This is a genomic window from Cribrihabitans neustonicus, assembly GCF_048820895.1.
In the GTDB taxonomy this organism is placed as follows: Bacteria; Pseudomonadota; Alphaproteobacteria; order Rhodobacterales; family Rhodobacteraceae; genus Cribrihabitans_A; species Cribrihabitans_A neustonicus.
This window is the reverse complement of the sequence record NZ_JBMERQ010000005.1, coordinates 111,113-221,057: the sequence shown is the minus strand read 5'-3', so window position 1 is coordinate 221,057 and position 109,945 is coordinate 111,113. Positions and strand designations below refer to the sequence as shown.

At 66.3% G+C, this 109,945-nt stretch carries 101 protein-coding genes (2 of these 101 cut by a window edge); 35 read left to right on the top strand and 66 right to left on the bottom strand.

Annotation, left to right across the window (positions count from 1 at the left end):
* Positions 1-180: the start of an Lrp/AsnC family transcriptional regulator gene (locus ACOHWE_RS13520; protein WP_420667096.1), read on the bottom strand. Its footprint begins 285 nt before the window's first position; the window shows 180 of its 465 coding nt (coding positions 1-180); it begins with the start codon at positions 178-180; its stop codon lies beyond the left edge, outside the window.
* Positions 181-346: 166 nt separating this feature from the next.
* On the opposite strand from ACOHWE_RS13520, the gene ACOHWE_RS13515 reads away from it, so the two are divergent.
* From ACOHWE_RS13515 to lpdA, 4 genes are read left to right on the top strand one after another with little or no spacing between them, the layout of a single operon-like run.
* Positions 347-1,582: a 3-methyl-2-oxobutanoate dehydrogenase (2-methylpropanoyl-transferring) subunit alpha gene (locus ACOHWE_RS13515; RefSeq protein WP_420667095.1), complete on the top strand. Its 1,236-nt coding sequence runs from the start codon at positions 347-349 to the stop codon at positions 1,580-1,582.
* Positions 1,583-1,584: 2 nt separating this feature from the next.
* Positions 1,585-2,598 carry an alpha-ketoacid dehydrogenase subunit beta gene (locus tag ACOHWE_RS13510; protein WP_420667093.1) on the top strand — a complete coding sequence of 338 codons (1,014 nt, stop codon included), beginning with the start codon at positions 1,585-1,587 and terminating at the stop codon, positions 2,596-2,598.
* A gap of 4 nt (positions 2,599-2,602) precedes the next feature.
* Positions 2,603-3,901, top strand: a complete 1,299-nt coding sequence (locus ACOHWE_RS13505; RefSeq protein WP_420667092.1) for a dihydrolipoamide acetyltransferase family protein — start codon at positions 2,603-2,605, stop codon at positions 3,899-3,901.
* Positions 3,902-5,260, top strand: coding sequence for a dihydrolipoyl dehydrogenase (lpdA, locus tag ACOHWE_RS13500; RefSeq protein WP_420667091.1), 1,359 nt, complete (start codon positions 3,902-3,904; stop codon positions 5,258-5,260).
* Between the two features lie 42 nt (positions 5,261-5,302).
* On the opposite strand, the gene ACOHWE_RS13495 is transcribed toward lpdA, so the two are convergent.
* Complete coding sequence (locus ACOHWE_RS13495; protein ID WP_420667090.1) at positions 5,303-6,754, bottom strand: sensor histidine kinase; 1,452 nt, start codon at positions 6,752-6,754, stop codon at positions 5,303-5,305.
* A complete protein-coding gene (locus tag ACOHWE_RS13490) occupies positions 6,751-7,488 on the bottom strand; it encodes a response regulator transcription factor (RefSeq protein ID WP_420667088.1) in 738 nt (245 codons plus the stop codon). Before ACOHWE_RS13490 ends, ACOHWE_RS13495 begins: the two co-directional genes overlap by 4 nt.
* 214 nt (positions 7,489-7,702) lie before the next feature.
* On the opposite strand from ACOHWE_RS13490, the gene ACOHWE_RS13485 reads away from it, so the two are divergent.
* The 5 genes from ACOHWE_RS13485 (at position 7,703) to ACOHWE_RS13465 (ending at position 12,827) form a co-directional block, all read left to right on the top strand.
* A complete protein-coding gene (locus ACOHWE_RS13485) occupies positions 7,703-8,947 on the top strand; it encodes an ABC transporter substrate-binding protein (protein ID WP_420667086.1) in 1,245 nt (414 codons plus the stop codon).
* A gap of 62 nt (positions 8,948-9,009) precedes the next feature.
* Complete coding sequence (locus ACOHWE_RS13480; RefSeq protein ID WP_420667085.1) at positions 9,010-9,882, top strand: carbohydrate ABC transporter permease; 873 nt, start codon at positions 9,010-9,012, stop codon at positions 9,880-9,882.
* Positions 9,875-10,771 (top strand): carbohydrate ABC transporter permease, encoded by an 897-nt coding sequence (locus tag ACOHWE_RS13475; protein WP_420667083.1) that lies wholly within the window; start codon positions 9,875-9,877, stop codon positions 10,769-10,771. Before ACOHWE_RS13480 ends, ACOHWE_RS13475 begins: the two co-directional genes overlap by 8 nt.
* Positions 10,772-10,776: 5 nt before the next feature.
* Positions 10,777-11,874, top strand: coding sequence for an ABC transporter ATP-binding protein (locus ACOHWE_RS13470; protein ID WP_420667082.1), 1,098 nt, complete (start codon positions 10,777-10,779; stop codon positions 11,872-11,874).
* Entirely contained in the window at positions 11,874-12,827 is a 954-nt protein-coding gene (locus tag ACOHWE_RS13465) for a glucokinase (RefSeq protein ID WP_420667081.1), read from the top strand. Before ACOHWE_RS13470 ends, ACOHWE_RS13465 begins: the two co-directional genes overlap by 1 nt.
* 88 nt (positions 12,828-12,915) lie before the next feature.
* Here ACOHWE_RS13465 and ACOHWE_RS13460 read toward each other — a convergent pair whose 3' ends face one another.
* The 14 genes from ACOHWE_RS13460 to qhpG all read right to left on the bottom strand — a co-directional run bounded on the left by ACOHWE_RS13460 (position 12,916) and on the right by qhpG (position 27,079).
* Entirely contained in the window at positions 12,916-13,497 is a 582-nt protein-coding gene (locus tag ACOHWE_RS13460; RefSeq protein WP_420667079.1) for an exopolysaccharide biosynthesis protein, read from the bottom strand.
* A gap of 3 nt (positions 13,498-13,500) precedes the next feature.
* On the bottom strand, positions 13,501-14,022 hold the full coding sequence (locus ACOHWE_RS13455) for an MgtC/SapB family protein (RefSeq protein ID WP_420667078.1): 522 nt from the start codon (positions 14,020-14,022) through the stop codon (positions 13,501-13,503).
* Between the two features lie 130 nt (positions 14,023-14,152).
* Positions 14,153-14,842: an ABC transporter ATP-binding protein gene (locus tag ACOHWE_RS13450; RefSeq protein WP_420667077.1), complete on the bottom strand. Its 690-nt coding sequence runs from the start codon at positions 14,840-14,842 to the stop codon at positions 14,153-14,155.
* Positions 14,839-15,594, bottom strand: coding sequence for an ABC transporter ATP-binding protein (locus ACOHWE_RS13445; RefSeq protein WP_420667076.1), 756 nt, complete (start codon positions 15,592-15,594; stop codon positions 14,839-14,841). The genes ACOHWE_RS13450 and ACOHWE_RS13445 overlap by 4 nt, the downstream gene beginning before the upstream one ends.
* On the bottom strand, positions 15,587-16,570 hold the full coding sequence (locus ACOHWE_RS13440; protein ID WP_420667074.1) for a branched-chain amino acid ABC transporter permease: 984 nt from the start codon (positions 16,568-16,570) through the stop codon (positions 15,587-15,589). The genes ACOHWE_RS13445 and ACOHWE_RS13440 overlap by 8 nt, the downstream gene beginning before the upstream one ends.
* Position 16,571: 1 nt before the next feature.
* Positions 16,572-17,492: a branched-chain amino acid ABC transporter permease gene (locus ACOHWE_RS13435; RefSeq protein WP_420667073.1), complete on the bottom strand. Its 921-nt coding sequence runs from the start codon at positions 17,490-17,492 to the stop codon at positions 16,572-16,574.
* 63 nt (positions 17,493-17,555) lie between these two features.
* Complete coding sequence (locus tag ACOHWE_RS13430; RefSeq protein WP_420667072.1) at positions 17,556-18,692, bottom strand: ABC transporter substrate-binding protein; 1,137 nt, start codon at positions 18,690-18,692, stop codon at positions 17,556-17,558.
* A gap of 359 nt (positions 18,693-19,051) precedes the next feature.
* A complete protein-coding gene (locus ACOHWE_RS13425) occupies positions 19,052-19,681 on the bottom strand; it encodes a S8/S53 family peptidase (RefSeq protein WP_420667070.1) in 630 nt (209 codons plus the stop codon).
* The gene (locus ACOHWE_RS13420) at positions 19,678-21,384 is read right to left on the bottom strand and encodes an ABC transporter transmembrane domain-containing protein (RefSeq protein ID WP_420667069.1); all 1,707 of its coding nucleotides are present in this window, start codon (positions 21,382-21,384) and stop codon (positions 19,678-19,680) included. The genes ACOHWE_RS13425 and ACOHWE_RS13420 overlap by 4 nt, the downstream gene beginning before the upstream one ends.
* Positions 21,381-22,460, bottom strand: coding sequence for a quinohemoprotein amine dehydrogenase subunit beta (gene peaD, locus ACOHWE_RS13415; protein ID WP_420667067.1), 1,080 nt, complete (start codon positions 22,458-22,460; stop codon positions 21,381-21,383). Before peaD ends, ACOHWE_RS13420 begins: the two co-directional genes overlap by 4 nt.
* 11 nt (positions 22,461-22,471) lie before the next feature.
* On the bottom strand, positions 22,472-22,795 hold the full coding sequence (gene qhpC / locus ACOHWE_RS13410) for a quinohemoprotein amine dehydrogenase subunit gamma (protein WP_420667065.1): 324 nt from the start codon (positions 22,793-22,795) through the stop codon (positions 22,472-22,474).
* Positions 22,792-24,225, bottom strand: coding sequence for a quinohemoprotein amine dehydrogenase maturation protein (gene peaB / locus ACOHWE_RS13405; RefSeq protein WP_420667064.1), 1,434 nt, complete (start codon positions 24,223-24,225; stop codon positions 22,792-22,794). The genes qhpC and peaB overlap by 4 nt, the downstream gene beginning before the upstream one ends.
* A gap of 14 nt (positions 24,226-24,239) precedes the next feature.
* On the bottom strand, positions 24,240-25,763 hold the full coding sequence (gene peaA, locus ACOHWE_RS13400; RefSeq protein WP_420667062.1) for a quinohemoprotein amine dehydrogenase subunit alpha: 1,524 nt from the start codon (positions 25,761-25,763) through the stop codon (positions 24,240-24,242).
* On the bottom strand, positions 25,760-27,079 hold the full coding sequence (gene qhpG, locus ACOHWE_RS13395) for a flavin-dependent monooxygenase QhpG (RefSeq protein WP_420667061.1): 1,320 nt from the start codon (positions 27,077-27,079) through the stop codon (positions 25,760-25,762). The genes peaA and qhpG overlap by 4 nt, the downstream gene beginning before the upstream one ends.
* 166 nt (positions 27,080-27,245) lie before the next feature.
* Here qhpG and qhpR point away from each other — a divergent pair, with 166 nt between their 5' ends.
* Complete coding sequence (qhpR, locus tag ACOHWE_RS13390) at positions 27,246-28,301, top strand: AraC-like transcriptional regulator QhpR (protein WP_420667060.1); 1,056 nt, start codon at positions 27,246-27,248, stop codon at positions 28,299-28,301.
* 25 nt (positions 28,302-28,326) lie between these two features.
* On the opposite strand, the gene ACOHWE_RS13385 is transcribed toward qhpR, so the two are convergent.
* Positions 28,327-29,748: an aldehyde dehydrogenase family protein gene (locus tag ACOHWE_RS13385; protein WP_420667059.1), complete on the bottom strand. Its 1,422-nt coding sequence runs from the start codon at positions 29,746-29,748 to the stop codon at positions 28,327-28,329.
* Positions 29,749-30,014: 266 nt separating this feature from the next.
* Between ACOHWE_RS13385 and ACOHWE_RS13380 the strand changes: the two genes are divergently transcribed.
* Entirely contained in the window at positions 30,015-31,448 is a 1,434-nt protein-coding gene (locus ACOHWE_RS13380) for an efflux transporter outer membrane subunit (RefSeq protein ID WP_420667058.1), read from the top strand.
* 65 nt (positions 31,449-31,513) lie between these two features.
* Here ACOHWE_RS13380 and ACOHWE_RS13375 read toward each other — a convergent pair whose 3' ends face one another.
* The 4 genes from ACOHWE_RS13375 to ACOHWE_RS13360 all read right to left on the bottom strand — a co-directional run bounded on the left by ACOHWE_RS13375 (position 31,514) and on the right by ACOHWE_RS13360 (position 34,573).
* Positions 31,514-32,530 (bottom strand): aldo/keto reductase, encoded by a 1,017-nt coding sequence (locus ACOHWE_RS13375; RefSeq protein WP_420667057.1) that lies wholly within the window; start codon positions 32,528-32,530, stop codon positions 31,514-31,516.
* 461 nt (positions 32,531-32,991) lie between these two features.
* The gene (nqrM, locus tag ACOHWE_RS13370) at positions 32,992-33,228 is read right to left on the bottom strand and encodes a (Na+)-NQR maturation NqrM (protein ID WP_420667056.1); all 237 of its coding nucleotides are present in this window, start codon (positions 33,226-33,228) and stop codon (positions 32,992-32,994) included.
* A 25-nt stretch (positions 33,229-33,253) separates the two neighbouring features.
* Complete coding sequence (locus ACOHWE_RS13365; protein ID WP_420667054.1) at positions 33,254-34,279, bottom strand: FAD:protein FMN transferase; 1,026 nt, start codon at positions 34,277-34,279, stop codon at positions 33,254-33,256.
* 93 nt (positions 34,280-34,372) lie between these two features.
* Positions 34,373-34,573 (bottom strand): hypothetical protein, encoded by a 201-nt coding sequence (locus ACOHWE_RS13360; RefSeq protein ID WP_420667053.1) that lies wholly within the window; start codon positions 34,571-34,573, stop codon positions 34,373-34,375.
* Between the two features lie 98 nt (positions 34,574-34,671).
* Between ACOHWE_RS13360 and ACOHWE_RS13355 the strand changes: the two genes are divergently transcribed.
* Positions 34,672-35,196 (top strand): CBS domain-containing protein, encoded by a 525-nt coding sequence (locus ACOHWE_RS13355; protein WP_420667051.1) that lies wholly within the window; start codon positions 34,672-34,674, stop codon positions 35,194-35,196.
* 177 nt (positions 35,197-35,373) lie between these two features.
* On the opposite strand, the gene nqrF is transcribed toward ACOHWE_RS13355, so the two are convergent.
* The 10 genes from nqrF to ACOHWE_RS13305 all read right to left on the bottom strand — a co-directional run bounded on the left by nqrF (position 35,374) and on the right by ACOHWE_RS13305 (position 45,409).
* Positions 35,374-36,594, bottom strand: a complete 1,221-nt coding sequence (gene nqrF, locus ACOHWE_RS13350; RefSeq protein WP_420667050.1) for an NADH:ubiquinone reductase (Na(+)-transporting) subunit F — start codon at positions 36,592-36,594, stop codon at positions 35,374-35,376.
* 15 nt (positions 36,595-36,609) lie between these two features.
* Positions 36,610-37,218, bottom strand: coding sequence for an NADH:ubiquinone reductase (Na(+)-transporting) subunit E (gene nqrE, locus ACOHWE_RS13345; protein ID WP_420667048.1), 609 nt, complete (start codon positions 37,216-37,218; stop codon positions 36,610-36,612).
* A complete protein-coding gene (locus ACOHWE_RS13340) occupies positions 37,218-37,871 on the bottom strand; it encodes an NADH:ubiquinone reductase (Na(+)-transporting) subunit D (protein WP_420667046.1) in 654 nt (217 codons plus the stop codon). Before ACOHWE_RS13340 ends, nqrE begins: the two co-directional genes overlap by 1 nt.
* Positions 37,871-38,683, bottom strand: coding sequence for a Na(+)-translocating NADH-quinone reductase subunit C (locus ACOHWE_RS13335; protein WP_420667045.1), 813 nt, complete (start codon positions 38,681-38,683; stop codon positions 37,871-37,873). The genes ACOHWE_RS13340 and ACOHWE_RS13335 overlap by 1 nt, the downstream gene beginning before the upstream one ends.
* Positions 38,676-39,884: an NADH:ubiquinone reductase (Na(+)-transporting) subunit B gene (locus ACOHWE_RS13330; RefSeq protein WP_420667044.1), complete on the bottom strand. Its 1,209-nt coding sequence runs from the start codon at positions 39,882-39,884 to the stop codon at positions 38,676-38,678. Before ACOHWE_RS13330 ends, ACOHWE_RS13335 begins: the two co-directional genes overlap by 8 nt.
* 5 nt (positions 39,885-39,889) lie before the next feature.
* Positions 39,890-41,233 carry a Na(+)-translocating NADH-quinone reductase subunit A gene (locus ACOHWE_RS13325; protein ID WP_420667042.1) on the bottom strand — a complete coding sequence of 448 codons (1,344 nt, stop codon included), beginning with the start codon at positions 41,231-41,233 and terminating at the stop codon, positions 39,890-39,892.
* 317 nt (positions 41,234-41,550) lie between these two features.
* On the bottom strand, positions 41,551-41,805 hold the full coding sequence (locus ACOHWE_RS13320; RefSeq protein ID WP_420667041.1) for a hypothetical protein: 255 nt from the start codon (positions 41,803-41,805) through the stop codon (positions 41,551-41,553).
* A 2-nt stretch (positions 41,806-41,807) separates the two neighbouring features.
* The gene (locus tag ACOHWE_RS13315; RefSeq protein ID WP_420667040.1) at positions 41,808-43,259 is read right to left on the bottom strand and encodes an aldehyde dehydrogenase family protein; all 1,452 of its coding nucleotides are present in this window, start codon (positions 43,257-43,259) and stop codon (positions 41,808-41,810) included.
* Complete coding sequence (locus tag ACOHWE_RS13310; RefSeq protein ID WP_420667039.1) at positions 43,256-44,410, bottom strand: aromatic ring-hydroxylating oxygenase subunit alpha; 1,155 nt, start codon at positions 44,408-44,410, stop codon at positions 43,256-43,258. Before ACOHWE_RS13310 ends, ACOHWE_RS13315 begins: the two co-directional genes overlap by 4 nt.
* A gap of 63 nt (positions 44,411-44,473) precedes the next feature.
* Positions 44,474-45,409, bottom strand: coding sequence for a LysR substrate-binding domain-containing protein (locus tag ACOHWE_RS13305; protein WP_420667037.1), 936 nt, complete (start codon positions 45,407-45,409; stop codon positions 44,474-44,476).
* Positions 45,410-45,816: 407 nt separating this feature from the next.
* On the opposite strand from ACOHWE_RS13305, the gene repA reads away from it, so the two are divergent.
* The 3 genes from repA to repC all read left to right on the top strand — a co-directional run bounded on the left by repA (position 45,817) and on the right by repC (position 49,407).
* Positions 45,817-47,025 carry a plasmid partitioning protein RepA gene (gene repA, locus ACOHWE_RS13300; RefSeq protein WP_420667036.1) on the top strand — a complete coding sequence of 403 codons (1,209 nt, stop codon included), beginning with the start codon at positions 45,817-45,819 and terminating at the stop codon, positions 47,023-47,025.
* On the top strand, positions 47,025-48,026 hold the full coding sequence (gene repB, locus ACOHWE_RS13295) for a plasmid partitioning protein RepB (protein WP_420667035.1): 1,002 nt from the start codon (positions 47,025-47,027) through the stop codon (positions 48,024-48,026). The genes repA and repB overlap by 1 nt, the downstream gene beginning before the upstream one ends.
* 250 nt (positions 48,027-48,276) lie before the next feature.
* Positions 48,277-49,407 carry a plasmid replication protein RepC gene (gene repC, locus ACOHWE_RS13290; protein WP_420667034.1) on the top strand — a complete coding sequence of 377 codons (1,131 nt, stop codon included), beginning with the start codon at positions 48,277-48,279 and terminating at the stop codon, positions 49,405-49,407.
* 396 nt (positions 49,408-49,803) lie between these two features.
* On the opposite strand, the gene ACOHWE_RS13285 is transcribed toward repC, so the two are convergent.
* Positions 49,804-50,718 carry a LysR family transcriptional regulator gene (locus ACOHWE_RS13285; protein WP_420667033.1) on the bottom strand — a complete coding sequence of 305 codons (915 nt, stop codon included), beginning with the start codon at positions 50,716-50,718 and terminating at the stop codon, positions 49,804-49,806.
* Positions 50,719-50,861: 143 nt separating this feature from the next.
* On the opposite strand from ACOHWE_RS13285, the gene ACOHWE_RS13280 reads away from it, so the two are divergent.
* Together ACOHWE_RS13280 and ACOHWE_RS13275 are read left to right on the top strand one after the other, a co-directional pair.
* Positions 50,862-51,482, top strand: coding sequence for a glutathione S-transferase family protein (locus ACOHWE_RS13280; protein ID WP_420667032.1), 621 nt, complete (start codon positions 50,862-50,864; stop codon positions 51,480-51,482).
* Between the two features lie 68 nt (positions 51,483-51,550).
* Positions 51,551-53,641, top strand: coding sequence for a pyridoxamine 5'-phosphate oxidase family protein (locus tag ACOHWE_RS13275; protein ID WP_420667031.1), 2,091 nt, complete (start codon positions 51,551-51,553; stop codon positions 53,639-53,641).
* A gap of 29 nt (positions 53,642-53,670) precedes the next feature.
* On the opposite strand, the gene ACOHWE_RS13270 is transcribed toward ACOHWE_RS13275, so the two are convergent.
* The 7 genes from ACOHWE_RS13270 to ACOHWE_RS13240 form a co-directional block, all read right to left on the bottom strand.
* On the bottom strand, positions 53,671-55,863 hold the full coding sequence (locus tag ACOHWE_RS13270; protein WP_420667030.1) for a xanthine dehydrogenase family protein molybdopterin-binding subunit: 2,193 nt from the start codon (positions 55,861-55,863) through the stop codon (positions 53,671-53,673).
* Complete coding sequence (locus ACOHWE_RS13265; protein ID WP_420667029.1) at positions 55,860-56,843, bottom strand: FAD binding domain-containing protein; 984 nt, start codon at positions 56,841-56,843, stop codon at positions 55,860-55,862. Before ACOHWE_RS13265 ends, ACOHWE_RS13270 begins: the two co-directional genes overlap by 4 nt.
* A complete protein-coding gene (locus ACOHWE_RS13260) occupies positions 56,840-57,367 on the bottom strand; it encodes a 2Fe-2S iron-sulfur cluster-binding protein (RefSeq protein ID WP_420667028.1) in 528 nt (175 codons plus the stop codon). The genes ACOHWE_RS13265 and ACOHWE_RS13260 overlap by 4 nt, the downstream gene beginning before the upstream one ends.
* Positions 57,368-57,440: 73 nt before the next feature.
* Complete coding sequence (locus tag ACOHWE_RS13255; protein ID WP_420667027.1) at positions 57,441-58,007, bottom strand: type 1 glutamine amidotransferase domain-containing protein; 567 nt, start codon at positions 58,005-58,007, stop codon at positions 57,441-57,443.
* A 126-nt stretch (positions 58,008-58,133) separates the two neighbouring features.
* Positions 58,134-60,191, bottom strand: coding sequence for a catalase (locus ACOHWE_RS13250; protein ID WP_420667025.1), 2,058 nt, complete (start codon positions 60,189-60,191; stop codon positions 58,134-58,136).
* Positions 60,192-60,564: 373 nt separating this feature from the next.
* The gene (locus ACOHWE_RS13245; protein ID WP_420667023.1) at positions 60,565-63,153 is read right to left on the bottom strand and encodes an HWE histidine kinase domain-containing protein; all 2,589 of its coding nucleotides are present in this window, start codon (positions 63,151-63,153) and stop codon (positions 60,565-60,567) included.
* Positions 63,150-63,704: a biliverdin-producing heme oxygenase gene (locus tag ACOHWE_RS13240; protein WP_420667022.1), complete on the bottom strand. Its 555-nt coding sequence runs from the start codon at positions 63,702-63,704 to the stop codon at positions 63,150-63,152. The genes ACOHWE_RS13245 and ACOHWE_RS13240 overlap by 4 nt, the downstream gene beginning before the upstream one ends.
* A 269-nt stretch (positions 63,705-63,973) precedes the next feature.
* Here ACOHWE_RS13240 and minC point away from each other — a divergent pair, with 269 nt between their 5' ends.
* From minC to ACOHWE_RS13220, 4 genes are all read left to right on the top strand, one after another.
* The gene (gene minC / locus ACOHWE_RS13235; protein ID WP_420667020.1) at positions 63,974-64,708 is read left to right on the top strand and encodes a septum site-determining protein MinC; all 735 of its coding nucleotides are present in this window, start codon (positions 63,974-63,976) and stop codon (positions 64,706-64,708) included.
* Positions 64,705-65,556 carry a septum site-determining protein MinD gene (gene minD / locus ACOHWE_RS13230; protein ID WP_475682157.1) on the top strand — a complete coding sequence of 284 codons (852 nt, stop codon included), beginning with the start codon at positions 64,705-64,707 and terminating at the stop codon, positions 65,554-65,556. Before minC ends, minD begins: the two co-directional genes overlap by 4 nt.
* A gap of 2 nt (positions 65,557-65,558) precedes the next feature.
* The gene (gene minE / locus ACOHWE_RS13225; protein ID WP_420667019.1) at positions 65,559-65,810 is read left to right on the top strand and encodes a cell division topological specificity factor MinE; all 252 of its coding nucleotides are present in this window, start codon (positions 65,559-65,561) and stop codon (positions 65,808-65,810) included.
* A 148-nt stretch (positions 65,811-65,958) separates the two neighbouring features.
* Positions 65,959-66,279, top strand: a complete 321-nt coding sequence (locus ACOHWE_RS13220; RefSeq protein WP_420667017.1) for a hypothetical protein — start codon at positions 65,959-65,961, stop codon at positions 66,277-66,279.
* A gap of 71 nt (positions 66,280-66,350) precedes the next feature.
* On the opposite strand, the gene ACOHWE_RS13215 is transcribed toward ACOHWE_RS13220, so the two are convergent.
* The 3 genes from ACOHWE_RS13215 to ACOHWE_RS13205 form a co-directional block, all read right to left on the bottom strand.
* Positions 66,351-67,523, bottom strand: a complete 1,173-nt coding sequence (locus ACOHWE_RS13215) for a M24 family metallopeptidase (protein WP_420667015.1) — start codon at positions 67,521-67,523, stop codon at positions 66,351-66,353.
* Positions 67,513-68,706 (bottom strand): diaminopropionate ammonia-lyase, encoded by a 1,194-nt coding sequence (locus tag ACOHWE_RS13210; RefSeq protein ID WP_420667013.1) that lies wholly within the window; start codon positions 68,704-68,706, stop codon positions 67,513-67,515. Before ACOHWE_RS13210 ends, ACOHWE_RS13215 begins: the two co-directional genes overlap by 11 nt.
* A gap of 164 nt (positions 68,707-68,870) precedes the next feature.
* Positions 68,871-70,223 carry an MmgE/PrpD family protein gene (locus tag ACOHWE_RS13205; protein WP_420667012.1) on the bottom strand — a complete coding sequence of 451 codons (1,353 nt, stop codon included), beginning with the start codon at positions 70,221-70,223 and terminating at the stop codon, positions 68,871-68,873.
* Between the two features lie 197 nt (positions 70,224-70,420).
* Here ACOHWE_RS13205 and ACOHWE_RS13200 point away from each other — a divergent pair, with 197 nt between their 5' ends.
* Positions 70,421-71,308 (top strand): LysR substrate-binding domain-containing protein, encoded by an 888-nt coding sequence (locus ACOHWE_RS13200; RefSeq protein WP_420667011.1) that lies wholly within the window; start codon positions 70,421-70,423, stop codon positions 71,306-71,308.
* A gap of 45 nt (positions 71,309-71,353) precedes the next feature.
* Here ACOHWE_RS13200 and ACOHWE_RS13195 read toward each other — a convergent pair whose 3' ends face one another.
* Together ACOHWE_RS13195 and ACOHWE_RS13190 are read right to left on the bottom strand one after the other, a co-directional pair.
* Complete coding sequence (locus ACOHWE_RS13195) at positions 71,354-73,771, bottom strand: GcvT family protein (protein WP_420667009.1); 2,418 nt, start codon at positions 73,769-73,771, stop codon at positions 71,354-71,356.
* Between the two features lie 139 nt (positions 73,772-73,910).
* On the bottom strand, positions 73,911-75,194 hold the full coding sequence (locus tag ACOHWE_RS13190; RefSeq protein ID WP_420667008.1) for an aminotransferase class V-fold PLP-dependent enzyme: 1,284 nt from the start codon (positions 75,192-75,194) through the stop codon (positions 73,911-73,913).
* Positions 75,195-75,409: 215 nt separating this feature from the next.
* Here ACOHWE_RS13190 and ACOHWE_RS13185 point away from each other — a divergent pair, with 215 nt between their 5' ends.
* Complete coding sequence (locus ACOHWE_RS13185; protein ID WP_420667006.1) at positions 75,410-76,525, top strand: cystathionine gamma-lyase; 1,116 nt, start codon at positions 75,410-75,412, stop codon at positions 76,523-76,525.
* Positions 76,526-76,617: 92 nt separating this feature from the next.
* On the opposite strand, the gene ACOHWE_RS13180 is transcribed toward ACOHWE_RS13185, so the two are convergent.
* The 3 genes from ACOHWE_RS13180 to ACOHWE_RS13170 are packed head-to-tail and all read right to left on the bottom strand — an operon-like array spanning position 76,618 to position 79,690.
* The gene (locus tag ACOHWE_RS13180; protein ID WP_420667005.1) at positions 76,618-77,307 is read right to left on the bottom strand and encodes a GntR family transcriptional regulator; all 690 of its coding nucleotides are present in this window, start codon (positions 77,305-77,307) and stop codon (positions 76,618-76,620) included.
* Between the two features lie 37 nt (positions 77,308-77,344).
* Positions 77,345-78,502 (bottom strand): acetylornithine deacetylase, encoded by a 1,158-nt coding sequence (argE, locus tag ACOHWE_RS13175; protein WP_420667003.1) that lies wholly within the window; start codon positions 78,500-78,502, stop codon positions 77,345-77,347.
* Between the two features lie 3 nt (positions 78,503-78,505).
* Positions 78,506-79,690 carry a M24 family metallopeptidase gene (locus tag ACOHWE_RS13170; RefSeq protein WP_420667001.1) on the bottom strand — a complete coding sequence of 395 codons (1,185 nt, stop codon included), beginning with the start codon at positions 79,688-79,690 and terminating at the stop codon, positions 78,506-78,508.
* A 231-nt stretch (positions 79,691-79,921) separates the two neighbouring features.
* Here ACOHWE_RS13170 and ACOHWE_RS13165 point away from each other — a divergent pair, with 231 nt between their 5' ends.
* The 5 genes from ACOHWE_RS13165 to ACOHWE_RS13145 all read left to right on the top strand — a co-directional run bounded on the left by ACOHWE_RS13165 (position 79,922) and on the right by ACOHWE_RS13145 (position 84,642).
* Complete coding sequence (locus ACOHWE_RS13165) at positions 79,922-80,398, top strand: Lrp/AsnC family transcriptional regulator (RefSeq protein ID WP_420666999.1); 477 nt, start codon at positions 79,922-79,924, stop codon at positions 80,396-80,398.
* Positions 80,399-80,519: 121 nt separating this feature from the next.
* Positions 80,520-81,995 carry an NAD-dependent succinate-semialdehyde dehydrogenase gene (locus ACOHWE_RS13160; RefSeq protein WP_420666998.1) on the top strand — a complete coding sequence of 492 codons (1,476 nt, stop codon included), beginning with the start codon at positions 80,520-80,522 and terminating at the stop codon, positions 81,993-81,995.
* Between the two features lie 152 nt (positions 81,996-82,147).
* Entirely contained in the window at positions 82,148-83,521 is a 1,374-nt protein-coding gene (locus ACOHWE_RS13155; protein WP_420667115.1) for an aspartate aminotransferase family protein, read from the top strand.
* Between the two features lie 201 nt (positions 83,522-83,722).
* On the top strand, positions 83,723-84,085 hold the full coding sequence (locus ACOHWE_RS13150; RefSeq protein WP_420666996.1) for a PRC-barrel domain-containing protein: 363 nt from the start codon (positions 83,723-83,725) through the stop codon (positions 84,083-84,085).
* 89 nt (positions 84,086-84,174) lie between these two features.
* A complete protein-coding gene (locus tag ACOHWE_RS13145) occupies positions 84,175-84,642 on the top strand; it encodes a YciE/YciF ferroxidase family protein (protein WP_420666995.1) in 468 nt (155 codons plus the stop codon).
* A gap of 67 nt (positions 84,643-84,709) precedes the next feature.
* Here ACOHWE_RS13145 and ACOHWE_RS13140 read toward each other — a convergent pair whose 3' ends face one another.
* Complete coding sequence (locus tag ACOHWE_RS13140) at positions 84,710-85,687, bottom strand: LysR family transcriptional regulator (protein WP_420666994.1); 978 nt, start codon at positions 85,685-85,687, stop codon at positions 84,710-84,712.
* 167 nt (positions 85,688-85,854) lie between these two features.
* On the opposite strand from ACOHWE_RS13140, the gene ACOHWE_RS13135 reads away from it, so the two are divergent.
* Positions 85,855-86,055, top strand: a complete 201-nt coding sequence (locus tag ACOHWE_RS13135; RefSeq protein ID WP_420666993.1) for a hypothetical protein — start codon at positions 85,855-85,857, stop codon at positions 86,053-86,055.
* A 94-nt stretch (positions 86,056-86,149) separates the two neighbouring features.
* Here the strand turns inward: ACOHWE_RS13135 and ACOHWE_RS13130 are convergent, their stop codons facing one another.
* From ACOHWE_RS13130 to ACOHWE_RS13095, 8 genes are all read right to left on the bottom strand, one after another.
* Positions 86,150-86,710, bottom strand: a complete 561-nt coding sequence (locus ACOHWE_RS13130) for a PqiC family protein (RefSeq protein ID WP_420666992.1) — start codon at positions 86,708-86,710, stop codon at positions 86,150-86,152.
* Positions 86,711-86,712: 2 nt separating this feature from the next.
* Positions 86,713-88,797 (bottom strand): MlaD family protein, encoded by a 2,085-nt coding sequence (locus ACOHWE_RS13125; protein WP_420666990.1) that lies wholly within the window; start codon positions 88,795-88,797, stop codon positions 86,713-86,715.
* The gene (locus ACOHWE_RS13120; RefSeq protein WP_420666988.1) at positions 88,794-89,429 is read right to left on the bottom strand and encodes a paraquat-inducible protein A; all 636 of its coding nucleotides are present in this window, start codon (positions 89,427-89,429) and stop codon (positions 88,794-88,796) included. The genes ACOHWE_RS13125 and ACOHWE_RS13120 overlap by 4 nt, the downstream gene beginning before the upstream one ends.
* Positions 89,396-90,031, bottom strand: coding sequence for a paraquat-inducible protein A (locus ACOHWE_RS13115; protein WP_420666986.1), 636 nt, complete (start codon positions 90,029-90,031; stop codon positions 89,396-89,398). The genes ACOHWE_RS13120 and ACOHWE_RS13115 overlap by 34 nt, the downstream gene beginning before the upstream one ends.
* Before the next feature lie 123 nt (positions 90,032-90,154).
* On the bottom strand, positions 90,155-91,174 hold the full coding sequence (locus tag ACOHWE_RS13110; RefSeq protein WP_420666984.1) for an AbrB family transcriptional regulator: 1,020 nt from the start codon (positions 91,172-91,174) through the stop codon (positions 90,155-90,157).
* A 56-nt stretch (positions 91,175-91,230) separates the two neighbouring features.
* Positions 91,231-92,748: a tripartite tricarboxylate transporter permease gene (locus tag ACOHWE_RS13105; protein WP_420666982.1), complete on the bottom strand. Its 1,518-nt coding sequence runs from the start codon at positions 92,746-92,748 to the stop codon at positions 91,231-91,233.
* A gap of 1 nt (position 92,749) precedes the next feature.
* A complete protein-coding gene (locus ACOHWE_RS13100) occupies positions 92,750-93,244 on the bottom strand; it encodes a tripartite tricarboxylate transporter TctB family protein (protein ID WP_420666980.1) in 495 nt (164 codons plus the stop codon).
* 185 nt (positions 93,245-93,429) lie between these two features.
* A complete protein-coding gene (locus ACOHWE_RS13095) occupies positions 93,430-94,413 on the bottom strand; it encodes a tripartite tricarboxylate transporter substrate binding protein (protein WP_420666978.1) in 984 nt (327 codons plus the stop codon).
* 107 nt (positions 94,414-94,520) lie between these two features.
* On the opposite strand from ACOHWE_RS13095, the gene ACOHWE_RS13090 reads away from it, so the two are divergent.
* From ACOHWE_RS13090 to ACOHWE_RS13080, 3 genes are read left to right on the top strand one after another with little or no spacing between them, the layout of a single operon-like run.
* Positions 94,521-95,186 carry a response regulator transcription factor gene (locus tag ACOHWE_RS13090; protein ID WP_420666976.1) on the top strand — a complete coding sequence of 222 codons (666 nt, stop codon included), beginning with the start codon at positions 94,521-94,523 and terminating at the stop codon, positions 95,184-95,186.
* Positions 95,183-96,568 carry a sensor histidine kinase gene (locus ACOHWE_RS13085; protein WP_420666974.1) on the top strand — a complete coding sequence of 462 codons (1,386 nt, stop codon included), beginning with the start codon at positions 95,183-95,185 and terminating at the stop codon, positions 96,566-96,568. Before ACOHWE_RS13090 ends, ACOHWE_RS13085 begins: the two co-directional genes overlap by 4 nt.
* Positions 96,538-97,572, top strand: coding sequence for an ABC transporter substrate-binding protein (locus ACOHWE_RS13080; protein ID WP_420666972.1), 1,035 nt, complete (start codon positions 96,538-96,540; stop codon positions 97,570-97,572). The genes ACOHWE_RS13085 and ACOHWE_RS13080 overlap by 31 nt, the downstream gene beginning before the upstream one ends.
* A 55-nt stretch (positions 97,573-97,627) precedes the next feature.
* On the opposite strand, the gene ACOHWE_RS13075 is transcribed toward ACOHWE_RS13080, so the two are convergent.
* From ACOHWE_RS13075 to ACOHWE_RS13045, 7 genes are all read right to left on the bottom strand, one after another.
* Complete coding sequence (locus tag ACOHWE_RS13075) at positions 97,628-98,401, bottom strand: LamB/YcsF family protein (RefSeq protein ID WP_420666970.1); 774 nt, start codon at positions 98,399-98,401, stop codon at positions 97,628-97,630.
* 15 nt (positions 98,402-98,416) lie between these two features.
* Positions 98,417-99,427 carry a 5-oxoprolinase subunit C family protein gene (locus tag ACOHWE_RS13070; protein WP_420666968.1) on the bottom strand — a complete coding sequence of 337 codons (1,011 nt, stop codon included), beginning with the start codon at positions 99,425-99,427 and terminating at the stop codon, positions 98,417-98,419.
* A complete protein-coding gene (locus ACOHWE_RS13065) occupies positions 99,424-100,167 on the bottom strand; it encodes a 5-oxoprolinase subunit B family protein (protein ID WP_420666966.1) in 744 nt (247 codons plus the stop codon). Before ACOHWE_RS13065 ends, ACOHWE_RS13070 begins: the two co-directional genes overlap by 4 nt.
* 9 nt (positions 100,168-100,176) lie before the next feature.
* Entirely contained in the window at positions 100,177-101,472 is a 1,296-nt protein-coding gene (locus ACOHWE_RS13060; RefSeq protein WP_420666964.1) for a TRAP transporter large permease, read from the bottom strand.
* Positions 101,473-101,481: 9 nt separating this feature from the next.
* Positions 101,482-102,030, bottom strand: coding sequence for a TRAP transporter small permease (locus tag ACOHWE_RS13055; protein ID WP_420666962.1), 549 nt, complete (start codon positions 102,028-102,030; stop codon positions 101,482-101,484).
* Between the two features lie 58 nt (positions 102,031-102,088).
* A complete protein-coding gene (locus ACOHWE_RS13050) occupies positions 102,089-103,060 on the bottom strand; it encodes a TRAP transporter substrate-binding protein (RefSeq protein ID WP_420666960.1) in 972 nt (323 codons plus the stop codon).
* A gap of 242 nt (positions 103,061-103,302) precedes the next feature.
* Positions 103,303-103,989, bottom strand: coding sequence for a GntR family transcriptional regulator (locus ACOHWE_RS13045; protein WP_420666958.1), 687 nt, complete (start codon positions 103,987-103,989; stop codon positions 103,303-103,305).
* A gap of 175 nt (positions 103,990-104,164) precedes the next feature.
* Here ACOHWE_RS13045 and ACOHWE_RS13040 point away from each other — a divergent pair, with 175 nt between their 5' ends.
* Positions 104,165-105,595: an NCS1 family nucleobase:cation symporter-1 gene (locus ACOHWE_RS13040; RefSeq protein WP_420666957.1), complete on the top strand. Its 1,431-nt coding sequence runs from the start codon at positions 104,165-104,167 to the stop codon at positions 105,593-105,595.
* 75 nt (positions 105,596-105,670) lie between these two features.
* Here the strand turns inward: ACOHWE_RS13040 and ACOHWE_RS13035 are convergent, their stop codons facing one another.
* Positions 105,671-106,675 carry an NAD-dependent epimerase/dehydratase family protein gene (locus ACOHWE_RS13035; RefSeq protein ID WP_420666955.1) on the bottom strand — a complete coding sequence of 335 codons (1,005 nt, stop codon included), beginning with the start codon at positions 106,673-106,675 and terminating at the stop codon, positions 105,671-105,673.
* Between the two features lie 218 nt (positions 106,676-106,893).
* Here ACOHWE_RS13035 and paaZ point away from each other — a divergent pair, with 218 nt between their 5' ends.
* Both paaZ and ACOHWE_RS13025 read left to right on the top strand, forming a co-directional pair.
* Positions 106,894-108,978 (top strand): phenylacetic acid degradation bifunctional protein PaaZ, encoded by a 2,085-nt coding sequence (paaZ, locus tag ACOHWE_RS13030; RefSeq protein ID WP_420666953.1) that lies wholly within the window; start codon positions 106,894-106,896, stop codon positions 108,976-108,978.
* Positions 108,975-109,550 carry a flavoprotein gene (locus ACOHWE_RS13025; RefSeq protein ID WP_420666952.1) on the top strand — a complete coding sequence of 192 codons (576 nt, stop codon included), beginning with the start codon at positions 108,975-108,977 and terminating at the stop codon, positions 109,548-109,550. The genes paaZ and ACOHWE_RS13025 overlap by 4 nt, the downstream gene beginning before the upstream one ends.
* A gap of 75 nt (positions 109,551-109,625) precedes the next feature.
* Here ACOHWE_RS13025 and ACOHWE_RS13020 read toward each other — a convergent pair whose 3' ends face one another.
* Positions 109,626-109,945: the 3' portion of a DUF2938 domain-containing protein gene (locus ACOHWE_RS13020; protein ID WP_420666950.1), read on the bottom strand. Its footprint extends 205 nt past the window's final position; only the last 320 of its 525 coding nucleotides appear in the window; its start codon lies off the right edge, out of view; its stop codon occupies positions 109,626-109,628.

The window sequence follows — 109,945 nt, the reverse complement described above, 5'->3', positions numbered from 1 at the left end:
GTCGATGCGCGCGATGTAGCCCGCGATCAGCCCGCTTTCCTCCAGCCGCTGCAGCCGCCGTTTGCAGGGCGTTTGCGACAGGCCGACGCGCGCCGCCAGCTGCACCAGCGGTATCCGCCCATCCTCGCGCAGCGCGCGAAGTATCTCACGGTCGATTGCATCCGTAGCGAAAACCACCACAAAATCCGCCTTATTGGGTCAATTCCATATGCCAGTCGCGCAGGTACCCGCATCTTCGTGATTTTTCAACCACGCGAGTTAGCTATGCTGGTAGCATCCGCACCACCCCGCGCAGGCGGTGATTTCCCGCGCGCGGGGCAGGCTGCCCCGGAACAAGAGGTTTTGCATGAGTGATGACTTCCCGCCGCTATCGCTGAACGTGCCGGAACCGGGCTGCCGCCCGGGCGACACGCCGGATTTCTCCGATTTCGAGATCCCGCGCGCCGGTGCCGTCAAACGCCCGCCCGTTGATGCCGACCCCGACACCATCCGCGATATGGCGTTTTCCATCGTGCGGGTGCTGAACAAGGACGGCGAAGCGGTGGGCGACTGGGCCGGTGCGCTGAGCGCGGACGAGCTGCGCGAAGGGCTGCGCCACATGATGACCCTGCGCACCTTCGATGCCCGGATGCTGAACGCGCAGCGCCAGGGCAAGACCAGCTTCTACATGCAGCACCTGGGCGAAGAAGCCGTCTCCTGCGCATTCTCCCGCGCGCTTAGGCCGGGCGACATGAACTTCCCGACCTACCGCCAAGCCGGGCTGCTGATCGCGGGCGGCTATCCGATGCTGACCATGATGAACCAGATTTATTCCAACGCCGAGGATCCGCTGCACGGGCGGCAAATGCCGATCATGTATTCCTCGAAGGAGCACGGATTCTTCTCGATATCCGGCAACCTCGGCACCCAGTTCGTGCAGTCGGTCGGCTGGTCCATGGCCTCGGCAATCTCAGGCGATACGAAGATCGCGGCGGGCTGGATCGGCGACGGCTCCACAGCGGAAAGCGACTTCCATGCCGCCATGGTCTTTGCCTCGACCTACAAGGCGCCGGTGGTTTTGAACATCGTCAACAACCAGTGGGCAATCTCCACTTTCCAGGGCATTGCCCGCGGCGGCGTCGGCACCTTCGCCGCGCGCGGCCACGGCTTCGGCATCGCTTCGATCCGGGTGGACGGCAATGACTACCTCGCGGTGCATGCGGTGGCGAAATGGGCGAGCGAGCGGGCCCGGCGCGGCTTTGGCCCGACCCTGATCGAGCATGTCACCTACCGCGCGGGCGGGCATTCCACCAGCGACGACCCCTCCGCCTACCGTTCCGCGCGCGAGGCCGCGGCCTGGCCGCTGGGCGATCCAATCGAACGGCTCAAGAAGCACCTCGTCGCCATCGGCGAGTGGAGCGAAGACCGCCACAAGCAGGCCGAGGCGGAGATCCTGGACGAAGTCATCGCCACCCAGAAGCAGGCTGAGGCCATCGGCACTCTGGGCGGCGGCAAGACCCCAAGCCCGCGCGACATGTTCGAAGGCGTCTATGAAACCATGCCGCCGCATCTGATCCGGCAGCGTCAGGAAGCAGGGTACTGAAGATGGCCAGAATGACCATGATCGAAGCCATTCGCGAGGCCCATGACGTGGCCATGGCGGCGGATGAGCGCGTCGTCGTTTTCGGCGAGGATGCGGGCTTTTTCGGCGGCGTGTTCCGCTGCACCGCCGGATTGCAGCGGAAATACGGCAAGTCGCGCTGCTTCGATACGCCGATCAACGAGTCCGGTATCGTCGGCACCGCCATCGGCATGGCCGCCTACGGGCTGAAGCCGGTGATCGAGATCCAGTTCGCCGATTACGTCTATCCTGCCTATGACCAGATCGTCTCGGAAGCGGCGCGGCTGCGGCACCGCTCCAACGCCGATTTCACCTGCCCGCTGGTGATCCGCATGCCCACCGGCGGCGGCATTTTTGGCGGCCAGACCCACAGCCAGAGCCCGGAAGCGCTGTTCACGCATGTTTCAGGGCTGAAGGTGGCGATGCCCTCGAACCCGCGCGACGCCAAGGGGCTGCTGCTGGCCGCCATCGAAGACCCGGATCCGGTGATCTTCCTGGAGCCGAAGCGGCTTTATAATGGCCCCTTCGACGGCTACCACGACCGCCCGGTCACCAGCTGGAAGTCGCACCCCAAGGGCGAGGTGCCGGAGGGCGCCGAGACCGTGCCGCTGGGCAAGGCCAGCATCACCCGCGAAGGCGCGGACGTCACGGTTCTGGCTTACGGCACGATGGTCTATGTGGCGGAGGCCGCGGCAGAGGCCACAGGCGTCGATGCCGAGGTCATCGACCTGCGCACTTTGCTGCCGCTCGATCTGGAAACGATCACCGCGTCGGTTGAAAAGACGGGCCGCTGCGTGATCGTGCATGAGGCAACGCGCACCTCCGGGTTCGGGGCCGAACTGATGAGCCTGGTCCAGGAGAACTGCTTCTACCACCTGGAGGCACCAATCATCCGCGTCACAGGCTGGGACACGCCCTATCCGCACGCGCAGGAGTGGGAATATTTCCCCGGCCCCGCCCGGGTCGGCGAAGCATTGAAGAAAGTGATGGAGGGCTAACCGGATGGGTGTGTTTGCCATGCGCCTTCCCGATGTGGGGGAAGGCATCGCCGAGGCTGAGCTGACCGAGTGGCACGTCAAGCCCGGCGACATTGTGCGCGAGGACGATGTCCTGGCGGCGGTGATGACCGACAAGGCCGCGGTCGAGGTGCCCTCTGCAGTCTCCGGCAAGGTTCTGGAACTGGGCGGCGAGATCGGCCAGATGATGGCGATCGGCTCGGTGCTGATCCGGATCGAGGTCGAGGGCGAGGGCAATGAGGCATCCGGACCGGCCGCTGACGCGGCCAAACCCAGTGCCCCGGCGCCGCAGCCCGCTCCGGAAATTGATACGGATGCAGACACGGGGGAGACGGAAACCCCGGAACCGGCGCCCGCTCCGGCACCCGCTCCGGCCGCAAAAAAGCCGGGGCACCGCCTGCCGCGGCCCGAAGGCAGCAAGCCTCTGGCGTCGCCGTCGGTGCGGGCCCGGGCGCGTTCCGAAGGGGTCGATCTGCGCCATGTGCCCGGCACCGGGCCGGGCGGGCGCATCAGCCACGAGGATCTCGACAACTGGATTGCCTCCGGCGGCATCAAGCAGGGCAGCGTGACCCGCGGCCGCAACACAGGCATCGAAGAAATCCGCGTTGTCGGCATGCGCCGCAAAATCGCCGAAAAGATGGCCCTGTCGAAACGGCAGATCCCGCATATCACCATCGTCGAGGAAGTGGAGATGGGCGCGCTCGAAGACCTGCGCGCCGCGCTCAACAAGAAGCACGAAGGCAGCCGCCCCAAACTGACCCTCCTGCCGTTCCTGATGCGCGCCATCGTCGAGGCAGTGCGCGAGCAGCCCGGCCTGAACGCGCGCTTCGATGACGAGGAAGGTGTAATTCACCGCCACGGCGGCGTTCATATCGGGGTCGCCACACAGACGCCGCAGGGGCTCAACGTGCCAGTGCTGCACCATGCGGAGGCCAATAGCCTTTGGGACAACGCAGGCGAGCTTGCGCGTCTGGCTGAGGCCGCCCGCGACGGCTCGATCAAGCGCGAGGAGCTGACCGGAGGCACCATCACCATCACCTCGCTTGGCCCGCTCGGCGCCATTGCCACCACGCCGATCATCAACCACCCCGAAGTGGCCATCGTCGGCGTCAACAAGATGCAGATCCGCCCGGTCTGGGACGGCCAGCAATTCCGGCCGCGCAAGATGATGAACATCTCCTGCTCCTTCGATCACCGGGTGATCGATGGCTGGGACGCGGCGGTCTTTGTGCAGAAACTGAAATCCCTGCTGGAAAGTCCGGCCATGCTGTTTGTCGAGGGCTGAATGACTGATCTGAAGTGCAAATTGCTGATCATCGGCGCGGGACCCGGCGGCTACGTCTGCGCCATCCGCGCCGGCCAGCTTGGCGTCGACACCATCGTGGTGGACGAGGCCAACCCCGGCGGCACCTGTTTGAACGTGGGCTGCATTCCGTCCAAGGCGCTGATCCATGCCGCGGATGAGTTCCACAAGATGACCCACGCGGCCGAAGGCCCGCTGGGGATCACCGCGGGCACGCCCGAGATTGACCTCAGCCGCACCATGGCCTGGAAGGACGGCATCGTGAAGCGTCTGACCGGCGGCGTGACCGGGCTGATGCGCAAGGCGGGCGTGCGCGTGGTCGAGGGCCGCGCGCGCTTCCTCGACGGCAAGACCGTAGCGGTGAAACGCGGCGAGGAAACCACCCAGATCCGGGCCGAGCGCATCGTGATCGCCTCCGGCTCCGCGCCGGTTGCACTGCCATCCCTGCCTTTCGGCGGCGATATCCTGTCCTCCACCGAGGCGCTGGCGCTGCAGGCGGTGCCCGAGAGCCTCGCCGTGGTAGGCGCGGGTTACATCGGGCTGGAGCTGGGCATCGCCTTCGCCAAATTGGGTTCAAAGGTCACAGTGGTAGAGCTCGAGGACCGCATCCTGCCGCTCTATGATGCGGCGCTGACCCGGCCGGTCGCCAAGCGGCTGGAGGCGCTCGGGATCACTGTGCTGACCGGCACCAAGGCCGAAGGCCATGCGGACGGCGAACTGACGACCAGCCAGGGCAGAGTCCCGGCTGCCAAGGTGCTGGTCACCGCCGGGCGCCGCCCGCGTACGGCAGGCATCGGCGTGGACGAACTGGCGCTGACCTTGAATGGCCCTTACATCCGCGTCGACAAGACCTGCCAGACCTCGATGCGCGGTATCTACGCGATCGGCGATGTCACCGGCGAGCCGATGCTGGCGCACCGGGCCATGGCCCAAGGGGAGATGGTGGCTGAACACGCCGCGGGTCATGCGGTGGAATGGGACAAGCGCGCAATCCCCGCGGTCTGCTTCACCGACCCCGAGATCGTCACCTGCGGCGCCCTGCCCGGCGAGATCGAGGGCACCCGCAGCACCGAGTTCCCGCTAGCAGCCAACGGCCGCGCCATGACAATGGAGCGCGAGGACGGATTCCTGCGCGTGGTCTGGCGCGAAAGCGATCACGCGGTGCTGGGCGTGCAGGCGGTGGGCTCCGGCGTCTCCGAGCTGTCGGCGGCGTTCTCGCTTGCCCTCGAGATGGGCGCCTGCCTCGAAGACCTCGGCGCGACGATCCACGCCCACCCGACCCAGTCGGAAGCGTTGCAGGAGGCCTGCCTGCGCGCGCTTGGCCACGCGCTGCACATCTGAGCCGTCGTGCGGGCGGCCGCCGCGCCGCCCGCGTCTCAGGCCTCAGCCGCGCTGGATCGTGAGCCTTGCGGACACGCCGGTTGCGGTATCCTCGAAACTCAGCGTGCCGCCGTGCAGGTTGGCGATGGTGGCCACGATGGTAAGCCCCAGCCCGTAGCCGTCCACCGTTGTCGTGTTGCGGCCGCGGCGGAAGGGGGCAAGCAGCGCCTCGATGTCCTTGGCCGAGCTGCCGGTGCCTTCGTCCTCGACAAGGATGGCGGCGGTGGTGGCATCGGCCTCCAGCGCCACGGTGGCGCGGCGGCCGTATTTCAGCGCATTGTCGATCAGGTTGGTGATCGCCCGCTGCAAGGCAACAGGGCGGCCCGTCACGGTGATTTGGCGCGCGCCCGTGATCACCCCCTGGCCCCGGCGCGACATGAAGACTGAACGCGCGCCGGGCACGACGACCGGCTTCTGCGGCCGGAAGGTCACATCGGCGCCGACGTCCTGGTAGTCCGCCACGATGGCGTCGACCAGCGCATCCAATGACAGCTTGCGCGGCTCCTCCGCCCCCATCTCGGCGCGGGTGTAGGTGAGCACGCTTTCGATGATGCCGGTCATGCTGTCGATGTCGGCCTCCAGCTTGCTGCGCAGCGCGTCGTCGGGGATCAGCGCCGCGCGCAGGCGCAGCCGGGTGGCGGGTGTGCCGAGATCGTGGCTCACCCCCGACAGCACCGCGGCGCGGCCCTCCAGCTGGGCGCGTTCGGTCTCAAGGTAGCTGTTCACCGCGGCGACGATCTCCTGCAGCTCGCGCGGGCCGGAGATGGCATAACTTTCCGGCCCGCCGACCCGGCGCCGGTCGCGCAGCTGCGCGGCAAAGCGGGAGAAATCCGCCGACAGGTCCAGAGCCGCACTCACCAGCGCCGCCAGCGCGATGACGGCCAGAAGCACCGCCAGCAGCCGCCGGTCCGGCGGTGCCGCTTCGCAGCCCCATATGCCCTGCGCCTCGATCCGCACCCAGGCGGCGGCGCCGGTTTGCGCCACCACGAAGGGAACGCTGCAATAGGAGGCCAGCAGGCGGCTCACCTGGCCAGTGATTTCCGCCGCACTCTGGCTGCCGCGGCCGGGCAGGCGGGAGAGCGGGTAGAGGAGGTCGGGCGACAATACCGCAAAGGTAAGCGGCGCGCTGCCGCGGCGGGTCAGCCCGTCTGCCGAGACCGGAATGATGGTGAGCCGCGCCCCCGGCGGCGCGCCGCTGATCTGCCGGAACGCCCCGGCGTCTGCCGCCGCCCGGTCCTTGGGTGAAAGCGGGTGCAGGGTGATGCCCGGGGGCGGCGGCGTGTTGTTTTGCAGCGCGTGGTGCAGCGACAGCCCGGCAGCATAGGCCGCGTCCTGATGCGCCCGCCAGCCATAGGCCGAGGCGGCCCAGAGCCAGGCCGCGCAGATGCCCGCCAGAAAGGCCGCACCGATGAACAGCAGGCCAGAGGCGCGCAGGCTGCGCAGGGGCCCGCTCACCCCTCCTCCGCCGTCACGTCGATGGCAAAGACATAACCAACGCCGCGGTCGGTTTTGAGGATCTGCGGATCCTTCGGGTTCGCCTCGATCTTGGAGCGCAGGCGGCCAACCAGCACGTCGATGGCGCGGCCGCTGGTTTCTGCCGCATGGCCGCCTTCGCCGGTCACATCCAGCGCCGCGGCGATTTCCTCGCGGGTGAGCGGGATAAGCGGGTTCGCGAGCAGCACCTGCAGCAGCGCGGTCTCCCGCCGCGACAACGCCACCTGAACGCCTGCGGGCGACAGCACCTCGCCGCGCTTGGCATCGTAACTCCAGCCGGCGAAACGGAAGGTGCGGGTGTCGCGCCGATGCGCCAGCGAGGACGACCGCCGCGCCCGCGACAGGACCGCCTTGATCCGCGCGAGCAAGAGCTGCGGGTTGAACGGCTTGGCGATGTAATCGTCGGCGCCGACCTCGTAGCCCTCCATCCGCTGATGATCCGCCGACAGCGCCGACACCATGATGATCGGCACATTCTGTTCGCCCCGGAGCCGCTTGCAGATCTCCAGCCCGTTCTCGTCGCCCAGCATCACGTCGAGCAGTATGAGGTCCACACGGCCGCCCTGGATGTGGCTGCGCACCTCGGCCTCGCTCGCCGCAGGCAACGCGGCAGCGCCGTTCTGGCGCAGGAACTGGGTCATCATCTGGCGCACATCCGGGTCATCATCGACCACCAGAATCCGGGGAATCGCCACGCGGGATCTCCTTGCACATATGGCCGCCTCCGGCGCCAGATTTGCAGCAGCGCGTGGCGGAATCGAGGGGTTTGTAACAAGCTGTAACAGGGAGCCCGGGAAATTGCATGAGCGCAGCGAAAACGCGGCATGACGGGATTGCATGGCTGCCGCGCGATCCGCAAGATCGCCCCACGACATCCGCAGAAGCGGTGATCAAGGGAGGAAATTAACCATGAAGACGATCGTATCGGGCGCCATTTCGAGCCTCGCCCTCATTGCGGCCACCGCCGCTTATGCCGGGCCGGAGGCCGAGGTGCTGCATTACTGGACCTCGGGCGGCGAGGCGAAATCGGTTGCGGTGCTGCAGAAGGAATTCGCCGACAAGGGCGGCACCTGGACCGACATGCCTGTGGCCGGCGGCGGCGGCGATGCGGCGATGACCGCGCTGCGCGCCAGGGTGCTGGCGGGCAACGCGCCGACCGCGGTGCAGCTCAAGGGTCCGGCCATCCAGGAATGGTACGAAGAGGGCGTTCTGGCCGACATCTCCGAAGTCGCCGAAGCCAACAACTGGGAGCAAGTTCTGCCGGATTCGATCGCCGCGCACATGAAATGCGACGGAACCTGGTGCGCCGCGCCGGTGAACGTTCACCGCGTGGACTGGATCTGGGCCAACGCCGACCTGCTCGAGGCCAACGGCATCGAAATGCCCGCCACCTGGGACGAGTTCAACGCCGCTGCCGACAAGCTGCAGGCCGCCGGGGTGATCCCGCTGGCGCATGGCGGCCAGGCCTGGCAGGACGCCACCGTCTTCGAGGCGGTTGCGCTTGGCATCCTGGGGCCGGAGGGCTTCCGCAAAGCGTTCGTCGAGCTGGACACCGAAACCCTGACCTCGCCCGAGATGGTCGCGGTCTTCGACCAGATGCGCAAGATGCGCGGCTATGTGGATGACAACTTCTCCGGCCGCGACTGGAACCTGGCAACCGCCATGGTGATGAACGGCGAAGCCGCCTTCCAGATCATGGGCGACTGGGCCAAGGGTGAATTCGCCGCTGCGGGCAAGGTCCCGGGCGAGGATTTCCTCTGTGCTTCCACCCCCGGCGAAGGCTTCCTCTACAACGTCGACAGCTTCGCGATGTTCGACGTCGAGGGCGAGGACAAGAAAGCAGGCCAGGCGCTCCTGGCCGAGCTGGTCGTGGGCGAAAACTTCCAGAAGACGTTCAACCTCAACAAGGGCTCGATCCCGGCCCGCACCGACACCCCGCTGGATGACTTCGACGACTGTGCCAAACTGTCGGCCTCCGACATGGCGGAAAGTTCTGAGAGCGGCAGCCTGCTGCCGAGCTACGCCCACGGCATGGCCTTGCGCGGCGCTCAGGCCGGCGCGATCACCGATGTGGTGACGGCACATTTCAACTCTGACATGTCCTCGCAAGAGGCCGTGCAGATGCTGGCCGACGCTATCGCCAACAGCATGTAAACCAAAAGACCCCTGCCCCGCCGGCACCCGGCGGGGCTCGGGCGTACCTGGGGAATAATCCAATGACCAAGTGGCTTGAAGAAAACATGCCAAAATTGGTTCTGGCGCCCTCGCTCATCGCAGTTCTGGTCTTCGTCTACGGCTTCATCGCCTGGACCGCCTGGGTCTCGCTGACCCGGTCGCGCCTGCTGCCGAAATACGAGCTTGAGGGCTTCATCCAATATGAACGCCTGTTTGCATCGCCGCGCTGGGACACTGCTTTTGGCAACCTGTTCATCTTCGGCGCGCTGTTCATCGTGATCGCGATGGTGCTGGGGCTGGTGCTGGCGGTGCTGCTGGACCAGAACATCCGCACCGAAGGCGCGATCCGCACCATCTACCTTTATCCCATGGCGCTGTCGCTGATTGTGACCGGCACCGCGTGGAAGTGGATCCTGAACCCCGGCCTGGGGCTGGAGGCGATGGTGCGGGGCTGGGGCTTTGAAAGCTTCACTTTCGACTGGCTGATCGATCCCGACATGGCGATCTACACTATCGTGATTGCCGCGGTCTGGCAGAGCTCGGGCTTTGTCATGGCGCTGTTCCTCGCAGGGCTTCGCTCGGTCGATCAGGAGATCATCAAGGCCGCGCAGGTCGACGGCATCCCCACCTGGCGGGTCTATACCGCGATCATCCTGCCCTCGATGGCACCGATCTTCCTCTCCGCCTTCATCGTGCTGTCGCACCTAGCGATCAAGAGCTTCGACCTGGTCATCGCGCTGACCGGCGGCGGCCCCGGCTATGCCACCGACCTGCCCGCGACCTACATGTATGCAATGGCGTTCTCGCGCGGGGACATCGGCCAGGCGGCCAGCTCGGCGATGGTCATGATGATGGTCGTCTTCGCCATCGTCATCCCCTACCTCTACTCGGAATTGAGGTCCAAAGATGGCTGATATCTCGCTGACCACCCCCGCCGCTGCGGAAAGCGGCAAAAGCCGGATCGCCCTGCGCTGGCTGCTCTACGTGATCCTCGGCCTGTTCGCGCTGTTCTACCTGATGCCGCTCTTCGTGATGCTCACCACTTCACTGAAGAGCCTTGAGGAGATCCGCACCAGCGACCTCATCTCGCTGCCGCGCGAGGTTACCTTCGACGCCTGGCGCACCGCCTGGTCCAGTGCCTGCACCGGCATCCAGTGCGAGGGCGTGCGGCCCTACTTCTGGAACTCGGTGATGATCGCGATACCGGCGGTGGCGATCTCCACCCTGGTGGGCGCGCTCAACGGCTACGTGATCGCGCAGTGGCGCTTCCCCGGCGCGGGCATCTTTTTTGCCATGCTGCTGTTCGGCTGCTTCATCCCGTTCCAGGTGGTGCTGCTGCCGATGGCGCGGGTGCTCGGGCTGATGGGCATCGCGGGCACCATCCCAGGGCTGATCTTCGTCCACGTGATCTACGGGCTGGGCTTCACGACGCTGTTCTTCCGCAACTACTACGTCTCGATCCCGGCCGATCTCACCAATGCGGCCAAGGTCGATGGCGCGGGCTTCTTCCGGATCTTCTGGTCGATCTTCCTGCCGCTGTCGATCCCGATCATCGTGGTCACCGTGATCTGGCAGTTCACCCAGATTTGGAACGACTTCCTGTTCGGGGTCTCCTTCAGCCAGTCGGGCACCCAGCCCGTCACCGTGGCGCTCAATAACATCGTGAACTCGACCACCGGCGTCAAGGAATACAACGTCGACATGGCCGCCGCGATCATCGCCGCCCTGCCGACCCTCCTTGTCTATGTGGTGGCGGGAAAATACTTCATCCGCGGTCTGACCGCCGGGTCTGTGAAAGGATAAGTCAAATGGCTCCGGTATTGGAAATCAGCAACCTTTACAAAAGCTACGGCAAGGCCGAGATCCTGAAGGACATCAACGTGGCGATCGAGCAGGGCGACTTCCTCGTCCTGGTCGGCCCCTCGGGCTGCGGCAAGTCAACCCTCCTGAACTGCATCGCTGGTCTGGAGGACATCAGCGGCGGCTCGATCCGCATCGGCGGCCGGGACATGACCAACGTCACCCCCAAGGACCGCGACATCGCGATGGTGTTCCAGTCCTACGCCCTCTACCCCACGATGAGCGTCGCCCGCAACATTACCTTCGGTATGCAGGTGCGGGGCGTCGCCAAGGCGGAGCAGGAAAATAAGCTGGCCTATGTCGCGCAGCAGCTGCAGATCGAGCAGCTTCTGAACCGCAAGCCTGGCCAGCTCTCGGGCGGGCAGCGGCAGCGGGTGGCGATGGGCCGGGCGCTGGTGCGCGATCCCAAGCTGTTCCTGTTCGACGAGCCGCTCTCCAACCTCGACGCGAAGCTCAGAGTGGAGATGCGCACCGAGATCAAGGCGCTGCACCAGCGGCTGGGCGCGTCGATGGTCTATGTCACCCATGACCAGATCGAGGCGATGACGCTGGCGACCAAGATCGTGGTGATGAAGGGCGGCGTGATCCAGCAGATCGGCACCCCGGCGGAGATCTACAACCGACCAGCGAACCTGTTTGTAGCCGACTTCATGGGCAGCCCGGCGATGAACCTGATCCCGGCCAAGACCCGCAATGTCGGCGGCGAGACCCAGATCGAGATCGCCCGCGAGGGCGGCGCGCCGATCCTCCTGACCGATGCCAACAACCGCAACCTGCCCGAGGACGTGATCTTCGGCGTGCGGCCCGAGGACATCGCCGATGCCGCCTTCCGCGGCAGCGCCACCACCCAGGAAGCCGAATGCGTGATCGACATCGTCGAGCCCGCGGGCGCTGACACCTACGCGGTGATGAACCTCGGCGGCAAGCATGTGACCGCGCGGCTTCATGCAGAGACCACCGCCGCGGCCGGCGCGCCGCAGCGGCTGAGCTTCGATCTCGGCAAGGTGTCCTACTTCGCGCCGGACACCGGGTTGCGGCTGAACTGATGGCCTCACCCGCATCTGAAAAGGCCCCGCTGCGCCTGGTCGCGGATGCGGGCGGCAGCAACACCCGCCTGGCGCTAGGCCGGGCGGGGCAGCTGCTCGACGGCAGCGCCCAGAGTTTTCCCAACGCCGACTGGCCTGCTCTTGAAGCACTGATGGAGCGCTACCTTGCGGACCAGGGCTCGCCCAACCTGGAGGAAATGGTGGTCGCGGTGGCAGGCCCGGTAGACGGCAACACGGCCCGGCTCACCAACCGCAACTGGCAGGTTGAAACCTCGGCTCTCGCTGCGCGCTTCGGCTGTGCGCGGGTGCATCTGCTCAACGACCTTTCCGCGCTCGGCTATGCGGTGCCGTCACTGGCGCCTTCTCAGCTCAGCGAAATCCGGCCCGGCAGCGGCGCAACCCAGCCGCAGCTCGCGCAATCGCTGGTGGCGGGTATCGGCACCGGATTCAATGTGAGCCCGGTGCTCGCCACCAACGGCCGCGTCACATGCCCGGCCGCAGAGGCGGGGCATGCGGGGCTGCCGCTCAGCATTGCCGAGGCACTGCGCGCCGACGGACTCGATCCTACGGAATTTCCGACGGTGGAAACGCTGTTCTCCGGCCGCGGCTTCACGGCCTACTGCCGGCAGCGCACGGGTGATGCAGCGCTTGAAGGCAGTGCGGCCATTGCCGCTTATGGCGCTGAGGGGCGCGAGGGCGTAAGTGCCGCGGTGGAGCGCTATTCGACGCTCATTGGCCTGCTGCTGCGCGACCTGTCGCTCTATTACATGTGCGGTGCGGGAATTTACATGGCGGGCAGCGTCGCGCGGGCCGTGCTCAGCACAGCGCCCGGCCCTTGCGTAACCGTGTTGGAGACCCCCGCCCGCATCGGAAAGACCGCCGAGACCCCGGTTTGGACCATCGAGGACGACCGTGCGGCGCTCCTCGGCTGCGCAGGCTTTGCCTTCGGCTGAGGCAGGCAGCGGCGCGCGCGGCTCCTCTGCAAGCGGGGCGCCCGCCGGCGCCGATTCCGCGCCCTTAGCAGCCGTGCAAGCGTCCCGGTCAGAGCGTGCGCAGCACCAGCGCGGCAATCCCGGTATAGGGCAGCAATGCCAGCAGGAAGAACAGCCCGTCGCGGGTGAACATCGCAAATGCCAGGAGCGCCACCCCGCTCGCCACGATGGAGGCGGAGAAGGGGATGAACTCCAGGAACGGCATCGTCAGCCCCGAGACAAGGCAAATCACCTGCGGGATATAGATCAGCGGACGGTGAAACAGACCCGTCATCCGGTGATGCGTGTGCCGGTCGAGCCAGCGAAGGAAGGGTTCCACTTTGGAGAGTGTCTTTTCTACCGAACGGCCCTTCACCTTCTGCCGCGACAGTTTCCGCGGCAGCCGCACTTCCCGATAACTCAGCAGCATCTCCAGCGAGATCAGCGCGATCACCAGCCCGCAGACCGCCGATAGGCCGGGAATGCCGGAGAGCGGGGTGGCCGCGGTCAGCGCCACGATCAGCAACAGGGTCTGGTGACTGCGCCGACCTAACGCCTGCACCAGATCGTCAATGGAAACCTCGCCGTTGCCGCTGACTGAGCGGATCTGGCCGGCGACGTCGCCAAGGGAGCGGATGGAAGGGTTCTGCATGGATCAGCCTTCGCTCTTGTCTTCGGCGTCGGCTTCGTGGCCCGGCGTATAGGTGCCCGCGGCTTTCTCGCCTAGCTTGATGACACGGATGATCACGAGGGCCAGCACGGTGGTCGTAGTGGCGAGGAACCAGAGACCCAGCCCGCAGGCCAGTCCGATCGCTGCGGCAAGCCACATGCTGGCGCCGGTCGTCAGGCCGCGCACCTGCCCCTTGGTGTAGATGATAAGCCCGGCCGCGAGAAAGGCGACGCCCTGGGTCACCGCCTCGACCACGCGGATCGGGTCGGCGCGGACCTGGTCGCTGCGCTCGGAAACGCCCTCCAGCAGATGCAGCATCACCAAGCAGTAGACGCACGACGCCATGCCGGTGAGCATATGGGTTCTAAGGCCTGCCGGACGGCGGTCCACCTCGCGCTCGAAGCCGATGAGGCCGGTAAACAGCAGTGCCCCGAGGAGGCGGAGCAACACCGCCTGCCAAGGCAGGCCGTAGGAAAAGGCGATTTCTTTGGCGAGGATATCAATCATACTGAAACGCCGCGCGGCCGGCTGGGGATTGTTGAACCGTTTATGAGTTCAAAACGCCTGCCAATGCGCGAAAGTTCCTCTCCCCGCCGCCCCCGCGGCAGGACCGCGGGGGAAGACTCAGGCACTCAGGTCATACGCCGAGGTAGTGGTCGGTGAGCTCCGGAGTCAGCGCATCAATGCCGCCAGTCCAGACACTCTGGCCCTTGTTGAGGATCACCGCGCGGTCGGCCACGGCGGCAAGTTCCTTGAGCGTCTTGTCGACCACCAGGATCGCGAGGCCGGTTTCCCGCTTCAGCCGGCCAATAGCGGCCCAGATCTCCTGCCGCACCACCGGGGCCAGCCCTTCGGTCGCCTCATCCAGGATCAGCAAGCGCGGATTGGTCATCAGGGCGCGGCCGATCGCCAGCATCTGCTGCTCCCCGCCCGAGAGCGACTGCGCCTGCTGGCTGCGGCGCTCGCCCAGCCGCGGGAAAAGCTGCGACACCTTGGCCAGATCCCACTCGCCGGGGCGGGCGGCAGCGATCAGGTTCTCCTCCACCGTCAGCGCCGGGAAGCAGCGGCGGCCTTCGGGCACCAGCCCCACCCCCAGCCGCGCGATCCGGTGCGAGGGCAGCGCGCGCAGGTTCTGCCCGTCGAACCGCAGCTCCCCGCCCGAGGCCGGCAGCATGCCGCAGATGGTCTTGATGGTGGTGGTCTTGCCCATGCCGTTGCGCCCCATCAGCGCGACGACCTCGCCTTCGCCGACGCTCAGATCGACACCGAACAGGGCCTGCGAGGCGCCGTAGGAGGCCTCGACCGATGTGAGGGACAACAGGCTCATGCGGCGTCCTCCTCTCCCAGATAGGCGCGGCGCACCTCGGCATGGCCGCGGATTTCATCGGCGGTGCCGGTGGCGATGATCTCGCCGTAGACCAGCACGCTGATGCGGTCGGCCAGCGCGAAGACCGCGTCCATGTCGTGTTCGACCAACAGGATCGGCGCCTCGTGGCGCAGCCCGTCAAGGAAGCCCGTGAGCGCCTTCGACCCGCTGGCGCCGAGGCCCGCCATCGGCTCGTCCATCAGGAACAGCTTGGGCTTGAGCGTCAGCGCCACCGCGACCTCAAGCTGGCGGCGCTGGCCGTGCGACAGGTCGGCGGTGCGGCAGCTGGCTTCATCGGCCAGCCCGACCCGCTCCAAAGCTTCGCGGGCCGGGGCCACCAGTGCCTCGTCTTTCATCACGTTCTTGAACAGGCGGAAGGCCCGGCCGCTGGCGCCAAGCGCCCCCAGCACCGCGTTCTGCAGCACCGTGAACTCCATCGCCAGCGCGGAGATCTGGAACGTCCGCCCCAGCCCCAGCCGCGCCCGCGCCACGGTGTCGAGCGGGGTGACGTCCCGGCCCAGCACTTCGATCCGGCCGCTGTCGGGGCTGAGGCCGCCGGCGATCTGCGCAATCAGCGTCGACTTGCCCGCGCCATTGGGCCCGATCAGCGCGTGGATCTCCCCGGGGCGCAGATCGAGCGATACGTCCTTGCTTGCAGTGAGCGCGCCGAAGCTCTTGTTCAGCTTCTCGACCTTCAGGACAGGATCAGTCATGCGCCACCTCCCGCCCGGCGAGGGCGCCGATCAGCCCGCCGCGGGCAAAGAGCACGATCAAAAGTAGCAGCAGGCCCAGGAAGATCTGCCAGTAGTCGCTGATGCCGCCCAGCATGTGCTCCAGCAGGATGTAGAGCGCCGCCCCCGCCACCGGACCATAAAGCCGGCCGACACCGCCGAGGATCACGAAGATCATGATCTCACCGCTGGTGTGCCAGCTGAGCATGGTGGGGCTGACAAAGCGGTTCAGATCGGCAAAAAGCGCGCCGGCCAGCCCGGTCATCGCGCCCGAGATCACGAAGGCGGTCAGCCGCAGGTGGAAGGGCGTGAGCCCCACGGTCATCACCCGCTGCTCGCTCTGCCGCGCGGCGGTGAGCGCCAGTCCGAAAGGTGAGCGGGCCAGCCGTGCGGCAAACCACAACGCAAGACACAGGATCACATAGGCGATGCCGAAAAACTGGATTGGGTCCAGCGTGTTCAGGCCGGGAAACTCATTCCGGACCCAAATCGACAACCCGTCCTCGCCGCCGTATTGCGACCAGCTGATCGCGAAATAGTAAAGCATCTGCCCGAAGGCGAGGGTGATCATGATGAAATAGACACCCGAGGTGCGCAGGGACAGCGCCCCGATCACCAGCGCCGCCAGCGCGCTCGCCACGGTGGCGACCAGCCAGATCACCGGCATCTGGTTGGTGCCCTCGAACAGGAACGGCCACTGCATCAATGGCTCGTAGTTCTGCGCATGGGCGGCCAGAATGCCCATTGCATAGCCGCCGATCCCGAAGAAGGCGGCATGGCCCAGGCTGATCAGCCCGCCAAGCCCCAGCGCGATGTTGAGCCCGACGCCCGCCAACGCCAGGATCGCCACCTTGGTGGCCAGAGTGATGATGAAGGGCTCCTCCGCCATCCAGGCCAAGAGCGGCACCGCCAGGAGGCCAAGCGCCAGCGCAGCATTGAAAATCCGTTCGCGGCCCATCTTATGCAGCCCCCCCGTAAAGCCCCGAGGGCCGCACCAGCAAAACCGCCGCCATCAGGATGTAGATCAGCATCGACGCCAGCGACGCGCCGACCGAGGTCGCGCTCGCAGGTTCCATGAACAGGCCGAAGAACTGCGGCAGGAACACCTTGCCCAGCGTGTCGGTGAGGCCGACCAGCAGCGCGCCCGCCAAGGCGCCCTTGATCGAGCCGATGCCGCCGATCACGATCACCACGAAGGCAAGGATCAGCACCGGCTCGCCCATGCCCACCTGCACCGACTGGATCGCGCCCACCAGCGCGCCCGCGAGTCCCGCAAGTGCTGCGCCAAGCGCAAAGACCAGAGTGTAAAGCTTGGAGATATCGACGCCGAGCGCGGCAATCATCTCACGGTCGGCTTCGCCCGCGCGGATCTGGATGCCGATGCGGGTGCGCGCGATCAGCCAGAACAGCCCCGCCGCCACCACCAGCCCGATGCCGATGATCGCCAGCCGGTAAAGCGGATAGGCGATGCCGCCCGGCAGGGTCACCGGTCCCGACAGGTAGTCCGGCACATCCAGGAACAGCGGGAAGGAGCCGAAGATCCAGCGGGTGCCCTCGGAGAAAATCAGGATCAGCGCAAAGGTCGCCAGAACCTGGTCAAGGTGGTCGCGGGCGTACAGCCTGCGGATCACCACAAGCTCCACCAGCGCGCCCGCCGCGGCCGCCGCGGCAAGGCTCGCCACAAGCGCCAGCAGGAACGAGCCGGTCAGCCCCGCCACCAGTGCCGCAGCGAAGGCGCCCACCATATACAGCGCGCCATGCGCCAGGTTGATCAGCCCCATCACCCCGAACACGAGGGTCAGACCCGCGGCCATGAGGAACAGCATGACCCCGAATTGCAGACCGTTCAGGATCTGCTCCAGTATGAGAATTATGGACATGGGAAGGTTCCGTGCAGGCAGGGCCGCGGCCGCAGGCGGGGCGGCCCTGCCGGTCAGGTCAGGTTACATCTTGCACTCGGCCGCGTAGGCGTCGGCGTGGTCTTCAAGCCCGGTGGCGATGATCTTGTTGGTATAGACGTCGCCCTCCTTGATCACCTCGCGGACATAAATGTCCTGGATCGGGTGGTGGTTGTTGCCGAACTTGAAATCGCCGCGGACCGAGTCGAACTCCGCAGCCTTCAGCGCCGCGCGGAATGCATCCGCATCGGACGGGTCCGCCTTGTCGAGCGCGCTGAGGATCAGGTTTGCGGTGTCAAAGCCCTGGCTCGCGTAGAGCGACGGCAGGCGGCCGTACTTCTCCTGGAAGGATTTGACAAAGGCGGCGTTGGCCTCATTGTCGATGTCCTTGCTCCACTGGGAGGTGTTTTTCACCCCCAGCGCGGCCTCACCCACCGCCTGCAGGATGCCCTGGTCAAAGCTGAAGGCCGGACCCACTACCGGCAGGCCGACGCCGCTGTCGGCATATTGCTTGAGGAAGGAAATCCCCATGCCGCCAGGCAGGAAGAAGTAGACCGAGTCGGCGCCCGACGCGCGGATCTGTGCGATTTCCGCGGCGTAGTCGGTTTGGCCCAGCTTGGTGTAGACCTCGCCCGCCAGCTCGCCCTCGTACATCCGCTTGTAGCCGGTGAGCGCGTCCTTCCCGGCCGGGTAGTTCGGCGCCAGGATGAAGCTGTTCTTCAGGCCCGCGTCATTGGCGTAGGCGCCCGCGGCCTCGTGCAGGTTGTCGTTCTGCCAGGCAACGTTGAAGTAGTTCGGGTGGCAGCGCGCACCGGCCAGCGCCGAGGGGCCTGCGTTGGGCGACAGGTAAAACACGCCCTGCGCGGTGGCGGCAGGCACCACGGCCATCGCCAGGTTCGACCAGATGATACCGGTCATGATGTCGACTTTTTCCGACTGAATCATCCGGTCTGCGAGCTGCACCGCGGTTTCCGGCTTGCGCTGGTCATCCTCGATCACCAGCTCGATGCCCTCGCGGCCGTCCTGTTCCATCGCCAGAAGGAACCCGTCCCGCACATCCACACCCAGCCCGGCGCCACCGCCGGACAGGGTGGTGATCATACCGATCTTGGTCTCCGCCGCGCCGGCGCCTGCCAGCGCCGCCATTCCGGCAGCAAGCGCCATTGTCCTGAAGTTCTTCATTTTTACCGTCTCCCTGAACTGTTCGTCTTCGGGTCCGCGTTGGCCGCGGATCCCATAGCGGTACTATTTCCGACAACCGGCGGCAGCGCCAGCCCCGGCGTGATGCCTTCGCGCGGGTGGTCCCGTCGGCCTGCGCAAACGGCCTCCCGCCCAGGCCCTCGCGTGGCGTGCGGCGCTGCCTTGGTTCGTCCCTCTTGCCGTTGTGTGACGGCCTCCCTCAGGGAAGTAGGCCGCAAAACGGATTTTATTTCAAGATTAAAATATTCAACCCTGAAACATCCGCTCCGGTTCCACTGGCGGCTCTGCCATTCCGGGCTGGTTTCGCAGCGCTCAGGCCGCGCGGCGATGCGGGCGCGTACTCACCTTCCGGCACCGCTGCGCCGCTCGCGCCCGCGAAAGGCAGCGCCTGCCATCTCCGGGCCGCGTCCGGCTGCCAGCTCGCGCATCAGAAGGCCTGTAAAATGCGCTGCCGCGACGCTCGCGCCGGCCAGCCCGGATGCGGCATCCCGCGGGCAGGCTCCATAGTGCGCGCCGGGGAGTTTCAGGAGCGACCATTCCTCCAGCCCGCACCGTGCATCCCCCTGCACTGAATAGACACCGGGGAAGGCCGCGGGATAAACCGGGCGGCCCTGCGCGGGGGCCGAGGCCACTATTCGCTTCCCTGCCGCCATCAGCTCCGCCACAGCGTCCGTCAGCGCCGGGTCCCTGCCAGTCAGTCCGAAGGAGCAATGAACGATAACCGCGCCGCCTTTTGCCGCCGCGCTCAGCGCCGCCGCGGCGCTGGCGGCGGTTGTGGAGAGGCGGCCGGGGAAGATCGCGTGGCTGATGAAACAGGCCTCCGGCGCTGCCGCACGGATGCAGGCGGCCATCACCGCGGCGTGGCGGGCGGCCGGGCTTCCGGCAGCCAGGGGGTGCAGTGCGCAATGCAGTTCCTGCTGCGCGCCCGCCAGCGGGCCGTCGATGAGGGCGACCAGCGGGCGGGCCTTCATGGCACCTGCTCTGAAAGATCGAGGGTCCTGTCGAATCGGCCGTAAGCCCCGGCTTGACCGTGCGCAGTGATAATCCGTGTTGCCTGCGGGAATTGAGCATCAATGTGGGAGATGATCCGCGCAGTAGTCTTTGTGTCCACTTCGGACAGCGCCTCATCCAGAATCAGTACATCGAACGGCCGCAGCAGAAGCCGGGCCAGGCACAGCCGCTGCCGCTCGCCGCCGGAGAGGCTGATGCCGCCTTCGCCAAGGACAGTGTCCAGCCCCTCCGCGGCGCGGAACCGCGCCGCCAGCCCCAGCACCTCCAGCAAGGCCCAAACCTTGGTTTCAGCTCCGGGGGCCGCCCAGAACGAAGCGTGCAGAAACAGGTTCTCGCGCAGGCTGGCCGCGACCGTGAAAGGGCGCTGGCCAGCGAAGGCGATGCGCAAAGCGCCGCCATGGCACACCCGGCCCGCGAGCGGCGGAGCCCGCCCCGAAATCACTGAAAGAAGGCGGGACTTGCCGATGCCGCTTGGACCTGTGAAAGCCAGCTTGCAGCCGGGCGGGACATCCAGGCTCAGAGGCTTCAGCGGCGGCTGCTTGCCGCGGCCTACGACCAGATCCTCCAGGACAATGCCAGTGCCTTGCAGCGCGCGCAGAGGCGTGGCGGCACGGGCCGGCCCGGGGTCCATCACCGCGTCAAGCCGCCCCAGCGCCACCCGCACCCGGGCCTGCGCATGCCACAGCCCCAAAAGCGACTGCATGGGCCCGATCATCAGCCCCATGTAGGCAAGGAAGGCGATCAGCGAGCCCAGGGGCCAGCTGCCCTGGACCACCAACAGCCCGCCTGCAAGGAAAATTCCCGCCCGCACCAGCGCGGCAATCACCATCGGCACCGAGCGGGTGAACTCGCCCCATTGGTACTGCGCCACGAGGCGGCGGTTGAGCTGGCCGTGCTCCGCCAGGTTGCGCGCTTCGGCCCAAGGGGTGCCGCCGGCGGTTTGCAGCGCCGCGGCGCCGCCGAGGCTCTCCGACAAACCCGCGGTATAGCGCCCCTGCGCCTCGCGCGCGGCACGGGCAAAACGCCCGGTACGGGGCCGGGCCCAGATCAGGAACAACAGTTCCGCCGGCGCGAGAAGCGCGGTCAGCAGCCCGAGTTTCCAGTTCAGCACCATCAGCATAATGCTGCCGCCCGCAAGCCGCACCAGAGCCGAAGTGCCCCCCAGAAGCGCGTTGAAGGCAAACTTCTGCACTTCGCCGCTGTCGCCATCGAGCCGGGTCAGCAATTCGCCGGCGCGGTGGCGGGCGAGCCAGGCAGGCGGTTTCTGCATCAGGCGTTCCAGCAAGCTTTGGCGAAGGCAGGCCAGCATCCGGACCGAGGCCCGCATGTGGAGAATGTTGCTCAGCGCCGACATTCCCGCAACCGCGAGCCCCAGTGCAAACAGCACCAAAGTCCAGCGGATCAGCGCGGCGGAATCGCGCCCCACCAGCCCTTCGTCGATCACCAGCTTGCTCACGTAGGGCGGCAGCAGCGCCAGGGCGGCGGCGGCGAAGCTGAGCGCAAACAGCAGCGCCAGTCTCTGGTGAAACGGTCTGAGCAACGGCAGCAGCCAGCCCGTCGCCCCCGGCCCGAACAGCAGCGCCGCCAGACCGGGAAACTTCGGACGGGCCCGCCGTGCCCCGCGCTCCCGAGCGGCACTGCTGTGGCTGGCGCCCACGCTCATCCGCCCGGGATCACTTGCAAGGTGGAAACCGACATGTCCCCGCCGGACGGAATGCGCATCTCGCCGATCCGCTCCAGACTTTCGCTGTCGTAAACGCCGATGTCGTCATTGGTCCCGCCGACGTAGATCTCTTTGCCGTCGGTGGAAACGTTGATCACGTAGTAGGTGTGCGGCAGGTCCACGCGCTTCACCAGCTCACCGGCCTCCAGATCGTGCTTGGAGAGCTGGGTGTAGACCCCATAGAGATACTTCGGCTCCGCCGCCGAGCGCACGCCCGAGAACATCAGGACCTCGAAGGAGGCGAAATCCTCGATCACGGTTTCCCCGGTGGTGAGGTCGACAGACTGGTAGCCCCAGACGAAATCCGCAAGCTCCTGCTGGCTCTCGTCGGTGAATTTGGCCGCGGTGTAGAGCAGCATGAACTCGTCGTTCTGGGAGCCGGTAGGCCAGAAGGCGAGCACATCGGGCGGACTGTATGCGGGCCGGTCCCATGTGGCATTGGCAATGGCAACGCCGGTCTCTCCGGTTTCGGGGTCCATCCGGTAGACATCGTGCCCGGCGATATAGACCTGCCCGGCCCGGTCCGTCGCCAGCAGAGTGGCGCGGCGCGGCGCGGGGTGCACCTCCAGCGGCTCGGCCTCCAGCCCGGCAGCAGTGTCAAAGACTGCGAATTCCGGCTCCATCACCTTGTACCGGTCCACCTGCTTTTCAACCGGGTTGCGCACGGTATAAAGCCGCGTACCGTCCTTGGAGACTGCAAGCGACGCGATCGAGCGGCGGCTGACGCTGCCTTCGGACTGGCGGGCGCGGAACACCGTATTGCAGGTGGCAAGCTCGACGCCCACCACGTCCTCCCAGTGGTTCAGCAGCACATAGGCGATGGAATTGTCGGGTGACATGGCGATGACGCCGGGGGTCGCGTTAGCCTCAAGGCTGCAATCGGTTTTCAGGCTGCGGCTTTCGGCATCGAAGACATAGAGGTTTGCGGGCCGCGCCACGGTGACAAGCTGGTCGCCTGCGGCGGCAGGCAGAGTGCCGCCCAGCAGCGCGGCAAGGGCAGTGAGATGTTTCAGCATTGCGGCGCTCCTCAGGTTTCGGCGTCTTTGGGATAGGTGCTGCCCAGGGCGCGCCAGTCGCGGGCGGCATTGGGGGCGTTTTCGTCCCAATCCTGGTGCCCGACCATGATGTCGGGCACCTGCGCGGGCCACCAGCAGGGGTCAGAGCAGCCGTAAAGGTCCGCCTCCATCGGCTGGCACAGCGCGGCAACCCCGCCGAAGGGGTCGACCTCCCAGCCCGGATCGAAGGTTGTGGAGCAGCCCGCGGTCACGGTCTGCATCGCACGCACCTCCTCCATCTGGCCGCTGGCGGCGGCCTCCTGAACACGTTCTGCTTTCTGGTTGAGCGGCTTCATTTTCCGAATGCCCTCCTTGGCGATACATGGCTGTGGAAGAACTGCGGCGCACCGGCGATCAGGCGGGCATAGGCGGCCACGCCGAAGTCAATCCAGTCGCGCATCAGGTCGCAGTAGTGATAGGTGGGCATCAGCGGATCACTGAAATGGGCGTAGCTTTCGTGGTAGCAGCCGCCCGCGCAGAGGTTGCGGATGCGGCAGGTGGCGCAGCCCTTTTCGGTCCGGTCCGAGCGGCTCTTGATGAACGCAGCCAGCTCGGTGCGCTTCAGCCCCTCGTCCACGGTGCCGAAGCTTTCCATGCCGGAGCCGGTGAACCGGTGGCACAGGTCGACGACGCCATCATGGTTCACCGCCAGCATGCCGACCCCCGCACCGCAGGGCAGTGCCTTGGAGCGGCCCTCGTAGAGGTCGTTCATCATCTGGTGCATGTTGGAAAAGCCGATGTTGCGGCCCTTCAGCGCCTCTTCGACGTAAAGTGTGCCCAGCGTCTTCATGCCCCCGAAAACGTCGAGCAGTTCCTGGCCGTTGAGATTGAAGGCGTCCATCTCCCCCGAGGTTACGGGCGAGAATCCCACCTCGGCAAAACCCAGATCGTTGATCAGGTGGTCCCATATCTCCACGATCCGGGTCACGCCCGCGGTCAGGGTGACACGCGCGCCGACCGGTTTCGACCTGTAGCGCGACAGCAGCAGCCGCGCCTTGGCGGCGACGGTGTCATAGGTGCCCTTGCCGCCTACGGTCTTGCGGTTGAGATCATGCAGCGCCTTCGGCCCGTCCATCGAAACCGTCAGTCCGAACCGGTGCGCATCCAGCCAATCGATGATCTCCTCATTCAGCAGCGTCGCATTGGTGGTCAGGCTGAAGTTCACCTTTGCGCCAAGGGCGGCAAAGCGGTCCTTGGCCCAGTCCACCACCTCCCGGATCAGCGGCAGGTTCGACAGGGGCTCACCGCCGAAAAAGACGATGTTGTAGCTGTCGCGGCCGGGATTTTCCGCAAGCAGCATCTCAACCGATTTCACTGCCGTCTCGAACCCCATCTTGCGGCCCTTCGATGGCACCGCGAGATCCTCCTTGTAGCAGTAGGAACAGGCCAGGTTGCAGCCGGTGTTGACGTTCAGCACCACCGTGGTGAGCGGGAAGGTCGCGAGCTCGATTGGCGGGCGTTCCGGGCGCAGCGGGCGGCCGTCGCTGATGATGTCGAGCCGCACCATGCCGTCGAGCCGCTCTGCCATGCCCGGCTGATCTCGGAAACGGGCGTCGAACTCCGCCGCCGAGAAGGCTCCTTCGCTGGCTGCAAAATCCAGGAGGGCGCGGTCGGCAGGATCCATCTCGAAGATCGAGGTGGTCGGCACATGGAACAGCACCTCGCGGCCGGTGTCCGGGGTGCTGACCCGGTGCGCATTGGCCGCCTGATAGTGAAAGTCTTTCATTGCTGGTTCCTCCCTCAGCGGATCGGCGGATCGATGAATCGCTGTACGGTGACGATCAGCATCGCCTCGGCAGTCTGGCCCATGGCCTCCGCCACGACCTTCAGCTCGCCCGCGTTGTTGGTGCTGAATTTGCGCTCCGGGTTGGGGCCGGCCGCAGCGGGGGTGAAGATACCGTCCGCGCCAATATCGCCCGCAAAATGCGCGTCCCGCATCTCTGCCGCGTGATCGTGAGCATTGGTTACCGACCATCGCGCCGGGATGGCACCAATGCGGATGTCGTCTTCGGTGCCCGCCTCGCCATCCGGGCCATTCCAGAATCCGATAGCCCTGAAATGCGCGGGCACCGCATCCGGACCTTCGCCGCCGCCTCCGCCGACCCGTGCGATGGTGAAGGCGGGCTCCACCATGATGGCGTCGATGCTGTCGTAATGGGCAACCTGCCCCCGGGCATCGCCGGCAGAGAACTCAACCACTCCGTCGCCGCGGGTCTCAACCGCCAGCCGGGCGCCGAAGCTGTTCCCTGTGGCCGCCGCCTCCCCGGCCTGAAGCGCATCGAGGCCAGTGCCGACCACCTGCACCTCGGCGGCACCCGCCGGAAGGGCGGACGGCACCGTGCCGAGGATCGCGGCACCCTGCCCCGCGCGCAGGCCCGTCAGCGGAGCGCCAAGCGCATCGTTGTCCCGCTCGAACTGCCGGCCCTGCAAGGCGTTGCCGTCCCCGGAGACCGCCAGAACCTGCCGGTAGGTCTTGCCCGCCATCTCCAGATTGGCGCGCCATTCATAGCCCGAGTAGAAGTTCATGCTGCCGCTCGCCGCATGGCTGGTGCCGTCCGCCGTGACCATCTCGCCGCTGACTTCGTAAGGTGAAGCGGTCCCGGAGACCGACAGGCGGCCATAGGCCTCGCCCAGCCCGGGCAGCTCGGTCATCACCACCCAGTCGCCCGCTACGGGCTGTTTCTCCTGCGCCTGCCACGCCTGCCAGGCCTCCATGTCGAGCCCGTTTGTCTCGGCCAGATAGGGCGCGATCTCCTCCTTCGCGATGCGGTACCATTCGCGGTCACGGCCATACGCCTGGTATTCGATGGTCGGGAAGTGGCCGACGTGGAAGTCCATGTGCAGCACCCATTCCTCCGGCGTGCGCCGTTGCAGCAGGGCGCGGGCGCCGGTGTGGCAGCGCGCGCACATCGCGCTGAATGGCTCGTCGAAGGCCTCCTGCGCGTTGGGGTCTTTCTCCAGCGCATAGCGAAGGCCCTCGGTCTCGGCGGGTGTCAGCCCTTGCGTATCCGACAGGTACTGCACGATGGATCGGCGTTCTTCGGGCGTCAGCTCGACACCGTGGGCGTCCTGCATCCGCCAGACCGTCATCATCCACCCCTCGGGCGTCTTGCGCTGGCCGCTGATCCGGCTGAGGCCGCCGTCTTCGCCCTCGGTGTGGCAAGCAGCGCAGACATCAGCGGCCAACGCCTCGCTGGCGGCGGCCGGTGCACTGGCAAGCGCTGTCAGTATCGCGGCCGCAAGGCCGCCGGTGGCTCGTCTCATGCTTCGTACTCCCTGTCGTGGCTGAGTTTCTTGAGGGCGCCCGGCTGCCCGAGGCCGCGTGACTGCAGCCATTGGTGCAAGGTGCGGGCCAGCGGTTCCGGCAGATCCGGTGCGCAGGCAGCGCGGAAGCGGTCTGCGCCCGGCAGCGGGCCGGGGCCAAGGCGGCGCAGGAGCGGCGCAATCTCCTGCCCAAAGACGAACCCCGCACCACCCGGCTCCTGCCTGGTGATAAGCACCTCGCGCCGTTCAAGGCGGCCATCAATGACGGTGACGCGGCGGGCCAGCCGCGGCGCGGTGCCGTTTTCATGCGCCGGGGTATCGTCGGGCCAGGCGCAGCGGCGCTGCCAGAAACCACCGCGCTCCCCTGCGGCCCGGTAGAAATCCCGCCCCACGCGGGACTGCCGCCAGAAGGTGCTCCGCACCCGGTCCAGATAGAAATCCCGGGCCAGATCCGCCCCCCCGGTCAAGAGCGCGCGGGCCACCGGCAGCGCCATCAGCGCCGAGGAGACCGCCCAGAACATGCCGTGTCCGGACAGCGGGTCCAGCGCCACGGCGGCATCGCCCAGCCTTGGGCAGCGCGGGTCGAACCGTGGCGCGGTGAGGCGCGGGGCAATGGCGCGGACCTGCGGCGCCTGCGGCAGCGGCAGGTCTTCCCCAGCCACCGTGTGCCAGAGCGCGGCCACCCGCGCCGCCGCATCCCGGGCGGCAGGCGGCCCGTCACATGCTGCCTGCACCCAGCGCGTGCCATCGCCCAGATCGGCGATCCACAGCCAGCCTTCCTTGCGTGCCTCCACACACGCAGCGAACGCAGTTCTCTGCGACGCAGGCACCATGCCGGTCACCGCCAGTGTCTGCGGCCCCTGCAGCGCCCCGGGCATGCGGGGCGCGCGGCGGCCGCGGGCTTCGAACAGGAGGGCCGCCCGCACCACGCCCCCGCCCGCCAGCAGAATGCGGCCGTGCTCCGGCTGCACCCGCGCAACGGCGCGCGTTAGCACGGTAACGCCTGCTTCCGCCGCGGCCCGCAGCAGGCCGGCGTCGAAGCGCGCGCGGTCGGTCACGTGCTCCAGATTGCGGCTGCCGGAAAGCGCGCCCCACCGCACCTCGCGGCGGCAGGCCGGAAAGATGCCTTCCACTGGCAAGCCTTTCCCCCGCAGAACTTCCAGAACGCGCGGCGCCATGCCTTCGATCCGCGTGTGGCCCGGCAGGAGCCCCGCCAGTGCGACCCGGAAGCCCGCATTGGCCAGTAGCACGGCCGCCACCGAGCCAGCCGGTCCCGCCCCTGCAATCGCAATGTCGAAAAATCTGCCGCCGAACATCATCCCGCAAGGATGACGCTGCCCGGCCTGTGTCAGCACGGACACTTCCGGACAATGTTCCGACATTTCCGGACAGATTCCGCCTTCCGCAGGCCCGCCAGTCACAAAAGATTAGGATTTGCGCCGCGGCGCGGGCTAGCCTGATGCAACCTTGGGAAACGCAGCCATGCAGCAGATTTACCAGCCCCGTATCCAGGCCTCGACCCTCAGTGATCCGATCCGCGTCGTGCAGATACTCGACGGCGACCTCGCCGCGATTCAGCGGCGCGCAGGCATTGCAGCGGGGCCGGTGGAGGGCGAAATCGGGCTCAGGGCCTTCGTGCAGTTCTGCGAGGCGGCGTCAGAGGCGCTGAACCTGCCGGACTTCGGCTGGCGTGCGGGCACGGTGTTCGATCTGCGCAACCTCGGCCAGCTTGGCCACGCGATCCAGGAGGCGCCGACGCTGGGCGCCGCGCTGACGCTGTTCCAGAACGCCTTTGCCATGGTGCAGAGCGATTCCGAACTGAAGATTCACCTCGAGGGCGGAAGCGTGACGGTGGCCTACCGCATCCTCGACCCGGACATCTGGCCGCGCCGCCAGGATGCCGAGCTGACCCTCGCCGTGCTGCACAAGCTGGTCGCTGCTGCGGCCGGCCCGGACTGGCGGCCCGAGAGAATAACATTGGAACACGGCCCCGGGCCGGTCACCGGAGCCTGCCGCACCGCACCGCGCTGCCCGGTCTGCCATGAGGCCCCCAGCAACAGTTTCACCTTTGCCGAAAGGCTGTTGTCACGCCCGCTTGCGCGCGCCGCGGGCAGCCGCTTCCGCGATGCTTCCCAGATGCTGGAGCGGCTGGCGCGCCAGTGCGAGCGCGCGGTGCCGGTGAGAGTCCAGGTGCGCCGCGCCTTGCTGAACCGGCTGGGCAGCGCCGCCCCGGGCCAGACCGAGGTCGCCGCCGCCTTGGGCATGTCGCGCCGCACCCTGCGGCGGCGGCTGGCGGAGGAAGACACGCGATTCTCTGCAGTGCTGGCGGAATGCCGCATGGAACTCGCCAAGCGCCTGCTGGCCATGCCCGGAAGCCGCCTGGAAAGCACCGCCGTCCGGCTGGGCTATTCCGAGCTTTCCGCCTTCGAGCGCGCCTTCAAGAAGCAGACCGGCGCCACCCCGGCGCAATACCGCATGCGGCTGGCGCGGGCGCCGGTCCCCGCCGCAGCCGGCGAAGGGGAGGCGTGTATCGAGTGACAATCCGGTCCGGAGCCCGCGGGCTTCAGCCGAAATGCAGCGTCTTCACCTCCTGGTAGTCCTCCAGCCCCAGCAGCCCGCCTTCGCGGCCATTGCCGGATTGCTTGTAGCCGCCGAAGGGGGATCCGTAGTTGAAACCGCCGCCATTGATGTGGACCGCGCCTGCCCGCAGCCGTGCGGCAACCCGCTCGGCCCGCTCCGGATCGCCGGTCTGGACGTAAGCGGCAAGTCCGTAGGGGGTGTCATTGGCAATGCGGATGGCGTCTTCCTCGTCCTCGAAGGGGATGATCACGAGTACCGGGCCGAAAATCTCCTGCTGGGCAACGGCCATGGCGTTGTCCACATCGGCAAAGACCGTGGGGCGCACGTACCAGCCCTGGTCCAAACCTTCGGGCCGTCCGGGACCGCCAGTCAGCAGGGTGGCGCCTTCGTCCATGCCGGTCTGGATCATGCTCTGCACCCGGTCGAACTGCAGCCGGTCGAACAGCGGGCCAATGTGATCGCCTTCCTCCGCGGGATCGCCGGCCGCCTGCCCATCGGCCGCCGTCCTGGCGATCTCCAGCACCTGCGGGTAGACGCTGCGCTCCACCAGCATCCGGGTCGGGGCGTCGCAGCTCTGGCCCGTATTGTACATGCATTCCCGGACCGAGGCGGTAACCTGCGCTTCCAGATCGCAGTCGGCAAACACCAGGTTGGGGGATTTGCCGCCCAGCTCCAGCGTCACGCGCTTGACGGTATCGGCGGCGTCGCGGGCCACGGCGGTACCCGCCCGGGTCGAGCCGGTGAAGGACATCATCGCCACATCCGGATGGCGCGACAGCCCGGCCCCGGCGGTGGGTCCGTCACCGTGGATAAGATTGAACACGCCGGGCGGGAAGCCCGCATCGTGAATCATCTGCGCGTAGACAGCGGCCGACAGCGGCGTGTGTTCAGAAGGTTTCAGAACGCACGTGGCCCCCGCCGCCAGCGCCGGCAGCACTTTCAGTGCGATCTGGTTGACCGGCCAATTCCAGGGCGTGATAAGCCCGCAGACGCCAATCGGCTCGCGCACGAGGATATCGCCATTAGGCAGGGTCTCACGCAGGGACTGGCTTTCCATCGCGGCGAGGATGCCCTCCAGGTGACCGATGGCAGCATCCGCCTGTGCGTCGCGCGCCATCGTGATCGGGGCGCCCATTTCCTTGCTGATCGCCTGCGCCAGTTCCTCGCGGCGGCTGCGGCTGATCTCCAGCAGGCGTTGCAAGAGGGCGCGGCGCTCCTCCGCCGTGGTGCGGGAATAGCTGACAAAGGCTGCCTTGGCGGCGGCGACCGCGGCGTTGACGTCAGCTTCATCCGCCAGAAAGATCGTTCCGATCTGCCCTTCGGTCGCCGGATTCAGCACCGGGAAAGCCCGGTCCGAGTGGGGGCGCACCCAAGCGCCGCCGATGTAATAGGATTGCAGGTCCATCCGATGTCTCTCCCCTTGCCGCGCAACCGGCGCGCTCCCGTCTTGCCGGGAGAGTGAACGCCGCCGCCGCACCGGTCAAGCGGCCGCGGACCGCCGGCCGGAACGGACACCGTGAAAGCCCGGCAACAGCCGCCCGGATGTGGGCACGCTGCATCAGTTGGCAGCAAATGCGGCCCGAAAGCGCAAAAAATTGGTCTGTGGACGGTGCCGGCGGCTAGGCTGGTCGAAACCGCGGCCCCGAGACCCGCAGCACCCAGAGGCAAGACATGAGCAGATCCAAGTGGACAGCCCGTTCCCTGCTGCTGGCCGGCACTTTCCTGGCCGGCTGCACCGTAGGTGTGGATTACAGTCGGCCCGAATTCGCCGTGCCGGCACATTACTACCAGTCACGCTCCTTTGCGACCGTCGAAGCGGCGTCGGAAGCCTGGTGGGAGGGGCTGAATGATCCGGTGCTGAACCGGCTGGTGCAAATGGGCCTGAGCCAGAACCTTGACCTCCTCGCCGCCCGCGAGCGGCTGAAGGCGGCAGAGGCGGTGCTGCGCGGCACCGGCAAGCCGCAGCAGGTGGACGGCGACCTGGAGGCCAGCTCCACCTTCCGGCGCCAGGAATCCCAGGACAATTCCACCCGCAGCGACACCGGATCGCTCGACGCTTCCTACGTCTTCGACCTGTTCGGCGAGTTCAAGCGCCGCTCCGAGCGGGCCGTTGCCGACCGCGACGCGCAGTTCTACTCGATGACGACCACCCGGCTTGCGATACTTGATGCCATCACCACCACCTATATCGAGGCCCGATTCTTCCAGCGCGGCGCCGCGGTGACGCGCAAGACGATCGCCCTGCGGGAGCAAATCCTGCAATTGGTGCAGGAGCTGCAGGAAGCCCAGGCGGCGCTGGCGCTGGACGTTGAGCGCACCAAACTTCAGGTCGTCAGCGCCAAGGCCGACCTGCCCTCGTTCATTGCGAATTACGAAGCCTCCGTCTTCGCCCTGGCCACGCTCCTGGACCGGGATGCAAGCGAGATCTTTGCCGCGATGCAATCCGGCTACGGTCAGCCCGCGCCTTCGACACAGCCCGAGCTGGGCGTGCCTGCGGCTTTGCTGCGCAACCGCCCCGACGTGCTCCTGGCCGAGGCGCAGCTGCGCAGCGCGACCGCGGGCATCGGCGTGGCGGAAGCCGAGCTCTACCCCTCGCTGCAGATTTCGGGCAGCGTGCAGGTCGGGCGCGATACCCCGAACCTCTATTCCATCGGCCCGGCGCTGAATGTGCCGGTGTTCAACCTGCCGGTGCTGCGGGCCTTTCGCGACCGAGCCATCGCGGATGCGAAGGCGGCGGAATACGATTACCGGGCCGCGGTCCGCAACGGGGTGGAACAGGTGCAGACCCGGCAAAGCAGCCTGCGGGCTGCGCGCGAGCGCGCCGCTGCCCAAGCACGGGCGGTTACGCTTGGCACCAATGTCGCAAATCTTGCACGGGAGACCTTCCGTGCCAGCGAGATCACCCTGTTCGACCTTCTGTCCACGGAAGAAGCGCTGCGTGATAATGAACTGAGCCTGATCTCCGCCCGGCGCGATCTGGCACTTTCCTGGTCCCGCCTGAATGTGGCCCTCGGCAAGGGCTGGGCGCGTTATCAGGCACCTGCCTCCGCCGTCCAGGTTGAAACCACGGCTGCTGCGGGTACAGCTGACGGCACCGAAGGCTAAGCCGCCGCTCCGCCGGAAGGAACAAAAACGAGGCTGCCGCGCGGGGGCCCGCTGCGGACACTCGGTCAGGCCGGGACCGGCGCGTCTTCGCGCAGGAGGCCTTTTGCTTTCAGATCGGCCCAGAACTGCACCGGGATTTCGTGGCTGAACCAATTCAGGTTCTGCTCCAGCTGCTCCACAGTGCGGGTGCCCGCCATGAAGGTCGGCACCGCCGGGTGCGCGACCACGAATTGCAGTGCTGCGGCCGCCAGCGGCACATCGTATTCCAAGCAAACGCCTTCGATCTTCGCCACCTTCTGCATGACTTCGGCGGGCGCAGGAGCGTAGTTGTACTTCGCGCCTTCCCGCGCGCCGGTGGCGAGGATGCCGGAGTTGAAGCCGCCGCCCACGACCACCGCCGTGCCGCGCGTTTCGCAAAGCGGCAGAAACGTGTCGAGCGCAGCCTGCTCCAGCAGCGTGTAACGGCCTGCCAGCAGGAAACAGTCAAAGTCGCGCTGCTCCAGCGCCGCCTGGCAGACTTCCCACTCGTTCACGCCCACGCCAATTGCCTTGACCAGGCCTTGATTGCGCAGGCTTTCCAGCGCCTTCCAGGCTCCGTCCATCGCTTTTTCGAAGACCTCAGGCTGTTCGCTGCCGCGGGTGAAGACGTCGATGTCATGGATGAAACAAATGTCGAGCCGCTCAAGCGCCATCCGCTGCAGGCTGTCCTCCACCGAGCGCATGGTGCCGTCGTAGCTGTAGTCGAACTCCATGGTGAAGGGCGCTGCGTTGGTCCAGGGCGCGAAGTCGATGTCCTGGCGGCGGGCAGACTTCAGCACACGCCCGACCTTGGACGACAGCACGAAATCGTCCCGGTTCTTCCAGCGCAGGCTTTGCCCCGTGCGCAGCTCCGCCAGCCCGTGGCCATACATTGGGGCGGTGTCGAAATAGCGTACTCCAGCGTCCCAGGCGTGCTGCACCATCGCCTCCGAGGTTGCCTCGTCAACCTGGCGGAAGATATTGCCGATCGGCGCGGTGCCAAATCCGAAGGCCGAAACCTCCAGATCAACGCGGCCAAGTTTGTTCATCGTATTTGGGGTCATGCACGTCCTCCCTCTGGCTGCGCCCCTGCCGGGCCGGCCACGGCGGCCATGCCGCAGCCTGTGCCTCTTCCCAAACAAGTGGCATCCCGGCCGCAAATCACTGAATGGGATCAGTCACCGATGGCTGCTCTCATCAAACCTCCTAATCCGCGCTTTGCCAAGGCCCGGCGCGTGTCCGTGCAGGTTCTGGTGACGTGATGCAGTAGGTCCGCTTCAGTGCCAACTGCGGGTTCGCCTATACAGGGGGTACAATTGTCCTCAGGCGGCCCCTCACCTGCTTTCAGGCGGCAAAGCTTCGCCAGCCCAGGACGCGCGCGCGGCTTTTCGCACTAGTCCGGATTTCCCCCACGCCCTTGGCGTCCGGCGCAAAGGGGCATTTGCACCGCGATTGAAAAAGGCCGCCAGCAGGGGCAGCCCTTCATTCTGATCGGAGTGTGACGCCGCCTGAGCGCGGCAGAGGCTCAGTCCTGGACCGCCATCCGCTCGGCCATCTGCTTGGCGCGGGGGCATTGCAGGCGCTCGCGCAGCGGGCTGTCCGGGTCAATGTCCTTGGCACAGACCACACATTTGTCGGCCCCGGAAATCGCATTCAGGCCGCCGCAGCTGCCTTTGATTGTCTTCCCCATCAGCATCACCCCCAGCGACATGCCCACCGTCACGATGAGCAGGATGCCAAAGGCCAGAATGAAAGTGGTCATGCCCGGTCCCTCACCTAGCGTGTGTTCAGTTTTGCGGCATCAGCGCGGTGAATCCGCTGCTTTGCGACGTCACATATGCATCGGCGCCCGCCTCCACATCCCTATCGATGAAGAAAGCGGCGATCCCGTGGGTTTCGGCCAGCCGCAGCCCGTCCTTGCTGCCGGCGGCGAGCAGCGCAGTCGCCCAGGCATCCGCCATCATCGCATCCTCCGCAACCACGGTGACGGAAGTGGTCGCATGGGTCACCGGCCGGCCGGATACCGGGTCCAGAATATGCGAATAGCGGGTGCCTTCATGTTCGAAGTAGTTGCGGTAGTCGCCCGAGGTGGCAAGCCCGCGGTTGCTGACCGGCACCACCAGCTGCACGGTCTTGGCGGCGGCCTCCGGCTTTTCGATACCGATCTGCCAGGGGTCGCCTTCGGGGTTCTCGCCCTTGGCATAAAGGTCGCCGCCGATTTCAACCATGTAATCGGTAACGCCCGCGTCTTCCAAAGTAGCCGCAACCGCGTCGATCCCGTAGCCCTTGGCGATGGCGGATAGGTTGATGCCGACCCCCGGCGCGGCCTTCGCAAGCGTGCCCGCTTCCTTGTCCAGTGTCAGCAGCCGCCCCTGGCCGACCTCAGCCAAGGCACTGGCAATGCTTTCGTCGGAGGGCAGCGGATCTTCCGGCTTGCGCGGCCCGAAGCCCCAGAGCTCGATCAGCGGGCCCAGCGTCACGTCGAACTTGCCGCCGCTCTTCTCGTGCACTTCGCCGGCCGCGGCAATGACGGTGGCGAACTCGGCGGAGACTGTCACCGGTTCGGTGAGTTCTGACGCAGAGAAGGTGGACACCTCCGACGCCGGATCCCAGTTCGACATCTTCGCGTTGACCGCGGCCAGAGCGGACTCGACCTTGGCCGACAGCGCCTCTTCCTCCAGCCCGGGGCCGGTCGCCGTGATGTTATAGGTGGTGCCCATCGTCTGGCCGGACAGGCGCAGGGTTTCGGTGTCGTCCCCGAACCAGCAGCCCGGCACGAGCAGGATCACGGCAAGCAGAAACCATTTGGGCATCGGGCGACCTCCGGAAGAAACATCCGCGCCCATATGCCCCTGCCCCGCGTCAGAGTCAAACCCATGTCAGACGCGGCCGGGACACGCCAGGGGCTAGTATTTCAAGGGCAGGAAAGCGAGCGCCAGCAGGCCAAGCGCAGCCGGCACACCAAACAGCCAGGCCCTCAGCCGCGCATTCGGCGGCTGGGTCTTCCAATTCTGCCGGTAGAGATGGCCGCAGACCACCACAACAAAGACCAGAACAACCCCGCTGAGCGGAGTAAGGTAGAGATCGCCCAACATGCTTCCCTTCACATAATTCTTTGCGCTGCCAAGGATTTTTCTTTGCGCATGGCACAGCCGGGGTAAGATACCCATATGGGCTGATGCAGGAGCAAGAGGAGCAAAGACCTATGGCACCATTCTCTTATCAACCTCCGACGCGGGGCGACAAGGAAGACCACCATACCTACAGCCAGTCGGCCGAGTCCAACCTGTCGCACTCCCAGTCGACTGTTGCCCAGCTTTTGAAAAAGAAGGGCAACGCGGTCTATGGCATCCGGCCCGCCGACACCATCGGCCATGTGGTCGAGATCTTGCGCGACAAGCGCATCGGCGCGCTGGTGGTGACCGATCAGAACGGCGATCTGAAGGGCATCCTGTCGGAGCGCGACATCGTGCGCCGCATGGCGGAGACGCCGGGCCACACGCTGCCGCAGAAGGTCGAGGAGCTGATGACCACCGAGGTGCGCACCTGCACGCCGGAAGACCGGTTGATCGACGTCGCCAAGGTGATGACCGAGGGCCGCTTCCGCCACATGCCGGTGATGAAGGACGGCGCCCTCTGCGGCATGATCACCATCGGCGATGTGGTGAACTACCGGCTTGAGGAGCTGGAGTACGAAGCGCTCCGGATGAAGCAGATGATCGTCGGCTAGGACGCATGGCGCTGGCCGCGGGCACCGGAAGAATCCGATTTTTTCGGCCCGGAATTCGGGTCGAATTCCGGCCACCGGTGCCCCAGCGGAACGGCTCGCTTCCACACTGCGGTACAAACAGAAAGCCCCGGATGCTGGCATCCGGGGCTTTTTTCGTCGACTCTGAATGCCTTCGGCTCAGCCGCCGAAATCGTCGAGCATGATGTCCTCGCGGTCCACGCCCAGTTCCAGCAGCATGTTGATCACCGACTGGTTCATGATCGGCGGGCCGCACATGTAGAACTCGCAATCTTCCGGCGCCGGGTGGTTCTTGAGGTATTCTTCGTAAAGGACATTGTGGATGAAACCGGTATAGCCCTTCCAGTCGTCCTCCGGCTGCGCGTCGGACAGGGCGACGTGCCATTCGAAGTTCGGGTTCTCCGCCGCAAGCTGGTCGAAGTCCTCGACGAAGAACATTTCCTTCTTCGACCGCGCACCGTACCAGAAGCTGATCTTGCGCTTGGTCTTCAGACGCTTCAGCTGATCGAAGATGTGGCTGCGCATCGGCGCCATGCCGGCGCCGCCGCCGATGAAGACCATCTCCTTGTCGGTATCGCGGGCGAAGAACTCGCCGAACGGGCCGGAGATAGTCACCTCATCGCCAGGCTTCAGGTTGAAGATGTAGGAGGACATCTTGCCAGCCGGGATATCGGTGGAACCCGGCGGCGGCGAGGCAACCCGGACGTTGAGCATGATGATGCCCTTCTCGTCGGGGTAGTTGGCCATCGAATAGGCGCGCTCGACCGGCACGTCCACCACGGATTCATACTGCCACAGATTGAAGCGGTCCCAATCCTCGCGGTACTCGTCCTCGATGTCGAAGTCGGTGTACTTCAGCCGGTGCGCGGGCGCTTCGATCTGGATGTAGCCGCCGGCGCGGAAGTTCACGTCCTCGCCTTCGGGCAGTTCCAGAACCAGCGCCTTGATGAAGGTCGCCACGTTCTCGTTCGAGCGCACCTTGCAGCGCCATTTCTTGACGCCGAAGACCTCTTCGGGGACCTCGATGTCCATGTCCTGCTTGACCGAGACCTGGCAGGACAGGCGGTCGCCGCAGGCGGCTTCCCGCTTGGTGATGTGGCTCTCCTCGGTCGGCAGGATCGAGCCTCCGCCGGAATGCACCCGCACCCGGCACTGCGCGCAGGTGCCGCCGCCCCCGCAGGCGGAGGGGACAAAGAGCTTCTCGGCCGCGAGCGTCTGCAGAAGCTTGCCGCCCGCGGGGACCGAGATGGTTTTTTCACCGTTGATGGTGATGTTGACGTTGCCGGAAGAGACCAGGCGGGAGCGGGCGACCAGGATGATGGTCACCAGCGCCAGCACGATCACGGTGAACAGGGCAACGCCGAGCGTGAAAGTTTCCATGTTTCCGCGCTCTCCTTACAGTTTGACGCCGCTGAAGGACATGAAGGCCATCGCCATCAGACCTGCGGTGATAAAGGTGATGCCCAGGCCCTGCAGGCCGTCCGGCACGTCGGAATATTTCAGCTTCTCGCGCACGCCCGCCATCGCGGTGATCGCCAGCGCCCAGCCGAAGCCGGAAGACAGACCATAGGTCGTTGCCTCGGCAAAGTTGTAGTCGCGTTCCACCATGAACAGCGAGCCGCCGAGGATCGCGCAGTTCACCGTGATCAGCGGCAGGAAGATCCCCAGCGCGTTGTAGAGCGGCGGAAAGTACTTATCGAGGATCATCTCCAGGATCTGCACCATCGCCGCGATCACGCCGATATAGGAGATCAGGCCGAGGAATGTGAGGTCCACGTCCGGGAACCCCGCCCAGGCCAGCGCGCCGGGCTTCAGCAGATAGGTCAGCAGCAGGTTGTTGGCCGGCACGGTGATGGCCTGCACCACCATGACCGAGATCCCCAGCCCCAGCGCGGTCGAGATCTTCTTCGACACCGCGATGAAGGTACACATGCCCAGGAAGAAGGACAGCGCCAGGTTTTCGACAAAGACGGCCTTTACGGCCAGCGAGATCAGCCCTTCCATCAGTGTGCCTCCACCGTCTGGATCTTGAATTCACGTTCTTCGACCTGGTTCGGCTTCCAGGTGCGGAAGGCCCAGATCAGCAGGCCGATCACGAAGAAGGCCGAGGGCGGCAGCAGCAGAAGGCCGTTCGGCATGTACCAGCCGCCGTTGTTCACGGTCTCCATGATGGTGACGCCGAACAGCGAGCCCGCGCCAAACAGCTCGCGGATGAAGCCGACCAGCATCAGGATCAGACCGTAGCCCAGACCGTTGCCGAGACCGTCGATGAAGGAGGCCACCGGCGGGTTCTTCATGGCGAAGGCTTCGGCGCGGCCCATCACGATGCAGTTGGTTATGATCAGGCCGACGAAGACCGACAGCGTCTTGGAGATATCGAAGGCGTAGGCCTTCAGCACCTGGTCCACCAGGATCACCAGCGAGGCGATGATCACCATCTGCACGATGATCCGGATCGAGCCCGGGATCTGGTTCCTGAGGATCGAGATGAACATTGAGGAGAATGCGGTCACGAAGGTCACCGCCAGCGTCATCACAAAGGCCACCTGCAGCGACGAGGTCACCGCCAGCGCCGAGCAGATGCCCAGCACCTGCAGGGTGATCGGGTTGTTGTCGACCAGCGGGTCGATCAGCATTTCCTTCTTGGACTGAGCCATCAGATGCCTCCCTCGCGCAGGGCCTTCAGGAAGGGTGCATAGCCCTCCTCGCCCATCCAGAACTTCAGCAGGTTGTCGACACCCACGGTGGTCAGGGTCGCGCCTGCCAGCGCGTCGACGTGGTATTCGGGGCCGGCCGCGGGCGCGGTCTTGGACACCGAGATCTGCAGCGTGTCCTCGCCGTCGCGCAGCTTCTTGTCACGCCACAGCACCTTCCAGCGCGGGTTGTCCACCTCGGCGCCGAGGCCCGGGGTTTCGCCGTGCTGGTAGAACTGCAGGCCAAAGATGTCGTTGCCGTTCTCCTCCAGCGCGATGTAGCCATAGAGCGTCGACCACAGGCCATAGCCGTGCACCGGCAGGATCACCTTGTCGAGCGCGCCGGACTCGTCGCGCAGCAGATAGACAGTTTTGTAGAGCGACTGGCGGCCAATGCCGGCCGGGTCGTCGTCAAGCGCACGGCTGGTCTCCGGGTCCTGCGCGGCGGCGAGATCGTCGAATTCGGCCGGGTCGAAGCGGTCGGTGAAGGTGCCGGTTTCCAGCTCCAGCACCTTCGGCTCGAAGGCCTGGAAGGCCTCGGCCACGTCCTGGCCCGGCTCGTAGAGGCCCGCGACCTGCAGGATGTTCAGCTGCTTGTCGCGCAGCTTGTTGGCTTCCTGCACGGGCCGCAGCGACACCGCGGCGGTCGACACGATCATCGAGGCGACAAGGCAGACGGCCACCGCGACAAAGACGGTCTTGCCCACCGAGTCCGGCGAAGCGGCCAGGAAGCGGCCGATCAGGCCCTTGGGTTCAGGAGTCTGCGTCTCAGACATGGCGGCGCGCCCTCCGTTTGATGTTCGCCTGCACGACGAAGTAGTCGATCAGCGGTGCAAAGACGTTGCCGAACAGGATCGCCAGCATCATGCCTTCCGGGAAGGCCGGGTTGATCACCCGGATCAGCACCACCATCACCCCGATCAGCGCGCCATAGATCAGGCGGCCGAGGTTAGTGTGGCTGGCCGAGACCGGTTCGGTCACCATGAAGACCAGGCCGAAGGCGTAGCCGCCGAGCACCAGATGCCAGTACCAGGGCATGGCGAACATCGGGTTGGCCTCGGATCCGATCAGGTTAAGCAGCAGCGAGAAGCCGATCATGCCGCCCAGACAGCCCGCAACCAGCCGCCAGTTGGCGATCTTCGTGGCCAGCAGGAACACGAGCCCGATGGCACATGCCAGCGTCGAAGTCTCACCGAAGCTGCCCTGGATGGTGCCGTAGAAGGCATCCCACCAGGTGATGCCCTGGGCCGCCAGCGCCTGATAGCCGTCAGACGCCGACACCGCCAGCGCGGTCGCGCCGGAAAAGCCGTCCACCGGGGTCCAGATCGAGTCGCCCGACATGTTTGCGGGATAGGCGAAATACAGGAACGCGCGGCCCGTCAGCGCCGGGTTCAGGAAGTTCTTGCCGGTGCCGCCAAAGACCTCCTTGCCGATCACCACCCCGAAGATGATGCCAAGCGCCACCTGCCACAGCGGCGTCGAGGCCGGCAGGATCAGTGCATAGAGCATCGAGGTGACCAGGAACCCCTCGTTCACCTCATGCCCGCGCACGGTGGCAAAAATCACCTCAAAGATGCCGCCCGCGACCAGCGTGACCACATAAATCGGCAGGAAGTACAGGAACCCATGCGCGATATTGGCGAGCGGGTTCGAGGCATCCAGCGAAATCCCCAGCGTCTGCAGGATCCAGATGCGCCAGCCGGTGGCGGATTCCGGACCCAGCAGAGCAATCGCGGAGTTGGTCTGGTAGCCGGTGTTCCACATGCCCCACAGGATGCAGGGGATGGTGGCGATCACCACATAGGTCATGATCCGCTTCATATCGATGTAGGAGCGGGCATGCGGCGCCACCGAGGTGACGGTTTTCGGGGTGTAGAGGAAGCTCTCCACCATCTCGTAGATGGGGAAGAGTTTCTCGTATTTGCCGCCCTTCTCGAAGTGCGGCTCGATCCGGTCAAAGAAGCTGCGCAATCCCATCCGGCTCAGCCCTCCTTTTCAATCTTGGTCAGGCAGTCGCGCAGCGCCAGCCCGTATTCATACTTGGCCGGACAGGCAAAGCCCACGAGGCCGAGATCCTCTTCGTCCAGCTCCAGCGCGCCAAGCGCCTGGGCGGTGTCGGTGTCCATCACCAGGAGCGCGCGCAGCAGCTGCGTCGGCAGGTAGTCCTGCGGCATCAGACGCTCGAAGGTGCCGGTGGGCACCATCGCCCGGCGGCCGCCGTTGAGATTGCTGGTCAGGTTGAACAGCTTCTTCGACAGCGCCGAGCCCAGCACCGGCTGCACCGAGAACTTGGACGGCATCGGCCGGATCCAGCCCATCGGGATCTGCTCGTGGTCTTCCTCGATGATCGCGACCTGGCGGGCAAAGCGGCCGAGGTAGGCCAGCGGCCCGGCGGCCTGGCGGCCCGAAAGGATCGAGCCGGAGATCACCCGCACCAGCCCGTCCACTGCGATCTCGCCGCGGGTCAGCTCCTCGGTGGAAGCGCCCATAACGGTGCGCAGCAGTCGCGGTTCGCGCGCGGCGGGGCCGGAGAGCGCGACAACCACGCGCGGGTCGATGTGGCCGGCCAGCAGCAGGCGGCCGATGGCGATCACGTCCTGGAAGGAGATCGTCCAGACCATGCTGTCGGAAGCCAGCGGATGCAGGAAGTGAATATGGGTGCCGGCCAGGCCTGCGGGGTGCGGACCGTCGAAAGCCGCAGCCTCTACTCCAGCGAGATCGGCGCCGGGGATGCTGTCGCCGGGCTTCTGGCACAGGAAGGTGGTGCCGTCGGTCAGCAGGGTGATGGCCTTGAGGCCCGCCTCGAAGGCGTCGCGCGCATCCTCAATGATCAGCGCGGCATCGGCAGCCAGCGGCTCGCTGTCCATCGCAGTGACGAAGATCGCGTCGGGCTTCGTGCCCGGTTTCGGCATCTTGGAATAGGGACGGGTCAGGAAGGAGGTCCAGAGACCAGCAGCGCACAGCTTTTCGGTCAGCCCTTCGGCAGTATCGGCATTGCCGGTGGCGGAGAAGTCCAGGCCCTTGTCTTCAGCGTCGCTCACCTCGATCGCGACACTTTGCAGGACCCGGCGGGCGCCGCGGTTGATCGCCGAGACCTTGCCGGTGACGGGCGCCACTATCATCGCCTCGGGCGCATCCTTGTGGCAAAACAGCGGGGTGCCGCGGCGGACCTCTTCGCCCTCCTGCACCAGCATGCGCGGTTTCAGCCCCAGGTAGTCGGGCCCCAGAACCGCCACCGAAGTGATAGCCGGGCCGGGATGAATTTTCTGCTCGGGCGCGCCCGCGACAGGCAGATCCAGCCCCCTTTTCAAGTTAAATGTCTTCATATGTGCGCTACGTCCTTCCGAGGCCGATTCCCGTGGCGGTTCTTATCTGCTTCCGGCGGCGGAAACAAAACGAACGCCTGCATTGGATCCTGGCGATCCAATGCAGCGCAGCCCGGCCTGATTTCCGCGCGCACTGGAACCAAATTTGGCGCCAAATGGCAAGAGCACGCCGCTTCTGGCGGGGCAATTTGTTGCACCGGGCGGTTCGGGGTTTGAGGATTTGGCGGTGGTGCAGCGGCGCGGCGCCGGAAAGGCCCGCGACAAGCCGCCTGGACATGCCGCGCCGCGGTTACAGCGCGGCTTCGATTCGAGCGCGGCTAGAGCGCCAGCCGATGCGCCCGGCCGTGTTCGGCCAGGCGGGCGTTGAGCGCCCCGGCTTCCGGCGCGCCCGCTTCCAACGCAAAAACAAAGGCGTGGGTCAGGTAGAAACAGGCGGCATTGATGTCGCCCGCGGCCTCCGCCCGGTCGCCTGCCACCGTGTAGAGCCGCACCAGTGCGGCAAGGTCGTGGTCCGCATGGGCACTCAGCAGAGCGCGGTCCAAGTCCAGCCTGTCCAGCTCGGCGCGGTTCATGGTCAGCCCTTCAGTGAAATTGCGATATTCTTGGTGCGCACGTAGTTATAGAGCGCCTCCAAACCTTTCTCGCGTCCAAAGCCGGACTTCCCGATGCCGCCGAAGGGGGTGGCAATACCGCCGGCAAACCACTCGTTGACAAAGACCTGCCCGGCCCTGAGGCGCTGCGCCACCCGGTGCGCGCGCGCGAGATCGCGGGTGAAAACGCCCGCCACCAGCCCGAACGGGGTGCCGTTGGCGATGGCAATGGCCTCCGCTTCGGAGTCAAACGGCGTGAAGCAGGCGACCGGGCCAAAGATCTCCTCCTGCGCCACCCTGCTTTGCGGATCCACATCGGCCAATATCGTTGCCGCCATGAAGTGCCCTTCGCGCTCCAGCCGCCCGCCTCCGGCCGCAACCCGCGCGCCGCCATTCCGGGCGCTGGCGGTGAGGGTTTCGATCCGGTCCAGCTGCGCGGCGGAAATCACCGGCGTAAGGCCCGGATTGTCCAGCCCGTGCCCGGCGCTGAGCCCTTCGGCCAGCGCCGTGGCACGCTCCACCGCTTCGGCGTAGAGCGAGCGATGCACCAGGACCCGCGACATGGCGGAGCAGACCTGTCCGGCATTGTAGAATATGCCGCTTTCAAGACTCGCCATCAGCGTATCCAGGCTTGCGTCCTCGAACACCACGGCGGCGGATTTTCCGCCCAGCTCCATAAGCGCCGGCGTGACCGTCTCCGCCGCCGCATGCAGCACCGCCTGGCCAGTCGCAACCGAGCCGGTAAAGACAATCTGATCCACCTCCGGGCTTGCCACCAAGCGTGTGCCAAGCTCCGCGCCGATACCGTTCAGGATCGAGACCGCGCCCTCCGGCACCTCCGCCCGCTGCAGCGCCAGCCCCAGCATCGACAGCGCCAGCGGGTCCAGCTCCGGCGATTTCACGATCACTGAATTGCCCGCCGCCAGCGCCGGCGCCAGCGAACGCGCTGCTATCGAGACCGGGAAGTTCCAGGGCACGACCTGCGCCGAGACGCCATGCGGCTCGTAAAGGGTATAGTCAGCGTAATCCGGACCCAGGGGTATCGACTTGCCCTCGATCTTGTCGGCAACGCCACCGTAGTACTCGAAGTATTGCGCCGCCTCCTCGAACTCATCCTGCGCGGCGCTGAGCGACTTGCCGCTTTCCCGGCAAAGGAGCACCGCGCCCTCAGCCGCAATCCCCCGGATTTCGGCCGCGACCCGCTGCATCATCCGCCCCCGGGCCGCGGGGCGCATCGCGGACAGATCCCCCCGCTCAAAACTGGCGCGCGCGGCCTCCAGCGCGCGGGCGAGGCTCTCCTCCCCTGCCAGCGCGCAGTCGGCCACATGGGTTTCGGTCCCAGGGTCCGCCACCGCGATACGGCGGCCCGCGTCGCCTTCGGCCCATTGGCCGGCGAGAAAATTGCGCGCCAGCCCGTCAGAAAGAAAACCGCTCATGCCTGCCGCGCCTTTGTCACCTGATCGGCCACCCAGGCGTGAAAGTTGTGGGTCGGCCCGTCCATCACCGGAGAGAACCGGCCACCGTCGAACAGCGCGCCGTGGCGGCCCTTTTGCATGCCCTCGACGACAAAGACGTCCTCCTCGAACACCGTCTTCCAAAGCCGCGCATTCTCGGCCCTGAGCCCCGCGAGCTCCGGCGTCTCCTCCGCGGGCTGGGCATAGTAGAGCTCAATGTGCTCGACGGTATTTTCGCAGTCGACCGGCTCCAGCACGATGGCAAAGGCATGATCGCGCTGCACGCCGAGGAGCACGTTGGGGTAGACCGCAACATATTCTGCGCCTTCGTCCCATTGCGGCCCGAGGTTCGCGAAATCCGCAAACACCTTGCCGTCCTCGCCCTTCAGCTGCCGGTAGACCAGCGTGCCCTGGCCGGAATAGGCCCCCGGCATCTCGATATTGTAGTGGTCTTCCAGCCGGGAATAACTGTTCAGGCCCGGGTGCACCCAGGGCAGGTGATAGCTTTCGCAGTAGTTCTCGACGGCAAGCTTCCAATTGGTCCGCACCTCCAGCTTGAAGCCCGAGGCTTCGCCGCTACTGTAGACGGGCTGGTCGAACTCCTGCCAGCGCTTGAGCAAATCGGCATGCGCATCCTCGAACGCCGGGGCGGTGCCGCTCACGTTGACAAAAATCACGTCGCGCCAAACGTGCGAGCGGATGCGGTGCAGGCCCAGCTCCCCCAGGCGGATGTCCTCGTGCTTGTTCTGGCCCGGCCCCCCCACATGCGGAGTGGAGATCAGGCGGCCGTCCAGCCCGTAGCACCAGCTGTGGTAGGGGCACCGGATGGCGCCGCGCAGCTTACCGGGCTTGTCGACCAGAATCATTCCTCGGTGGCGGCAGGTGTTCTGGAAGACGCCGATCTCGCCGTCGCGGTCCCGCACGGCCAGGAGCGGCATGCCAAGGAATTCGATCGGCTTCGCATATCCGGGCTCCGGAAGATCCTTGCCAAAACCGATGCCGGACCAATTGGCATAGAGCACCGCCTGGCGTTCCTCGGCAAAGACCGCCGGGTCGGTGTAGTGCTCGTTCGGCAGCCCGTTGGCGATGTTCACCGGCGCCATCACCGGGGCAAGCTTGGAAAACGTGTTCATCTGGCGATCCTCCCCATTCAACGCATTTGCGCCATTGAACGGGGCGGAGGGGTTCGCTCAATATCAGAAAACCTCATTCCAGGGTGAGATGGATTCATCCGACTCTTCCCTGACCCCGGCGATGACCCAATCCCGCAGCAGCCGCGCCCCGGGCGGCAAGTCTTCCTCCGGGCGGCCTGCAAGGTGAAAGCCGTGCGGTGCGGGCAGCAGATGCGGGCCGATCGGAGCAAGCTGGCCGCTTTGGAGCAGGGGGCGCAGCAGGCGCTGCCAGCCTAGAGCGAGCCCAACGCCCTCCTGAGCGGCCTGCAGCGCCACCGAATAGTTGTTGACCCGCACCCCCGGCGCCAGCGGGCCGGTGTAGCCCAGCTGGCGGAACCAGTCGGCCCAGGTGGTCCAGCTCTTGTCCTCTGATTCCAGGTGCAACAGCCGCTCGTTTGCCAGGTCGTCCAGCGCGCATCCCGCCAGCCGTGCCGCGGCGGCGGCATTGCCGACCGGCACCAGGTGGTCACGGTAGAGCTCAACCTGCTCCAGCCGCGGGTCGGGATCGCGGCCATAGCGGATGTAGAAATCGACCTCGGGCACCGCGCGGAAGGGACGATCTTGCACGATCTGGTTCACGTTCACATCCGGGTGCTTGCGCCAAAACCGTACCACAGCGGGCGACAGCCAAAGCGACGCCACCGCCGAGGTCGAGCCGATGGTCACCGTATCGCCCACGCCGCGGCTGCGGATGGTCCTGAGGCTGCGCGAGATCCGTAAGAACGCCGATGCAAGGGTTTCAAACAGCGCCTCCCCTTCCTCGGTCAGCTCGACACCGCGATGCCTGCGCCTGAACAGCGGCGCCTGCAGCTCCGCCTCCAGCGCCTTGATCTGATGGCTGACCGCGCCGGGCGTGACGCCAAGCTCCTCAGCGGCGTTCTTGAAGCTGAGGTGGCGGGCCGCGGCCTCGAACGCGGCAAGCGCCGTCAGCGGCGGCAGATCGTAGTGCCTTCGGGACATGCGGCGGCTCCTGGCGGCGGCTGGATTGAACTGGCTTCACTTCATTACGGGCGCCGGTGCAATGCAAGGCCCGCGGGGGAATCGCGCGCTCCCTGCCCTGCCCCAGCGCCGCCCTGCTGTACATCAGCCCAACCCGGCGCGCTGTGCAGCGCAGCCCGGCCGTGGCTGCAACGGAAGGCTTGCGTTGAGAGAATTTCAGTTTTTAAACAGATGTTTATACAGGATTTCAGCTCCCCGCCGGCAATCTTCTGCTGCCACGCCGCAGCGCGATCTGCGCGGAAAGATTGAAAACTCTTGCCAGACAATGGCTTTGGTGGCATCACGGGCTTGTAACGCCTAACGCTGCTTAGCGGCCAAACAGCGTTACAGAAGAGCCGCAGCAAGACGGCCGAGGCAAGGAGCAGTGTATGACGGCACGGATCGAACCCGCAATCGGAATGCCGCCGGGCGCCGATGTTTTCGACGACCTCTTGAAAGACGAGGCACGTCTGCGGAAATCCCTCGACAAGCACATGCGCAATGTCTTCTCGCCCGATGCGGCGAAGGAGCTTCGCCCTTTTACCTCGGGCGAAGTTGCGGCCCTCCTGGGCCTCAGCACGTCGCATCTGCGCAAGCTGCACTTCGACGGCAAGATTCCGGAGGTGGAGACCGACACCCGCGGCCACCGGCTCTATAGCGGCAAGAACATCCAGGACATCCGCCTGTCGCTGGCGCGCACGGCGAAGAACCCGCTGCAATTCCTGCCCGGCCGCGTCGGCAATGACCATTTGCAGGTGATTGCGGTTTCGACCTTCAAGGGCGGCTCGGCCAAGACCACCAGTGCCGTGCATCTGGCGCAGCGCTTTGCGCTCAAGGGCTACCGGGTGCTGGCCATCGACATGGACCCGCAGGCTTCGCTGACGACGATGCTTGGCCTGCACCCCGAGCTGGACCTGATGGACGCGGGCACCATTTACGATGCGCTGCGCTACCAGGACCCGGCACCGATGCAGGACGTGGTGCGCAAGACCTATTTTCAGAACCTGGACCTTGCCCCCGGCGGGCTGATTCTCTCGGAATTCGAGACCGAAACCCCGCACGCGATCCGCAAAGGCATCCAGCCGCCGTTCTACCTGCGGCTGAAAGCGGCGATCGACCAGGTGCAGGACCGCTACGACGTGGTCTTCATCGACTGCCCGCCGCAGTTGGGCTTCCTCACTATGTCGGCGCTGGTTGCGGCGACCGGGCTGATGATCACCGTGATCCCCAACATGATCGACGTGGCGAGCCTCAGCCAGTATCTGACCATGGCGACCTCGCTGTTGAAGGTGGTGCAGCGCAATGACCAGCGGCTGGACTATGATTTCCAGCGTTACCTGCTGTGCCGCTACGAGCCCTCGGACATGCCGCAATCGCAGATGGCGTCCTTCCTGCGGATGCATTTCGGGCAGCGGCTGATGACGGAAGCTTTCCTGAAATCCACCGCCGTGTCGGATGCGGGCCTGTCGCAAAAGACACTCTACGAGGCCAATAGAGCCGAAATGAACCGCGCCACACTGGAGCGGGCGATGGAATCGATCAACCGGGTGGCGGATGAGTTCGAGACGTCCGTTCAAGCTGCCTGGGGGAGAAACTGATGGCGCGCAAGAACGTCTTCGAGGGATTGATGGCCGAGTTCGGCAGCGAGGACCCGGATCTGGACACCTCCCCCGCCGTTGAGGACGAGGTCGAGACCGCGCGCGCCGCACCGATCCCCGAAGCCTTCCGCCGCGGCCCCGTCGCGGCGCTGGAGAACGACATCCGCTCCAGTGCCTCGCGCAGCGTGCAGGAAATCGATCCCGAGCAGATCGAGGACACCGGCATGCGCGACCGGTTCGCGCTGGAAGGCGCCGATCTGGACGAACTGAAATCCAGCATTGGGCAATACGGCCAGCAGGTGCCGATCCTGCTGCGCCCGCACCCGCGCCTGAGCGGGCGTTACCAGGTGGTCTACGGACGCCGCCGCCTTGCCGCGATCAAGCAGCTTGGCATTCCGGTCAAGGCGCTGATCCGCACGCTCTCGGACGAGGAAGCGGTGCTGGCCCAGGGCCAGGAGAACAACCACCGCAAAGATCCCTCCTTTATCGAAAAGGCAATCTTTGCCGGCGATCTGGAGGAAGCGGGTTATGCGCCTGCGGTGATCCGCGACGCGCTGGCGGTGAGCAAGAGCCACCTGTCGCATATGCGCAAGGTGCGCCAGGCCATCCCGCGCAACGTGATCGAATGGATCGGCGAGGCGCCGGGCGTGGGCTGGAAACGCTGGCATGCGCTGGCCGAAAAACTTCTCGCCTCCGGCATCGACCCCAAGACGGTTCCGGTGCGGGAGGCCGATGCGGCGCTGGACTCGGCCAAGCGGTTCGAGGCCTTTGCCCGCAGCGTCGAGGCCCGCGTGAGCCCGCCCAAGCCCATGCCCGCACAGGCGCAAGCCGTGCTGGCGCCGGGCGGCAAGGCGAAGATCGGCGAGGTTCTGGTCAGCGGCGGGCGCACCGTGCTGCGGACCGATCCGAAACAGAAGGAATTTGCGCAATGGCTCGAAGCCAACGGCGCAGAGGCCCTGCTGCGTCTTCATGCGCAGTGGGAAAAGGAGCGGACGGCCTAAGCCGCCGTCTGCCATCATCGAGGCGACAGTGAACAACAAGGAGGCACGAGCAGGAGACTAAAAAAAGAGAAGCTCCCCAAGACCGAAATCCCAGAGAGCCCCATCTATGTTAGCACCTAAGATGTATCCCGCTCTCCTCTGAACTGTCAACAGCATCCCATCGGGTTGACGGTATTCCTGTGCCGAATTCCGCCATGCGGAGAGGCACGGGCCGGTCTCGTGCGGCTTCCCGGTCTCTCGTGAAGAGCAGATGGCATTCAAACAGGTGACTTGCGCCGCCGGGGCCCCTGCCCCGCGCGATGGCGTGCGCGTGGACGATGGCAATCCCAAGCAGGCGTTCTGGGTGATTCTGGAGCAGCTGAAGGCGGCAAAGACGGCCTTCGGGCTGAAGGACCGGCACTTTGGGTTGCTGCAGGCGCTGATCTCCTTCGTAAAGGAGCGCGAAAGCTCCGGCGCCTGGGTGGTCTTTGCCTCCAACGAAAAGCTCTGCCAGCGGGCCAATGAAATGGGCGAGCGCACCATGCGGCGTCACATCGCGCGGCTGGTGGACTGCGGGCTGCTGCGCCGCGCCTCCTCGCCCAACGGCAAGCGTTACGTGCATCGCGCCCGCGGCGGCGAGGTGGTGCAGGCCTACGGCTTCGACCTCTCGCCGCTTCTGGAACGCGCCCGGGAGATCGCCCTGCGCGCTGCGGAGGCAGAAGAGGAAGCCGCCCGCGTCCGCCTGCTGCGCGACCGCCTGTCCGTCCTGCGGCGAAACTGGCCGATCGGCTCAGAGGAAGACGACCAGATCCGCCTCGCCCTGCGGCGGCGGCTTTCTTCGGAAGAATTGGAGCAATTGATCGCGGCCCTCTCCCCTGCCCCATCGCAGGCGGAAGCCGAAGCGATTTCGGTGTGCGCGGTATCTGCGGAAGCTGGTGAAAACCGTCCCATAACCGCAGATTTGTCCGCCGCTGACGGTCAATCTGTCCGGCACCATCAGAGATCAATACAGAACAATATTGACTCTGATAGCGAAGAAGGAGCGGTAAAGGCAAAAACAGCGCCAGTCCCGGAACCCGATCTCAAGCTGGAAACCGTAGTGCGGGCCTGTCCGGATGCCGTAGGGTTTGCTCAGACTCCTGTGAGGACTTGGACGGATCTTCACGCTTTGGCGCATTTCGTCGCGCCAATGTTGGGATTGCGCGGGGAAGTCTTGCAGTCTGCTGGGAAAGACCTTGGCGAAGGCGGGCTCTCGCTGACGATCCTGGCGATGACGCAAATGCATGGTACGATCCGCTCTCCTGGGGCCTATCTGCGGGGTCTTGCCCGCAAAGCCGCGATTGGCCGGTTCCGCCCTGCCCGGCTGATCGAAAGTCTTGCGCAGAATGCCGCGCCGGCGTGAATTGGCGGGACGGCTCCCATGTCAGCGTCTTTGTTCCGGCGCTCTGAGCAGCTTCGTCTCCGGACACGTGGTGGGGGTTTACCCGGGTAAACCCTGTTGGTTCTAAACCGCGCTGTGCTGCGGCAGAAGGCTCTTCGGACCGCCAGAACAAGTGTTCGGTTTGACCTTCACACGATGCCGCTGCGGAGAAGGTTTACCGGGGTAAACCGTCCTGTAGTGCGGAAGCACAGGCAGCTAGCCCTCGCGCAGAGGAACCCAGCCGAGCTGAGACGAGCGCCTAGGCTGTGCGTCGGATCTGGGGTTTACCCGGGTAAACCCGTCAAATGTTGCTCCATCTGAGCCGGGTTCTGCCCACAGTCACCGGAGATCAGCCATGCGGAGACAGCACCAAATCCATCACGACAGCGGCCCCCATTCGGCGCTAGCCCCGGAGGAAAACCAGTCCCGCAGGTGTGAGATCAGCGCGCGGATACGTGCGGTCAGGTGGCGGCTTGGCGGGTAGACCGCATAGAGCGCGCCCGGCTGCGGCTCATGATCTTCCAGCAGTAATTCAAGCTCCCCGGACTTCAGGAAACCCTGAACACTGTAATACGGGCACCGCGCCACTCCCAGCCCCTGCGCCGCCATATGCGCCAGAGCCCGGGGAGAGTTCGCCCGGAAGCTGCCGCTCACCGTCACTGCCCTCGCGCGCGGGCCATCTCGGAACATCCAGACGTCCGAGCGCGCGGCCCAGAGCTGCAGCAGGCAGTTGTGCGTTGCTAGCGCCTCGGGCTCCGCAGGGCGGCCGTGCTGATCCAGATACTCCGGGGCCGCTACCACCACCTGCCGCATGTTGCAGAGCTTGCTGGCCACCAGCGTGGAATCCTGCAGCGCCCCGAAGCGCACCGCGAGGTCGAAGCCTTCCTCCACCACCGCGGCATGGCTGTCCGACAACAGCAGGTCGATCTGCACCTTGGGGTGCCGGGTCTGGAACGGCAGCAGCGCACCGGGCAGCTCCCGGCTGCCAAAGCCGGTCGGTGCGGTGATACGGATTGGACCGGCGAGTTCGGACTGGCGCTCCTGGATTACGCCCTCCATCTCGTCGATCTGTTCGAGCACCGGCAGGCAGCGTTCCAGATAGGCGCGGCCGGTGTCAGTCAGCGTCACACTTCGGGTGGTGCGGTGGAACAGCTGCGCGCCAAGTCTTTCCTCCAGCCGGGCCACGTATTTGCTGGCAAGCTTGGTGCTGATCCCGGCCCGCCGTGCCCCTGCGGTAAAGGAGTTTTGCGCCGCCACCGCGGCGAAGGTGCGCATGCAGTCGAGGGTATCCATATTCCGGCAGCCCTGTGCGGTTTGAGGCATTATCGCCATAATGTTCATAATTATTCGCGAAGCAATAGGATTATCGCTTGCCCCTCCGCGGCGTAACTTGCGGGCACACCACCATCCCAATCCGAATTCCAGGAGGATTCTCCATGCCCGACGCCGTCCGTATCCACGGCTTTCCGCTCTCCGGCCACTCCCACCGGGTGGAATTGTTCGCCAGCCTCGCAGGCATCGCCCATGAGGTAATAACCGTCGACCTCGCCAGCGGCGCGCACAAGCAGCCGGAATTCCTGGCGCTGAACCCAGCCGGTCAGGTGCCGGTACTGGTGGACGGCGCTACTGTGATCTCCGACTCCAACGCGATCCTGGTCTACCTCGCCCGGAAGTATGCTCCGGCTTATCTCCCCGCCGATCCGGTATCAGAGGCCGAAGTGCAGAAGTTTCTGAGCCTCGCGGCCGGGGAGATCGCCTTTGGCCCGGCGGCGGCGCGGCTGATCACTGTTTTCAGCGCACCGCTTGATGCCGCCTTCTGCCGCACGGTTGCGGAGCGGGTGCTGGGCAAGCTGGAGGCGCATATGCAGGGCCGCAGCTATCTTGTGGGTAAAGCGCCGACGATCGCCGACGTCGCGGTCTACTCCTACACCGCCCATGCGCCGGAGGGCGGCATCTCGCTCGAACCCTACCCGAACCTGCGGCGTCTGCTGGCGAATATCGAGGCCCTCGACGGCTTCAAACCGATGCCCGCAACCAAGGCGGGGCTTGCCGCCTGACAAGTCCGCCGGCCCCGCAGCAACCGGGGCCGGCGCTTTGCGCAACATTGATCCGACCGGGGCCCGCCATGTCTTCCACTGCAGATTCCGCCGCAACCCGCTCACCCTTTCACGAAGGAGAGCAGACCCTGCAAGCCGAGGCCGGAAAGCGCGAGGCGATGGAGGCCTTCGGCCGCCGGGTGATCCGCTCCTTCATGCCAGAGCAGCATCAGGCGTTCTACGCGCAACTGCCCTTTCTCGCTGCCGGGGCAGTGGATGCGGAGGGATGGCCCTGGGCCGGGCTGCTGGCCGGGGAACCCGGTTTCGCGCAAGCGCCGGATGCCCGCAGGCTGCGGATTGGCACCCGCGGCTTCGAGGGCGATCCGCTGGCTGCTGCGCTGAAGCCTGGCGCGCCGCTGGGGCTGCTGGGCATAGAACTCCACAGCCGCCGCCGCAACCGGCTGAACGGGCGGATTTCGGCGTTGGATGCGGTGGGGCTGGAGCTGCAGGTAGATCAGAGCTTCGGCAATTGCCCGCAGTACATCCAGCATCGCGAGCTGCGCTTTCTGCAGCCGCAGGAAGCAGGGCAGGGGAGGGCGCCGCACGAGCTCACCCGCCTTGATGCTGCCGCGCGGGCGCAGATCGAGACGGCGGACATGTTCTTTGCCGCCAGCTGCGCACCGGGCGGCGGCGACCCGGTGACGCACGGAGCCGATGTCTCCCACCGCGGCGGGCGGCCCGGCTTCGTCAAGGTTGACGGCAACACGCTCACCATCCCCGACTTTCCCGGCAACCACCACTTCAACACCTTCGGCAACTTTCTCCTGATGCCGCGGGCCGGCCTGCTGTTTCCCGATTTCGAGACCGGCGATGTGCTCACACTCACCGGAACAGTGGAGTTGCTCGCCGAGGGCGACCCGGCGCTTGCATACTTCCGGGGCGCGGGCCGCGGCTGGCGTTTTACCCTGTCGCACGGGCGGCGGCTGCCGGCCGTGCTGCCGTTCCGGGCCAACCTCGGGGCGTTCTCGCCCAACACGCTGATGACCGGCACCTGGGCCGAAGCCGCGGCTCAAGCCGAAGTGGACGCGCGGCGCGGAGCCTGGCGGAGTTTCCGTGTCGCTGAGGCGGAGCAGGAAACACCGCTGATCCGTTCGCTCTACCTGGAGCCTGCCGACGGTGCTCCGCTCCTGCCGTTCAAAGCAGGCCAGTTCCTCACGCTGAAGGTTTCGCCTGAGGGCGCGTCAGAGCCGATGGTCAGGACCTACACGGTCTCCTCCGCGCCGGGCGATCCGCACTACCGCATCTCGGTCAAGCGGGAGGCTGGCGGAGCGGTCTCAGGTTTCCTGCATGACGGAGTGCAGCCGGGCGATACATTGGCGGTAAAGGCTCCGCGCGGGGCCTTCCGCATCGATGCTGCCGCAACGAAGCCCGCAGTGCTGCTTGCGGGAGGGGTCGGGGTCACGCCGATGATCGCAATGGCGCGGCACCTGGCCGAGGAAGCTGTGCGCACCCGGCACCTGCGGCCGCTGACCGTGCTGCACGCGGCGCGCACCAAAGACGAGCGCGCCTTCCTGCACGAGTTCCAGGCGCTGGAGACAGCCACCGGCGGGCGCATCCGCTATGTCTCCGTAGTGAGCGGCCCCGCGGCAGGGCAGGGGCCAGAGAAGGGGCCGGAGCCGAAGGCTGGTCAGCTTACCGGCCGGATCGACGCAGAGATGCTGCGCGGGCTCCTGGCTCTGGATGACTACGAGTTTTTCCTCTGCGGATCGCCGGGGTTCACGCAGACGGCCTATGACAGCCTGCGCGAGCTGGGCGTGCGCGATGATGCCATCCGCGCGGAGGCCTTTGGCCCGGCCGCGCTCAAACGGGCACCGGAAACTGCACAGCCATCTGTACCCGGTCCTGCCGAGGCCAAGGAAGCGGTTGTGCATTTCACTCGAACCGGCGCGGAGCAGCGCTGGACCGCGGAAGACGGCCCGCTCTTGGACTTCGCCGAAGCCCACGGGCTGACACCCGATTTCAGCTGCCGCAGCGGCTCCTGCGGCTCTTGCGCGGTGAAGCTGCGGGCGGGCGAGGTTACCTACCGCACCCCGCCCGCGGCGCATCGGGAGCCGGGCGAGGCGCTGCTGTGCTGCGCGGTACCGGCTGCGGGGACTGACCGGCTGGAGCTGGACCTCTAGCCGGCGGTTCCGCTGCGGCCCGCAGCCGGTTACATCTCCAGCAGGCCCCCCAGCACCTTGTCGAGCGTCGCGGGATAGTCCCGTACCCTCACTCCGGTTGCGTTGAAGATCGCATTGGTAATCGCCGCCCCGGCGCCGGAAATACCCAATTCGCCCACGCCCTTGGCCTGCAAAGGATTGGCATAAGGGTCCCGCTCTTCAAGGAAATCAACCTCAAGTTGCGGTACATCCAGGTTCACCGGCACGTGGTACTCCGCCAGATTGTGGTTCACCACATGACCGTCCCGGTGGTCGTGCACCAGTTCCTCGGTCAGCGCAGCGCCGATCCCGAAGATCATGCCGCCGCTGCACTGCGAGCGCGCGGTCTGCTCGTTGAGGATACGTCCCGCGGCAAACACGCCGAGCATCCGCCGCAGCCGGGTCTCGCCGGTCACCGCGTTCACCGCCACCTCGGCAAAATGCGCTCCGAAGCCCGCCTGCTGCACCGCGTCGCTGGTCTCGCCCGGTTCGATATGGCCGATGGCCTCCAGATCCGCGGAGAGGATTTCCCCCAGCTTCTTCTGGGTGTTTCCGGCGGTCGCCAAGCCGTCCTTCAGGGTGAGGCTGTCTGCGTCGGCGCCCATCGCCGCGGCCAGTTCCTCGCGCAGCTTGCGGCAGGCCAGGAACACCGAGGAGCCGGAGGAGCCCGCGCCCCAGGAGCCGCCGGACCCCGCGGAGGGCGGCAGGCTGCTGTCGCCGAGCTTCACCGTCACCGCCTCCAGCGGCAGGCCCAGCATCTCGGCCGCGATCTGGCCCAGCACGGTGTAGGTGCCGGTGCCGATGTCGGTCATGTCGGTTTCCACCGTGGCGGTCGCGTCCCGGTGCAGTACCACGCGGGCTTTGGATCCGCCGAGGATGTTGCCGCGCGCCGCTGCCGCCATGCCGTGGCCGATCAGCCATTCGCCCTCGCGCGTCTTGCCCGGTTCCGGGTTGCGCTGGTCCCATCCGAAGCGTTCGGCCCCTTCGCGCAGGCAATCGGCGAAGCGGCGGGCGGAGTAGGGGATGTCTTCCTCCGGATGGCGCTCGGGGATGTTGCGCAGGCGCAGCTCCACCGGGTCGATCTCCGCGGCATGGGCGAGCTCGTCCATCGCGCTTTCGAGGGCCAACATACCGACCGCCTCGCCCGGCGCCCGCATCGAGCCCCCGCAGGTGAGGTTGCGGCGGCGCAGGACGTAGTTGTAACTGCGGTTCTGGCCCGCATAGAGGAAATGGGTCGCGAGATCCGTGGGCTCGCTGAAGCTTTCGCCAGGCAGGTTGGAGACCCAGCTGTCCTGGCCGACAGCGGTGAGCCGCCCCTCGCCATCGGCGGCCAGGCGGATGCGCTGGCGGGTTTCGCTCCGGCGCATCGTCGCCTCGAAGACTTGCGTCCGGGTCATCACCACGCGCACCGGGCGATCCAGTTCCTTTGCCGCCAGAGCTGCCGCCACCGCCTCCGGCGCGATGCCCAGCTTGGAGCCGAAGCCGCCGCCGACATAGGGGCTGAGGATGCGTACGTCTTCGGGATCGATCCCCAGCGAGTCGGCCAGTTCGTTGCGGTTGTACTTCAGCATCTGGTAGGCGCCATGCAGTGTCAGCTTGCCGCCGTCCCAGCGGGCGAGGGAGGCATGCGGCTCCATCGCGGCGCTGTTCTGGGCGGGCGTTGTGTAGGTGGCATCGACGCTGTGGGCGGCCTCCCGCATCGCCTGTTCGATATCGCCCTGGCTCATCTGCTTGTCGTCCGGGCGCTCCGCCGGGGCCGTCTCCGCGTCGATGGCGGCGTCCCCGGATTCATAGCTTACCGGGAGAACCTGCGCGGCGTGCCGGGCCTGCTCGAAGGTCTCGGCCACCACCAGCGCAATCGGCTGGCCGAAATAGGCCACCTCGTCCGGGCCCTGCGCCGGAGCCTCGTTGGCGGTGCCCTGGGCCGGGTTGCGCAACAGGCGTGCGTGGTCGATCACCGTGAGCACACCGGGCAGCTGCAGGACCGCCTGCTTGTCCATCGCGGTGACGCGGCCCTTGGCGATGGTGGCGCGCACCAAGACGCCGGTGGCCTCGGTTCCATCGCCGAATTCGGCCGCGTAGGGCGCCTGGCCGCAGACCTTCAGCGGGCCTTCGCGGCGGGGCGCCGGGGTGCCTAGCGTGCCTTGCGCCATGCCGTCGAGCACATCGGGCTGCGCCTTGTCCATCTTGAGATGTTCGGTCATGACGGCACCTCCGTAAGGCCGCGCAGCACGGCAATCAGCGTGCGGCGGGTGAGGGGGATCTTAAAATCGTTAGCGCCGAAGCCCCTGGCGCCGGACAGCAGCGTATCCGCGGCCTTGTGGAACAGATCGTCCGAAGGAGCTTCGCCGGTAAGCAGGTGCTCCACTTGCGGATTGCGCCAGGGCTTCGGGGCAATGCCGCCGAAGGCAAGGGCGATGCTGCTGATGCGGCCGCCCTCCATCACGGCCACCCCGGCAACCGAGACCAACGCAAAGGCATAAGACGCCCGGTCGCGAACCTTGCGGTAGATGTGGCGGCCGCCGGGCGGCGGCGGCAGCAGCACCGCGGTGATCAAATCGCCTGGGTCCAGCACGGTTTCCACGTCCGGCGTGTCGCCGGGCAGGCAGTAGAAGTCATCGAGCGGCACTGTCCTGCGCCCGCCGCCCGCGGCCTCCACCTCGACCTCCGCCCCAAGCGCCATCATCGCCACCGCCATGTCCGAAGGGTGGGTCGCGATACAGTGCTCCGAGGTGCCGAGGATCGCGAGGATGCGGTTGAAGCCGTCCTTGGCCTGGCAGCCGGAGCCGGGCGTGCGCTTGTTGCAGGGCATCGCAGTGTCATAGAAATACGGGCAGCGGGTGCGCTGCAGGAGGTTGCCGCCGGTGGTCGCCTTGTTGCGCAGCTGCCCCGAGGCGCCGGCCAGCAGCGCGCGTGACAGCACCTCGTAATCGCGCCGCACCGTGGGATGGGCCGCGAGGTCGCTGTTGGTGACCAGCGCGCCGATGCGGAAGCCCCCTTCGCCGGTTTCCTCGATCCCGCCGAGGTCGAGCCGGGTGATATCGACCAGTTCGTGGGGTGTCATCACCTCCAGCTTCATCAGGTCGAGCAGGTTGGTGCCGCCGGCAATCACCGTGGCTCCTTTACTAGCGCGGTCCGCGGCCTCCGCCGGGGAGGCCGCGCGGGTGTAGCCGAAGGCTTTCATGACGTCTCTCCCCCCGAAGTATTCTCCGCCGCCTCCAGGATGGCGCTGACGATGCCGGGATAGGCCGAGCAGCGGCAGAGGTTGCCGCTCATCCGTTCCGAAATTTCTTCGGAATCAAGCGCCACGTCCCCCGTCAGACTGTCCGACACATGCGATGGCCAGCCCTCCGCCGCCTCCTCCAGCATCGCGGTGGCGGAGCAGATCTGACCGGCGGTGCAATAGCCGCACTGGAAGCCGTCGTGGCGGACGAAGGCCTCCTGCAGCGCCGACATGCCGCCGGGCGAACCCAGCCCCTCAATCGTGGTGATCTCGTCGCCGTCATGCATGCAGGCCAGCGTCAGGCAGGAGTTGATCCGCCGACCGTTCACGATCACCGTACAGGCGCCGCATTGGCCGTGGTCGCAGCCCTTCTTGGTGCCGGTCAGCTTCAGGTGGTGGCGCAGCGCATCCAGCAGCGTGGTGCGCGGATCGGCGTCGAGTGTGTGTTCGGCGCCGTTGATCGTGAGAGTGGTGGTGAGGGTCATCGGACGGGCTTTCTCTCGGGCAAGAAGAAACGCCCCGGACTTGTTCGGTCCGGGGCCGGGCTATTCCTAGGGCTCAGCGGTGCAGGCCGTCGCGTGCGTGCTCGCCTTCGCGGACTTCCTCGATGATCTTGCTGCAGAACGCCTCCAGATCGTCCGGGTTGCGCGAGGTAATGATGCCGTTGTCGATCGCCACTTCCTTGTCGACCACATTGGCACCGGCATTCTTCAGGTCGGTGCGGATCGAGTGGTAGGAGGTCATCTCCCGTCCCTTCACCACGTCCGCCTCGATCAGGAGCCAGGGCGCGTGGCAGATCGCCGCCACGATTCTGCCGCCGGTCACGAACTTGCGGATGGTTTCCACCGCGTCCTTGTCGGTGCGCAGGATATCGGGGTTGATCTGGCCGCCGGGCAGCACCAGCGCGATGTAGTCGTCGACCTTCACGTCCGAGGTTTTCAGGTCGGCTTTGGCGGACTTGCCCCAATTGTCCTTATCCCAGCCTTTGATCGGCCCTCCGTCCGGGGTGGCGATGTGGACCGTGGCACCGGCCTCCTTCAACCTTTCCAGCGGCACGAAAAGTTCGGATTGCTCGAAACCATTGGTGGCCATGATGAGGATGTTCGCATTGCTCATGCCGGGCATGTGTCGTCCTTTCCATTTGTGGTTTCCTGTTCCGCCCCGTGCACCGGGGCGGTTGGAGCCTTCCCGCCGGGAGGCAGGGCAGGGTGGCACCGGGTGGGGTGAGAGGAGAGGGCTGGGCCCCGCCCGTCAGGAGGCCTCCCGGTCCCAGTAGCGCAGTGAGCGGCAGCTCTTGAGAAAGCCGTCCATATCCCCGCTGCTAAGATCGGCCATGCCGCCGTCCATGCTGTCCGCCAGTCCTGCGGCTTTCAGAAGCGGTTTGGCGGCTTCGGTCCAGCCGATGAACTTGCAATGGGCAAAGGCGTCGTTCACGAAGTCGATCGATGGCTTGTTCTCCGCCAGGTCCTTGCCCGCGTCCTCTCCGAACACCAGCGCCACCGCGTCGAAGACCACCGAGGGCCCGCCGTCGATCTTCTCGTCACCGGCGCGGATGCTGCCGTCGGAGAGGGTCACGCCGAAGATATGCGGCGAAACCACTGCAACCATCGCGCCTTCCTTGGTAAACGCGTCCTCGATTTTTTTGACCAGCTCGGCATCGGCGCCGTCGCTCAGGTAGAGCCCCAGCTTGCGGCCCTTGAAGCTGTCCGGACCGTTCTTAACGATACTAAGCGCGTCCGAAGGCGGCAGGTCGGTGAGCGGCGCGCGCGCGGGTTCCGCGGCGTCCGGCATTTCCGAGACGCCCAGCCCCTCGGCCACCTTGGAGGCCAGATCCTCGTGCACGTTGATCAGGTGGCTCAGCATCCGCAGGCGGATGTCCTCGCGCTCGCACTTCGACAGCTCGAAGGTGAAGGCTGCGGCAATGTGGTCCTGCTCCACTGAAGTCTGGCTGATCCAGAACTGCCTTGCCTGGCTGTAATGGTCGGCAAAGGTTTCCGAGCGCACCCGCTGCTTGGTGCCCTCGGTCTGCTCCGGATAGCTCGCAAAGCCCATATGCGGGTTCTCACGCGCGCCGCCTTCGTCGCCCCAGCTGTTGGGCTCGTAATTGGCCCGGCCCCTGGGGTTGTACATCGCCATATGCCCGTCCTGCTGGAAGTGATGCACCGGACAGCGCGGCGCGTTGATTGGGATATGAGTGAAGTTCGGCCCGCCCAGCCGCTTGGTCTGGGTATCGAGATAGGAGAAATTACGCCCCTGCAGCAGCGGGTCGTTGGTGAAGTCGATGCCCGGCACGATGTTCTGGGTGCAGAAGGCCACCTGCTCGGTTTCGGCAAAGAAATTGTGGACGTTGTTGTTCAGCGTCATCGTGCCGATGATGCGCACCGGAATCTGCTCTTCGGGAATGATTTTGGTTGCGTCGAGGATGTCGAATTCGAACTTGTCCGCAAAATCGTCGTCAAAGACCTGGATGCCCAGATCCCACTGCGGAAAATCGCCGGCGTCGATCGCGTCCCACATGTCGCGGCGGTGGAAGTCCGGGTCGGCGCCGTTGATCTTCAGCGCCTCGTTCCAGACCACCGATTGCAGGCCCTGTTTCGGCTTCCAGTGGAACTTCACGTAGTGCGATTTACCCTCGGCGTTGATCAGCCGGAAGGTATGGACGCCGAAGCCCTCCATGAAACGGAAGGAGCGCGGGATGGCGCGGTCGGACATGGTCCAGAGGCTCATGTGCACGGTTTCGGGCGTCAGCGAGATGAAATCCCAGAAGTTGTCATGCGCGCTTTGCGCCTGCGGGAAGCCGCGGTCGGGGGCGGGTTTCACCGAGTGGATCAGGTCGGGGAACTTGATCGCGTCCTGGATGAAGAAGACGGGGATGTTGTTGCCCACCAGGTCCCAGTTGCCTTCCTGAGTGTAGAATTTCACCGCAAAGCCGCGCACGTCGCGGGCCACGTCCGGCGAACCCTTGCTGCCCGCGACGGTGGAGAACCGGGTGAACACCGGCGTCTTTTCGCCCTTGCGCTGGAAGATGTCGGCGCAGCTGAGATCAGGGATCGGGTCGGTCAGTTCGAATTCGCCGTGCACACCATAGCCGCGGGCATGCACCACGCGCTCGGGGATGCGCTCGTGGTCGAAGTGGAAGATCTTCTCCCGCATCGCCTGGTCTTCGAGCAGCACCGGGCCCCGCGGGCCTGCCTTGAGGGAGTTCTGATCGTCCGAAAGCGGCGCGCCCTGCGCCGTTGTCATGGTCCGCTGCTTGGAGCTCATCTGCTGATGCGGCTCGCCACCCTTGCCGGTTTCTGGGTCTGTCATTGAAGTTACCTTTCGCTGCCATATGCCGGGCACCCGCTTCCGGCCTGCCTCAGGAGGCGGCTGGAGCAGGCTGGAAAGTCATGCGTCCAAAGTAAACGGGCGGTCCTGCATTCTGCGATGCGTCGGGCCGGCGTTACGCAATGCGTTGCTGGTCCAACGCGGCAGGTCAGGATTGGTTCCGCGCACCCCGATGTGCACCGGCCTTCGCGCGAAAACCCGCCCGAATGGCAGGGTTTTCACGTGGCCAGGATCCAGCCCCGGATAGGATCAAGGTTTCCAACTGGAAAGCCGCCGCGTCTCCGCGCGCGGGAGGAACAGGCGGCTGGGCCGGCCGTGAGGCCCGCCTGCAAAAGCGGCGGCGGCGCCGGGCCGGTCAGCCAGCGGGTGCAACCGCCGCCAGCGCCAGCAGGACGGAATCCTTGCCGTAGGGCTTGCTGACCCGCGGCACCTGCGCCAGCGGGCCAGGTGTGTCCAGGCGGTCGCTGTAACCGCTGGCAAAGGCAAACTTGCGCCCGCTGTCGTAAAGGTCCTGAGCCAGGCCAAGGGTTGTCGTGTCCCCAAGATTGATGTCGAGGAACACGAAGTCATAAAGCTTCGCGGCCAGCGCCGCCTCGGCCTCAGCAAGGCTGGAGACCAAGTCGATATCCTCGGCGCCGATGCCTTCGAAAATTGCCTCCGCCCCCATACCGATCACCAGGTTGTCCTCCACGATCAGCACCGAACCCGGGCACCAGCCGGACTCCACCGGTGTCTTGGAAGGTGTGAGTGCCGCGAGGGTGTCCGGCGGCGCCGGTTGCACGTAGCTGGCGGGCAGCTGAAACTCAGCCTCCAGCCCGCCCAGCCGGTAACGTACGTCGGCGGTGCCGCGCAATTCATGCGGGATCAGCCGCTCGACAATGGTGGTGCCAAAGCCCCGCCGGCTCGGGGCTTTTACCGGCGGGCCGCCGCGCTCCTGCCAGGTGAGCGACAGGCTGCCATCAGGCAGTTTCCGTGCGCCGAGGGTGACCCGCCCGCCCTGCGACGACAGCGCGCCGTATTTGGCGGCATTGGTCGCAAGCTCGTGCACCACCAGCGCTGCCGCGGAATAGGCTGCGGGCTCGAGCAGGCAATCGTCGCCGTCAAAGACGACCCGGCCCGGCTGGCTGCCCCCATAGCTTTCCAGCTCGGTCCGCACCATGTCAAACAGCGGGGCAGCGGACCAGTTCTGGCGGGTAATCTGGTCATGCGCGCGGGCCAGCGCCTGCACCCGGCTGTCCAGCACCGCGACGAAATCCGCGGCGGAATGGGATTTCGATTTGGTCTGCGAAATCAGCCCCGAGACCAGCCCCAGGATGTTGCGCACCCGGTGGTTCAGTTCGGCAATCAGCAGTTCCTGCCGCTCTTCCGAGGCGGCGCGGTGCTTTTCGGCCTCGCCGGTGAGCCGCAGCACGATTTCCAATAGCGTCATGCGCAGCTGGGCTGCCGTGGCGAGGTCCGCGGCGCTCCAGTATTCGCACTCGCCCTCGACCATCGTGCGCCACGCCTCAAAGCTCTTGCGCGGCGACAGGCGAGGGGTGCCGTTCTGCGGCGTCACGGGCTTATCCGGGTTGCCCGCCCAGGAGACGGATTTCACCACTTCGCGGCGGAAGAACACAATGTAGTCGCGCGGTGAGCGCGAGATCGGGATCGCCAGAATTCCCGCGGCATCCGCCGCGAAATCCGCCGCGCCCGGCATTGCGCCGCCCAACTTGTGGGTGGAATAAACCTTGTTTGCGGATGCCCGGTTCAGGAATTTCACCATTTGGGCGAATTCCGCCTCGCCCGGTCCCGAGCCTTCGATGTGGGTGCTGCCGTTCAGCACCACGCCAAAGCCATCGGCGGCCAGGAACTGGCTCACCTCGCGCAGCATCGGCAGCAGTTCTTCCAGCGGCGTGTTCTGCATGTTCATCGAGGCGGTGAAAGCATCGGTCAGCTTGCGCACCTCGTTCGAGGTGCGGGTCTCCTGCTCCGTCAGCTTGGCGCTGAGCAAGAGCGAGAACATCTGGCCGAACAGCTCGGCCGCCCCTTTTTTCGAAGCCGACAGCCGGATGGTTTCGCCGTGGTGGCAGGCAAACAAACCCCAGAGCTTGCCGTTGACGATAATCGAAATCGACATCGATCCGGCCACCCCCATGTTGGCGAGGTACTCCAGGTGCACGGGCGAGACACTGCGCAGGACGCTCTGGGACAGATCCAGCAGGCCACCGTCCGGGCTTTGGGCCGGATAGATTTCCACACCGCGCTCGGAGGAGTCCGCGATGATCCGGATCGGGTTGCGCAGGTAAAGTTCCCGCGCCTGCTTGGGAATGTCGGATGCCGGATAGCGCAGGTTGAGGAAAGGTTCCAGCGCGGGCTTTTTGGCCTCGGCAAAGACCTCGCCCGAGCCGTCCGGCAGGAAGCGGTAGACCATCACCCGGTCCAGCCCGGTGAGGAGCTGCAGGAATTTGGCTGATTCCCTGCAAAACTTCCCTACATCCTCGCTTTCGGAGAGCCGCGCCAGGATCGAACGGACAGTGGAGATGTCGTCTTCGTATTCGCTGGCCGGGACTGAAGGCTCGAACTCCAGGACAATGTACTGTCCGGACATATGGACCGTCGCGCCATAGCCGGCGTCGCTGTGGCGGAAGACGATGTTCCGAACCCGCTCGCTGCCCTCGCCGCCGCGCAGGAATTGCAGACGGTTGCGGATGTCGTGTAGTGAGCGGTTCTCCAGAAGCGCGGCGAGCGGTTCGCCAACCGCCTCTGCGGCGCTTATTCCTGCAAAGTGTTCAAGGTTCTGCGAGGCTTGCGAGACGATCCAGTCGTGCGTTACCGCGATCAGGCATCCGAAGGGCTGGACCCGGTTCAACTGGTGAATTGGCTCCCGGTCGCAGGTGGTCAGGTCCAGTTCCCGCGCGCCGCTGTCTTCAGCGGCCGAAGAAGCGGCGGGGGGCAGATCGGTCATAGCGATGGCTCCTTGAGCAGGGAGGCGGCCTTAGCCTGGTAGAGGCTGAACACGCTGCGCGCCGCAGAGATGGCTTTCGGATGCTCTTCGCCGGGAAGGTTCTGCGCCTCCAGCCAGCTGAGGAACCCTTGCCAAAGCGGCTGGCCGTTACCGTGCTCAAGAAATGACTTTGGCATGCTTTCCGGCGCAGTTTCAACCATACGGTGCAAAAGCCGTCCGCCAAGCCGCGAACCTTCCAGCACATAGAGCACCCCGGCCACTGTGCCGCGGCAGGGCGCGATCGCGAAGGCGGCGGGATCGGGTTCGGGCAGCGCCAGCGCGGCAAGATCGGCGCGCAGCGCCTGCGAGCGCCGCCGCGCGGGCCAATCGGGCGGCAGCGCCGCCGCGCCGCGGTCCTCCAGCCAGGCCTCCAGGGGCAGCAGTGCCGCCGCCTGCATGCGCAGAAAATTCCGGTAGCCGCCCCGGCTGCTCAGGTCCCAGCGCGATACCAGCCGGTCCAGCGCCTCGTGCTCGCCTTTGGTGCCGCAGCGCAGCGCCGTTCGCAGTGTCATTCAGAGGTTACCTTCCGGGAAGAGTGCACGTGTCAAAAGAATATAGGCCGAACCGGCCAACGGTCTGCTGTTTTTAAATGATCCGCAACCCGTTTCTGCCATCTGCCGGCCCCTCCGGCGCCGCGGCGGCCTGATTCTGCAGCGGCGTATCCCCGCCGATCCGCTGCCGTAGCGGCAGCCGCTCTGGACCTCGCTGCCAATAGGCTCTAGGGAGGAGAAAAAGCGCGGGAAACGCCGCGGCAAACGACGAGCAGGAGCATCTGGCACCTATGCCGGACCAGGACAGCAAAAACGGCGCCGAAGCCACGGCCGCCAGGTTCCAGATCCGCGGACGGTTTCTGACGGCAATCGCATTGCGTCTGGCGGACGGCCCGCAGGACGATGCGTTTTTTGCATCGCTGGACCAGCAACTGCAAAAGCTGCCGCATTTCTATGCCAACGCGCCGATGGTTCTTGATCTCGAACATACCGCCGGGCTGACCGGCGGGTCGGATCTCGCTGAACTGACCAGCCACCTGCGCGCGCGCAACCTGTCGGTCTTCGGGGTGCAGAATGCCACCAGCGAGCAGACCGAAGCGGCGCAGGCGGCCGGGCTCATCACCGTTTCTGGCGGCAAGGATAGCCCGCTGCCTTCGGGACGGGAAAAGCCGCAGCTGCCGAAGAAATTGCAGCCGCCGCAGAACAAGCTGATCACCGCGCCGGTGCGCTCGGGGCAGACGGTGATTGCCGAGGGCGGCGATCTTACCGTGATCGGCCCGGTGAGCTCCGGCGCGGAGCTGATTGCGCGTGGCAGCATCCACGTGTATGGCCGCCTGCGCGGCCGGGCGATGGCAGGCGCGCACGGCGACGAGTCGGCGCGCATCTTCTGCCAGAATCTTGATGCCGAACTGCTGGCGGTTGCCGGCCTCTACCGGACCAGCGAGCATCTGGGCGCGGAAATCCGCGGCCGCGCTGTGCAGGCATATCTGGAAGACGGCCGGCTGTGTGTGGAGACACTGGGATGACGGGGCAAATGAAACAGGAGCGGCCATTGGGCAAGATCATCGTTGTAACCTCGGGCAAGGGCGGCGTCGGCAAGACGACCTCGGCCGCGGCGATCAGCGCCGGACTTGCCAAACGCGGCCACAAGACGGTTGTGATCGACTTCGACGTCGGCCTGCGCAACCTGGACATGATCATGGGCTGCGAGCGCCGCGTGGTGTTCGACTTCATCAACGTGATCCAGGGCGACGCCAAGCTGAAGCAGGCGCTGATCAAGGACAAGCGGCTCGACAACCTGTCGGTGCTGCCGACCTCGCAGACCCGCGACAAGGACGCGCTGACCAAGGAAGGCGTGAAGCAGGTGCTGGACGAGCTGCGCGAGGAGTTCGACTACATCATCTGTGACAGCCCCGCCGGCATCGAGCGCGGCGCCCATCTGGCGATGTATTACGCCGACGAGGCAGTCGTGGTGACCAACCCCGAGGTCTCATCGGTGCGCGACAGCGACCGGGTGCTGGGTTTGCTGAACAGCAAGACCCAGCGTGCCGAAAGCGAGGGCCAGGCCCCGGTCAAGGCCCAGGTGCTGCTCACCCGCCACGACCAGTCCCGCATCGAGCGCGGCGAGATGATGACGGTCGAGGACGTGCTGGAGATCCTGGCGGTGCCGCTGCTCGGCATCATCCCCGAAAGCACCGCGATCCTGCGCGCTTCCAACATGGGGGTGCCGGTGGTGCTGGACGAGCAGCCCTCGGACGCGGCCTCGGCCTACGACGACGCGGTTGCCCGGCTCACTGGCGAGGAAATCGAAATCCGCGTCGGCGCGCACCGGCGGCCGGGCTTCCTGCAGCGCCTGTTCGGGCGGACGGCATGAAGATGTTCGGCTTTTCTCTGAAACCGCGGAAGGCCAAGTCGGCAAACACCGCCAAGGAGCGGCTGCAGATCCTGCTCGCGCATGAGCGCAACGGCAACGCCAGCCGGGACTGCCTGCCGCAGCTGCAGCGCGACATCCTGGAAGTGATCCGGCGCCACATGGAAATCGACAAGGACGCCGTGGACATCCGGATGGAGCGGCGCGACGACCTGTCGAGCCTGGAGATCAATATCGAGCTGCCGGGCGGGCGCTGAGGCACCCCCGCGGCGATCCTTCCGGGTTGCGGCGGCGGATTGCCGCTGCCGAAGCGCCGCGCCAGCCGCCGTTGACCGGCGGGCGGGGCGGGCGCTACCTTTGGAGCATGAGTCCCGCGCGGGGCTCAGCAGTTCCGGAGGCACCACCATGCATCCCTACCTTCGCAAGCGCCGCACCATGCTGATACGGGCCAGCGCCATTTACCAGGAAGCCGATTCCGAATGGCGGGCCGGGCTCAGGGCAGCAGAAGTGCTAGTACCCGGCATCCGCGGCCGCGGCTATTGGAGCATCGGCAACCCCGGCTCCCGCATCCGCAGCCTCTATGACCGGCGCGACCGCGCGCTGCAGCGCCTGGCCGTGGCGATGATCAAGATGAACGTCGCGCGGGAGCGGCTCCGCAAGCGCAAGGCCGAGGAAACCCGCGCCCGGCTGCGGCTTATGATGGAGAAGCGCGGCGCCGACCTTTAGCTCCCGCCGCATCGCAAAGTTGCACCGAAATCCCGGCGCGGCTGCGGCGCTGGCCCTTTGCGCGGAAGTCTCTACCCGATCACCGGCAGCTCCGGCGGCGCGCGGCGGCTCAGAAGCTCCGCGCCGTCGGCCCGGATTACGATATTCTCCTCATGCGCCATCACGTGTCCCTCGCCAAAGCCCAGCGAGGGTTCCAGCGTCAGCACCATGTTCTCCTGCAGGATGGTGTCGTCGAAAGGCGCCAGCGAGGGCTGCTCGGTAAGTTGCATGCCCAGCCCGTGCCCGAGCCGCCCGATGCCGCCGCCATCACCGTGACCTTCGGAAATAACCGCTTGCATTGCATGAAAAAGCCCGGCGCAGCTTTGCCCCGGCCGCGCCGCGGCCAGCCCCGCTTCGGTCGCGCGCCACAGCACATCATAGGCACGGCAGGCGGCGTCATCCGCGCGGCCGATGGCGAAGTTGCGGTCGAAATCGCAGAGGTAGCCGTCCCACGCGGCACCGGTGTCGAACATCAGAACGTCGCCCTGCTGCAGCGGGCGGCGCGAGGGTGGTGCGATCACCCCGCCATAGCCGCCCGGCCCGGCGCCGCCGACCAGATAGGGCACGTCGTCCGCGCCCAGGGCCAGCGCCGCCCGGCGGAAGGCGCGGAAGGTCTCCTCCAGCGGCTGGCCCTCGGCGGCGAACTCGGGCACCCGGGCAAAAGTCTCCGAGCCGATCCGGCAGATATGGGAAAGCTTTGCGATCTCGGCAGGCGATTTCACCATGCGGAGCCGCTGCACCAGCCGGGTGGCATCCGCCAGCTGCAGCCCCGGCAGGCGGGCGCGCAGCCGCTCCCAGTCGCCGAGCGGCATCCGCAGCGTAGTCTCGTGCCCCTTCAGGATGCCCAGGCGCGAGCCCGCCCGCGCCAGCGGCGCCAGCAGCTCGCTTAGCAGGCTCAGCCCGTCGTCCTCCGGCGCTGGCGCGCTCCACGTGCGGATGTCCTCCACCCAGGTCTGCCGCATCAGTTCAGCGCCAATCTCCGGGATCACCGCGACGGGCTTGCCCTCAGGCGGGAGGAAAACGAACCACGGCCGGGTCGGGCTTTGCCAGAACAGCGTGTGAAAGCCGGTGAAATAACGCACCTCCGGCTCGCTCATCAGGAGGAGCCCCGCGAGATCCTGCTGCGCCATCAGCGCTTGCGCCTTGCGGGTGCGGGCCGCGTATTCGCTTTCGGCAAAGCCGCGGGCAGGGGGTTCAGGCGGCATCCTTGCCCTCCATGATGCGGGCAAAGATCTCCGCGTCGGTCACCCCTTCGGAGCCGATCAGCAGCACCCGCGCACCTGCATCCAAACCCAGCGCTGCCGAAAGATCCGCGTGCTGCCGCGCTGCCAGCAGCCCGGCAAGCCCCGCAATCGCGCTCTCACCCGCCTCCACTGCCGGATCATCCCCCAAGGGCCGCGCCATCAGGCGCACGGACGGGGCGACCAGGGTGTCGGGAATCGTGAGAAAGTCCGAGGCCTCCTCGGCCAGGATCTCCCAGGCCAGCCCGGAAGGCTCGCCGCAGGACAGGCCCGCCATCACGGTCTCTTCGGCGATTTCCACTGCGGTCGCGCTGCCCCGGCGCGCGCTTTCGATCAGGCATGCAGCGCGGTCCGGCTCCACGATCACAACGCGGGGGGCGCGGTCCGGCCAGTGCTGGCGCAGCGCCGCGGCCACCCCGGCGGCGAGCCCGCCGACGCCGCCCTGCAGGAACACGTGGGTAGGCGGCTGATCCAGGGCTTCGCAGACCTCCCGCACCATCACCCCATAGCCCGCCATGACGTCACGGGGCGGGGCGCTGTAGCCGGGCCAGGAGGTGTCGGAGACCACGAACCATCCGTTCTCCTCCGCCTCTGCCTTAGCCAGCCGCACGGAGGCGTCGTAGTCGCCGTCGATGCGGATCACTTCGGCGCCGAGATCGCGCATCGCGCGCGCCCGGCCCTGGCTCACCTCGGCATGGATGTAGATCCGGCAGGGCGCGCCGAAGCGCTGGCAGCCCCAGGCGAGCGAACGGCCGTGGTTGCCATCGGTGGCGGAGACCAGCGTGATGCCCGCGCAATCGGCGCGCAATTGGCCGCCGCGAATCTCTTCCAAAGCCACCGGCCGGCCGCGGCGCCTGGAAATCTCGCGCTGCAGAACGCGCAGGGCGGCATAGGCCCCGCCAAGCGCCTTGAAGCTGCCGAGGCCAAAGCGCGGGCCCTCGTCCTTGTAATAGATCGCGCCCACGCCCGCGGTCTGCGCGAGGGCCGGCAAAGATAGCATCGGCGTCGGCGCGTAGCCCTCCCAGCTGGTGATCTCCGCCCAGGCATCTGCGAAGTGGCCGGGGCTCAGCACCCGGAAGGCGGCGTCGCCCTGGCTGCGGCTGGCTGCGAAATGGTCCGGGCGGGCGGCGGGAAGCAGGCGGGGCATCGTCTCTCCTGTCTGAGGCGTTTCGGACGCGGGCCGAAGCGGTCCGTGTCCAGTACTACTACGCCCAGGGTAAGCGATTGCGGGAACGACTGGCGTCAAAACTCGGGAATTTCCCGAAAATATCCCTCGCGTTTCACGCCAAACGGTCTGAAATCCGAACGCTGTCAGCCGCCGGGTGCCGCGTACAACAACTCTGCCAGCTGCGAAAAGCGCGAGCCCTCCCGGGTGAAGCCCAGCACCGCCTCACGGATCAACTCCGAGCGCGGCTCTCCGACAACGGGTACGGCAAATTCCATGAATTTGCCGGTGATCTCGTCGCGGGGCATCGGCGATTCCGGGCCGCCGCGGGCATGCACATCGCCCGAGCGCAGCACCGCACCGCTGGTGAGCGTGACTTCCACGTCAGCTACGCGGCAGGCCGGGAAACGGGCGGAATGGCGGGGTGCCTCGGAGACGGTGATGCGGCTGTGCAGCGCGGCGGCCTGCGGATCGTGAAGCCCCGCGCCGGTGATATGCTCCACGCCAATGCGCCCATGCACACCCATGACCGCCACAGCAAATGCCAGTGAATACTGCGCTTGGCTGGTGGTTTCGGGCAGGCCTGCATACAGGCAAGCGCTTTCGCGGAAAGTTCTGATATGGATGTTTTCAATTTGTTCGGGGCCAAAGCGGTGCTTCCGCATCAATCCGCGCAGGGCGTCGATTGGGGCATGAGCCCAGCGGCAGATCGGATAGGGCTTCACGTACTGATGCTGCACCTGCCAGAATTTGCCGAGGTCATCCCAGTGAGCCGCCGCTTCGGGGGCCTCGACGGTGATGGCAGGGGCGCCGGTAAAGCCGCCTTCGGCCAGCACCGCCGCCGAGATTCCCGCGAGGGCGCCCCAGGCGGAACCGTCGTGCAGCATGGTGGGATTGGCAATCTCGCGCATCATCTGGCTGCGCGGCCCGTGATACTCGGCAATCCCCAGCGCCTCGCGTAGCTGCGCGCGGGACAGCCGCCGCATCCGGGCAGCAACCGCCGCCACACCAAGCGCATTCCAGGCGCCGGAAGTGTGGTAGTCGCTCACGTTCGCGTGCAGCGCCAGCCCGGCGCGGCCTGCAATCTCGTAGCCGATGGTGGTGAGGGTGAGCGCTTCGGGGCCGGAGAGATCCCTGACCGTCTCCGCCAGAGCCGCGATGGCGGGGATGATCACGACGCCGATATGGCCCTTGCTGGGGGCATAGCCGTCATGGGCGTCCAGATTGTCGGTTGCGGCGGCGGCGGCAAAGGCGGCGCCCGCCACGCTCACCCGGCGCCCGTCAAGCAGCATCCGGGCACTGTGGGAGGGGCTGCTGCTGCCGTATAGCGCGGCGGCGGTGCCACGGGCAATGCGGCCTGCCTGCATCGGCGCGGCACCGATGGCGACACCCAGTGTGTCGAGGAACATAAGCGCCGCCGCCTCCCGCGTGCCGCCGGGAAGGTCGCCGGGCGCAAGCTTGAGGATGAAGTCGGCAACACGGTTGAAAGTCTCGGTCATGGCGGGCCCCGGCAGAACAGGTTACCTCTCATGCTAGCGGCAGGAGAGGGGATGCAGGCATGAATTCACCGGGGTCTCAGACGCCGGAAATTTCGCGCGCCCCGCCGGCGGCCGCCTGTGGTTCCGGACACTGCTTTGCAATTGCGCCTCTGCGCGGGCCGTGGAAGACTGCCGCTGGAGCCTGAGCGGACAAACCCATGAAAAACTTGCCCCATCTCACCTTTCTGCGCTCCTTCGAGGCAGCGGCGCGGCATCTGAGCTTCACCACCGCGGCAGATGAGTTGAACTGCACCCAGTCGGCGGTTTCAAACCACGTGCGCAGCCTGGAAGAATTCATCGGCCGGCCGCTCTTCGTCCGCCATCCGCGCTCTCTGTCGCTGACGGATGTGGGCGAGGCCTATCTGCCGTCGGTCCGCCACGCGCTGCAGGAGATCGACGCCGCGACACGGCTGCTGGTCGCGCAAACCCACAAGCGCGAGGTGGTGATCTCCTGCCCGGTCAGCCTGGCCGAGAAGTGGCTTATTGGGGTAATCGAGGGCTTTACCCAGGCGCATCCCGATATCGAATTGACGCTGCACAGCACGATCTGGACCGATGTCGACACCAATGTTTCAGATGTGTCGATAACCATCAGCCACCAAAACGACGTCGACGGCAGCGCCGTCAAGCTGTGGGAGGAGAAGCTGGCGCTGGTCTGCGCGCCGGATTTCCTGGTGGAGGGCGCCCCCCTCACCGCTCCTGCGCAGCTGTTCCGGGCCCGGCTGATCCACATTCTGGGGCGGCCAGTCTATTGGGAGACGATCGCGGAGCATTTCGGGCTGGAGGGGCTGAACCTGCAGGGCGGGATGCGCACCAATTCCTCCAACATGGCGCTGGAGCTGGCGGTGAACGGTCTGGGCTGTGTCGTGGTGCCGAAGTCGCTGGTGCAGCCTTTCCTGCAAAAGGGCCGGCTGGTGGAGCCGTTCGCCTTCGACCTCGACTGCCCCTGGGCCTATTTCGCCTCCTTCCGGGAAAAGCCTGTGTCGCCGTCGGTGAAGCATTTCAAGGCGTGGCTTCTCGCGGCCGCGGCGCAGATGCAGCTTTAGGCCCCGGTGGACGGGCAGCCTGCTGCGGGGCTGCCCGCCTCGCAATCAGCCCCGCAGGCGCGCGCCTTTGGGATCAAACGCAGGTGCCTCCAAAATCCGCGCCTTGTGCGGCTTTCCCAGGACGTAGACCTCGACCGCATCGCCCGGGCCTGCCACCGCCGGGTTGGCATATCCCAGCGCCAGCGACTTGCCGACAGAATAGCCGTAGGCACCTGAGGTGACCCGGCCCACCGGTTTGCCCTCCGGGGTGAAGACAGGCTCGCCGCCCGAGGCATCGGCATCATGCGCAGCCTCGATTTCGAAGACCGTCAGAACCTCGCGCGCGGCGTTGTCCTTGACTTTCAAATAGGCCTCCTTGTTGAGGAATTCCTTGTCCAGCTTGATGAGCCCCGCGAGCCCCACCTCCTGCGGCCAGTATTCCTGGCTGTACTCGCGGCCCCAGGAGCCATAGCCCTTCTCGATCCGCAAGGACCCCAGCGCCCGCCCGCCAACCGGGCCGCCGCCGAATTCTGCGGCAGCGGACAGCAGGGCGGAGTAGAGCTTGACCTGATCCACTTCGGCGCAGTGCAGCTCCCAGCCCAGATCACCGGTGAAGGAGACGCGGATTGCCAGACATTCCACCCCCGCCACGTCGATGACGCGCGAGCGCATGAAGCGGAAACCCTCGTTCGATAGATCCGCGTTGGTCATCCGCTGCAGCATATCGCGCGATTTCGGACCGGCCACGTTGAAGCCCGCGATGCGGTTGGTGGCGACCTCAAACGTGGTGCCTTCCGGCAGTTCCACCATGTTGAAGAACCGCTGGTGGTAGCGTTCGGCCAGGCCAGAGCCGATCATCATGTATTCGTCATCTGCGACCTTGGTGATGGTGAAATCGCCCGCCACGCCACCGCGGACCGAGATCAGCGGCGTCAGGCAGGAGCGCCCGACTTCGTCCGGCACGCGGTTGGCGGCCAGCTGGTCCAGCCACTTCTGCGCGCCTGCGCCATTGACCACGTAGTTGGCAAAATTCGAGATGTCGATCACGCCCACCCTCTCGCGCAGCATCTTCGCCTCGCGACCCACCGGCTCCCACCAGTTCTGCCGGGTGAAGCTGTTGGTGTCCTGGGTGCCGGGGGTGCCGGAGAACCACAACGGGTGCTCCCAGCCGCAATTGAGGCCAAAGACCGCGCCCATTTCCTTTTGCAGCTCATAGGCCGGGCGCACGCGTGCCGGCCGCCCGGCGCTGCGCTCCTCGTTCGGGAAATGGATGGCGAAGCGATGCGCGTACTGATCCTCGACGCGGGCCTTGGTGAAGGCCTTGCCGGCCCAATCGCCGAAGCGGGCGAGATCCCAGGCGAACATGTCGTATTGCGGCTCCCCCTCGATCATCCATTGCGCTGCGAGGAGCCCGAGCCCGCCGGATTGCGAGAAACCAGGGATAATGCCGGTGCAGCAGAAGTAGTTTTTCAGCTCCGGCACCGGGCCCCAGATCGCGTTCGAATCCGGCGACCAGATCATCGGGCCGTTGATCACGCGCTTGACGCCCGCGGTCTCCGCGCAGGGCACGCGTTCGGTGGCGCGGATCACGTTCTCCATGATCCGGTCCAGATCGTCCGGGAACAGGTCGTGGGCGAAGTCCAGCGGCGTGCCGTCCTCGGCCCAGAAGCGCATGTCTTTTTCGTAAGCGCCGATCAGGAACCCGTTGCCCTCCTGGCGGAAGTAGTATTCGCCGTCCCGGTCAGCGATCGAGGGCAGGCGGCGGCCGAGCTGCGCCACCGCGGGGATGCTTTCAGTGACGAAATACTGGTGCTCAGTCGGCTGCAAGGGCAGCGTGAGCCCCGCCAGCGCCGCCACCTCCCGGCCCCAGAGCCCGCCGGCATTCACCACCCATTGGGTGCGGATGTCGCCCTTGGCTGTGCGCACGATCCAGCTGCCGTCGGGCTGCTGTTCGGTTCCGGTGACGGGGCAAAAACGTTCGATTTCTGCCCCGAGCGCCCGCGCCCCCGCGGCATAGGCCATGGTCACGCCGGAGGGGTCGACGTTGCCGCCTTCGGGCTCGAACATGATGCAGCGGATGTCGTCGAACTGCGCGAGCGGATGCAGCTCCTTGGCCTGCTCGCGGCTCACCTCGTAGAAGTTCAGCCCGTAGTATTTCGCCTTCGCTTCCTGCAAGCGCAGCTGGTGCTCGCGCTCTTCGGTCTTGGCAAGATACAGCGAGCCGGGCTGGAACACGCCGCAGCCTTGGCCGGTCTCCTGCTCCAGCTGCTTGTAGAGGTTCATCGTGTAGTGCTGGATGCGGGTGATGTTGTTGTTGTCGTGCAGCCCGTGGATATTGGCGGCCGCATGCCAGGTGGAGCCGGAGGTCAGCTCGTCGCGTTCGAGCAGCACCACATCGCGCCAGCCGAGCTTGGCGAGGTGGTACAGGATGGAGCAGCCAACCAGGCCGCCGCCGATCACTACTGCCTGAGCATGGGTCTTCATGGGTCGTCTTCCTTGCCTGCGACGGGGGGGCGGGCTCCCGCCACTTTCGGGCGCCGCGCTTAATTCAAGGCGACCCTAGGGCCGGGCGGACAGGGTGACCCGCGAAGAAATCGCACCCTTTGGCCCAGGTTTTGTTATGTCAGCCTGCGGTGTCCTGCATTTCAGGTTTCGGCCCGGCAATTTCCTGCATTACGCTCAGGAAATGCGCTACTTCACCGATGCTGTTGTAGTGGCACATCGAGACCCGCACGCAAGTGTCCAGCCCCAGTGGCGTGAGGATGTTGCCGGAATAGTGATCCGCCTTGCGCAGATGGGTGCGGATGCCCGCCGCGTTCAGCCGCTCCACCACCTCGGCCGAGGCCACGTTCTCCACGGTCAGCGCCACCAGCCCCTCGCGCGCGGGGTTGTCCGCGCCGCCGATGATGGTGACGGCCTCCATGTCCGCTAGACCCGGCAGATTGCCGGTGCCAAAGATCATCGCATCGGTCAGCGCCTTTTCCTGCGCATGGATTGCCTCCCCCGCGGCCTTGAAGCGGGCACGGCGGTCCGTGGCACCGCTGACCGCGCCGCCCAGCCATTCCAGATAGGCGGCCACATCCGATAGCGTCGCATAGCTGCCGGTGTCGCGGGTGCCCATTTCCCAGTTGTCTTCGGGGCCGCCCTCCAGGGCGTTGTGCGGCACCCGGGACAGCCGGTCCGAGATCCAGGCGAGTCCGTAGCCGTGCCGCGAGAACATCTTGTAGGGCGAGATCACATAGCCATCGGCGTCATAGGCAGCGAGGTCGATAAGCCCATGTGCGGCGTGCTGGATGCCATCGATGATGATGAAGCACTCCGGCGCCACCGCGCGGATCGCCGCGGCGCAGGCAGCAACGTTCACCCCCATTCCGGTGACCGGCGAGGTATGCACGATGGTCGCCACCACCGTGTCCGGCGTGACAGCGCACGCATAGGCTTCGGCCGCGACGGTCCCCGTGGCGCCGTCATGCGGCAGCAGCACATGGCGCTGCCCGGCGATCCCGGCCCAGCGGGCGGCGGCGGAGCGGGTGGCCGGGTGCTCCAGCGTCGTGCCCAGAACCTGCCCGCCGCGGGCGCTGGCAAGGCAGGCGTTCATGATCAGCCGGAACAGCAGCTCGGTGCCGCTTTCGCCCGCGAAGAACTGCCCGCCTGGAGCGTTCATCATCACCGCCATGTCATCCTTTGCCTTGCGGATCACCGCCTCCAGCGCGCGGCTGCCGGGGTTGGCGCGGCCCTGGTTGTCCGGGAGCGCGGCGCAGCGGGCCGAGGTCTCCACCACCGATTTCAGCGTCAGCGCGCCGCCGGCGTTTTCGAAGAAGATGCGCGGTCCCTGTTCGGGGCAGTGGCTGACATGGGCGAACTTGTCCCGGATGGTCTCCAGAAGCGGTGCAGTGATCTGTGGCATGGGAGTCCTTTGCGGCGGCTGTTGTCCGTTCGGGGGCAGGGTAGGGGGTGTGAATGCATAACGCATTTGAAAAGTGCACTGTTTTCGGGGTCATCCGCGTGCACTGCGCACAGCGCGCCACGCGGGCTTGACCGCCCCGCACCGTGACGATTTCCTGCCGCCGCAGCATCTGTTATGTGCTTTCACAACAGGGATAATCAGAAAGGGTCCGGCCCATGCAAGACCGCTCCAACTACCGGCCGGGTGCCATGCTGCACCTGCGCGGCAATGCGCTCTCCAAGGGCGATCCGGTGGCGCTGCCGGTCACCCAAAGCAGCATGTACCACCTGCCCGGCGACCCCGATGGCGGGCCCGGCTACGGCCGTGTGAATAACGCCACCTGGGAGCATCTTGAGCAGGTGCTGGGCAACCTGGAGCAAGCCCCGGCGCTGGCCTTTCCGTCCGGCATGGCGGCGATTTCGGCCTCGCTGTTTGCTACCGTCAAGGCGGGATCGCGGGTGCTGATCCCCTCGGACGGCTACTACGTCACCCGGCGGCTGTGCGAGCGTTTCCTGCAGAACCTGGGCGTCCATGTCGATCAGCGCCCGACGCTGGAGTTCGCCGCGGGCGGGCTTGCGCAATACGACGTTGTCTTTGCCGAAACCCCCTCCAATCCCGGACTCGACCTCTGCCCGCTGGCGGAGATCGCGGACGCCACGCATGCGGGCGGCGGGCTGCTGATCGTCGACAACACCACGATGACACCCTTGGGCCAGCGGCCGCTGGAGCATGGCGCGGATGTGGTGGTGGCCTCCGACACCAAGGCGCCGGGCGGGCATTCCGACGCGCTGATGGGACACCTGGCCACGCGCAACGCTGAAGTGCTGGAAGCGGCGCGGGAGTGGCGCGTCTTTGCTGGCGGCATCCCTGGACCGCAAGAGGCCTGGCTGCTGCACCGCGGTCTTGAGACGCTGGAGGTACGCTTCGGCCGCATGTGCACCTCCGCCGAACTACTGGCGGAGCGGCTCTTGGGTCATCCGGCGCTGACCGCGCTGCGCTATCCGGGTCTGCCGCAAGACCCCTCGCACGCGCTGGCACGGACGCAGATGACGCGTTTCGGCTTCCTGATCGGCCTGACCCTCGACAGCAAGGAGCGGGCCGAGGCCTTCATCAACGGCTGCCCGATGATCCGTCCGGCGACCTCCTTCGGCGGGGTGCATACCTCGGCCGAGCGCCGCGCGCGCTGGGGTGATGACGTGGCGCCGGGCTTTGTGCGCCTTTCGGTCGGGATCGAGCCGGTGGAGGAACTCTGGTCCGCAATCTCCGCCGCCCTGGATGCCGCGGCCATTTAGGATGCGCGTGCAGGCCGGCTGTTGTTGAGCCCGAGTAGTAACACGTCCACCTGATACGCTTGGTTTGCCGCGGGCGGCCCCCCGGCGCGCGTCTATCCTGAAGTCATCCGCGTGAAGCTCATCGCGATATGGGCTTTCTGGATCGCGGCGGCCGCGGCCATGTCGCCGATCTTCAGCGCGGCGAGGATGTCTTCGGTTTCGCGATGAAAGATGCGGGTTTCCTCGGTCAGGTCGATGACCGAAGAGAACACCGATTGCAGGCAGATCCGGGCGGTCTGGAAGTAAAGCCGCTCGCAGGTTTCGCGCAGAGGCATATTGTCCGTGAGCCGCAGGAGCGCGAGGAAGAATTCCATGTTGAGCCGGGCATAGCCGCGCGGATCGGGATCGGCTGCGAGCGCAGCGGCGGCTTCGGTGAAGGCGCGGAAGTCCTCCAGCAGGGCGGCACCCGGCGGTGCAGGGGAGAGGCGGCCGGTCAGCTCCGCCAGCTCCAGCCGCAGGCTGTAGGTCTGGGCAAGCGCGGCAATGTCCACGTCTGTGACGAAGGTGCCGACGCCCTGGACCGAGCGCAACAGCCCCTCGCACTCCAGCCGCACCAGCACCCGCCGCAGCGGCGTGCGCGAGACGCCGAATTCCGCGGCCAGCTCAGTTTCAGACAGCCGCGCACCGGGGGCGTAGTCCAGCAGGCAGATGCGGCTGCGGATCTCGTCATGCATCCGCTCGAACCGGTCGCGGGCGGTAAGGTCGGCGGTCTCCGGAGCGGTGTGTGGCGCGGGGCGGCTCATGCGGCGGTCCTGTGGCGGGATCGGCGGATGTATCGCATCACGTTAGCTTGGGCACCAGACGTTCCAGCATGGCCAAGCACTGCTCGAGCTGGCTGATGCTGATGTATTCGTCGGGTTTATGCGCCTGCGCGATGGAGCCCGGCCCGCAGACCACGGTGCTGATGCCCAGTTCCTGGAAGATCCCCGCCTCGGTGCCGAAGGGGACGACATCGGCAGCGTTGGCGCCGGTCAGTTCAGCCATCAGGCCGCGGGCTTCGCTTTCCGCCATGGGTTCCAGCCCCGCGACCTCTCCAATTACCTCCGTTTCGATGCTGGCGCTTGGGTGAACGGCCTGCATCGCGGGCAGCAGTTCGGCGGCGCAGTAGCCGTCCAAGCGGTCCTTCACGAAACCCGAGTCCGAGGCTTGGACGGGACGCATCTCCCACTCCACCCGGGCCTTGCCGGGGATCACGTTGTGGACCGTGCCGCCGTTCAGGGACCCGGTGTTTATGGTGGTCCAGGGCGGGTCGAAGCGGCTTTTCTCGGGCGCGCGGACTTTCAGCGCCTCTTTCAGCTCAAGGAGTTTCACCACGTAGCGCGCGGCATATTCCACCGCGTTCACCCCCCGCTCCGGGGCGCTGCCGTGACCTTCCAGCCCGGTGAATCGGGTGGTGTATTCGCAGCAGCCCTTGTGGCCCTCGATGATCTGCATAGAAGTCGGCTCGCCGATGATCGCGACCGCAGGTTTCAGCCCCTTGCGCTTGAGTTCCGCGGCCAGTGCCTGCGCGCCGAGGCAGCCGGTTTCCTCGTCATAGGTGAAGGCGAAATGCAGCGGGCGCTGCGGGCGGGCGGCGGCAAACCGCGGCGCCATCGCGACGGCGGCGGCGATGAACCCCTTCATGTCGCAGGCGCCACGGCCATACAGTCGCCCGTCTCGCTCGGCCATCACGAAGGGATCGGTGGTCCAGTCCTGATCCGTGACCGGCACCACGTCAGTGTGGCCCGACAGCACGATGCCGCCGTCCCGCACCGGGCCGATGGTGGCAAAGAGATTGGCCTTGGCGCCGGTTGCGTCCTGCCCGATCTCCACTTTCGCCCCGGCGGCGCCGAGCTTTTCTGCAAGGTGCCGGATCAGCCCCAGATTGCTGTCCGTCGAGACGGTGGGGAAGGCGATCAGCTCGCCCAGGAGCGTCTTGGTCTCTTCCAGAAGGGTCATCGCCTACCTCTTCACCAGGAGGCCGCGGTCCACATTGCAAAGCGCCTCGGCCGGGCCGGTTTCGGTGATCAGGATGGTCTCCGTAGTCTCCAGCCCCCAATTGTCGCGCCAGAGTCCGGGCATGAAGTGGAAAGTCATGCCGGGCTGCAGCACGGTCTCGTCGGTCGAGCGCAGCGAGATCGTGCGCTCGCCCCAGTCCGGCGGGTAGCTGAGGCCGACCGGGTAGCCGCAGCGGCCTTTGCGCTCAATCCCGGCCTTTTCCAGCTCGGCGTTGAGCGCATTGGCGATGTCGCAGGCGCGGTTGCCGGCACGCGCGGCCTTCAAGCCCGCCGCAAGCCCCGCGTTCAGTGCCGCACTTGCGTCCAGCATGGATTGCGGCGGCTGGCCCAGGAAGACCGAGCGGCAGAGCGGCGCGTGGTAGCGGCGGTAGCAGCCCGACAGCTCAAAAAACGTGACCTCGCCCGCCTTCATCCGGTCGCCGTTCCAGGTGAGATGCGGCGCGGTGGCATCGAGCCCCGAGGGCGTGAGCGGCACGATCGCCGGGTAATCGCCCCAGTCGCCGGCAACGCCGGTCAGCGCGGCATGGCTGATGTCGGCCACCAGCTCGTTCTTGCGCACGCCAGGTTCCGCCTTGTCGAGCGCAAGCTGCACGATCTTCTCCGAGATTCGGGCCGCCTTGCGGATGAAGCACAGTTCCTCCGGCGATTTCACCGCGCGCTGCCAGTTCACCAGCGCGGTGGCATCCGCCATCACCGCGTTGGGAAGATGCGCGCAGAGCACCGCGTGCGCCTTGGCCGAGTAGTAGTAATTGTCCATCTCGACACCGATGCGGGCGCTGCCGTATCCCATCTCCTCGAGCCTGCGTGCCAAATCCTGCATCGGGTGGTGGCTGGTGGACTGCACGAAATGGTCGGCATAGCCCAGCACCCGGTCGTCGTCCATCCAGACGGTGCGCAGCGCGCCATTCGCGTCCATCAGACGGCCCCACCACAGCGGCGCACCCTCCATTCCCAGGATGACGCCCTGATGCACATAGAAAGACCAGCCGTCATAGCCGGTCAGCCAGGCCTGGTTCGACGGGTCGGTGACAAACAGGACCTCGATCCCGGCGGCCTGCATGGCGTGGCGGGTCTTGGCGATGCGGCGGTCGTATTCCGCCTGGCTGAAGGGTGCGTGTTCGATGGGCATGGAAACCTCAAGGGGCCGGTAGATGGCAGAATTTGTACACAAGTGGCCTGATGCGGGCCCTGATTCCATCCTGCCGCGGATTGGACACGCCTGTATTGTGCAATTCCGACCCTGGAATGCCGGTTTTTGGCTGAATCACGCAGGGCACTGATAATTGTTGTGTACAGGTGCCGTATCCGGCGGTTGCGAGGAGCGGTTGACGCCGCCCGGAATAGCACCGACTGTGCGGCCATGCGGCTGGATGACCGGGATATCCAGATACTGCGGGTGCTCTCCCGCGAGGGGCGGATCACCAAATCCGCCCTGGCAGAGCGTATCGGTCTGTCCCCGACGCCCTGCTGGGACCGCCTGAAGAAGCTGGAGCAGGCCGGGCTGATCGAGGGCTACGGCGCCCGCATCGACCTGCGCAAGCTCGCGCCGCATGTCACCGTCTTCGTCGCGGCCGAGCTGACCGATCACACCGCCGCCAGCTTCCGCGGGTTTGAGGCCGCGATGCAGCGGTATGAGGAGGTGGTGGCCTGCTGGGCGCTTGGCGGCGGTTTCGACTACCTGTTGCAGATCGTCACCCGCGACATCGACGCCTACCAGCGGCTGATCGACGAGATGCTGGACGCCCGCATCGGCCTCGCGCGCTATTTCACCTATGTGGTGACCAAGCCGGTGAAGGGCCAGGCCCCGCCTCCGCTGGACCTGCTCCTGCAAGGGTAGGTTTTCCTGCTGCCGCGGGCAGGGATGGCAGAGGATTCCTCTGCCGGGGCCGGGTCACTTCAGTCACACTCTCTGTTCCAGCCTGCCACACTCGCAGGGGACAAGCTGGAGGAGGCGGCACATGCTCGACACTGCGATACTTTCAAGCACGGAAATCCGCGACAAGGCGCTGCTGCGCAGCTTCTCCTACGTGGGCGGCAAGTGGTGCGGCGCGCCGGAGGGCGAAAGCTTTGCGGTGACCAACCCGGCAACTGGCGCCGAGCTTGGCCACGTGGCAAGCCTGCCCGGCGAAGCTGCCACTGCAGCCGTGGACGCGGCGGAAACGGCCTTTGCCAGCTGGTCGGCGCTGCTGCCGCAGGAGCGCGCCGCACGGCTCTCCCGTTGGGGCGTGTTGCAGATGGAACACCAGGAGGATCTCGCCCGCATCATGGTGCTGGAACAGGGCAAGCCGCTGTCCGAGGCGCGCGGCGAGATTGCTTACGGGGCCAGCTTCGCCGAGTTCTACGCCGAGGAGGCCAAGCGCCCCAATATCGAGGGCATCACCAGTCATCTGCCCGGTGCTGAGGTGGAACTGTGGCGTGAGCCGGCCGGGGTGGCGGCGCTGATCACGCCCTGGAACTTCCCCAGCGCCATGCTGACCCGCAAGGCCGCGGCCGCGCTGGCGGCGGGCTGCACCGTGGTGGCGCATCCTTCGGCGCACACCCCCTACAGCGCGCTCGCCCTGGCCGAACTGGCCGAGCGCGCAGGGATCCCCCCGGGTGTCTTCAACGTGGTGACCGGAGAGGCGGAGGCCGTGGTAGAGCCCTGGACACGCGATCCCCGGGTGCGGGTCCTGTCCTTCACCGGCTCGACCGAGGTGGGCCGGCTGCTCTACCGCCAATGCGCCTCCACCGTGAAGTCGCTGGTGATGGAGCTTGGCGGCCACGCACCCGTGCTGGTCTTTGCCGACGCCGACCTGCCCGCCGCGGTGGAAGAGGCGCTGAAGGCGAAATTCGCAACCTCCGGCCAGGATTGCCTGGCGGCCAACCGGATCTTCGTCGAACGCCCCATCTACGAGGAGTTCTGCGCCCGCTTTATCCGCGCCGTGGCGGCACTGACCGTTGGCGACGGCATGCAAGACCCGGATATCGGCCCGCTGATGCACGAGGGCGTGGTGGCCAAGCAGGAGGCGCATGTCGCCGATGCGCTCTCCCGCGGCGCGCGGCTGGCCTGCGGCGGCGCGCGCCATGCGCGGGGGCCGCTGTTCTACCAGCCGACGGTGCTGCTGGACGTGCCTCAAGGTGCCCGCATCCTGCGCGAGGAAAGCTTCGGTCCCGTCGCCGCCATCGCGCCGTTCGACAGCGAGGAAGAGGCGCTCGCGCGCGCGAACGACAGCGAGTACGGGCTGATCGCCTATGTGCACAGCCGCGACCCCAAGCGCCTCTACCGGATGAGCCGGGGCTTGCAATACGGTATGGTGGCGGTGAACCGCACCAAGGTGACCGGCGCGCCGGTGCCCTTTGGCGGCATCAAGCAGTCTGGGCTTGGCCGCGAGGGGGCCCGGCTCGGCATGGAGGCCTTTACCGAAGTGAAATACGTTTGCCGGGACTGGTCCTAGGCAGACGAAATCCGGCGCGGATTTCGTCCCGGATTTGGGCGCCAAATCCGGGACGCCCCGCGCAGGCCGGAGACAGCTCAGGAGAGCGGGCGAATTCCGCGCCGGAATTCCCACGGAATTCCGCCCCCCAACAGATGACGAAAGGACGACAGATGCTGAAGAACGACCAGCTTGACCAGTGGGACCGGGAGAATTTCTTCCACCCCTCTACCCATTTGGCCCAGCACGCCCGCGGCGAGAGCCCGAACCGCATCATCAAAACCGCCAGCGGCGTCCATATCGAGGACCGCGACGGCACAAGGCTGCTTGATGCCTTCGCCGGGCTCTACTGCGTGAACGTGGGCTACGGGCGGCCGGAGATCGCAGAAGCCATCGCCGAGCAGGCGCGCGAGCTCGCCTATTACCATTCCTACGTCGGCCATGGCACCGAAGCCTCGATCACGCTGGCCAAGATGATCCTCGACCGGGCGCCCGCCAACATGTCCAAGGTCTATTTCGGCCTCGGCGGCTCGGACGCCAATGAAACCAACGTGAAGCTGATCTGGTATTACAACAACATCCTAGGCCGGCCGGAGAAGAAGAAGATCATCTCGCGCTGGCGCGGCTACCATGGCTCGGGGCTGGTCACCGGCTCGCTCACCGGGCTGGAGCTGTTCCACAAGAAGTTCGACCTGCCGCTGGCGCAAGTGCTGCACACCGAGGCGCCCTACTACTACCGCCGCCAAAATACGGAACAGAGCGAGGCGGAGTTCTCCGCCCACTGCGCAGCGGAGCTGGAGGCACTGATCGAGCGTGAGGGCGCGGACACCATCGCGGCCTTCATCGGTGAGCCGATCCTTGGCACCGGCGGCATCGTGCCGCCGCCCGCGGGTTACTGGGAGGCGATCCAGCCGGTGTTGAAGAAACACGATATCCTGCTGGTGGCGGATGAGGTGGTGACCGGTTTCGGCCGCCTCGGCTCCATGTTCGGCGCGGATCACTATGGTATCGAGGCCGATATCATCACCATCGCCAAGGGGCTGACCTCGGCCTATGCGCCCTTGTCGGGCTCGATCGTGTCGGACAGGGTCTGGAAAGTTCTGGAGCAGGGCACCGACGAAAACGGCCCGATCGGCCATGGCTGGACCTATTCGGCGCATCCGATCGGCGCTGCCGCAGGGGTTGCCAATCTCAAACTGATCGACGAGCTGGGCCTGGTGGAAAACGCCCGCGACACCGGCGCTGTGCTCAATCAGGCGATGGCAGAGGCATTTGCCGGCCATCCCAACCTCGGAGAGGTGCGCGGCGAGGGGATGCTGTGTGCGGTCGAGTTTGCCGAGGACCCGGGCAGCCGCAAGTTCTTCGACGCGGGCGCCAAGATCGGTCCGCAGATTGCCGCGAAGCTGTTGGAGCAGGAGAAGGTGATTGCCCGCGCCATGCCGCAGGGTGATATCCTGGGCTTCGCGCCGCCGCTGTGCCTCACCCGCGAGCAGGCAGGTGAGATTGCCGCCGCTGCCCGGCGCGCGGCGGATGCGGTGCTGGGGTAGCCTTCGGGCGCCGCGCCGCGCCGTCTGTCACGGCGCGGCAAGTCTCCGGAAAGGCGCGCTGCCATGCGCGGATACCGGCCGATACGGGAGAATTCCGGAGCGAAGCCCGGAACATCCCCCTCCACCAGACGTTGCTCCCCTGCATGGCAGGAGCCGTGCCGCAGCAATGCGAAAGGCAACGCACAGAAGGAGGAAAGCGTCATGGAACATGGCCAGACCCGAAGCGCAGCCAGCCTGGTGTCCTCGCGCGATGTGGACGGCACCAAGGTTTACGACAAGAACCGCGAACACGTTGGCTCCATCGACCACCTGATGATCGACAAGAGCTCCGGCAAAGTGGCTTATGCGGTAATGACTTTCGGCGGTTTTCTGGGGATCGGAGAAGACGAACACACCATCCCCTGGAATGCGCTGAACTACGATGTGCAACTTGGTGGTTTCGTAACTGACATCACACCCGAAACACTGAAAGGGGCGCCGGAACGCCCGCGCAACTGGCATGAGGACCGCCAGTACGAGAAGCGCGCCCACGACCACTTCGGCGTGCCATACTACTGGCTATGAAACCGCGCCCGGGGCCTTCTGCGCCCCGGGCTTCCGCCGTGGCCCTGGCCGGCCGCGCGTAATGCATTACGAGTTCCAGAGGTAGCACGATGAAAACGCTGCAAGACGTCTTCCTGCACACGCTGCAGGACATTTACTACGCCGAACAGAAGTTGGTGAAAGCCCTGCCCGAGGTGCAGGAGGCGGCCAACGGCAAGAAGCTGAAACAGGCGATCAGCGATCACCTGGAAGAGACAAAGGAGCAGGTGAAGACCCTGGAAAAGGTCTTTAGTTCGATTGGCGAGAAGGCTTCCGGAGAAAAATGCGAGGCGATAGAGGGCCTTGTCAAGGAAGCCCAGGAAATCATGCAGGAAGCCACCGGCGATGCGAAGAATGCGGCCCTTGTGGCGGCGTGCCAGGCGGTTGAGCATTACGAAATTGCCCGTTACGGGACCCTGCGCGAATGGGCTAGGGTTCTGGGGCATTCCGAAGCGCACGACCTGCTGACCGATATTCTGGATCAGGAGAAGGCAGCTAACAGCAAGCTGACAAATCTGGCAGTCTCGGAGATTAACTGAATAGTTCCCCGGCGAGGCCGCCCGCGGGTTGCGGGCGGCTGCCTTCGGGGCTCAGCCCGCCGGGCCGTTAAGCTGGCGGATTGCTGTCCCCCGTGCCGCCCAGGACCTCGACCGTTCCTCCTTCGCTGATCCCGCGCAGCTCGGCGATGACAGCATTCTGCTCGCTGCCGATCCGGTCGGTCACCGCCCGCAGCGAGCGTTCCGCAGTAGCGCGCAAGCCGGGATCGAGATCGTCCCGCCAGACTGCCCAGACCGGATAGGGAAAGCGCGGCGCGTCCGGGACCAGATGCAGGCGGCCTTCGTCCAGATGCCGCTTGATCGAGCGTGCAGGCAGGTAGGCCGCCGCGCGCCGCCCGATCACGAATTCAGCCGCCATTGCCCCCAGCGACAGGGTCAGCCCCGTGCTGGTCAGTTCCGGCAGTTCAAGCGCATGGGCGTGGATGAATTCCGGCCCCCAATCGACAAAGACATAGTGCTCCGCGGCTTCCGGCAGCGTGGCTTCCCAGGAGGCCGCCAGCACCAGTTCCTCTTCGATCAGCTTTTGCGCGGTGAGGCCGGGGCGCAATTGCGGGGTATAGACCAGCCCGACCTGCACCAGCCCCTCGATCAGAAAGCGGGTAATGCGGTCCGGCATGCCCAGTTCGGCGCGCACGTTCAAGTCCGGCACTTCCTGCCGCAGGCTGTCGATCCAGCGGAAGCCGAGACGGGGCCAGAGGGAGTATTGCGCCGCAATAGTGAGCGACCGGGTATAACCCTCGGGCAGGCCTACCTGCTGGCGCGCTTCTTCCCAGATTTTCACGAGCGACAGCGCGTAGCGCTCGAATTCGCGCCCGGCGGACGTCGGGACCGCGCCGGACTTGGAGCGGGTGAACAGCTGTTTGCCCAGCGAATCCTCCAGCCGCTGGATGCGGAGGCTGACAGCCGACTGAGTGACAAACAGCCTGTCGCTGGCGCTGACGAAGGAGCCGGTGGCGGCAACTTCCAGAAAAGTGCGGATCAGGGCGATGTCCATAGGTGAACCATGAGTGGATGTGGTTTCAATCATGTTTCTTATTCGTTTTTCTGCGCTGAGGAAAGCCGGTATCCAATCGGCAAGGCGGCGGATCGAACTGGAAGCGGATCCGCCAGCAGGCGCAGAGGCGGCAAGACCCGGCTCAGGACGCCGCCGCGCTTTCGCCACCACACCCCGCCATCGGGGGAAAGGAGACCGAGATGACCATTATCGCCCGCAAGATCGCCGTTGCCGCGCTGATCTCCGCCGCCGTTGCCCTGTCGGCCTGTTCCACCGATCAAGCCATCGACAACAGCGTCGGCGTGGCGGCCGGTACCGCCAAGGTGGTGGCCAAGGGCGCGGTCGGTGCAGGCAAGCTTGCCTACAAGGGCGGCCAGGCGGTGCTGGGTTCCGGCAACTGAGCTGCCGCCTGCAACAAGCAACGAGATAAAGCAAAGCGCCCGCCGGCAGTGTCCGGCGGGCGTTTTCTATGTTTCTCCCTTCGGGTGCCGCCGGTCAGCGCAGCGCGGCGGCCATCTGGCCCGACAGTTCAGCCAGCGCCAGTGTCATCGCCTGGGCCGTTGCGGTAGGCCCTTCCCCGGCGGCGGGCACGGTGATTTCGAAACGCCGCAGGAATTCCCGCAGCGTGTCCTCGGGCGAGGACACCGCGTATTGCCCGGCCAGCACGAAGAGCCCCCCGGCCCGCCGGTGCGCCTGGTCGATACGGACGTCAATACGCGCGTCGGGGCCTTCGTTCAGCGGCCAGGGCTCGACCGCGACCTCGGCCGTGCTGCGCTCGGCCAGCCCGCGCGCAAGCGCCGCGGTGATGCCGCGCGCCGGATCATCGGCCCAGACAGCATCCGGCAGGGTAAACAGCGCGCCGCCGTCGCCCTCCGCCACGATCTCCACCGCGGCGGCATAGGCAGGCAGGGAGACCAGCCGCATCTCCACCGACTGCGCCCGCACGCGGACCTTCTCCGCCCCCGGCGCGGCGGTGATCAGGTAGCGGGCGTCGTTGGAGGCGCCGCAAGCGGCCAGCAAGGTAGCGCAGAACAGCGCTGGCAGGCTGTGTCTCATGATCATCTCCCAAAGAGCAAGGAATTCGGGTCGCGTTCGAGCTTGCGTGCGAGCTGCGACACCGCGCGGGCCGCGGCCCTCACCTCCCGCAGCGCATCGAGCGTTTCGGTGTTGAAGCTGGAGCGTGCGCCATATGCGGAGACCACGCCTTCGGCCTGAGCGACCAGCTGGTTCAGCCGGGCGGAGAGGGCGGGCAAGCCTTCCGTGGCGGCGGCAACCGAATCCGCCGCTTCCCGGGCCGAGGCCATGGTGGCATTGGCGTTTTCCACCGCGCCGCCCTCGCGCAGTTCCTCCAGCGCCGCGCGCACCTCGTCGAGTGCACCGTTCAGCGACGCGGGCAGGGCGCGCGCGTCCTCAGTGCCGATCAGCGCATCGGCGCTGTCGAGAAGCTGGCGGGCGGAGGTCACCAGCTCCTCGGCCTCGAGCGAATTAGCTTTTGCAGTAAGCGCGCGCAGGTCGGCGATCAGCGCGGGGACTTCGTCCGCTGCGCCGGTCACGCCGGCGGCCGCCTTGCGGGCTTCCTCCAGCGCGGCGGACAGGTTTGCGATGGCGCCGCTCTCCTGCACCTCAGCCAGCGTGCCGCGCAGATCGGCTACCGCAGCGCGCAGCTCGCCCGGCAGCGCCTTCGTTTCCGGGTCGGCCACTAGGGCGCGTGTTTCCTCCAGAAGGGCAACGGCAGCGGCAGGGGTTTCGCGCAGGCTGTCGGAAGCGGCCAGCGCCTCGATGCTTTCGAGGGTGCGGATCGCCTGCGCCATCAGCTCTTCGACCGGCAGTTCCTTGATGCGTTCCAGCATGCCTTCGGCGGTGGCGGTGAAATCCGGCAAATCCGACTCTACGGTGGGCAGCGCCGGATAGGGCTCGGCTTCGCGTTGAAACACCGCAGGCTCGGCGCCCTCCAGCGTGGCAAGCTCCACGATCAGTTCCGAAGTGAAAAGCCCCGCCGCCGCAAGCCGGGCGCGCAGGCCGCCTTCCACAGCCTGTTCGAGGTAGTCGAGCACCTCGGACTCTCCCGATCCGGGCGGCAGCCCCATCAGAGCCGGTTCGAGTTGCAGGCTGGCAATCAGTTGCAATCCTGCGCCGCCATCTTCGCTCTGGACTACGGCGTTTAGGCTTTCAACCTCGCCCACGCGCACCCCGCCGAGCTGAACCGCAGCTCCCGGCGCGAGGCCCGCGACCGACTCGCCAAAGGCCGCCGAGACTGTGACCCCGCCGATCAGCGTGCGGGCAAAGGCGGTGCGCCGGGCGGAGGCTTCGTCCGGGTGGATGTCGAACACTGTACTCTCGCCCACCGGCTTGCCGCCGTCGAAGACGGTGTCGAACTCGATGCCGCCCGCGACCAGCGAGGCGAGGCTGTCAACATCCAGAGACAGCCCGCTGGCGCCAATCGAGACCGAAAAGCCGGAAGTGTCCCAGAACCGGGTGGCGGAGTTGATGCGGCGGTCGTGCGGTGCCTCGATGAAGGCGTCGACCACGATATCCTTTCCGCTCACCGTAAGGCGCGGCTTCTCCAGGCGTCCGACCTCGATACCGCGGAACAAGACCGGCGCGCCTTCGGAGATCATTGTCCCGTCTTCAGTGCGCAGGGTAATGCGCCGGCCCTGCTTGCCGGGCTGTGCCAGCGGCGGCCGGTCGGTGCCTTCGAAGCTGGTGCGCGCCACGCCGGGCTGGTCGTCCCAGGCGCCTTCGATGTAGACGCCGGACAGGACCGTGCTAAGCCCGGTGATGCCGCGGGTGCTTACCTCCGGCCGGACCACCCAGAAGGCGGCATCGGAATCCAGATACGGGGCGACGTCCTGATTGATGCGGGCGAGCACCACCACCGTGCTGAGGCTATCGCCGAAGCCCACCTTCTCGACCCGGCCCACCACCACATCCCGGTAACGGACCGTAGTTTCGCCCGCCGCGATGCCTTCGGCGTTGGGGAAGCTGATGCTGATCAGCACGCCGCGCTCGGAATAGGCTTTCCACGCCACACCGAGCGATACCGCCAGCGCCAGCACCGGAACCAGCCAGACCAGCGACAGGTTGCGCCAGAAGGAGGGTTTGGGGCCGGAGGTTTGCATCCGGGCGGGTTCAGGTGTGCTCATGCATAGTCTTTCTCTTCGGCGTTCCAGATCAGCCGCGGGTCGAAACTCTGCGCGGACAGCATGGTAAAGGCAACCGAAAGCGCAAAGCTGACAGCGGCCGGGCCCGGGTTCACGGTGGCGGCGAAATCGAGCTGCACGAGCGCCGCGAGAATGGCAACCACAAACACATCGATCATCGACCAGCGGCCAATGAACTCCACCGCCTCGTAGAGCAGCATCCGCCCGTGGCGGCGCAGCGCCGCCGGGCGGCGGACAGAAATGGCAAGGTAGGTGATGGCAATGAACTTGGCGATGGGGATCAGAATGCTGGCCACGAAGACCACCGCCGCGACACCGTAAGAACCTTGACCGAACAGCTCCACCACGCCGCCGATCAGCGTGTTCTCGCTGCTGCGGCCCAGGGTCGTGGTGCGCAGCATCGGGTAGATATTGGCGGGGATGTATGCGATGAGCCCGGCTGCCATCCAAGCCCAGACCCTTTGCAGGCTGGCGCCCAGATCGGCCTCCAGGCGGCTGCCGCAGCGCAGGCAGGCCTCTGCGCCCGCCGGGTTGACGCCGCCGCAGGACCGGCAGCCGTAAAATCCCGCCTGGCGCGCGGTCAGGACCGGCGGCGTTCGTTCAGGGTTTTCCATACCGTAAGCCTGCAAATGGAACTGTCGGTCAGCACGGTCACGCCGAGCAGGGCTGCGAAGGCCCAGAACGCCGGCCCCAGCTGTACCGAGGCGATGCCGGAGATCTTGACCAGCGCCACCGCCACGCCGGCGATGAAGATCTCCGCCATCGCCCAGGGCTTGATCCGCTCGGCCCAGCGGTAGGCGGCGGCGGCGTGGCGCGCGGGATGCCAGCCAAGCGCCATCGGCGCGAGAACGTAGATGATTGCAAGGTAGCGCGCCGCGGGCAGCAAGACGATCAGCAATGTCACCGCCAGCGACAGGGGTGCCATGAAGCCGCCGGAAAAGGCCATCACCGTGTCCAGCACCGAGGCCTCCTGCGACAGCCCCTGGGCGCGCAGGCCGAGGAAGGGAAACAGCACGGCGGCGCCGATCAGGATCAGCGCGGTGATGCTGAGCATGGTGATGCGCGTCATCGCCCCTGACTTCGGCGCCGCCAGCACCGTATGGCAGCGGGCGCAGCGGGCGATCTGATGCGCGGGCACGTGCTCCTCACGGTGGAGCGCGTCGCAGACCGGGCAGGCGGTCAGCTCGCGAGGGTCCAACTGCGGCAGATCTTTCATCCGCTCCTGTCCTTTCCCATTGCGCCCCGGCTGCCATCCGTGGCGGGCCGCGCTGCGAATCCAGCTTTGTCAAAGATCTGCGGCGGAAACAATGCCTTGCTGTACTGCCGGCTCCGCTGTCTGCTACCGGGCGAGGCGCAGCACCAGCGGCGCGCAGGTCACCACCAGTGCGATGCGGGCGATGTGATGCAGCACCACGTAACCAAGGTCCGCGCCTGCGATGATCGCCAGCACCACCATCTCGCCCTGTCCGCCGGGCACGAAGGCGAGGAAGGCCTCCAAGGGCGGTGCGATGGCGGCGGCCCCGATGGCCAGGATGAAAACCGCGCTGACCGCGGTCAGCAGCACGCCGTTCACCGCACCCGCCAGCACCACCCGGCGCAGTTCACCCCAGGTGACGCCCGCGTATTTTGCCCCCACCGCCAGCCCGATCGCGAACTGGCTGGCCCAGATCATCTCGGCCGGCGGGCGGCCGGTGATCACGCCCGACAGGCTCAGCGCTGCTGTCACCGCCATCGGCCCGATGATTGAGGCGCCGAAGATGCGCAGTCTTGCAGCCGCCCACCAGCCGCCAAGCCCGGCGGCGATCATCCACAGGATCTGCGCGGGCGGCACATCCGCCGCAGGGCGGCCGGGCCGCGCCAATAGGTCGACGTGCCAGATCCAGTCCAGCAGGAAGGGGGCGGCGCTCACAATCAGCAGGATTCGGGTGGCATGGACCAGCGACAGGACCCTCAGGTTGCCGCCCGCCTGCTCTCCGAACACCACCAGATCCTGCAGCCCGCCCGGCATCGCGCAGAAGTAGCTGGTCACCCGGTCGAAGCCAAAGACGCGGCGCATCAGTGGAAAGGAGAGCATCGCCACCGTTGCGACAAACACCGGCACCAGCATCAGCGACAGCGCCAGTTCCGGCACCGCCGCCGCGGCCGCGGGCGTGATGGAGGAGCCCGCGGCAACACCCAACAGGGTGCGGAAGGCGGTGCCGACCACCCCGATTCCTTCCATCGCCGCGCCGCCAAGCGCAAACGCCAGGCACAGGAACATCGGCCCCAGCAGCATCGGCAGCGGCAGATCCAGCCACAGGAACAGCGCGGCTCCCAGCGCGGCAATGCAGATCGTGTAAAGGCGGCGGCGCAGGTTCATGAGTTGCGTCCTTGGGAAAAATGAAAATGGAAGGCCGAAGCCTTCCATTTATGGTTTCAGTCGGCGTCGGCCGCGCCCTCGGCCCGCAGCCGCGCCCGCCTCGCCCGGTAGCTGGGCAGCACCACCAGGATCACCGCCAGCGCCAGCAGGCCCATGGTCATCGGCCGCTCCAGGATGAAGCCCACCCCGTCATAAAGCTGCATCGAGCGGGCGAAGTTGTCCTCCAGCATCCGGCCCAGGATGAAGCCGATCAGCAGAGGCGCCAGCGGGTAATCGGCAAAGCGCAGCACCGTGGCGCAGATGCCCAGGCCGACGAGGATCAGCAGTTCGGTCGCGTTGTTCTGGCCGATGTAGGCCCCCATCAGAGTGAAGAACAGGATGAAGGGGATCAGGTAGGTGCGCGGCACCGCCAGCACCTTGGCGATATAGGGGATCAGAGGCAGGTTCAGGACCAGGAGGATCACGTTGCCGAGGTACATCGAGATGATCACCGCCCAGAAGATCTGCGGCTCGTCCAGCATCAGCCGCGGCCCGGGCGAGACGTTGAGCGCAATCAGCGCGCCGAGAAGGATCGCGGTGGTGCCGGAGCCGGGGATGCCCAGCGTCAGGAGCGGCACGAACGACCCGGTGCAGGCAGCGTTGTTGGCGCTCTCCGGCGCCGCCAGCCCCTTGACCGAGCCTTTGCCAAACTGCTCCTGCTCCTCCTTCGGGGCGATGTTGCGCTCCACCGCGTAGCCGAGGAAAGAGGCGATGGTGGCGCCCGCACCCGGCAGCACGCCGATCAGGAAACCCTGGACCGACTGCCGCCCGATGACCGGAGCGATCGCCTTGGCCTCTTCCCTGGTGATGCGCAGGTCCTTGATCTCGCCGCTGCCGCCGCCCGACTTTGAGCGGGTGGGGTCGAGCACCAGATACATCGCCTCGGGCAGGGCGAACATCGCCATCGCCAGGGTGATGAAGCCGAAGCCTGACTGCAGGTCCATGATGCCCATGGTGAAGCGCGGCAGGTTGAACAGCGCGCCCTCGCCCACCGTCGCCATGATGAGCCCGAGGAGCGTCATCAGCAGCGCCTTGCCGACCTGGCCGGAACCGGCAAAGGCCGCAATCGCCGAAAGGCCAACCACCATCAGCGCGAAATATTCCGCCGAGTGGAACAAGAGCGCCACCGTCGCCAGCGCGGGTGCGAAGATCATCAGCAGGATCGCGCCGATGGTGCCGCCAGCAAAGGAGGAGATTGCCGCCACCGTCAGTGCCTTGCCCGCCTTGCCCTGCCGGGTCATCGGGTAGCCGTCGAAGGAGGTTGCCACGGTTGAGGCCACCCCCGGCGCGTTGATCAGGATCGAGGAGGTGGAGCCGCCGAAGATGGCGCCGTAATAGACCCCTGCGAGCAGGATCAGCGCCGCCGAAGGATCGCCCAGCGACACCGCGACGGGGATCATGATGGCGATGATCGACATCGGCCCCAGCCCCGGCAGCATGCCGATGAAGGTGCCAATCAGGCAGCCGCCGATGACCATCAGAAGGTTGGTGAGGGAAAAGGCCGTGCCGAGGCCGATCAGGATGCCTTCGATCATGTCAGCCTCCGTTTGTGATAAATGCGGGCCAGGGGCTGAGGAAGATGCCGAGCACCTCCTGCACCAGGTACCAGACAGCGCCCGCCGCAATGGCAGCCACTGGCAGCAGAATATGCAGCTTGCGCTCGCCCAGGATCATCGCGCCCGCCACCAGGAAACCCAGCGTCGCGCCGACAAAGCCCAAGGGGCGCAGCAGCAGCGCGTAGGCCGCCATCAGCCCGAGCAGCAGAAGCGCCTGGCCCAGTTTGTATTCGGTGAGGCGGCGGTAATTGATCTCCATCGGCTTGGGATCCGCCGCGCCCTTCTCGAAGCCCAGGAGCACAAAGAGCGCGGTCAGCACCGTCAGCACCGACAGGATCTTGGGGAAGCTGCTGGGCCAGACCGGGTTGCGTTGCATGAACGGCGGCAGGCTTGCGTCCATGGTGAAAAAGGCGGCATAGCCGTAAGCGAGACTGATCAGCAGCACGGCCAGCGCGATCCAGCGGTCAAGAGCCATCATGCCCTCCGGAAATATGTGGTTGCGGTGAGGCAGGCAGGGGCTCTGCCCCCGCCGCGCCGGGCGCGGCTCCCCCCGGGATATTTATCGGCAAGAGGAAGGCCCAATCGCCTTTTCCTCTTGCTGCAAATATCCCGGGGGTGCGGGGGCAGAGCCCCCGCCCTTGCGCCTGGCCAAGCCCAGGCTCAGAGGAAGCCGAGCTTCTTCATCAGATCGCCGATCACTTGTTCCTGCTGTTCCAGGAAAGTGCGGAAATCCTCGCCGGAGTTGTGGATGTTCACCCAGCCGTTGCGGGCGCGCACCTCTTCCCACTCGGGGGTGTCATACATCTTCGCCAGTGCGGTCTGATAGGCCGAGAGCTGGTCTTCCGGCAGGCCGGGGGCGCCGAAGAAGCCGCGCCAGTTGACGAAGGTTGTGTCGAGCCCCTGCTCCTTCATGGTGGGGGCATCGGGGTAGCTGTCCACCCGCTCGTCTGCGGTGACGCCGATGATCTTCACCTCGCCCGCATTGGCGAGGTCGATGGCCTCGGAAAAGCCTGTCGACAGTGCTGCGATCTCGCCGGAAAGCAGCGCCGCCATCGCCTTGCCGCCCGCGTCATAGGGGATGTATTTCACCGCGGTCGGGTCCTCGCCCGCCGCTTCCATCACCATCGCCGCCACCAGGTGGTCCATACCGCCCGGCACCGAGCCGCCGCCGATGGCGGTGCCGCGCGGGTCGTCCTTGTAGGCGGCCAGCAGGTCTTCCATCGAGTTGATCGGGCTGTCCTTGCTGACCACCATCGCGGCGTAGTCGCCGATGGTGCCCGCCACCAGGGTGAGATCTCGGAAGTTCTGCGGGAACACGCCGGTGAGCGAGCGGATAACGATCGGGGTGGAGTTCACCATCAGCGTGCCGTGGTTGCTGTCGGCGTTCTCGATCAGGTAGCCGATCGCCTTGCCGCCGCCGCCGCCCGACATGTTCTCGTAAGATGCCTTGCCGACCAGCCCGGCCTCCGTCAGTGCCTCGCCGGTGCCGCGTGCGGTGCCGTCCCAGCCGCCGCCCGCGCCGCCGGGGATCAGGAAGTGGATGCTGTCGACCACTTTTTCTTCGGCCCAGGCCGGGGTTGCAATAGCCAGCGCCGCCGCCGTGGCGGCCAGCGCCGCGCGGCGGGTCAGGGTCCATTTGGTCATTGTTGTCCTCCCATTTGACAAAACGCGGCCGGGCCGCGCATGACTGGTATGAAGCACGGCAAGCTGACACAAACCTGTCACGTGCGTCAGAAATGGGGTGATCGAACATGCGTTTCCTGCTGGTCGAGGACAACGAAAGCCTCGCGGCCGCGGTTCTGGACCGGCTGCGGCTGGACGGCCATGTCGTCGATCACGCCCCGGACGTGGCCACCGCGGCGGCCTTCGACGGGGTGGCGGACTATGATCTGATCCTGCTGGACATCATGCTTCCGGACGGCGATGGGCGGGCCTTTCTGAAAAGCCACCGGGCGCGCCGGAAGGAGACGCCGGTGATCGTGCTGACCGCGCGCTCCGAGGTGTCGGACCGGGTCGGGCTTCTGGATCTCGGCGCTGATGACTACCTCACCAAACCTTTCGACTTTTCCGAGCTGGAGGCGCGCTGCCGGGCAGTGCTGCGGCGGCGCGGCGGCGGCAGCTCCAACCTGCGCCAGTTCGCCGGCCTAACCTTCGACCCGATGGCGGGCACCATTGCCAGCGGCGGCAAGGTCATCGCGCTGCGCAACCGGGAACTGCGGCTGCTGGAGGTCTTCCTGAATGCGCCGGGTCAGATCTTTTCCAAGGCCAAGCTGGTGGAGCGGCTGTTTTCCTACGAGGAAGACGTTTCGGAAAACGCGATAGAGGTCTACGTGGCGCGCCTGCGCAAGCATCTCGCCGGGTCCGGCGTGGAGATCACCACGGTGCGCGGTCTTGGCTACCGGCTGACGGTGGCATGAGCGCAGGAGTCAACGTCCAGGGGTCGATCCGCCGCCGGCTGCTGCTGCAGCTGGTCGGCAGCGCTGCGCTTCTGGCGGCGCTTTTGTTCTTCACCATGCTGGGCTTCGTGCGGACCCTGGCGGGGGAAAGCCATGACCGGATCCTGCTGGCTTCGGCCACTTCGATCCTCGACACGGTGGCGGTGCAGACCGGGACAATTACCGCCGATTTGCCGTACGCGGCGCTGTCGATGCTCGGCAACGTGAGCGATGACCGCGTGTTTTACCGGGTGACGGGCCCCGGGGGCTTGATCACCGGCTATGCCGACCTGCCGGTGGGGGAGGAGACGGCCGCGCCCGGCCAGCCGGTGTTCGAGACCGCGGAGTACAAGTCCGAGAGCATCCGCGCAGTGAGTGTGTCGCGGCGGCTGTCGCTGGAGGGCGCGCCAGCGCTGGTGCGGGTCTCGGTGGCGCAGACACGCGCGGGGCAACAGGCCCAGCTTGCGCGGCTGTCGCGCTCTGCGCTCATTCTCGGGGCGGGGTTCTTTGTGCTCGCCTCGGCGCTGGCGGTGTGGTCGGCGCGCTCCAGCATCACGCCCTTGCGGTCGCTGACCGAGGCGGTTTCGCGCCGCGGGCCCAAGGACCTGCGCCCGGTTTCCCGCCCGGTGCCCGCCGAGATGGCGCCGCTGGTCGCCTCGCTCAACAGTTTCATCTCGCGTCTGCAGACCTCGCTCGCCCGGTCGGAAGATTTCATCGCCGAGGCCGCGCATCGGGTGCGCACGCCGCTGGCCACGGTGCGGGCGCAGGCAGAGGTCACACTCTTGCGGGTGGAGCGGGAGGAGAACCGCGCCGCCCTGCGCGCGATGATCCGCGCCATCGACGAAAGCTCGCGCGCGGCGGGGCAGCTCTTGGACCACGCCATGGTCACCTTCCGCACCGACAGCCTGGAGCGCGAGGAGGTGGCGCTGACGGCGCTGGCGCGGGAACTGGCGGGCCGGCTGCGGCCGACCGCGGCGATGAAGGATATTGCCCTCCATTTCGAGGCCGCAGGCGATGTCGCCGTGCCGGGGGATGCCATCCTGATTCAGAATGCGGTGCGCAACATCCTCGATAACGCGATCAAGTACTCGGGCCGTGAGGCCGACGTGTGGCTGCGGGTCGCGGCGCGGGACGGGCTGGCCTGCGTCACCGTCGAGGATGAGGCAGGCGGCTTCGGGGCGGCGGATACCGAAGCGCTGACCGGCCGCTTCGTGCGCGGCGCCAATGCGGGCGGCACGATCGGCTCGGGTCTCGGCCTCACCATCGCGCGGGAGGTGGCGGAGGCGCATGGCGGGCAGCTCACTATCAAGAACAGCGAAAGCGGAGCGGGCGCATGCGTTTCCTTGTCCTTTCCCTTGTCCTGAGTGCCTTCGCTTGGCTTGGCGGCCAAGGCCACGCCTTCGAGACCGAGGAGCGCCGCTGGATCGGTCCGCAGGACGGCCGGGTGCTGCGGGTGATCTCCACCACCGACACCGCTATCCTCGCGCCGCTGATCGAAAGCTTCCTGGTACGCCAGCCGGGGGTGGCCGTCGACTATGTGGTGGCCAACAGCAGCGAAGTGATGAAGGCGGTGCTGGAGGGAGAGGAGCGGTTTGACGTCGCGCTGTCCTCGGCGATGGATTTGCAGACCAAGCTTGCAAACGACGGCTATACCCTGCGGCACCAGTCCGCCGCCACCGCGCGGGTGCCGGACTGGGGCGAGTGGCGCGGGCATGTTTTTGCCTTCTCGCTGGAGCCAGCGTCCTTCGTGGTCAATGCGGGCGTGCTGGAGGGGCAGGAGATACCACGGACCCGGCGTGACCTGATCGCTTTTCTGCGGGCCGCACCGGAACGGTTCCGCGGCAGGATCGCGACCTATGACGTAAGGCAGAGCGGGCTCGGCTATCTTTTCGCCACGCAGGATGCGCGCACCTCGGAAAGCTACTGGCGGCTGATGGAGGTAATCGGAGGCCTGCAGCCGCGGCTTTCCTGCTGTTCCGGCCGGATGATCGAGCAGGTCGCGGCGGGCGAGGTTCTGGTGGCCTACAACGTTCTGGGCAGCTACGCGCGGGCGCGGCGCGATCTGGCGGACAAGATCGTGGTGATCGACCCGGAGGATCACACCCATTTGATGATGCGCTCGGCAGTCTTGCTGAAAGGCGCGGCGGAACCCGCGCTGGCACGTGCCTTTGCGGATCACCTGATCAATGCTGCCTGGGTCTATCCGCCGCCGCCGGAATACCCCTTCCGCCCGCCCGCCGCCGCACTGGCCGCAGCGCCGAGCTCGCATAGGCCGATCCAGCTCGGGCCGGGACTGTTGGTCTATCTCGATGGGCAGAAGCGGCAGCGCTTCCTGGAGGAATGGCAAAGCGCGGTGCGCCAGCGTTAGGGGGCACGGGCGTTTGGGGCAGAGGGCGCGGAGCGGTGCCCGCGCCCCCGAAGGCTCAGGCGTTTGCGCCGGTGAATTGTGCCAGTTCCACGCCGTCCTCTTCCAGCGCGCGGCGCACCGCGGCGGCGATCTGGACCGCTTCGGCGGTGTCGCCGTGCAGGCAGATGGTGTCGATCCGGGCCGGGATGCGCTTGCCGCTTTCGGTGATGATCGCGCCTTCGCGCACCATCTCGGCCATGCGCTTGCCCGCCAGTTCGGCATCGTGGATCACCGCGCCGGGCAGCGAGCGGTCGACCAGGGTGGCATCGTCGTTATAGGCGCGGTCGGCAAAAATCTCGCAGGCCATGGCGCAGCCCAGCTCCTCGGCCGCGGCCTGCTGGGCGGTGCCCGCAAGCACCATGATGATGATGTCGGGATCGACCGAGAGCGCCGCCTCGTAGCAGGCCCGCGCCATCGCCTTGTCCTCGGACGCCATGTTGGCCAGCGCCCCGTGCAGTTTCAGATGCCGCACCGATCCGCCCGCAGCCCGCGCCATCGCCTGCGCCGCGCCCAGCTGGTAGCGCACGAGGTTCTGCAGCGAGCCATGCGGCATATTCATCCGGCGGCGGCCGAAGCCGTGCAGGTCCGGAAAGCCCGGATGCGCGCCGATGCCGACGCCTTTCTCCAGCGCCTTCGCCATCGTCTCCGCCATTACGTCCCAGTCGCCCGCGTGAAAGCCGCAGGCCACGTTGGCGGAGGTGACGATATCCAGGAGCGCCTTGTCATCGCCCAGCTTCCAGGCGCCGTAACCTTCGCCCATGTCGGCGTTCAGATCGACCTTTCGGACCATGGTGTTCTCCCTTTTTCAGTCTTCGTACCCGGCGGTGACGCCGCTAATCAGTTGGTAGGACAGCAGATCCGGGATGGTGCGCGGATCGCGGATCAGGGGGCGGGCGGCGCGTGGCAGCTCGGCGCGCATCTTTGCATCGGCGCGCTCCAGCGCCACCGCTTCCTCCAGGCTGACAAAGGCAAAGCGCAACACCGCGCCCGGTGCGGCTTGCGCCAGCCGCGGCAGGTCGCAGGGCAGTACGGTGCCGATCCGGGGGTAGCCTCCGGTGGTCTGGCTTTCGCTGAGCAGCACGAAGGGCGTGCCGTCGCCGGTGATCTGGATGTCGCCGGGCACGATGACCTCGGACAACACCGTGCGCCCGCCTTCCGCCGGGAAGCCTCCGCCGCCGGAGTCAAGCCGTACGCCCATCCGGTTGCCCCGGGCATCGCGGCGGAACTCGGTGGCCTGGAAGCGGTCGCGGGTTTCCTGCGGGAACAGGCGGGTCTGGAAGCTTGCAACCATGCGGATGGTGCCGCCGCCGAAACGGTCCGCGGGCGCCAGGCAGAGGCTGGTTGGGTCTCCTGCATCATTGCCAATCGGCAGCGTGTCGCCCGCCTGCAGCGCCCGGCCGACGCCGGCGGCCAGATGCGCCGACTGCGCGCCGAGTAGCTCGGGGCATTGGATGCCGCCGCCAAAGGACAGGTAGCCATAGGTGCCGGTCAGCGCCGCGCCGATAGTCAGCCGCGCGCCCGCGGGCATTAAGTGGCTGGCGTTCCACGCCAGTTTCACCCCGTCCAGCGACGCCTGCATTGGCGCGCCGGTGAGCGCGATTCTGGTGTCTTCGCTGACCTCGAACTCGCCGCCCATGCCGCCCATCTCGATCGCAGCCGGCCCGGCGTTGCAGCCCAGCAGCGCCGCGGCCTCGGCCAGCGCCAGCCGGTCGGCGGCACCGCCGCGGGACAGGCCGGAGTCGAGGCAGCCGCTGCGGCCCTGGTCCTGCACGCTGAGGCCTGGCCCGGCGCGGTGGATCTTCAGGTGGTTGCTCATTTGACCACCTCACAGACCGCGCCGCCGCGGGGGTCGCGCTTCATTGCCTCCAGCTTGGCGGGTTCAGTTGGCACAAACTGGACCTCATCGCCCGGCCGCAGCAGGAAGGGGTCGTCCGCCTCCGGGCGGAACAGTTTCATCGCGGTCTGGCCGACATGCTGCCACCCGGTGGGGGTGGAAACTGAAAACAGCACCAATTGCCGGATCGCCACCGCCAGAGCGCCCTCGGGAATGCGGCGGGTGAGCTGGCTCTGGCGCGGGATGTCCCAAGCCTCGGGCAGCTCGCCCAGGTAGGGCTGGCCGGGGGCAAAGCCGATGGTCTGCACCCGCACGCGCGCGTTGGAGAGCGAGGCGATGGCCCCCTCGGCGCTCATGCCCGCGGCCTCGGCGGCCTGTTCGAGCTGCGGCGCAAGATCCGTGCCAAAGACGGCGGGCACCCGCCAGAAGCGCCGCCCCTCGGGCAGGCCCGCCTGGTACCAGTCCTGTTCCTTCAGGAGCGCTTCCAGCCTTGCTTGCAGGTCCGCGTGGCTGAGGTGCAAAGGATCGAACCGCAGGTATGCGGAGACCAGCGAGGAAGAGGTCTCCTCCACCCCGTCCCAGCCGGCTGCCTCCAGTGCGGCGCGGAAGGCAAGAGCCGCGCGGTTGGCCGGTTCCGACAGGGTGTCGGCGAAACTGACGAGGAACCCGTCGGCGCCAGCGGTACGGACCGCGGGCCACTGTGGTTTGGTGTCAGGTTGCATGGCTCGGTCTCACATCTGCGCAGGCAGGTAGGTCACGATCGCGGGGAAGCCCACGATGATCACCAGCGCCAGCAGCATCAGGAAGAAGAAGGGCAGCGCTGCCTTGGCCACGGTCAGGATGTCGCGCCCGGTCAGCGATTGCAGCACGAAAAGGTTGAAGCCGACCGGCGGCGTGATCTGCGACATCTCCACCACAATCACCAGGAAAATGCCGAACCACAGAGGGTCAATGCCCGCCTCCAGCACCATCGGCATGATCACCGAAGCGGTCAGCACCACCACCGAGATCCCGTCGAGGAAACAGCCCATGATGACAAAGAAAATGGTGAGGGCCGCAAGCAGCACGAAGGTCGACAGTCCCAGCGAGCCGATCCACTCGGCCAGGATGCGCGGAATGCCGGTGAAGCCCATCGCGACGGTCAGGAAGGAGGCACCGGCAAGGATGAAAGCAATCATGCAGGAGGTGATGGTCGCACCCATCAGCCCGTCGATGAAGCTCTTGCGGGTGAGGGAGCCCGAGCTCCAGGACAAGAGCAGCGCCAGCACCACGCCAACCGCGGCGGCATCGGTGGGGGAGGCAAGACCCGCGTAGATCGAGCCGATCACGCCGCCGATCAGCAGCGCCACCGGCAGCAGGCGCCGCGAGTGGTAGAGCTTTTCGCGCAAGGACGCCTTCATGTCCTCCGCCGGCAGCTTGGCGCGGTTGATCAGCGCCCAGATCACCACGTAGCCGACAAACAGCCCAACCAGCAGGACACCGGGCAGGACGCCCGCCACGAACAGCCGCGCGATGGATTGCTCGGTGGCGACGCCATAGACGATCAGGATGATCGACGGTGGAATGAGCAGCCCCAGCGTGGCGGAGCCAGCGAGCGTGCCGATCACCAGTTGCTCCGGGTAGCCGCGGCGCGCGAGTTCCGGGATCGACAGCTTGCCCACGGTGGCCGCGGTCGCGGCGGAGGAGCCGGAGACCGCGGCGAAGATCCCGCAGGCAAAGACGTTCACGTGCAGAAGCTGCCCCGGCAGCCGGTTCATCCAGGGCGCCAGCCCGGTGAACATGTCATCCGACAGGCGCGAGCGGAACAGGATTTCGCCCATCCAGATGAACAGCGGCAGCGCGGCCAGCGCCCAGGAGTTGCTGTGGCCCCAGAAGGTGGTGGCCATCACCAGCCCCAAGGGCGCGTCGCTGAACAGTGCCATGGCGGCGATGCCGACGCCGAGCAGCGAAAAGGCAACCCAGAGCCCGGCACCGAGAAACAGGAACAGCAGCACCAGCAGGATGATGGAAAGCGTTGCGATTGTCATGGCCGGTCCCTATTCGCTCAGGAGGTTCTCGCCCTTGCCCTCCCAGGAGGGCAGGGCACCGCGCAGGAGGCCGATCAGCTCGTCCGCCAGCGCGATCGTGAGGATGGCAAGGCCAAAGGCCACCGGCAGCTGCGGGATCCACAGGGGCACCGAGACCATGCCCGCGCTGCGGTCGCCGAACTCATGGGATTCCAGCACCAGGAGCGCCATGTACCAGGTGGCGTAGCCGCTCATCAGCAGCGCCACGAAGGTCACCGCCATGTCGGCAAATCGGCGCGGGCGGGCCGGCAGCTTGCCGGTGAGCAGCGTCACCCGGATATGGCCGCCTGCGCGCAGCGCATAGGCCAGCGCCAGGAAGGTCGAGGCGGCGAGGAAGAAGCCGGTGAAATCGGAATAGGAAGGAATGGTCAGCCCGGTGCCGCCGCCGAACAGTGCGGCGGAGATTTTGTCGGCCACGTTCAGGCAGACCTGGGCAAAGACCAGGGCCACGATGGCCAGGATGAACAGCGCGGCCAGGCCGCCCGCTGCCCGATAGATGAAATCGAGACTGCGCCGCATCGGCTTTCCTCCCTGATGTGGTGCGGCCGGGCGCGCCAGGGCGCCCGGCGCCTTGAGGTTACTGCAGGTAGACGTCGAGCAGTGCCTTGCCGGAGTCGCCGGACTCGGCGGTCCAGTCTTCCAGCATTTTCATGCCGATTTCGCGCAGGCCCTGCATCAGCTCATCGGAGGGCTCGACGACGGTGATGCCGTTTTCCTTCAGCACGGCGACCTTGGCATCGGTTTCTTCCTTACTCATCTGCCAGCCGCGGGCCTCAGCCTCCTTGGCGGCATTGAGGATCGCAGTCTGGGTCGCCTCATCCAGGCGGCGGAAGGCGCGTTTGTTCACCACGACGATGTTCTTGGGGATCCAGGCCTGAATGTTGGTATAGTGGGACAGGAAGTCCCAGGCCTTGGAGTTGGCGCCGGTGGAGGGCGAGGTGATCATCGCCTCGACCCGGCCGGTGCTGAAGGCCTGCGGGATGTCCGGAACCTCCACCTGGGTAGGCGCGGCGCCGGCCAGGTTGGCGAACTTCTCCAGGTTGGCGTTGTAGGTGCGGAACTTCAGGCCGGCGAGATCGTCGAGTGAGGAGATCTCCTTCTTGGTGAACAGCCCCTGCGGCGGCCACGGAACAGCGTAGAGTGTCATCAGCCCCTGCTGGTCCAGCAGCCCGTCGATCACGTCCTTCTGCGCCGCCCACAAACGCTCGGCGTCCTCGTAGGTGGTGGCGAGGAACGGCAGCGAGTCGGCCCCGAAGACCGGGTTGTCGTTGGCCAGCAGCGACAGGAAGAACTCCCCCGCCGGGACCTGGCCGCTGCGCACGGCCTTGCTGATTTCGGGGTGTTTGAACAGCGATCCGGCCGAATGCACCTTGATCTCCAGCGCGCCGCTGGTGGCCTCGCTCACATCCTTGGCAAACTCGTGGATGTTGGCGGTGTGGAAAGTCGCATCCGGATAGGGCGTCGGCATGTCCCAGGTTGCGGCCTGAGCCTGGATCGCCAGGCCCGCAACGGCGGCGATGGCGCCGCCAAAGTAACGAATCATCTTCATGAGGTCCTCCCTTAGATTATTTGTTACTATTTGTTGTCATAACGTTCGCAAAATGTCAACGTTACGTCGATTTAACGTCTTGAGCCGCGAGACACTCCCCGTGGTCTGCCCGGCTGCACGCAGGCGTATGCCGGGGGAAAGGCCGTCGGCGTGACTGGCTATGTAGCACAATATGCGGGTGTTTTCGCCTGCCCCTTGCACGCCGCTTGCACGCCGCAGGCATCGCCAGGCGGCCCGGCGGATCAAGCGGCGGGAATGCCCCACCAGCGCAGCGTCTTGTCGAAGTGGTGGCGAATCGCGGCGGCCGCCCGGTCACCGTCGCGCGCTTCCAGAGCTGCGATAATCTCAAGGTGCTCATCCATCGCGGAAACGATGCGGTCGGCCAGGAAGGGGCGTTGGTTCTGAATGATGGCGACCCGGTCGCGGTTCTCTGCGTAGAGCCTGGACGCAAGGCCGGACCCCAGCCCTCCGGCGAGCGCATCGTGCAGGGACAGGTCGGTGGCGATCGCCTGCCGCTGCAACTCGGGCGAGACGCTGCGGGCAGCCGCATCGCGCAGCCGCTCATGCGCTTCGCGCAGCTCTGCCAGCGGCAGATCGTGGCCCTTCGCCGCCAGCCGCCGCGCGCCTTCGCAATCGAACATCGCCCGCAGGTCCAGGCACTCGCGGGTGACTTCGGCGTTGGCATCCATCACCATGACGCCGCGCTTGGGCAGCACTGTCAGCAGCCCGCCGGCCTCGGCCCGCTTTACCGCATCGCGCACAGCAGCAAGCGGCATCTCCAGCTGCTCCACCAGCATCGGCATCGACAGGAACATGCCGGAGCTGAGCGTGCCGTCGCGCAGCCGCGCCACCAGCGCCCGGAACGCGCGTCCGGTCTGAAGTTCGGCCGTGGCGGTGGTGCGGGAGGATTTGGCGGCGGGTGTGGTCATCTGGTGCGGTCCCTGCCCCTTCAGGAGCGATTATTTTCAAGTTTTAGCTAAAGGTGCTTCCGGCTTTTGCCGAATGCCAGAAGTCTACAATAGCAGCTAACATGTTACCTGCAATACCGGAGGAAGTCAGATGCACGGGCACCAGATTCGGGTCCGGGCGATGGGAGGAAGTAAAATGCAAACGATCACCGCCGATGGCGTCTATGAAAATGAGGACGCGCTGCGTCCGGTCACGGCTGAAGAGAAATCCTGGGGCTGGTTCGCGATCTTCAATGTCTGGGCCAATGATATCCAGTCGCTGTTTGGCTATTCGCTGGTCGCCTCGCTGTTCATCTCCTACGGGGTCAGCGGCTGGACCGCTTTTGCCGCGCTGATCACCGCAGGGCTGATGGTGATGGTCCTGGTCAACCTCTCAGGGGCGGCGGGAGAGCGCTACGGCATTCCTTACCCGGTCTTTGCCCGCGCCAGCATGGGCACCTCGGGCGCCAAGCTGCCTGCGGTGCTGCGCGCGACGGTGGCCGTGTTCTGGTACGGGGTGCAGGTCTATTTCGCTTCCACCGCGCTGGCATTGCTGATCCGTTCGCTCACCGGGATCACCGGCGGCGCCGAGATGCTGGGGCTGACCGGGATTGACTGGCTGTCCTTCGTGCTGGTCTGGGCCTTCCACATTATGATCTTCTGGCGCGGCATGGGCTGGGTGGAGACCTTCCTGAACGTGGCGGGCCCCTTCGTCTATGCGGTGATGATCGGGCTGGTGATCGTGCTGTGGATCAAGTCCGACGGCCAGCTGCTGTCGCAGGCGCAGACCATCTTTGCCAACCCGGACGCTACCTGGGGCACCGAGTTCTCGGGCTTCATCGCCATCATCGGCACGATGGTCGCCTATTTCGCCGCGGTGATGATCAACTTCAGCGACTTTTCGCGTTTCGCCAAAGACAAGAAAGCGATGACCCGCGGCAATCTGGCCGGGCTGCCCTTCAACATGATCCTGTTTTCCGCGCTGGCACTGCTGACCACGGCCGGGGCAGCCGTGGTCTATGGCGAGAAGATCATCAACCCGACCGAAATCGTCGGCCGCACCGACAGTGTGATCCTGGGTATCATTGCCGCGATCACCTTCTTCGCCGCCACAGTCGGCATCAACCTCGTGGCGAACTTCATCCCCGCGGTGAACGGTATCGCCAACCTGTCGCCCAGCCGGATCAGTTTCCGAACCGCGGGGATGATCACCTCGGCCTTTGCCCTGGTGATCGGCGGCCTGTGGACCAGCTTCATCAGCCAGTTCGGCATCAGCGGCTTCGTCAACACGCTGGGTGCAACACTGGCCCCGCTCTACGGCATCATGATCGTGGACTACTACATTCTGCGGAAGCAGGAGCTGAAGCGCGACGATCTCTACAACATGCAGCGCGGGCTTTACCACTATGGCAACGGCTGGAACGACCACGCGCTGGTGGCCTTCGGTATCGCCGCAGTGTTCTCGGTCGCCACGGTCTGGGTTCCGGTGCTGAGCCAGCTGGCCGGTTATGCCTGGATCATCGGTGCCATGCTGGGCGGCGCGATCTTCTACTTCCGCAGCGCCGCTGCTCTCCGCCAGACAGCCTGAACGGGCAGCCAAAAATGAAAACCGGCCCGGATGCCCCGCGCATCCGGGCCGGATTCTGTCTGCCGGGTTAGCCGCCTACTCCCGCTGGCTGCCGTAGAAGCGGGCAAACAGCGCCTCCAGCCCGGTGAAAGCAACGCCGAGGCTGTCGCGGCGGGTGAAGTCGAAGCGCGTCGGAGGCTCCGGCGGGGCGGAAAGCGGCAGCGGCAGCGCGTCCGGGGGCACATGGGCTGCGATCTCCTGGTAGATCCGCTGCCAGGCCCAGCTGCCGCTCAGCGCGAAATACCGGCCCGAGGCTGCCGGATTTTGCCAGGCGGCCAGCACCATCGCGGCGAGATCTTCCGGGCTGGTCAGCGACATTGCTCCGGACGGCATCGTTTCGTGCCAGCCGGCCCGGCCCTCGCTCAGACCTGCCAGGAAGCTCAGCACGTGGCCCTCCAGATGTGCCGGAAGCAGGGGAGGACCAACCATCATGCTTGGCAGCAGGATGCAAAGCCGCTGCCCGGCCAGCTCAGTGAACTCTTCGGCCGCCGCCTCCATCGCTGTCTTCTGGGCTTGAGCGTATTTGCGGGCCCTGATCTGAACCGCCAGCGATGAACGGTCGCGCAGCTCCTGCTTGACCGGCACGGGGCCGGGCGGCTCGGCCGAAGCGGTGCTGGAGCACAGAAGCGCCGTCCCCACCCGCTGCCGCGCGGCTGCGCGCAGGATGTTGATGCAGCCCTCCTGCGCCGGGGCGATGAACTCTGCCCAGCCGCGCCGAGGCCCGAGATCTGCCGCGGGAGTACCGTCCCCCGCCTTCCGCACGGCAGGGAAGCAGGCGATGAAGACTGCATCCGCGCCGCTGAGCGGGGCGTCGAAGCTGCTGCTGTCCGCGGCTTCGGCCCGGAACAGCCGCAGCCGCTCCGCCGCCCCGGGCAGGGCCATCGGCGCATCTGTCTTGGACCGGCAGGTCAATGTGCGGAGCGTGCCGTTCACGCGGCACCCCGCGGCCAGAGCCGCGCGCACTGCATAGGCGCCCGCCAGACCGCTGGCGCCTGCAATGCAGATGGTCCTGCCGCTGAGATTTGTATGGGGGGCCGTCATTCTGCCGCTTGCTCCCGCCGTGTGCATGGCACCGCCATCCTGCACGCAAGGCTCCTGCAATGCTTATCGAAAATCCTGAGCCCGGCCCTCAGCCCCGCGGCACGTTCCGCGCCTCAAGAAATCTGAGGGGGGAGGTCCGAATAATCGATTGGAGCGCAGCCCCGGTTTCGGAGTGTTCTGGCAGGTGAACGGCGCAAGCGCCGGGTCCGGCAGGAGGAATGCTCATCATGCAAGCGATGGAACCGCGTATCCTGAAAAGCTTTGTGGGGGGAGTCTGGCAGGCGGGGACCACGCAGCAGGAAGTGCTGCTTCATGCGGCGCTCGGCCACCCCCATGCGGTGCTTGCAGGCGCCGCGGATGACATCGCCGAGGCGGTGGTGTGGGCGCGGCAGAGCGGCGGCCCTGCACTGCGGCGGCAAAGCTTCCACGCGCGGGCCCGGATGGTGAAGGCGCTCGCCAAATACCTGGATGAGCACGCCGCCCGGCTTTCCGGCGACAGCCTGGCGGCAGGGGCCACCGGGCGCGACGGCAAACTGGATATCCAGGGCGGCATTCGAACGATGCAGGCGGTGGCTTCGGCCGCAGTGCCGGCACTGCCTGACCAGACGGTGCTGCAGCGGGGGCAGCGCGGCGGCCCGGTGCAGCGCATCCTCACCCCGCGGCCAGGGGTGGCGGTGCAGATCACCTGCTATGATACCCCGGTGCGCGACGCGCTGGACCGGATCACCCCGGCGCTGATTGCGGGCATGCCCTGCATCCTGCGGCCAGCCCGCGAGACTGCGTTCCTGGCCGAGGCCCTGGTGCGGCTGATTGAACAGTCGCAGCTGCTGCCGCCGGGGGCGCTGCAGCTTGTCCACGCTTCGGCCGAAGAGGTGCTGGAGCAGCTGGGCCGTGGCGACACCGTGGCCTTTTCGGGCCCCCGTGAGATGGAGCGGCGGCTGCGCAGCCACCCGGCGGTGGTGTCGGGCCGTGTGGCCTTCCGGGCCTGCACCAGCGGGCTCAGTGCCGCGATTCTCGGCGCGGACGCATTGCCCGGCTCCGCGGCGCAGGGGCTGTTCCTGCGCGGCGTAGTGGAGGAAATTACCGTGAACGCGGGCCAGCGCCGTGGCGCCGTACGGCGCATTCTGGTGCCGCGGGGGCTGGAAGAGCAGGTCACCGCAGCCCTGGCGGCGGAGCTGAGGGCGCTGCCGGTGGGCCTGCCCGACGATCCCAGCTCCCGTATGGGCGCGCTGGTTTCCCTGCGCAGGCGCGAGGAAGCGCGCAGCCGGCTCGCCGCGCTGTCTGCGGAATGCGAAGCCGCGGCCGGCACGCTGGAGGACGTCCGGCTGCATTCGGGCGATGCCGAGCGGGGCGCCTTCCTGAACCCGGTGCTGCTTCGCTGCCGCGACCCGCAACAGGCGGAGGCGGTGCACCGCGTTTGCGTGCGCGGCCCGGCTGCGACCGTGATTGCGTACGACAGCCTGTGCGACGCCTTTGCGCTGGCTGCCCGGGCGCCCTGTTCGCTGGGAGCGGTGATGTACAGCGATGACGCTGCCGCCGCGCGCGAGGCCGCGGTCTGCCTCGCCGCCGCGGGCGGCACGGTGCGCATCCGCGGCGGTGCACTGTCGGGAAGTGGGCAGGATGCGGGCCTTTTGCTGGCGCCCGGCACCCCCGGTGCCCCCGGCGCGGCGCCGGATCTCGACACGCTGCTCGACCCTTATCTGACCGCAACCGACCTGGACGGCCCGCCGCAGCTTGTATCAGCACTCACCGGCCAATGGATCGAGGGCGCACCGGCGCAGGAAGGGACGCACCCATTCCGCAAACCCCTGTCCGAGCTGTGTCCAGGCGATTGTTTCGTTACGCCCGCGCGGGAAATCACCCAGGACGACGTCGAGCAGTTCGCGCATCTGACCGGCGACCGCTTTTATGCCCACATGGACGAGGAGGCCGCCCGCTTGCATCCGTTCTTCGGCCGCCGGGTGGCGCATGGGCAGCTGGTGGTGGCCTTTGCCAACGGGCTCTACGTCGATCCCGACCCGGGTCCGGTGCTGGCCAACATCGGCACCGACAACCTGCGCTTCCATGCGCCGGTCTATTTCGGCGACCGGCTGCATGTGCGGCTCACCTGCAAGAGGATTTCTCCCGCCTCTGCTGCCGGGCATGGCGAGGTGTGCTGGGACTGCCGCGTGCTGAACGGTGCCGGCCGCTGTGTGGCGAGCTTCGATCTGCTGACCCTGGTGGCCGCTGAGTGGCCGCATCAGCGCGCCGTGGAGCCGCTTCCCGAAACCAAGAAGACTGACCAGAAGGACCTTGTCTCATGAACACCGCCACCCCCGCAGACAAACCCCGCATCCTGATCGGCATTACCGGCTCGCTCGACAGCATGCTGCTGCCGCTCTACCTGCGCGAGATCAAGAATACGATCGACTGCTCGCTTACCGCGCTGTTCACGCCCACCGCCACCAAGTTCCTCAACATGGACAGTGTGGCGCTCTTCGTGGACCGGCTGATCTGCGGCGACAGCCCCAGGGACTGGGCCACCGACAAGCCGGGCAAGATCGCTGCCGAGCACGACATATTGGCGGTTCTGCCCGCTACCGCCAATACGCTTTCGGCGGTGGCTTGCGGCTCCTCGCTGAACCGGCTGACCACGGTGGTGCTGGCGGCGGAGTTCCCGGTGCTGTTTTTCCCCGTGATGGGCGGGCCGATGTGGAGCAAGCCGGCCGTGAAGCGCAACGTCGCCCGCATCCGGGAGGACGGCTACGAAGTGTTCGAACCGGTCTGGCGGGAGAATTTCGACCCGCTTCTGAACAAGATGCACGGCCACCAGTCGCTGCCGGAACCGGCTGAAGTGGTGGCGATCCTGAAAAGCCGCCTGCCGCAGCCGGGCTGACCAGCGTTCCCCGGTTGTCCTCCCCTGTACTGCCTGCCGCGCATGTTCTCCGCGGCAGGCCTTTTTTGTTCCCGCTCAGGAGGCCGCGGTCCGGCCACGCATCCGCACAAGCCGCGCCTGCACCCAGGCGGCGAGGTAGAGCCCCAGCCCGAAGGAGATGTGCGACATCAGGCTTTTCAGCCGGGCGAAATCCGGGTCGGGTTTATTGGAGGCCATGAAGCCTGCGCCGGTGGCCGGCTGCAACACGAAGAAGGGGATCACCACCGTCACTAAACCGAAGAGCAGCGCTGGCGCCAGCCGCGGGTGGCGGAGCTGGTCCTTGCCCGCCGCAGCTACGAAAAGGGCGGCAAGCAACACGCCTGTCAGGTAATGGGCGCTCCAGCCGATCGCGGCCT

What these genes read in the sequence shown, in the direction of transcription:
- ACOHWE_RS13285 (WP_420667033.1), bottom strand. Translation starts at nt 50,718, where the DNA reads ATGGATACCCTCGACTGCATGCGCACCTTCGCCGCGGTGGCGGCGCAA.
- ACOHWE_RS13150 (WP_420666996.1), top strand. Translation starts at nt 83,723, where the DNA reads ATGGAACATGGCCAGACCCGAAGCGCAGCCAGCCTGGTGTCCTCGCGC.
- ACOHWE_RS13105 (WP_420666982.1), bottom strand. Translation starts at nt 92,748, where the DNA reads ATGATCGAAGGCATCCTGATCGGCCTCGGCACGGCCTTTTCCCTCACC.
- qhpR (WP_420667060.1), top strand. Translation starts at nt 27,246, where the DNA reads ATGCAGCAGATTTACCAGCCCCGTATCCAGGCCTCGACCCTCAGTGAT.
- lpdA (WP_420667091.1), top strand. Translation starts at nt 3,902, where the DNA reads ATGACTGATCTGAAGTGCAAATTGCTGATCATCGGCGCGGGACCCGGC.
- ACOHWE_RS13035 (WP_420666955.1), bottom strand. Translation starts at nt 106,675, where the DNA reads ATGACGGCCCCCCATACAAATCTCAGCGGCAGGACCATCTGCATTGCA.
- ACOHWE_RS13450 (WP_420667077.1), bottom strand. Translation starts at nt 14,842, where the DNA reads ATGAGCCTGTTGTCCCTCACATCGGTCGAGGCCTCCTACGGCGCCTCG.
- ACOHWE_RS13195 (WP_420667009.1), bottom strand. Translation starts at nt 73,771, where the DNA reads ATGAAGACCCATGCTCAGGCAGTAGTGATCGGCGGCGGCCTGGTTGGC.
- peaD (WP_420667067.1), bottom strand. Translation starts at nt 22,460, where the DNA reads ATGCTGAAACATCTCACTGCCCTTGCCGCGCTGCTGGGCGGCACTCTG.
- nqrE (WP_420667048.1), bottom strand. Translation starts at nt 37,218, where the DNA reads ATGGAAGGGCTGATCTCGCTGGCCGTAAAGGCCGTCTTTGTCGAAAAC.
- ACOHWE_RS13245 (WP_420667023.1), bottom strand. Translation starts at nt 63,153, where the DNA reads ATGACCGATCTGCCCCCCGCCGCTTCTTCGGCCGCTGAAGACAGCGGC.
- ACOHWE_RS13305 (WP_420667037.1), bottom strand. Translation starts at nt 45,409, where the DNA reads ATGTCCCGAAGGCACTACGATCTGCCGCCGCTGACGGCGCTTGCCGCG.
- ACOHWE_RS13205 (WP_420667012.1), bottom strand. Translation starts at nt 70,223, where the DNA reads ATGACCGAGACTTTCAACCGTGTTGCCGACTTCATCCTCAAGCTTGCG.
- argE (WP_420667003.1), bottom strand. Translation starts at nt 78,502, where the DNA reads ATGACCCTTCTGGAAGAGACCAAGACGCTCCTGGGCGAGCTGATCGCC.
- ACOHWE_RS13240 (WP_420667022.1), bottom strand. Translation starts at nt 63,704, where the DNA reads ATGACACTGCGAACGGCGCTGCGCTGCGGCACCAAAGGCGAGCACGAG.
- ACOHWE_RS13070 (WP_420666968.1), bottom strand. Translation starts at nt 99,427, where the DNA reads ATGAGCAACCACCTGAAGATCCACCGCGCCGGGCCAGGCCTCAGCGTG.
- ACOHWE_RS13040 (WP_420666957.1), top strand. Translation starts at nt 104,165, where the DNA reads ATGCAAACGATCACCGCCGATGGCGTCTATGAAAATGAGGACGCGCTG.
- ACOHWE_RS13110 (WP_420666984.1), bottom strand. Translation starts at nt 91,174, where the DNA reads ATGAACCTGCGCCGCCGCCTTTACACGATCTGCATTGCCGCGCTGGGA.
- minD (WP_475682157.1), top strand. Translation starts at nt 64,705, where the DNA reads ATGACGGGGCAAATGAAACAGGAGCGGCCATTGGGCAAGATCATCGTT.
- ACOHWE_RS13325 (WP_420667042.1), bottom strand. Translation starts at nt 41,233, where the DNA reads ATGAAGACATTTAACTTGAAAAGGGGGCTGGATCTGCCTGTCGCGGGC.
- ACOHWE_RS13210 (WP_420667013.1), bottom strand. Translation starts at nt 68,706, where the DNA reads ATGCCCCGCCTGCTTCCCGCCGCCCGCCCGGACCATTTCGCAGCCAGC.
- ACOHWE_RS13320 (WP_420667041.1), bottom strand. Translation starts at nt 41,805, where the DNA reads ATGAACCGCGCCGAGCTGGACAGGCTGGACTTGGACCGCGCTCTGCTG.
- ACOHWE_RS13460 (WP_420667079.1), bottom strand. Translation starts at nt 13,497, where the DNA reads ATGCAGAACCCTTCCATCCGCTCCCTTGGCGACGTCGCCGGCCAGATC.
- repB (WP_420667035.1), top strand. Translation starts at nt 47,025, where the DNA reads ATGGCGCGCAAGAACGTCTTCGAGGGATTGATGGCCGAGTTCGGCAGC.
- ACOHWE_RS13145 (WP_420666995.1), top strand. Translation starts at nt 84,175, where the DNA reads ATGAAAACGCTGCAAGACGTCTTCCTGCACACGCTGCAGGACATTTAC.
- ACOHWE_RS13215 (WP_420667015.1), bottom strand. Translation starts at nt 67,523, where the DNA reads ATGCCGCCTGAACCCCCTGCCCGCGGCTTTGCCGAAAGCGAATACGCG.
- ACOHWE_RS13470 (WP_420667082.1), top strand. Translation starts at nt 10,777, where the DNA reads ATGGCTCCGGTATTGGAAATCAGCAACCTTTACAAAAGCTACGGCAAG.
- ACOHWE_RS13465 (WP_420667081.1), top strand. Translation starts at nt 11,874, where the DNA reads ATGGCCTCACCCGCATCTGAAAAGGCCCCGCTGCGCCTGGTCGCGGAT.
- ACOHWE_RS13455 (WP_420667078.1), bottom strand. Translation starts at nt 14,022, where the DNA reads ATGATTGATATCCTCGCCAAAGAAATCGCCTTTTCCTACGGCCTGCCT.
- ACOHWE_RS13160 (WP_420666998.1), top strand. Translation starts at nt 80,520, where the DNA reads ATGCTCGACACTGCGATACTTTCAAGCACGGAAATCCGCGACAAGGCG.
- repC (WP_420667034.1), top strand. Translation starts at nt 48,277, where the DNA reads ATGGCATTCAAACAGGTGACTTGCGCCGCCGGGGCCCCTGCCCCGCGC.
- ACOHWE_RS13515 (WP_420667095.1), top strand. Translation starts at nt 347, where the DNA reads ATGAGTGATGACTTCCCGCCGCTATCGCTGAACGTGCCGGAACCGGGC.
- ACOHWE_RS13280 (WP_420667032.1), top strand. Translation starts at nt 50,862, where the DNA reads ATGCCCGACGCCGTCCGTATCCACGGCTTTCCGCTCTCCGGCCACTCC.
- ACOHWE_RS13260 (WP_420667028.1), bottom strand. Translation starts at nt 57,367, where the DNA reads ATGACCCTCACCACCACTCTCACGATCAACGGCGCCGAACACACACTC.
- ACOHWE_RS13050 (WP_420666960.1), bottom strand. Translation starts at nt 103,060, where the DNA reads ATGAAGATGATTCGTTACTTTGGCGGCGCCATCGCCGCCGTTGCGGGC.
- ACOHWE_RS13095 (WP_420666978.1), bottom strand. Translation starts at nt 94,413, where the DNA reads ATGACCAAATGGACCCTGACCCGCCGCGCGGCGCTGGCCGCCACGGCG.
- ACOHWE_RS13025 (WP_420666952.1), top strand. Translation starts at nt 108,975, where the DNA reads ATGAACACCGCCACCCCCGCAGACAAACCCCGCATCCTGATCGGCATT.
- ACOHWE_RS13180 (WP_420667005.1), bottom strand. Translation starts at nt 77,307, where the DNA reads ATGAGCCGCCCCGCGCCACACACCGCTCCGGAGACCGCCGACCTTACC.
- ACOHWE_RS13270 (WP_420667030.1), bottom strand. Translation starts at nt 55,863, where the DNA reads ATGACCGAACATCTCAAGATGGACAAGGCGCAGCCCGATGTGCTCGAC.
- ACOHWE_RS13080 (WP_420666972.1), top strand. Translation starts at nt 96,538, where the DNA reads ATGCGTTTCCTTGTCCTTTCCCTTGTCCTGAGTGCCTTCGCTTGGCTT.
- ACOHWE_RS13130 (WP_420666992.1), bottom strand. Translation starts at nt 86,710, where the DNA reads ATGAGACACAGCCTGCCAGCGCTGTTCTGCGCTACCTTGCTGGCCGCT.
- ACOHWE_RS13440 (WP_420667074.1), bottom strand. Translation starts at nt 16,570, where the DNA reads ATGGGCCGCGAACGGATTTTCAATGCTGCGCTGGCGCTTGGCCTCCTG.
- ACOHWE_RS13330 (WP_420667044.1), bottom strand. Translation starts at nt 39,884, where the DNA reads ATGGGATTGCGCAGCTTCTTTGACCGGATCGAGCCGCACTTCGAGAAG.
- ACOHWE_RS13340 (WP_420667046.1), bottom strand. Translation starts at nt 37,871, where the DNA reads ATGGCTCAGTCCAAGAAGGAAATGCTGATCGACCCGCTGGTCGACAAC.
- ACOHWE_RS13090 (WP_420666976.1), top strand. Translation starts at nt 94,521, where the DNA reads ATGCGTTTCCTGCTGGTCGAGGACAACGAAAGCCTCGCGGCCGCGGTT.
- ACOHWE_RS13085 (WP_420666974.1), top strand. Translation starts at nt 95,183, where the DNA reads ATGAGCGCAGGAGTCAACGTCCAGGGGTCGATCCGCCGCCGGCTGCTG.
- ACOHWE_RS13075 (WP_420666970.1), bottom strand. Translation starts at nt 98,401, where the DNA reads ATGGTCCGAAAGGTCGATCTGAACGCCGACATGGGCGAAGGTTACGGC.
- qhpC (WP_420667065.1), bottom strand. Translation starts at nt 22,795, where the DNA reads ATGAAGCCGCTCAACCAGAAAGCAGAACGTGTTCAGGAGGCCGCCGCC.
- repA (WP_420667036.1), top strand. Translation starts at nt 45,817, where the DNA reads ATGACGGCACGGATCGAACCCGCAATCGGAATGCCGCCGGGCGCCGAT.
- ACOHWE_RS13055 (WP_420666962.1), bottom strand. Translation starts at nt 102,030, where the DNA reads ATGCGGCGCAGTCTCGATTTCATCTATCGGGCAGCGGGCGGCCTGGCC.
- ACOHWE_RS13485 (WP_420667086.1), top strand. Translation starts at nt 7,703, where the DNA reads ATGAAGACGATCGTATCGGGCGCCATTTCGAGCCTCGCCCTCATTGCG.
- ACOHWE_RS13165 (WP_420666999.1), top strand. Translation starts at nt 79,922, where the DNA reads ATGCGGCTGGATGACCGGGATATCCAGATACTGCGGGTGCTCTCCCGC.
- ACOHWE_RS13435 (WP_420667073.1), bottom strand. Translation starts at nt 17,492, where the DNA reads ATGTCCATAATTCTCATACTGGAGCAGATCCTGAACGGTCTGCAATTC.
- nqrM (WP_420667056.1), bottom strand. Translation starts at nt 33,228, where the DNA reads ATGACCACTTTCATTCTGGCCTTTGGCATCCTGCTCATCGTGACGGTG.
- ACOHWE_RS13170 (WP_420667001.1), bottom strand. Translation starts at nt 79,690, where the DNA reads ATGCCCATCGAACACGCACCCTTCAGCCAGGCGGAATACGACCGCCGC.
- ACOHWE_RS13335 (WP_420667045.1), bottom strand. Translation starts at nt 38,683, where the DNA reads ATGTCTGAGACGCAGACTCCTGAACCCAAGGGCCTGATCGGCCGCTTC.
- ACOHWE_RS13140 (WP_420666994.1), bottom strand. Translation starts at nt 85,687, where the DNA reads ATGATTGAAACCACATCCACTCATGGTTCACCTATGGACATCGCCCTG.
- ACOHWE_RS13155 (WP_420667115.1), top strand. Translation starts at nt 82,148, where the DNA reads ATGCTGAAGAACGACCAGCTTGACCAGTGGGACCGGGAGAATTTCTTC.
- ACOHWE_RS13065 (WP_420666966.1), bottom strand. Translation starts at nt 100,167, where the DNA reads ATGCAACCTGACACCAAACCACAGTGGCCCGCGGTCCGTACCGCTGGC.
- ACOHWE_RS13120 (WP_420666988.1), bottom strand. Translation starts at nt 89,429, where the DNA reads ATGGAAAACCCTGAACGAACGCCGCCGGTCCTGACCGCGCGCCAGGCG.
- ACOHWE_RS13310 (WP_420667039.1), bottom strand. Translation starts at nt 44,410, where the DNA reads ATGAACACGTTTTCCAAGCTTGCCCCGGTGATGGCGCCGGTGAACATC.
- ACOHWE_RS13430 (WP_420667072.1), bottom strand. Translation starts at nt 18,692, where the DNA reads ATGAAGAACTTCAGGACAATGGCGCTTGCTGCCGGAATGGCGGCGCTG.
- nqrF (WP_420667050.1), bottom strand. Translation starts at nt 36,594, where the DNA reads ATGGAAACTTTCACGCTCGGCGTTGCCCTGTTCACCGTGATCGTGCTG.
- ACOHWE_RS13355 (WP_420667051.1), top strand. Translation starts at nt 34,672, where the DNA reads ATGGCACCATTCTCTTATCAACCTCCGACGCGGGGCGACAAGGAAGAC.
- minC (WP_420667020.1), top strand. Translation starts at nt 63,974, where the DNA reads ATGCCGGACCAGGACAGCAAAAACGGCGCCGAAGCCACGGCCGCCAGG.
- minE (WP_420667019.1), top strand. Translation starts at nt 65,559, where the DNA reads ATGTTCGGCTTTTCTCTGAAACCGCGGAAGGCCAAGTCGGCAAACACC.
- peaA (WP_420667062.1), bottom strand. Translation starts at nt 25,763, where the DNA reads ATGAGACGAGCCACCGGCGGCCTTGCGGCCGCGATACTGACAGCGCTT.
- paaZ (WP_420666953.1), top strand. Translation starts at nt 106,894, where the DNA reads ATGCTCATCATGCAAGCGATGGAACCGCGTATCCTGAAAAGCTTTGTG.
- ACOHWE_RS13255 (WP_420667027.1), bottom strand. Translation starts at nt 58,007, where the DNA reads ATGCCCGGCATGAGCAATGCGAACATCCTCATCATGGCCACCAATGGT.
- ACOHWE_RS13265 (WP_420667029.1), bottom strand. Translation starts at nt 56,843, where the DNA reads ATGAAAGCCTTCGGCTACACCCGCGCGGCCTCCCCGGCGGAGGCCGCG.
- ACOHWE_RS13100 (WP_420666980.1), bottom strand. Translation starts at nt 93,244, where the DNA reads ATGGCTCTTGACCGCTGGATCGCGCTGGCCGTGCTGCTGATCAGTCTC.
- ACOHWE_RS13190 (WP_420667008.1), bottom strand. Translation starts at nt 75,194, where the DNA reads ATGCCACAGATCACTGCACCGCTTCTGGAGACCATCCGGGACAAGTTC.
- ACOHWE_RS13420 (WP_420667069.1), bottom strand. Translation starts at nt 21,384, where the DNA reads ATGAGCGTGGGCGCCAGCCACAGCAGTGCCGCTCGGGAGCGCGGGGCA.
- ACOHWE_RS13365 (WP_420667054.1), bottom strand. Translation starts at nt 34,279, where the DNA reads ATGCCCAAATGGTTTCTGCTTGCCGTGATCCTGCTCGTGCCGGGCTGC.
- ACOHWE_RS13510 (WP_420667093.1), top strand. Translation starts at nt 1,585, where the DNA reads ATGGCCAGAATGACCATGATCGAAGCCATTCGCGAGGCCCATGACGTG.
- ACOHWE_RS13380 (WP_420667058.1), top strand. Translation starts at nt 30,015, where the DNA reads ATGAGCAGATCCAAGTGGACAGCCCGTTCCCTGCTGCTGGCCGGCACT.
- ACOHWE_RS13315 (WP_420667040.1), bottom strand. Translation starts at nt 43,259, where the DNA reads ATGAGCGGTTTTCTTTCTGACGGGCTGGCGCGCAATTTTCTCGCCGGC.
- ACOHWE_RS13045 (WP_420666958.1), bottom strand. Translation starts at nt 103,989, where the DNA reads ATGACCACACCCGCCGCCAAATCCTCCCGCACCACCGCCACGGCCGAA.
- ACOHWE_RS13185 (WP_420667006.1), top strand. Translation starts at nt 75,410, where the DNA reads ATGCAAGACCGCTCCAACTACCGGCCGGGTGCCATGCTGCACCTGCGC.
- ACOHWE_RS13250 (WP_420667025.1), bottom strand. Translation starts at nt 60,191, where the DNA reads ATGACAGACCCAGAAACCGGCAAGGGTGGCGAGCCGCATCAGCAGATG.
- ACOHWE_RS13115 (WP_420666986.1), bottom strand. Translation starts at nt 90,031, where the DNA reads ATGAAAGATCTGCCGCAGTTGGACCCTCGCGAGCTGACCGCCTGCCCG.
- qhpG (WP_420667061.1), bottom strand. Translation starts at nt 27,079, where the DNA reads ATGTTCGGCGGCAGATTTTTCGACATTGCGATTGCAGGGGCGGGACCG.
- ACOHWE_RS13220 (WP_420667017.1), top strand. Translation starts at nt 65,959, where the DNA reads ATGCATCCCTACCTTCGCAAGCGCCGCACCATGCTGATACGGGCCAGC.
- peaB (WP_420667064.1), bottom strand. Translation starts at nt 24,225, where the DNA reads ATGAAAGACTTTCACTATCAGGCGGCCAATGCGCACCGGGTCAGCACC.
- ACOHWE_RS13505 (WP_420667092.1), top strand. Translation starts at nt 2,603, where the DNA reads ATGGGTGTGTTTGCCATGCGCCTTCCCGATGTGGGGGAAGGCATCGCC.
- ACOHWE_RS13385 (WP_420667059.1), bottom strand. Translation starts at nt 29,748, where the DNA reads ATGGACCTGCAATCCTATTACATCGGCGGCGCTTGGGTGCGCCCCCAC.
- ACOHWE_RS13125 (WP_420666990.1), bottom strand. Translation starts at nt 88,797, where the DNA reads ATGAGCACACCTGAACCCGCCCGGATGCAAACCTCCGGCCCCAAACCC.
- ACOHWE_RS13480 (WP_420667085.1), top strand. Translation starts at nt 9,010, where the DNA reads ATGACCAAGTGGCTTGAAGAAAACATGCCAAAATTGGTTCTGGCGCCC.
- ACOHWE_RS13445 (WP_420667076.1), bottom strand. Translation starts at nt 15,594, where the DNA reads ATGACTGATCCTGTCCTGAAGGTCGAGAAGCTGAACAAGAGCTTCGGC.
- ACOHWE_RS13060 (WP_420666964.1), bottom strand. Translation starts at nt 101,472, where the DNA reads ATGACAATCGCAACGCTTTCCATCATCCTGCTGGTGCTGCTGTTCCTG.
- ACOHWE_RS13200 (WP_420667011.1), top strand. Translation starts at nt 70,421, where the DNA reads ATGAAAAACTTGCCCCATCTCACCTTTCTGCGCTCCTTCGAGGCAGCG.
- ACOHWE_RS13425 (WP_420667070.1), bottom strand. Translation starts at nt 19,681, where the DNA reads ATGAAGGCCCGCCCGCTGGTCGCCCTCATCGACGGCCCGCTGGCGGGC.
- ACOHWE_RS13135 (WP_420666993.1), top strand. Translation starts at nt 85,855, where the DNA reads ATGACCATTATCGCCCGCAAGATCGCCGTTGCCGCGCTGATCTCCGCC.
- ACOHWE_RS13475 (WP_420667083.1), top strand. Translation starts at nt 9,875, where the DNA reads ATGGCTGATATCTCGCTGACCACCCCCGCCGCTGCGGAAAGCGGCAAA.
- ACOHWE_RS13375 (WP_420667057.1), bottom strand. Translation starts at nt 32,530, where the DNA reads ATGACCCCAAATACGATGAACAAACTTGGCCGCGTTGATCTGGAGGTT.
- ACOHWE_RS13275 (WP_420667031.1), top strand. Translation starts at nt 51,551, where the DNA reads ATGTCTTCCACTGCAGATTCCGCCGCAACCCGCTCACCCTTTCACGAA.